General features: G+C 63.0%; 102 protein-coding genes and 6 pseudogenes (1 of these 108 cut by a window edge). 58 read left to right on the top strand and 50 right to left on the bottom strand.

Annotated elements, in window-relative coordinates; all coding sequences use genetic code 11:
- The 3 genes in view from mhpT to JMY24_RS15930 are tightly spaced (at most 59 nt apart) and all read left to right on the top strand, a layout consistent with a single transcriptional unit that may run on beyond the window.
- On the top strand, positions 1 to 1,150 hold the 3' portion of the coding sequence (mhpT, locus tag JMY24_RS15940) for a 3-(3-hydroxy-phenyl)propionate transporter MhpT (RefSeq protein WP_201702552.1). Its footprint begins 56 nt before the window's first position; only the last 1,150 of its 1,206 coding nucleotides appear in the window; its start codon lies off the left edge, out of view; it ends in the stop codon at positions 1,148 to 1,150.
- A gap of 59 nt (positions 1,151 to 1,209) precedes the next feature.
- Positions 1,210 to 2,352 carry a porin gene (locus JMY24_RS15935; protein ID WP_128596150.1) on the top strand — a complete coding sequence of 381 codons (1,143 nt, stop codon included), beginning with the start codon at positions 1,210 to 1,212 and terminating at the stop codon, positions 2,350 to 2,352.
- A gap of 10 nt (positions 2,353 to 2,362) precedes the next feature.
- Complete coding sequence (locus JMY24_RS15930; RefSeq protein WP_128596149.1) at positions 2,363 to 4,069, top strand: tannase/feruloyl esterase family alpha/beta hydrolase; 1,707 nt, start codon at positions 2,363 to 2,365, stop codon at positions 4,067 to 4,069.
- Between the two features lie 183 nt (positions 4,070 to 4,252).
- Here JMY24_RS15930 and JMY24_RS15925 read toward each other — a convergent pair whose 3' ends face one another.
- Positions 4,253 to 5,440 (bottom strand): hypothetical protein, encoded by a 1,188-nt coding sequence (locus JMY24_RS15925; RefSeq protein ID WP_201702388.1) that lies wholly within the window; start codon positions 5,438 to 5,440, stop codon positions 4,253 to 4,255.
- A 441-nt stretch (positions 5,441 to 5,881) separates the two neighbouring features.
- Between JMY24_RS15925 and JMY24_RS15920 the strand changes: the two genes are divergently transcribed.
- A complete protein-coding gene (locus JMY24_RS15920; RefSeq protein ID WP_128594991.1) occupies positions 5,882 to 7,060 on the top strand; it encodes a GGDEF domain-containing protein in 1,179 nt (392 codons plus the stop codon).
- Positions 7,061 to 7,128: 68 nt separating this feature from the next.
- Here JMY24_RS15920 and JMY24_RS15915 read toward each other — a convergent pair whose 3' ends face one another.
- The 12 genes from JMY24_RS15915 to JMY24_RS15860 all read right to left on the bottom strand — a co-directional run bounded on the left by JMY24_RS15915 (position 7,129) and on the right by JMY24_RS15860 (position 18,655).
- Positions 7,129 to 7,884, bottom strand: a complete 756-nt coding sequence (locus tag JMY24_RS15915; RefSeq protein WP_128594992.1) for an SDR family oxidoreductase — start codon at positions 7,882 to 7,884, stop codon at positions 7,129 to 7,131.
- Positions 7,885 to 8,041: 157 nt separating this feature from the next.
- Positions 8,042 to 9,052, bottom strand: coding sequence for a LysR family transcriptional regulator (locus JMY24_RS15910; RefSeq protein ID WP_201702386.1), 1,011 nt, complete (start codon positions 9,050 to 9,052; stop codon positions 8,042 to 8,044).
- Between the two features lie 117 nt (positions 9,053 to 9,169).
- On the bottom strand, positions 9,170 to 10,051 hold the full coding sequence (locus JMY24_RS15905; protein ID WP_128594993.1) for an RNA polymerase sigma-70 factor: 882 nt from the start codon (positions 10,049 to 10,051) through the stop codon (positions 9,170 to 9,172).
- Between the two features lie 194 nt (positions 10,052 to 10,245).
- Positions 10,246 to 10,599 carry a RidA family protein gene (locus JMY24_RS15900; protein WP_128594994.1) on the bottom strand — a complete coding sequence of 118 codons (354 nt, stop codon included), beginning with the start codon at positions 10,597 to 10,599 and terminating at the stop codon, positions 10,246 to 10,248.
- A 78-nt stretch (positions 10,600 to 10,677) separates the two neighbouring features.
- Positions 10,678 to 11,847, bottom strand: coding sequence for an NAD(P)/FAD-dependent oxidoreductase (locus JMY24_RS15895; protein WP_128594995.1), 1,170 nt, complete (start codon positions 11,845 to 11,847; stop codon positions 10,678 to 10,680).
- Entirely contained in the window at positions 11,840 to 13,246 is a 1,407-nt protein-coding gene (locus tag JMY24_RS15890; protein ID WP_201702385.1) for an FAD/NAD(P)-dependent oxidoreductase, read from the bottom strand. Before JMY24_RS15890 ends, JMY24_RS15895 begins: the two co-directional genes overlap by 8 nt.
- A complete protein-coding gene (locus JMY24_RS15885; protein WP_128594996.1) occupies positions 13,236 to 13,622 on the bottom strand; it encodes a (2Fe-2S)-binding protein in 387 nt (128 codons plus the stop codon). The genes JMY24_RS15890 and JMY24_RS15885 overlap by 11 nt, the downstream gene beginning before the upstream one ends.
- Positions 13,623 to 13,629: 7 nt before the next feature.
- Positions 13,630 to 14,781 carry an NAD(P)/FAD-dependent oxidoreductase gene (locus JMY24_RS15880; RefSeq protein ID WP_201702384.1) on the bottom strand — a complete coding sequence of 384 codons (1,152 nt, stop codon included), beginning with the start codon at positions 14,779 to 14,781 and terminating at the stop codon, positions 13,630 to 13,632.
- Positions 14,778 to 15,575 carry an ABC transporter permease gene (locus tag JMY24_RS15875; RefSeq protein WP_128594997.1) on the bottom strand — a complete coding sequence of 266 codons (798 nt, stop codon included), beginning with the start codon at positions 15,573 to 15,575 and terminating at the stop codon, positions 14,778 to 14,780. Before JMY24_RS15875 ends, JMY24_RS15880 begins: the two co-directional genes overlap by 4 nt.
- Positions 15,576 to 15,591: 16 nt before the next feature.
- Positions 15,592 to 16,464, bottom strand: coding sequence for an ABC transporter permease (locus tag JMY24_RS15870; RefSeq protein WP_128594998.1), 873 nt, complete (start codon positions 16,462 to 16,464; stop codon positions 15,592 to 15,594).
- A complete protein-coding gene (locus JMY24_RS15865) occupies positions 16,451 to 17,530 on the bottom strand; it encodes an ABC transporter ATP-binding protein (RefSeq protein ID WP_128594999.1) in 1,080 nt (359 codons plus the stop codon). The genes JMY24_RS15870 and JMY24_RS15865 overlap by 14 nt, the downstream gene beginning before the upstream one ends.
- Positions 17,531 to 17,587: 57 nt before the next feature.
- Positions 17,588 to 18,655 carry an ABC transporter substrate-binding protein gene (locus tag JMY24_RS15860; protein ID WP_201702383.1) on the bottom strand — a complete coding sequence of 356 codons (1,068 nt, stop codon included), beginning with the start codon at positions 18,653 to 18,655 and terminating at the stop codon, positions 17,588 to 17,590.
- A 157-nt stretch (positions 18,656 to 18,812) separates the two neighbouring features.
- Here JMY24_RS15860 and JMY24_RS15855 point away from each other — a divergent pair, with 157 nt between their 5' ends.
- Complete coding sequence (locus tag JMY24_RS15855; protein WP_128595000.1) at positions 18,813 to 19,766, top strand: LysR substrate-binding domain-containing protein; 954 nt, start codon at positions 18,813 to 18,815, stop codon at positions 19,764 to 19,766.
- A gap of 24 nt (positions 19,767 to 19,790) precedes the next feature.
- Here the strand turns inward: JMY24_RS15855 and JMY24_RS15850 are convergent, their stop codons facing one another.
- Complete coding sequence (locus JMY24_RS15850) at positions 19,791 to 20,393, bottom strand: UbiX family flavin prenyltransferase (protein WP_128595001.1); 603 nt, start codon at positions 20,391 to 20,393, stop codon at positions 19,791 to 19,793.
- Positions 20,394 to 20,630: 237 nt separating this feature from the next.
- On the opposite strand from JMY24_RS15850, the gene JMY24_RS15845 reads away from it, so the two are divergent.
- Both JMY24_RS15845 and JMY24_RS15840 read left to right on the top strand, forming a co-directional pair.
- Positions 20,631 to 22,271, top strand: coding sequence for a UbiD family decarboxylase (locus tag JMY24_RS15845; RefSeq protein WP_128595002.1), 1,641 nt, complete (start codon positions 20,631 to 20,633; stop codon positions 22,269 to 22,271).
- 196 nt (positions 22,272 to 22,467) lie between these two features.
- Entirely contained in the window at positions 22,468 to 23,559 is a 1,092-nt protein-coding gene (locus JMY24_RS15840) for a porin (protein WP_128595003.1), read from the top strand.
- A gap of 85 nt (positions 23,560 to 23,644) precedes the next feature.
- On the opposite strand, the gene JMY24_RS15835 is transcribed toward JMY24_RS15840, so the two are convergent.
- The 3 genes from JMY24_RS15835 to JMY24_RS15825 form a co-directional block, all read right to left on the bottom strand.
- Positions 23,645 to 24,481 (bottom strand): ABC transporter ATP-binding protein, encoded by an 837-nt coding sequence (locus tag JMY24_RS15835; protein WP_128595004.1) that lies wholly within the window; start codon positions 24,479 to 24,481, stop codon positions 23,645 to 23,647.
- 82 nt (positions 24,482 to 24,563) lie between these two features.
- A complete protein-coding gene (locus tag JMY24_RS15830) occupies positions 24,564 to 25,556 on the bottom strand; it encodes an ABC transporter substrate-binding protein (RefSeq protein WP_128595005.1) in 993 nt (330 codons plus the stop codon).
- Positions 25,557 to 25,635: 79 nt separating this feature from the next.
- Positions 25,636 to 26,427 (bottom strand): ABC transporter permease, encoded by a 792-nt coding sequence (locus JMY24_RS15825; RefSeq protein ID WP_201702382.1) that lies wholly within the window; start codon positions 26,425 to 26,427, stop codon positions 25,636 to 25,638.
- Positions 26,428 to 26,845: 418 nt separating this feature from the next.
- Between JMY24_RS15825 and JMY24_RS15820 the strand changes: the two genes are divergently transcribed.
- The 6 genes from JMY24_RS15820 to JMY24_RS15795 all read left to right on the top strand — a co-directional run bounded on the left by JMY24_RS15820 (position 26,846) and on the right by JMY24_RS15795 (position 33,349).
- The gene (locus JMY24_RS15820) at positions 26,846 to 27,682 is read left to right on the top strand and encodes an alpha/beta fold hydrolase (RefSeq protein ID WP_128595006.1); all 837 of its coding nucleotides are present in this window, start codon (positions 26,846 to 26,848) and stop codon (positions 27,680 to 27,682) included.
- 57 nt (positions 27,683 to 27,739) lie between these two features.
- Positions 27,740 to 28,633 carry an FAD binding domain-containing protein gene (locus tag JMY24_RS15815; RefSeq protein WP_201702381.1) on the top strand — a complete coding sequence of 298 codons (894 nt, stop codon included), beginning with the start codon at positions 27,740 to 27,742 and terminating at the stop codon, positions 28,631 to 28,633.
- Positions 28,633 to 30,948, top strand: a complete 2,316-nt coding sequence (locus JMY24_RS15810; RefSeq protein WP_201702380.1) for a xanthine dehydrogenase family protein molybdopterin-binding subunit — start codon at positions 28,633 to 28,635, stop codon at positions 30,946 to 30,948. Before JMY24_RS15815 ends, JMY24_RS15810 begins: the two co-directional genes overlap by 1 nt.
- A 2-nt stretch (positions 30,949 to 30,950) precedes the next feature.
- Positions 30,951 to 31,451, top strand: coding sequence for a (2Fe-2S)-binding protein (locus JMY24_RS15805; protein WP_128597261.1), 501 nt, complete (start codon positions 30,951 to 30,953; stop codon positions 31,449 to 31,451).
- Between the two features lie 116 nt (positions 31,452 to 31,567).
- Positions 31,568 to 32,968 carry an MFS transporter gene (locus JMY24_RS15800; RefSeq protein ID WP_201702379.1) on the top strand — a complete coding sequence of 467 codons (1,401 nt, stop codon included), beginning with the start codon at positions 31,568 to 31,570 and terminating at the stop codon, positions 32,966 to 32,968.
- Positions 32,969 to 32,971: 3 nt separating this feature from the next.
- A complete protein-coding gene (locus JMY24_RS15795; RefSeq protein WP_128597260.1) occupies positions 32,972 to 33,349 on the top strand; it encodes a RidA family protein in 378 nt (125 codons plus the stop codon).
- A gap of 10 nt (positions 33,350 to 33,359) precedes the next feature.
- Here JMY24_RS15795 and JMY24_RS15790 read toward each other — a convergent pair whose 3' ends face one another.
- Complete coding sequence (locus JMY24_RS15790; RefSeq protein ID WP_201702377.1) at positions 33,360 to 34,973, bottom strand: class I adenylate-forming enzyme family protein; 1,614 nt, start codon at positions 34,971 to 34,973, stop codon at positions 33,360 to 33,362.
- A 4-nt stretch (positions 34,974 to 34,977) separates the two neighbouring features.
- Positions 34,978 to 35,949, bottom strand: coding sequence for a LysR substrate-binding domain-containing protein (locus JMY24_RS15785; RefSeq protein WP_201702376.1), 972 nt, complete (start codon positions 35,947 to 35,949; stop codon positions 34,978 to 34,980).
- A gap of 367 nt (positions 35,950 to 36,316) precedes the next feature.
- Here JMY24_RS15785 and JMY24_RS15780 point away from each other — a divergent pair, with 367 nt between their 5' ends.
- From JMY24_RS15780 to JMY24_RS15765, 4 genes are all read left to right on the top strand, one after another.
- On the top strand, positions 36,317 to 36,754 hold the full coding sequence (locus tag JMY24_RS15780; protein WP_128585022.1) for a PaaI family thioesterase: 438 nt from the start codon (positions 36,317 to 36,319) through the stop codon (positions 36,752 to 36,754).
- Between the two features lie 223 nt (positions 36,755 to 36,977).
- Positions 36,978 to 38,435, top strand: coding sequence for a UbiD family decarboxylase (locus JMY24_RS15775; protein WP_128597259.1), 1,458 nt, complete (start codon positions 36,978 to 36,980; stop codon positions 38,433 to 38,435).
- Between the two features lie 113 nt (positions 38,436 to 38,548).
- Entirely contained in the window at positions 38,549 to 39,184 is a 636-nt protein-coding gene (locus JMY24_RS15770; RefSeq protein ID WP_201702371.1) for a CoxG family protein, read from the top strand.
- Between the two features lie 81 nt (positions 39,185 to 39,265).
- Positions 39,266 to 40,681, top strand: a complete 1,416-nt coding sequence (locus JMY24_RS15765) for an MFS transporter (RefSeq protein ID WP_128597258.1) — start codon at positions 39,266 to 39,268, stop codon at positions 40,679 to 40,681.
- A 197-nt stretch (positions 40,682 to 40,878) separates the two neighbouring features.
- On the opposite strand, the gene JMY24_RS15760 is transcribed toward JMY24_RS15765, so the two are convergent.
- Together JMY24_RS15760 and JMY24_RS15755 are read right to left on the bottom strand one after the other, a co-directional pair.
- Positions 40,879 to 41,859: a fatty acid desaturase gene (locus tag JMY24_RS15760; protein WP_128597257.1), complete on the bottom strand. Its 981-nt coding sequence runs from the start codon at positions 41,857 to 41,859 to the stop codon at positions 40,879 to 40,881.
- Positions 41,860 to 42,009: 150 nt separating this feature from the next.
- Positions 42,010 to 42,894: a LysR family transcriptional regulator gene (locus JMY24_RS15755; RefSeq protein WP_128597256.1), complete on the bottom strand. Its 885-nt coding sequence runs from the start codon at positions 42,892 to 42,894 to the stop codon at positions 42,010 to 42,012.
- A 106-nt stretch (positions 42,895 to 43,000) separates the two neighbouring features.
- Here JMY24_RS15755 and JMY24_RS15750 point away from each other — a divergent pair, with 106 nt between their 5' ends.
- The 3 genes from JMY24_RS15750 to JMY24_RS15740 all read left to right on the top strand — a co-directional run bounded on the left by JMY24_RS15750 (position 43,001) and on the right by JMY24_RS15740 (position 45,570).
- Positions 43,001 to 43,933: an NADP-dependent oxidoreductase gene (locus JMY24_RS15750; RefSeq protein WP_128597255.1), complete on the top strand. Its 933-nt coding sequence runs from the start codon at positions 43,001 to 43,003 to the stop codon at positions 43,931 to 43,933.
- A 27-nt stretch (positions 43,934 to 43,960) separates the two neighbouring features.
- Positions 43,961 to 44,833, top strand: coding sequence for an SDR family oxidoreductase (locus JMY24_RS15745; RefSeq protein ID WP_128597254.1), 873 nt, complete (start codon positions 43,961 to 43,963; stop codon positions 44,831 to 44,833).
- Between the two features lie 335 nt (positions 44,834 to 45,168).
- A complete protein-coding gene (locus tag JMY24_RS15740) occupies positions 45,169 to 45,570 on the top strand; it encodes a hypothetical protein (protein WP_128585032.1) in 402 nt (133 codons plus the stop codon).
- Positions 45,571 to 45,992: 422 nt separating this feature from the next.
- On the opposite strand, the gene JMY24_RS15735 is transcribed toward JMY24_RS15740, so the two are convergent.
- Positions 45,993 to 46,964: an SDR family NAD(P)-dependent oxidoreductase gene (locus tag JMY24_RS15735; protein ID WP_128597253.1), complete on the bottom strand. Its 972-nt coding sequence runs from the start codon at positions 46,962 to 46,964 to the stop codon at positions 45,993 to 45,995.
- Positions 46,965 to 47,161: 197 nt separating this feature from the next.
- Positions 47,162 to 47,920, bottom strand: a complete 759-nt coding sequence (locus JMY24_RS15730) for an SDR family NAD(P)-dependent oxidoreductase (protein WP_128597252.1) — start codon at positions 47,918 to 47,920, stop codon at positions 47,162 to 47,164.
- A 156-nt stretch (positions 47,921 to 48,076) separates the two neighbouring features.
- Between JMY24_RS15730 and JMY24_RS15725 the strand changes: the two genes are divergently transcribed.
- The 7 genes from JMY24_RS15725 (at position 48,077) to JMY24_RS15695 (ending at position 54,993) form a co-directional block, all read left to right on the top strand.
- On the top strand, positions 48,077 to 48,685 hold the full coding sequence (locus JMY24_RS15725) for a TetR/AcrR family transcriptional regulator (protein ID WP_128597251.1): 609 nt from the start codon (positions 48,077 to 48,079) through the stop codon (positions 48,683 to 48,685).
- Positions 48,686 to 48,941: 256 nt separating this feature from the next.
- Positions 48,942 to 49,367, top strand: coding sequence for a CopG family transcriptional regulator (locus JMY24_RS15720; RefSeq protein ID WP_201702370.1), 426 nt, complete (start codon positions 48,942 to 48,944; stop codon positions 49,365 to 49,367).
- A gap of 43 nt (positions 49,368 to 49,410) precedes the next feature.
- Positions 49,411 to 50,511 (top strand): extracellular catalytic domain type 1 short-chain-length polyhydroxyalkanoate depolymerase, encoded by a 1,101-nt coding sequence (locus tag JMY24_RS15715; RefSeq protein WP_128597250.1) that lies wholly within the window; start codon positions 49,411 to 49,413, stop codon positions 50,509 to 50,511.
- Positions 50,512 to 50,568: 57 nt separating this feature from the next.
- Complete coding sequence (locus JMY24_RS15710) at positions 50,569 to 51,000, top strand: hypothetical protein (RefSeq protein WP_128597249.1); 432 nt, start codon at positions 50,569 to 50,571, stop codon at positions 50,998 to 51,000.
- Between the two features lie 158 nt (positions 51,001 to 51,158).
- Entirely contained in the window at positions 51,159 to 53,117 is a 1,959-nt protein-coding gene (locus tag JMY24_RS15705; protein WP_201702369.1) for an arylsulfatase, read from the top strand.
- Between the two features lie 17 nt (positions 53,118 to 53,134).
- Complete coding sequence (locus JMY24_RS15700) at positions 53,135 to 54,184, top strand: formylglycine-generating enzyme family protein (RefSeq protein ID WP_128597248.1); 1,050 nt, start codon at positions 53,135 to 53,137, stop codon at positions 54,182 to 54,184.
- The gene (locus tag JMY24_RS15695) at positions 54,181 to 54,993 is read left to right on the top strand and encodes a MetQ/NlpA family lipoprotein (RefSeq protein ID WP_128597247.1); all 813 of its coding nucleotides are present in this window, start codon (positions 54,181 to 54,183) and stop codon (positions 54,991 to 54,993) included. Before JMY24_RS15700 ends, JMY24_RS15695 begins: the two co-directional genes overlap by 4 nt.
- A 192-nt stretch (positions 54,994 to 55,185) precedes the next feature.
- On the opposite strand, the gene JMY24_RS15690 is transcribed toward JMY24_RS15695, so the two are convergent.
- The 5 genes from JMY24_RS15690 to JMY24_RS15670 all read right to left on the bottom strand — a co-directional run bounded on the left by JMY24_RS15690 (position 55,186) and on the right by JMY24_RS15670 (position 59,766).
- On the bottom strand, positions 55,186 to 55,905 hold the full coding sequence (locus tag JMY24_RS15690; protein WP_128597262.1) for a CDP-diacylglycerol diphosphatase: 720 nt from the start codon (positions 55,903 to 55,905) through the stop codon (positions 55,186 to 55,188).
- A 162-nt stretch (positions 55,906 to 56,067) separates the two neighbouring features.
- Entirely contained in the window at positions 56,068 to 57,522 is a 1,455-nt protein-coding gene (iaaH, locus tag JMY24_RS15685; protein ID WP_201702367.1) for an indoleacetamide hydrolase, read from the bottom strand.
- A gap of 14 nt (positions 57,523 to 57,536) precedes the next feature.
- Positions 57,537 to 58,454, bottom strand: a complete 918-nt coding sequence (locus JMY24_RS15680; protein ID WP_128597245.1) for a ferritin-like domain-containing protein — start codon at positions 58,452 to 58,454, stop codon at positions 57,537 to 57,539.
- 110 nt (positions 58,455 to 58,564) lie between these two features.
- The gene (locus tag JMY24_RS15675; RefSeq protein WP_128592439.1) at positions 58,565 to 58,780 is read right to left on the bottom strand and encodes a transcriptional regulator; all 216 of its coding nucleotides are present in this window, start codon (positions 58,778 to 58,780) and stop codon (positions 58,565 to 58,567) included.
- Positions 58,781 to 59,106: 326 nt separating this feature from the next.
- Entirely contained in the window at positions 59,107 to 59,766 is a 660-nt protein-coding gene (locus tag JMY24_RS15670; RefSeq protein ID WP_201702365.1) for an NADPH-dependent FMN reductase, read from the bottom strand.
- Positions 59,767 to 60,214: 448 nt separating this feature from the next.
- On the opposite strand from JMY24_RS15670, the gene JMY24_RS15665 reads away from it, so the two are divergent.
- Both JMY24_RS15665 and JMY24_RS15660 read left to right on the top strand, forming a co-directional pair.
- Positions 60,215 to 60,895: a J domain-containing protein gene (locus tag JMY24_RS15665; RefSeq protein ID WP_128597242.1), complete on the top strand. Its 681-nt coding sequence runs from the start codon at positions 60,215 to 60,217 to the stop codon at positions 60,893 to 60,895.
- 10 nt (positions 60,896 to 60,905) lie between these two features.
- Positions 60,906 to 61,553, top strand: a complete 648-nt coding sequence (locus JMY24_RS15660) for an arsenate reductase/protein-tyrosine-phosphatase family protein (protein WP_236597416.1) — start codon at positions 60,906 to 60,908, stop codon at positions 61,551 to 61,553.
- A gap of 28 nt (positions 61,554 to 61,581) precedes the next feature.
- On the opposite strand, the gene JMY24_RS15655 is transcribed toward JMY24_RS15660, so the two are convergent.
- Positions 61,582 to 61,908 carry an H-NS histone family protein gene (locus tag JMY24_RS15655; RefSeq protein WP_128585706.1) on the bottom strand — a complete coding sequence of 109 codons (327 nt, stop codon included), beginning with the start codon at positions 61,906 to 61,908 and terminating at the stop codon, positions 61,582 to 61,584.
- Positions 61,909 to 62,526: 618 nt separating this feature from the next.
- Here JMY24_RS15655 and JMY24_RS38380 point away from each other — a divergent pair.
- Positions 62,527 to 62,834, top strand: a pseudogene (locus tag JMY24_RS38380) (hypothetical protein).
- Positions 62,835 to 62,888: 54 nt separating this feature from the next.
- Here the strand turns inward: JMY24_RS38380 and JMY24_RS15650 are convergent.
- Positions 62,889 to 63,161, bottom strand: coding sequence for a hypothetical protein (locus tag JMY24_RS15650; protein WP_128585708.1), 273 nt, complete (start codon positions 63,159 to 63,161; stop codon positions 62,889 to 62,891).
- 357 nt (positions 63,162 to 63,518) lie between these two features.
- Here JMY24_RS15650 and JMY24_RS15645 point away from each other — a divergent pair, with 357 nt between their 5' ends.
- The 6 genes from JMY24_RS15645 to JMY24_RS15620 all read left to right on the top strand — a co-directional run bounded on the left by JMY24_RS15645 (position 63,519) and on the right by JMY24_RS15620 (position 69,806).
- Positions 63,519 to 64,781 (top strand): MFS transporter, encoded by a 1,263-nt coding sequence (locus JMY24_RS15645; protein WP_128597241.1) that lies wholly within the window; start codon positions 63,519 to 63,521, stop codon positions 64,779 to 64,781.
- A gap of 169 nt (positions 64,782 to 64,950) precedes the next feature.
- Complete coding sequence (locus tag JMY24_RS15640) at positions 64,951 to 65,295, top strand: hypothetical protein (protein ID WP_128585710.1); 345 nt, start codon at positions 64,951 to 64,953, stop codon at positions 65,293 to 65,295.
- A 264-nt stretch (positions 65,296 to 65,559) separates the two neighbouring features.
- Positions 65,560 to 66,312 (top strand): SDR family NAD(P)-dependent oxidoreductase, encoded by a 753-nt coding sequence (locus tag JMY24_RS15635; protein ID WP_128597240.1) that lies wholly within the window; start codon positions 65,560 to 65,562, stop codon positions 66,310 to 66,312.
- Positions 66,313 to 66,425: 113 nt separating this feature from the next.
- Positions 66,426 to 67,754, top strand: a complete 1,329-nt coding sequence (locus JMY24_RS15630; protein ID WP_128597239.1) for an MFS transporter — start codon at positions 66,426 to 66,428, stop codon at positions 67,752 to 67,754.
- A 50-nt stretch (positions 67,755 to 67,804) separates the two neighbouring features.
- Positions 67,805 to 68,983 (top strand): L-rhamnonate dehydratase, encoded by a 1,179-nt coding sequence (rhmD, locus tag JMY24_RS15625; RefSeq protein ID WP_128597238.1) that lies wholly within the window; start codon positions 67,805 to 67,807, stop codon positions 68,981 to 68,983.
- A gap of 40 nt (positions 68,984 to 69,023) precedes the next feature.
- The gene (locus JMY24_RS15620; RefSeq protein WP_128597237.1) at positions 69,024 to 69,806 is read left to right on the top strand and encodes an SDR family NAD(P)-dependent oxidoreductase; all 783 of its coding nucleotides are present in this window, start codon (positions 69,024 to 69,026) and stop codon (positions 69,804 to 69,806) included.
- Between the two features lie 15 nt (positions 69,807 to 69,821).
- Here the strand turns inward: JMY24_RS15620 and JMY24_RS15615 are convergent, their stop codons facing one another.
- On the bottom strand, positions 69,822 to 70,817 hold the full coding sequence (locus JMY24_RS15615; protein ID WP_128585712.1) for a LysR family transcriptional regulator: 996 nt from the start codon (positions 70,815 to 70,817) through the stop codon (positions 69,822 to 69,824).
- Positions 70,818 to 70,944: 127 nt separating this feature from the next.
- On the opposite strand from JMY24_RS15615, the gene rhaM reads away from it, so the two are divergent.
- The 6 genes from rhaM to rhaS all read left to right on the top strand — a co-directional run bounded on the left by rhaM (position 70,945) and on the right by rhaS (position 76,936).
- Complete coding sequence (rhaM, locus tag JMY24_RS15610; protein WP_128585713.1) at positions 70,945 to 71,268, top strand: L-rhamnose mutarotase; 324 nt, start codon at positions 70,945 to 70,947, stop codon at positions 71,266 to 71,268.
- 54 nt (positions 71,269 to 71,322) lie between these two features.
- A complete protein-coding gene (locus JMY24_RS15605) occupies positions 71,323 to 72,216 on the top strand; it encodes an amidohydrolase family protein (protein ID WP_128597236.1) in 894 nt (297 codons plus the stop codon).
- Between the two features lie 61 nt (positions 72,217 to 72,277).
- Positions 72,278 to 73,807, top strand: a complete 1,530-nt coding sequence (locus JMY24_RS15600; RefSeq protein ID WP_128597235.1) for a sugar ABC transporter ATP-binding protein — start codon at positions 72,278 to 72,280, stop codon at positions 73,805 to 73,807.
- Complete coding sequence (locus tag JMY24_RS15595; RefSeq protein WP_128597234.1) at positions 73,804 to 74,865, top strand: ABC transporter permease; 1,062 nt, start codon at positions 73,804 to 73,806, stop codon at positions 74,863 to 74,865. Before JMY24_RS15600 ends, JMY24_RS15595 begins: the two co-directional genes overlap by 4 nt.
- Positions 74,858 to 75,874, top strand: coding sequence for an ABC transporter permease (locus JMY24_RS15590; protein ID WP_128597233.1), 1,017 nt, complete (start codon positions 74,858 to 74,860; stop codon positions 75,872 to 75,874). Before JMY24_RS15595 ends, JMY24_RS15590 begins: the two co-directional genes overlap by 8 nt.
- Positions 75,875 to 75,928: 54 nt before the next feature.
- A complete protein-coding gene (gene rhaS / locus JMY24_RS15585; protein WP_027775846.1) occupies positions 75,929 to 76,936 on the top strand; it encodes a rhamnose ABC transporter substrate-binding protein in 1,008 nt (335 codons plus the stop codon).
- A 163-nt stretch (positions 76,937 to 77,099) separates the two neighbouring features.
- Here the strand turns inward: rhaS and JMY24_RS15580 are convergent, their stop codons facing one another.
- From JMY24_RS15580 to JMY24_RS15560, 5 genes are all read right to left on the bottom strand, one after another.
- A complete protein-coding gene (locus tag JMY24_RS15580; protein WP_128597232.1) occupies positions 77,100 to 78,248 on the bottom strand; it encodes a CmpA/NrtA family ABC transporter substrate-binding protein in 1,149 nt (382 codons plus the stop codon).
- Positions 78,249 to 78,257: 9 nt separating this feature from the next.
- Entirely contained in the window at positions 78,258 to 78,833 is a 576-nt protein-coding gene (locus JMY24_RS15575; RefSeq protein WP_128597231.1) for an ANTAR domain-containing response regulator, read from the bottom strand.
- Between the two features lie 380 nt (positions 78,834 to 79,213).
- Positions 79,214 to 79,489, bottom strand: coding sequence for a translation initiation factor IF-1 (gene infA / locus JMY24_RS15570; RefSeq protein ID WP_013343004.1), 276 nt, complete (start codon positions 79,487 to 79,489; stop codon positions 79,214 to 79,216).
- A 153-nt stretch (positions 79,490 to 79,642) separates the two neighbouring features.
- Positions 79,643 to 79,924 carry a hypothetical protein gene (locus tag JMY24_RS15565; protein ID WP_027775843.1) on the bottom strand — a complete coding sequence of 94 codons (282 nt, stop codon included), beginning with the start codon at positions 79,922 to 79,924 and terminating at the stop codon, positions 79,643 to 79,645.
- A gap of 512 nt (positions 79,925 to 80,436) precedes the next feature.
- Positions 80,437 to 80,655: a hypothetical protein gene (locus JMY24_RS15560; RefSeq protein ID WP_128585719.1), complete on the bottom strand. Its 219-nt coding sequence runs from the start codon at positions 80,653 to 80,655 to the stop codon at positions 80,437 to 80,439.
- Between the two features lie 197 nt (positions 80,656 to 80,852).
- Between JMY24_RS15560 and JMY24_RS15555 the strand changes: the two genes are divergently transcribed.
- Positions 80,853 to 81,497 (top strand): helix-turn-helix transcriptional regulator, encoded by a 645-nt coding sequence (locus tag JMY24_RS15555; protein WP_020066237.1) that lies wholly within the window; start codon positions 80,853 to 80,855, stop codon positions 81,495 to 81,497.
- Positions 81,498 to 81,526: 29 nt separating this feature from the next.
- Positions 81,527 to 81,730: a DUF1653 domain-containing protein gene (locus JMY24_RS15550; protein ID WP_128597230.1), complete on the top strand. Its 204-nt coding sequence runs from the start codon at positions 81,527 to 81,529 to the stop codon at positions 81,728 to 81,730.
- 54 nt (positions 81,731 to 81,784) lie between these two features.
- Here the strand turns inward: JMY24_RS15550 and JMY24_RS15545 are convergent, their stop codons facing one another.
- Complete coding sequence (locus JMY24_RS15545; protein ID WP_128597229.1) at positions 81,785 to 82,090, bottom strand: 2Fe-2S iron-sulfur cluster-binding protein; 306 nt, start codon at positions 82,088 to 82,090, stop codon at positions 81,785 to 81,787.
- Positions 82,091 to 82,169: 79 nt separating this feature from the next.
- Complete coding sequence (locus JMY24_RS15540; protein ID WP_128597228.1) at positions 82,170 to 84,146, bottom strand: sigma-54-dependent Fis family transcriptional regulator; 1,977 nt, start codon at positions 84,144 to 84,146, stop codon at positions 82,170 to 82,172.
- Between the two features lie 398 nt (positions 84,147 to 84,544).
- On the opposite strand from JMY24_RS15540, the gene JMY24_RS15535 reads away from it, so the two are divergent.
- Positions 84,545 to 84,835 (top strand): DUF1488 family protein, encoded by a 291-nt coding sequence (locus JMY24_RS15535; protein ID WP_128592544.1) that lies wholly within the window; start codon positions 84,545 to 84,547, stop codon positions 84,833 to 84,835.
- A gap of 30 nt (positions 84,836 to 84,865) precedes the next feature.
- Here JMY24_RS15535 and JMY24_RS15530 read toward each other — a convergent pair whose 3' ends face one another.
- The 5 genes from JMY24_RS15530 to JMY24_RS15510 all read right to left on the bottom strand — a co-directional run bounded on the left by JMY24_RS15530 (position 84,866) and on the right by JMY24_RS15510 (position 90,700).
- Complete coding sequence (locus JMY24_RS15530; protein WP_128597227.1) at positions 84,866 to 86,167, bottom strand: NCS2 family permease; 1,302 nt, start codon at positions 86,165 to 86,167, stop codon at positions 84,866 to 84,868.
- A 203-nt stretch (positions 86,168 to 86,370) separates the two neighbouring features.
- Positions 86,371 to 86,631: a DUF4148 domain-containing protein gene (locus JMY24_RS15525; RefSeq protein ID WP_128597226.1), complete on the bottom strand. Its 261-nt coding sequence runs from the start codon at positions 86,629 to 86,631 to the stop codon at positions 86,371 to 86,373.
- Between the two features lie 134 nt (positions 86,632 to 86,765).
- Entirely contained in the window at positions 86,766 to 87,539 is a 774-nt protein-coding gene (locus tag JMY24_RS15520) for a slipin family protein (RefSeq protein ID WP_128592598.1), read from the bottom strand.
- 284 nt (positions 87,540 to 87,823) lie between these two features.
- Positions 87,824 to 89,581, bottom strand: a complete 1,758-nt coding sequence (locus JMY24_RS15515) for an NfeD family protein (RefSeq protein ID WP_201702364.1) — start codon at positions 89,579 to 89,581, stop codon at positions 87,824 to 87,826.
- 81 nt (positions 89,582 to 89,662) lie between these two features.
- On the bottom strand, positions 89,663 to 90,700 hold the full coding sequence (locus JMY24_RS15510; protein ID WP_201702363.1) for an AraC family transcriptional regulator: 1,038 nt from the start codon (positions 90,698 to 90,700) through the stop codon (positions 89,663 to 89,665).
- Between the two features lie 211 nt (positions 90,701 to 90,911).
- Here JMY24_RS15510 and JMY24_RS15505 point away from each other — a divergent pair, with 211 nt between their 5' ends.
- From JMY24_RS15505 to JMY24_RS15480, 6 genes and pseudogenes are all read left to right on the top strand, one after another.
- The gene (locus tag JMY24_RS15505) at positions 90,912 to 92,045 is read left to right on the top strand and encodes an acyl-CoA dehydrogenase family protein (RefSeq protein ID WP_128589648.1); all 1,134 of its coding nucleotides are present in this window, start codon (positions 90,912 to 90,914) and stop codon (positions 92,043 to 92,045) included.
- 95 nt (positions 92,046 to 92,140) lie between these two features.
- The gene (locus JMY24_RS15500) at positions 92,141 to 93,844 is read left to right on the top strand and encodes an AMP-binding protein (protein ID WP_128597225.1); all 1,704 of its coding nucleotides are present in this window, start codon (positions 92,141 to 92,143) and stop codon (positions 93,842 to 93,844) included.
- Between the two features lie 80 nt (positions 93,845 to 93,924).
- Positions 93,925 to 95,433 (top strand): CoA-acylating methylmalonate-semialdehyde dehydrogenase, encoded by a 1,509-nt coding sequence (locus JMY24_RS15495; protein WP_128597224.1) that lies wholly within the window; start codon positions 93,925 to 93,927, stop codon positions 95,431 to 95,433.
- A 28-nt stretch (positions 95,434 to 95,461) separates the two neighbouring features.
- Positions 95,462 to 96,391, top strand: a complete 930-nt coding sequence (gene mmsB, locus JMY24_RS15490) for a 3-hydroxyisobutyrate dehydrogenase (protein WP_128597223.1) — start codon at positions 95,462 to 95,464, stop codon at positions 96,389 to 96,391.
- Positions 96,388 to 97,224: an enoyl-CoA hydratase gene (locus tag JMY24_RS15485; protein WP_128597222.1), complete on the top strand. Its 837-nt coding sequence runs from the start codon at positions 96,388 to 96,390 to the stop codon at positions 97,222 to 97,224. Before mmsB ends, JMY24_RS15485 begins: the two co-directional genes overlap by 4 nt.
- A pseudogene (locus tag JMY24_RS15480) lies at positions 97,221 to 98,376 on the top strand (enoyl-CoA hydratase/isomerase family protein). The gene JMY24_RS15485 and the pseudogene JMY24_RS15480 overlap by 4 nt, the downstream one beginning before the upstream one ends.
- Before the next feature lie 37 nt (positions 98,377 to 98,413).
- Here JMY24_RS15480 and JMY24_RS15475 read toward each other — a convergent pair.
- The 3 genes from JMY24_RS15475 to JMY24_RS15465 all read right to left on the bottom strand — a co-directional run bounded on the left by JMY24_RS15475 (position 98,414) and on the right by JMY24_RS15465 (position 101,517).
- Complete coding sequence (locus JMY24_RS15475; protein WP_201702362.1) at positions 98,414 to 99,676, bottom strand: MFS transporter; 1,263 nt, start codon at positions 99,674 to 99,676, stop codon at positions 98,414 to 98,416.
- An 84-nt stretch (positions 99,677 to 99,760) separates the two neighbouring features.
- Entirely contained in the window at positions 99,761 to 100,585 is an 825-nt protein-coding gene (locus tag JMY24_RS15470; protein ID WP_128597221.1) for a siderophore-interacting protein, read from the bottom strand.
- 119 nt (positions 100,586 to 100,704) lie between these two features.
- Positions 100,705 to 101,517 (bottom strand): PadR family transcriptional regulator, encoded by an 813-nt coding sequence (locus JMY24_RS15465; protein ID WP_128597219.1) that lies wholly within the window; start codon positions 101,515 to 101,517, stop codon positions 100,705 to 100,707.
- A 1,190-nt stretch (positions 101,518 to 102,707) separates the two neighbouring features.
- Here JMY24_RS15465 and JMY24_RS15460 point away from each other — a divergent pair.
- A complete protein-coding gene (locus JMY24_RS15460) occupies positions 102,708 to 103,400 on the top strand; it encodes a CBS domain-containing protein (protein WP_128592478.1) in 693 nt (230 codons plus the stop codon).
- Between the two features lie 1,090 nt (positions 103,401 to 104,490).
- Here JMY24_RS15460 and JMY24_RS15455 read toward each other — a convergent pair.
- Positions 104,491 to 104,664, bottom strand: coding sequence for a hypothetical protein (locus JMY24_RS15455; RefSeq protein ID WP_164862563.1), 174 nt, complete (start codon positions 104,662 to 104,664; stop codon positions 104,491 to 104,493).
- A 711-nt stretch (positions 104,665 to 105,375) separates the two neighbouring features.
- On the opposite strand from JMY24_RS15455, the gene JMY24_RS15450 reads away from it, so the two are divergent.
- Positions 105,376 to 106,554 (top strand): porin, encoded by a 1,179-nt coding sequence (locus JMY24_RS15450; RefSeq protein WP_128591849.1) that lies wholly within the window; start codon positions 105,376 to 105,378, stop codon positions 106,552 to 106,554.
- 297 nt (positions 106,555 to 106,851) lie between these two features.
- On the opposite strand, the pseudogene JMY24_RS39585 reads toward JMY24_RS15450, so the two are convergent.
- Positions 106,852 to 106,962, bottom strand: a pseudogene (locus tag JMY24_RS39585) (IS6 family transposase); the annotation flags it as partial.
- A gap of 514 nt (positions 106,963 to 107,476) precedes the next feature.
- Between JMY24_RS39585 and JMY24_RS15445 the strand changes: the two are divergent.
- Both JMY24_RS15445 and JMY24_RS15440 read left to right on the top strand, forming a co-directional pair.
- Positions 107,477 to 107,782 (top strand): hypothetical protein, encoded by a 306-nt coding sequence (locus JMY24_RS15445; protein ID WP_236597415.1) that lies wholly within the window; start codon positions 107,477 to 107,479, stop codon positions 107,780 to 107,782.
- 479 nt (positions 107,783 to 108,261) lie between these two features.
- Positions 108,262 to 108,858, top strand: a pseudogene (locus tag JMY24_RS15440) (phosphoketolase family protein); the annotation flags it as partial.
- 39 nt (positions 108,859 to 108,897) lie between these two features.
- On the opposite strand, the pseudogene JMY24_RS39580 reads toward JMY24_RS15440, so the two are convergent.
- A pseudogene (locus JMY24_RS39580) lies at positions 108,898 to 109,029 on the bottom strand (hypothetical protein); the annotation flags it as partial.
- A gap of 35 nt (positions 109,030 to 109,064) precedes the next feature.
- Here JMY24_RS39580 and ptsP point away from each other — a divergent pair.
- The 3 genes from ptsP to JMY24_RS15420 are packed head-to-tail and all read left to right on the top strand — an operon-like array spanning position 109,065 to position 113,672.
- Positions 109,065 to 111,614: a phosphoenolpyruvate--protein phosphotransferase gene (ptsP, locus tag JMY24_RS15430; protein WP_201702361.1), complete on the top strand. Its 2,550-nt coding sequence runs from the start codon at positions 109,065 to 109,067 to the stop codon at positions 111,612 to 111,614.
- Between the two features lie 22 nt (positions 111,615 to 111,636).
- Positions 111,637 to 113,457 carry a PTS glucose transporter subunit IIBC gene (ptsG, locus tag JMY24_RS15425; protein WP_201702360.1) on the top strand — a complete coding sequence of 607 codons (1,821 nt, stop codon included), beginning with the start codon at positions 111,637 to 111,639 and terminating at the stop codon, positions 113,455 to 113,457.
- A gap of 17 nt (positions 113,458 to 113,474) precedes the next feature.
- Entirely contained in the window at positions 113,475 to 113,672 is a 198-nt protein-coding gene (locus JMY24_RS15420; protein ID WP_128598794.1) for a hypothetical protein, read from the top strand.
- A 241-nt stretch (positions 113,673 to 113,913) separates the two neighbouring features.
- Here JMY24_RS15420 and JMY24_RS38375 read toward each other — a convergent pair.
- Positions 113,914 to 114,127 (bottom strand): annotated as a pseudogene (locus JMY24_RS38375) (DUF3300 domain-containing protein); the annotation flags it as partial.

Raw genomic sequence — 114,127 nt, 5'->3', positions numbered from 1 at the left:
GGTTGCCCTGCTCGAGGGGCTCGACCTTCAATCGGTGGGCGTCGCGGCGCCACGCATGGCGCGCGAATTCGGCCTGAGCGTTGCGCAAATGGGGCTCGCGTTCAGCGCGGGCACGTTCGGGTTATTGCCCGGCGCGATGTTGGGCGGACGGCTCGCGGACCGTATCGGCCGCAAGCGGATACTGATTCTATGCGCGTGTCTGTTTGGCCTGCTGTCTATTGCGACTGCGTTCGTCAGCAGCTTCGGCATGCTGGTTTTCGTGCGTGTGTTGACGGGGATCGGTCTGGGCGGCGCGTTGCCGAACCTGATCGCGCTATCGTCGGAGGCGGTCTCGCCGAAGTCGCGCAATACCGCCGTTAGCGTGATGTATTGCGGCATTCCCTTCGGCGGAGTGATCGCCTCGATTGTCGGCATCGTCAGTATGGGCGATACGGAATGGCGTCATATCTTCTATGTGGGCGGCGCGGGGCCACTCGTTCTGGTGCCGCTTCTGCTCGCATTCCTGCCTGAGTCCTCCGCGTTTCGCCGCGCGTCGCACGGCATGAGCAGGAAGCCCGCGCCCGTCGGCGAAGTGCTGTTCGGCGCGAGCCGCGGGCTCTCCACGTTGCAAATCTGGATCAGCTACTTTTGCACGCTGATCGTTCTGTACTTCCTGCTGAACTGGTTGCCGTCGTTGATGGCGGCACGCGGACTCGCGCGCGCGGAAGTCGGTTATGTGCAGATCTTCTTCAACATCGGCGGCGGCCTGGGCGCGCTTTTCATCGGCATGTTGATGGACCGTTTGCGTGGCGGTGTGGTGGTGTCCGGCATGTACATCGGCATTATCGCGTCGCTTGCGGCGCTGTCGATTGCTCCTGGTTTCGCGGCGCTCACAGTATCCGCGTTCTTCGCGGGGATGTTCGTGATCGGCGGCCAATCGGTGCTGTATGCGCTCTCTGCTGCGTTCTATCCGACAGCGATGCGAGGCACGGGTGTTGGCGCAGCGGTCGCGGTGGGGCGCGTCGGCTCGGTGGTCGGGCCACTTGCGGCCGGCCAGTTGCTGGCGATGGGCCGCAGTTCGTCGACGGTGATCGGCGCGAGCATTCCCGTCACGCTGATTGCCGCGGCGGCGGCTCTGATGCTGATCCGCCGTCCACGCGCGAACGACTGATCAGCCATCCTTAGCAAAAAAGCCTGAAAAAGAAAACACAACGTTTGGAGACAACAACGATGCAAACAGTCACGACCCGCATTCTGATATCCAGCGCGCTGTGCGCGCTGAGTACCACCGCGCTCGCGCAGTCGAGCGTCACGCTGTACGGGATTATCGACACCGGCGTCGAATACGTATCGCATGCGAACGCCGCAGGCGGCCATGTGTTTCGCATGCCGGCAGTAACGGGCGAACTGCCTTCGCGTTGGGGCCTGCGCGGTGCCGAGGATCTCGGCGGCGGCTATAGCGCCGTCTTCACACTGGAAAGCGGATTCAACGTTCGCGACGGCAGTTCCGGCCAGGGTGGGCGCCTGTTCGGACGGCAGGCATTCGTCGGCCTCAAGGGTCCATACGGGACCGTGGCATTCGGCCGGCAATACACGATGACGTACCTCGCGCTGCAAGGTGCCGACATCATCGGCCCGGACATCTACGGCATGGGTTCGCTCGACGCATACGTGCCCAATGCGCGCGCCGACAATTCGGCTACGTACATGGGTACGTACAAGGGCTTCACGCTCGGCGCCGGCTATTCGTTTGGCCGCGATTCGGCCGGCACCGGCAATTCGCCGGGGCAGGGCACATGCGCGGGTTCGGTGGCGGGCCATCCGACCGAATGCCGCGACTGGTCCGTGATGCTCAAATACGACGCGCCGAACTTCGGCATCGCAGCTTCATATGAGGAGCAACGCGGCGGCACGAATGCGCAGGCGAATTTCTTCGACGGCGTCGCTCCCACGCCGCTCGGCAATGGCGCCGACAAGGACGCACGCACGCATGTGAGCGCCTATGCGCAGTATGCGGGCGCGAAGCTCGGCGCAGGCTGGCTTGGCCGGCGCGTCGTGACGGACTCGCCCGCGGTGCCGAACGTGCGCTCGGATCTGTTCTTCGTCGGCGCATCGTACTTCGTGACGCCCGCGTTTCTGGTCGATGGCGAAGTGTTCCGCATCATCAACAGTGCGCACGACTCGCGCGCGACGATGGGCGCGCTGCGCACCACGTATCTGTTGAGCAAGCGCTCGTCCGTGTATGCGCAGGCCGCCTATCTCGCCAACAGTGCGAAGGCGCGTTATTCGGTGAGCGGCGGCGGTGGCGGCACGACGCCCGCCGCCGGCATCGGTCAGACAGGTGTGATGGTCGGTATCAAGCACGCGTTCTAGGAGACATTGAATGAAAAAATCTGTGATTGCGGTAGCCGTGTGCGCGACGCTTGGAGCATGCGGCGGCTCTTCCGATAACACATTGACGTTGCCGCACATGAGCGCGGCAACACCGGCCACGCTCGTGGGAAGCTGCGCGGCGCTGGCGAGTAAATTGGCCTTCGCGAACACCACATTCAGTTCCGTGCAGGACGTACCGGCCGGAACGCTGAAAGTGGCGGGCAAGCCTATTGCCGAGCACTGTGTCGTCCAGGGGCAGATGAATCAGCGCGTGAGCGCTGTCGACGGAAAGACCTACGCAATCGGCTTCGAGATGCGTCTGCCCGTTGCATGGAACGGCCGGTTCTTCTATCAGGCCAACGGCGGGCTCGACGGCAACGTGGTGACGGCAACCGGCGAGATCGGCGGGGGCGGTCCGCTTAACGATGCGCTGAACATGGGGTTTGCCGTGATCAGTTCGGACGCCGGACACTCGTCGTCGCAGAATCCGCTGTTCGGTCTCGATCCGCAGGCCCGTATCGACTACGGCTATAACGCGGTGGCGACGCTCACGCCGATGGCCAAGCAGGTGATCCGCACCGCCTACGGCAAGGCGCCGGATCGCAGCTATTTCGACGGTTGCTCGAACGGCGGGCGCCACGCGATGGTGGCGGCGGCGAGATCGTCGGCCGAGTACGACGGGATCATTGCGGGCGATCCGGGCTTCCATTTGCCGAAGGCCGCCATCGGTGAAATGTGGGGCGCGCAGCAATTCGCGAAGGTTGCGACTGCAACAACCGCGAATGGCCTGCCCGACATCAAGACCGGCTTTACTGCCGCTGAACGGCAACTGGTGGCGTCGCGGATCATCGCGAAGTGCGACGCACTCGATGGCGCCGCCGACGGCATGGTGCAGGACATTAAGGCATGCCAGGCGAATTTCAGCCTGGCCGCGGATGTGCCGACCTGCTCGGGCAACGTGCGCGACGGAACGTGCCTCACTACCGCGCAAAAAGAAGCGGTCGGCAACGTGTTCTCGGGCGCACGCAATAGCGCGGGCACCGCGTTGTACGCGAGTTTTCCATACGATGCGGGCGTGAGCGGCGCGGGCTGGGCGGCATGGAAGCAGAGCAACTCCATCACGCTCGACCCCGCCGCCGCTGCATTTACATTCACGACGCCGCCGCAAAGCGCTTCGTTGCTGAGCCAGTTGTCGTCGTATGCACTGAACTTCAGCATGGACACCGATGCGCCGAAAATCTTTGCGACGGGCGGCGCGTACACGGAATCGTCGTGGTCCTTCATGACGCCGCCCGACGAGGCCAATCTCAGCGCGCTCAGGCAACGCGGTGCGAAGTTGATGGTGTATCACGGCACGAGCGACCCGGTGTTTTCGTCGAACGATACGACGGACTGGTATCAACGGGTGATGGCGGCCAACGGAGGCGATGCAAGCAACTTCGCGCGGCTCTTCACAGTCGCGGGGATGAACCATTGCTCGGGCGGCCCCGCAGCCGATCAGTTCGACATGCTGACGCCGATGATCGCGTGGGTCGAGCAGGGCAAGGCACCGGACAGCGTCATCGCGACCGCACGCGATGCAAGCAACGCGATACCGAATAGCGAAGTACCCGCGCAGTGGGGCGCGGGCCGCACACGGCCGCTGTGTCCGTATCCGAAAGTCGCACGATACAAAGGCGGCGATCTGAATTCAGCGGCGAGTTTTTCGTGTAGTTGATGCTTGGGTGAGCCGCTGCTTGCCTAACGTATGTCGGCGACATGCCCCGGTTTCGGGGCCCGTTGCCGGTGGCAACAGTAATGATGTTTGCGATCTTGCGGTCTTGCGGCGTCGGCTGGACGCGCTGAGCGTCACGCCGTCGCCGCTATCCTTCAGACCTCGCGCATGCCGCAAACTTTCCAGTTACTGCTGCTCATACCACGAGTAAGTCGCAAGCGTTTTGATCGGCGGCGTGCCGATCTGCAATGTGACGTCGCGCAACGAAGTCAACTCGATGTTGCGCAGGTCGCCCATGTAACGGCGCGAATCGCCGTTGTCGTTGATATACGCCACCACATTTCCGCTGATGCCCGCGACGTTCGTGCTGGAGAGCGGCTGGCCCCAGATGTCGAAGAATTGACCCAACGTAAACGTCTTGAGGTTCGGCGTTTCGATATGGATGATGCCGGTCTGGTCGTGCGTGTGCATTTCATAGTTGCACTGGGAGAGAATGCCCACGTTCGCCGGCAGAGCGAGCCATTGGCCGTCCTTGATGATCGCGAGATGCGCATGCACGTGGTACAACTCGCTCATCCCGGCGGCACAGATCAAACCGTCGACCGTCGCACCGGTCCCGCCCGACGCCGTATTGCCGTTCGGCCAGTACGAGGTGCCCACCACGCCCAGATAGGCGAGTGTGATCGGATTCGGATCGAAGGGCGGCGGATCGGTCCACGTGTAGGTCGGAATCTGAGTCAACGGCGTGCCGGTCATGATGGTGACTTCGCCATGCGGCGGAAGCACGAGACTCGCGGGATCGCCCTTGTATTGCGAAAGCGAGCCGCCATCGTTCACATAGATCGTAACGGGTGACCCGCTCAGGCCCGCGACGTTCGACGCACCGAGCGTTTCGCCCCATATCGCAAAGAACTGGCCGAGCGTGTACGACGCGCCGGTGGTCGTATCCATGCGGATTTTGCCGCTTGCGTCGACGGTATGCAGCGGATACGCGCAACCTGTCTGCGCCGTCATGGTCGGCCCGACCGTGCCGATGTTGGCGGGCACCGTGAGCAGGCGGCCGTTCTGATAGATCGACAAATGTGTATAGGTATAGGCATTGCTGCGCAACCCGCAGTTCAGCCCGCCAACAGGCTGGCCGAGTCCGCCCGACGACGTGGAGCCCGTGGGCCAGTTTGCATCGCCAAGCGTCGTGCCGTCGATCACAGGCGTAGCGGCGGCCAGCGTCGGTGTGGTCGCGCTCGTGCCCGATGCGCCGGATGCCGGTGCGGCGGCTCCCGAGTTCGTGGCGCCCCCACCGCCTCCGCCGCCGCAGCCCGCGACGATCAGTAAAACACCAATAGCGACAAACCGTGAGCCCAGCCGTTCCAACATCGCGTACTCCATGCGGTGATTGAAGATGAATACGTAGAAGCAGATTTCGCGCAGACCTCGCGGAGTCGCTTCGCTGCGTAGACGGGCTGCAAAGGAATGCCGCGCCGAAGCCGGCGCATGCGCGCGAGCCCGCACGAAATCGGCAGGTTCAGGGTAGCAGATGCGGTTCAGAAACGAACTCAATGAATCACAACGTTTTGCGACTATTTCTGTCGCATTTAGGGGTGTCGGACGAGCGTCGATGCGATTTAATGGAAATGCATTTATGGTTCAGCGGCACTTCTTCGAGTGCTTTATAGGCGCAGTAGTCAATGGCGCATTGAGTCGTTCGCCAAGGTCGGAGAAAGGGGTGCATGCATCCGTTAACGGGGCATATCGTGCCGATACAAGTAAAATGCCGCAGTCGCCGCATCCTGCCGGCGTGGAACTCTTCCGTCAGCGATGCATGTCGATCTCCTCACCCTTTACCTGCTTTTAATCGGAACGCTTTTCGCCAGTTCCGGAATGACGCTTTGGGAACACCAAAGCCATCCCCGGCGAAGCCGGGAGCTGAGAGTGCTGGCAGCGGGATATGCGACGCTCGCAACCGGTTGCGCGGCGGCCGTGTTTCGTCACAATCTGCCCAGCCCGTGGGGCTCCGCGCTGAGCAATCTGGTTATTCTGACCGGCTACCTGCTGGTCCTGCACGGTGTCGCGTTGTTGAGCGGCCGGCGCTACCCGGCCGGTTCGCTCGGGCTGCTCCTTCTCATGGCGCTGACATGGGCAGTGGGCGGTGCGCGGTGGGAGAGCACCGTGTGGGCGTACGTGAGCGCGATCCCAATCGCGGTGGCGAGCGGCATGACGTCCCGCGAGTTCCTTCGAAGCGACGACTTCAAAGCCTTCCAGTCACGGCGTATCGCGGTGGCGGTGACGGCTATCCACGCGCTTTTCTATGCCTTTCGGGCTCTCGTTCTGCCCTGGCTCGTGACGCGGTACGGAACTGGCCTGCTGCCCACCATCGGCGCAATAACGATGTACGAGGGCGTCCTGTATTCGGTCATTCTGCCGATGACCGTGCTGAAGATGATCCGCGAGGAAACGCATGGCGAACTCTTGCACGAATCGCAAACCGACTACCTGACCCGTCTCGGCAATCGTAGATGGTTCTTCGAGGAAGGGGCGCGCGTCATCGGTGAGGGGCATAAAAGCGGGCCCATGTCGCTGCTTGCTCTCGACCTCGACCACTTCAAGAAGCTCAACGATCGCTACGGTCACAAGACCGGCGACGAAGTGCTCAAGTCGTTCGCGGAAGTTGCCCGCAGCGTGGTCGGGCACGAGGCGGTGCTTGCCAGAATCGGCGGAGAAGAGTTCGCTGTGCTGTTGCCGCGCCATGACGAACGCCACGCGCAAGGGGTGGGCGAGGCTATTGTCGAGCGGTTTGCACAGACTGTCTCGCACAGCGTGGACAGTGTAGACATTCGGGCGACCGTCAGCATCGGCCTTGCGCATTCCAGCGACGCGGGGCGGTCGCTTGCCGAACTGCTAGCCGCAGCCGACGAGGCGCTCTACCGCGCCAAATCGCTGGGCGGAAACCGGCTCGAATCGGCACACAATGCCGCGCGCCTGAGAGTGGTTAGATAGCAATTGCGCTGTCGCTGCCGGCGGCATTCGGGAAACCCGTGCCGCCGCGCTGCTCCACCGGCGCCCAATCAGCCTGCCGCCTTCGACCGGCTGAGCCATTCTTCGAGCCCGATGCGGCCGAGGCGCGCCTCGCCTAATGGCACGAGCGAAAGCTCCTCGACCCGGCCCCCAAAGTAGAGCGCCTCCGGATCGCGCACCACTTCGCGCGGATCTCCGATCGCCTTCAGGTAGCGCGCGATGATCTCGTCGAACGGGGCTCGTTGCGGACCCGCGATCTCGACAATGCCGTTGCGCGGCGCAGCAAGCGCGACATCGGCAACGATGGCCGCGACGTCGTCGGATGCAATCGGCTGGAAGAGTCCGGGCGAAAGCCTGACCGTGTTGCCCTCGGCGCCCGACGCGGCAATGCCGCCCAGAAACTCCAGGAACTGCGTCGAGCGAATGATGGTGTATGGAATGCCCGAGGCCTCGATCAGCTTCTCCTGCGCGACCTTGGCACGGAAATAGCCGTTCTCCGGCGTCCTGTCGGTTCCCACGATAGACAGCGCGACATGATGGCCGACACCGGCAGCGGCCTCCGCTGCGTGAACGTTGCGGCCGGAAGTCTCGAAGAATTCGAGCACCGCGCTGTCTTCGAACGACGGCGAATTGGCCAGGTCGACGACCACTTGCGCGCCCGCTAGCGCCTCCTGAAGCCCTTCGCCGGTCAGAGTGTTGATACCGCTTCTGGGCGACGCAGCGAGCACGTCGTGACCGGCGCCGCGCAGAATCGCGACGGTCTTCGAGCCGATCAGGCCGGTGCCGCCGATAACAACGATCTTCATGATCGAGACCCCTGGGTAGTTAGCGGCAAGACGCCGCATAAGCTCATGGTAGGCGGGCGCCGGGCACCGCGCTAGGCACGTGCGGGCACACGCGGTGTTGTCCTTGCCGCACCAATCGCGATCCGGCGCTGCTGCGTTTCTCTGACGAACTCGCAGTTCACTCGACAGTCGCTAAAGCCGGCGCCGCCTCGACCGTCGTCCCGCATTGTGGATTCATTGCCCGCGTTTGCTCGGTCATATAGTCGACGAACACACGGATGCGGGCCGGAAGGTGCTGGCGGCTCAGGTAGCAGATGTAGTGACCTTCGTCGTCGGGGGCATGCTGCGCGAGGCAACTCAGCAACTGCCGCTCGCCGAGCAGGTCACGCACCTGATAAGCCGGCAATTGTGCGATGCCGAGACCGTCGAGCACCGCCTGCAGGATCAGGTCCGGGTCGTTGAACGTGTGCTGCGCGGCGGGCTGATGCCGCTGGGGTCGGCCGTCCACCTTGAACTGCCAGTCCTTGACGCGGCCGGAGGCGCTGCGCAGGTTGATGCAGCGATGATCGGCAAGCTCGTCGACGTGGCGCGGCAGACCGTGCAGGCGCGCATAGGCGGGCGATGCGCAGACGATCATCTGCATCGCAATGAGCTGCCGCGCGACGATCCCGCTGTCTTCCATGCGCCCGTCGCGAAACGAGACGTCGACGCGGTCGGCGGTGAAGTCGGCGGGGCGGTCGTTCAGCAGCAATTCGAGCGTGATGCCGGGATAGCGCGAGTGAAAGCCTCGCAATAGCGGCGCGACGATCTTGCGGCCGAAGCCCGACGTCGACGCGATGCGCAAATGCCCGCGCGGCGGCCCGCTGCGCAGATCGCGCATGCCGTCGAGCGCCGCCACGATGCGCTCGATGCCAGGCTGGCAGCTCTCGTAGAAGAGTTCGCCCTCGCGTGTGAGCGACGTGCTGCGGGTAGTGCGCAGGAACAGGCGCACTTCGAGTTGCGCCTCGAGCTTCTGCACATTGCGGCTAACCGAGGAGCGGCCGATGCCGAGGCGATCGCCCGCGCGGGCGAAGCTGCCTTCATTGGCGACGGCCAGGAATGAAACGACGCCGGCATAGGTGGTCGCGAAGCTGCTCGCGAACGGGTCCTGGCTGGCGGTCACAGGGCGAGGTGAGCGGTAGTCTGACATGCGGGCGCGACTCGTGAAGTCTAAAACCGGCTAGACGTATCAGTCCCGCCGTTTGTGACATTGCCCGCGGTTTTGCCGCGCCGGCGCCAGTGCCGGCGCCGCGCGTCGCATATGGATTCAACCGTTCGAATAAGCTGCGGCAATGCGCGCGAGCTTCTCGGGATTGCGCTGCACGAGTATGCGGACAATACGCTCATTATCCGTTTCGACCGATTGTGCCGATTCGAGCTTGCCTTCGATAAAACGCAGCAGCGCCCACTGACCGTTGAGCACCACGAGCCTGACGCTGAGTTCGCTGCCATAGCGCCGCGACGACGCGTAGAACAGTTGCGCGATTCTCCGGCCGCCGAGCATCGGCTGGGGCGCGCTCGGCACTTTGCCGCCGCCGTCGCCGATCAGCATGGCGTCTTCGGCGAGCAACGCGTTGATCGCGGGGAAGTCGCCGCGCTCGACGGCCTGCGCGAACATCCGCAGAAGACGATGATGCGTCTCCTGCGGCACGGCATTACGGGCACGCGCGTCGCGAAGTTGGCCTTTGGCGCGGCTCACGAGCTGGCGGCAGGCCGCCTCGGTCTTGCCGATCGCGCGGGCAACTTCGTCGTAATCGGCATCGAAAACTTCGCGTAACAGGAAGGCCGCGCGCGCTTCGGGCGTCAGCCGTTCCAGCAGCATCAGGAACGCGACGGAAACGTCGTCGCTGCGTTCGACCGCCTCCTCGGGTGTGGCGGGCGAGCCGGTCATTTGCGGTTCGGGCAACCAGATGCCCGTATAGTGCTCGCGCTGCGTTTTGGCGGCACGCAAACGGTCGATGGACACGCGGGTCGTGACCGCGACGAGCCATGCTTCCGCGTTGTCGATATTTTCGCGGGCGGCCGCATGCCAGCGCAGCCAGACGTCTTGCACGATATCTTCGGCTTCCGCTAGCGAGCCGAGCATCCGATAAGCGATTTTCTGCAAGCGCGGGCGCAGGCCGTTGAAGGCACAGGCGTCGTCGTCCATGGGCAAGTTTCCTGTTGCGTTGATACACGCCTCGCTCGAAGAGCGGGCCAGCAACCGCATATTGCCATGGACGATCTGTCTTGCGAGTGACAGGCTCAAACGCCGGCGCGGCTCCAGGAGAACCCCGGCAGGATCGGGACGCCAGCGCGTGAGTGATGCGGCAGTCGCGCTCACGCGCCGCGTCGCGAGCAGATTCAGCCGAGCGCCACCACGGCGATTTCCACCAGCAATTCCGGCGCGGCAAGCTGTGCTTGCACTGTCGCGCGCGTGGGCGCGCAGCCTTGCGGGACCCACGCGTCCCATACCTCGTTCATGCCGCCGAAGTCGCGCGCAATATCCGCGAGCCATACCTGGGCGGAAACGAGTCTCGTCTTGTCGATGCCGGCCTTCTCCAGGAAGCCGTCGATCTTCTCCAGCACCTTCGCGGTCTGCACTTTCACGTCCGGCGTCTGATCGGCGGAAGTCTGGCCGCCGATGAATACGAGGCCGCCCGCCTTGACGACGCGGCTCATACGTTGATTGGTTTCGATGCGAACGATATCGGTCATGACAATGTCTCTAGTTGAGGTCGAACGAAGCCGCCGCGCGCGTTCATCGAAGGCGCGACGGAGCAAAAAAACAACCGCTTATTGCGTAACGAGATGCGCGGCGCTCGCAGAGGAAGACAGCGCGCGCTCGAACCGGTCGATCCGGAACGCATCCAGCGAAATGGACGGCGTGCCGTCGAGCATCAGTTCGGACACGAGCTTGCCGCAACCGGGTCCGAGCTGAAAGCCGCTGCCGCAATAGCCGAACGAGTAATACAGATTCGACGCCTTGCGGCTCGCGGAGATCACCGGCAGTTCGTCTTCGGTGAAGGCCTCGACGCCGGCCCACGCACGGTTCACGCCGAGATTGCGCAGATGAGGAAACAGGTCGGTCACCGTCCGTGCGCTGCGCACGAGCCGCACGAAATCGACTTCGCCGTGACGGCTCGCCAGATCGGCGAGACCGATCAGCTTTCCGCCGATCACCACGGTACCGTTGTCGAACTGCTTGAAGGACAGCGGCCGGCCGGTTGCGCCGAGCGTGGCGCGACAGAACGGCGCGACACGATGCGTGACCATCAGCATCAGACCTTCCGGGTGCACTGGCACGGGCTCGCCCACCTGCTTCGCCAGCTCGCCCGACCACGCACCCGCGGTGACGAGCAGCTTCTCCGCGCTGAAGGTGCCGCGCGGCGTGATGGCGAACCAGCGCGTGCCGCGTTGTTCGATGCGGTGCACGGCCGTGCCTTCCAGAAAGCGGGCGCCGAGGCACTGGGCCGCGAGGCGGAACGCCGTCGTTGTTAGAAACGGCAGGGCATAGCCGTCGCGCTCGACCCAGATTCCGCCCGTGACGTGCCGCGCGAGCGCGGGTTCGAGTTCGAGCACGGTGTCGCGGTCGATCACTTTCTCGTGCGTGAATCCATGCGATTCGAGCAGCGCGACGCGCTCGCGGCATGCTTGCAGTTCGTCATCGGTCTCGGCGATCTTCAACTGACCTGAAGGCACGAAGCCGCCATCTTCGCCGAGCAGATCGGTCATGCCGTGCCAGATTTCGCGCGACATCAGCGCGAGCGGAATTTCGGGCAACGGGCGGCCCAGCGTGCGCACGCCGCCCGCGTTGACGCCCGACGAATGACGCGCGACGTAATCGGCTTCGAGCACGATCACCTTCGCGCCGCGGCGCGCGAGATGAAGCGCGCTGCTCGTGCCATGCAAGCCGCCGCCGACCACGAGCACATCGGCTTCCTGGATGACGGTCGTGTCATTCACCGGCCAGTTCTCCGAGCGTGAGCGGCTTGATCGGCGGACGGATGCGGTAGTAGCCGACTTCGGCGGGCGAGACGCGGCGCGCATCGGCGATCACCTCTGTCACCGTCAGACCGCACATGCGCCCCTGGCACGGACCCATGCCGCAGCGTCCGAACGACTTTGCCTGATTCGGCCCGACGCAACCCAACGCGACGAACTTGCGCAACTCGCCCGCGGTGACTTCCTCGCAGCGGCATACGATCGTCTCGTCGCGCGGAATGCGGTTGATGTCGCGAGGGCGGTACAGGCTGTCGAGAAACGGCCGGATACGCATGACGCCCGCGAGTTCGCGGCGATGCTCGACGGCTTGCGCGTCGCGTGCGGCGGCGGTGATCGCGCCGAGTTGCGCGGCTGCCGCGAGGCCGGCGAGCGCGCCCTGCAAGGCCGCCGCCTGGGCGCCGCCGATGCCCGCGCCGTCGCCGGCCACGAAAATGCCGGGCACGTCCAGCTCGCCCCACGCGTCGACTTTCGGGGTGAAGCAGAGTTGCTCGTTGTCCCAGCGGTGCGACGCTCGCAGCGCCTGCGTGAATTGCGTGTTCGGCACCACGCCCTGATGCAGGAGAATCACATCGGCTTCGAGACGATGCGCGCTGCCCTGCGTCGTGAAGTGAAGCGCGGCGGCGCGCTCCACCTGATCGGTGCCGACGCGCGCTTCCACGCGCAAGTCGTCGGCCGCCTCGAAAATGGGCACGCCCGCGTTGCGCAGCGTGCGGATCAGTTGCAGGCCTTTGCTCAGGAACGGCCACGCACGCAGCGCCGCAAGCATGTGACGCTTCGCGCGCCAGCGGTCTTCATGGCGCGTGGTATCGACGAGCGCGCGGATCGGCACGCCGGCGCGGACGTATTGCCAACCGAGCAGATACAGGAGCGGTCCGCAGCCCGCCAGTACCGGCGGTGCGGCAGGCACTTCGCCCGCGCTCTTCAGCAGGATCTGCGCAGCGCCTGCCGTCAGCACACCGGGCAGCGTCCAGCCGGGAATCGGAAACGGCCGCTCGAGCGCGCCGCTCGCGAGGATCACGCGCTGTGCGTCGAAGCTGCCGATATTGCCGTCTTTCAGATAATTGACGCCGCGCTCGCGCGTGACTTGCCACACGGTTGCATTGGTCAGGTGGCGTGCGCCGGAGGCAGCGAACGCATCGGCGATCGCCGCGCCCGCCGCGTAGTCGGGTCCGAGGATCTCCTTGCGGCGCGCATCGGCGCGGCCGATGCCGCGATAGATCTGGCCGCCCACGGCGTCCTGTTCGTCGATCAGCACGGTCTTCAGCCCGGCGCGCGCCGTGCGCGTGGCCGCGCTCATGCCTGCGGGACCGGCGCCGACCACGACGACGTCGACGGCTTCGGAAACGAAATCAGCGGCCATGGGCGTTCTCCATAGGGGCATCGGTCAGGTGCGCGGGCGGCAGATCGCGCGCGCCTTCCTGCGAGCGGATTCGCATGCCCGCCTTGACCTCGACCATGCAGGCCTGGCGGCTCGGCACGCCGTCGATCTCGACGAGGCATTCGAAGCACGCGCCCATCATGCAGAAAGGCCCGCGCGGTGCGCCTGAAACCGGCGTCGCGCGAAACCGCGAGACGCCCGCGGCAAGCAGCGCTGCCGCAACGGAGCGGCCATCCGGCACGGTCAGCGGCTGATCGTTGAACCAGATTGCGACCTGGGTGGCGGCCGCACCTTGCGCGCCGGGCAGCGGCCTGAAAAGGGCGTGAGTCGGCGGCGTATGAGTCGATTGAGTAGTCATGTCGAATTCAATGTGCAGGAGTCAGTTCTCTTGCGTGCTCGAAGCGCCGCGCGGAGAAGGTGGGCAGTTCGTCGGGCATCGGCGCGCCGACGATCCACGGCGCGACTCGCAACGCATGCGCGGCCGCCAGCGTCACGCCGCTATGGCAAGTGACGACGAACGCGCCGGGGTGAGCCTCGGACTGGTCGTAGATCGGAAAGCCGTCGGGACTGTAGACGCGCAACGCGGCCCACATGCGCACAAGCCGCACGTGTTGCAGCATCGGGAATGCACGCACGCCACGCCGGGCGATGTCGGCAAGCACATGCGTAGTCGTGAAATCGTCGAAGCCGACTTCTTCCATCGAATCGCCGAACTGCAGACTGCCCTCGTCGGTCTGGCGCACGTTGAGCGTCGGATAGTGGAGAAACGGCGCAACGCGCTCGCTCACCAGCACCTGGCCGCGATTGGGCGCGACCGGCGCGTCGAGCCCGACGAACGGCGCGAGCGCGCGATTGCCGAGTCCCGCGGCAAGCACGATCTTTGCCGCGCGATAGGTCCCGCGTTTCCCATGCACGACGAAGCCGCGCGCTTGCGGTTCGATGCGCTGCGCCCGCTCGCTCGACACGAGGTGCACACCGCGAGCCTGCATCGCGGTATGCAGCGCGCGCAGCAGCTTGAGCGGGTTCACGTGGCCGTCCATCGGCGTGTAACTCGCGCCGATTACCGCGGGCCCGATTTGCGGAATGCGCGCGCGAACTTCGGCGGCATCGAGCATCTGATACGGGTAATCGCCCAGTTCGGCTTGCAGGGTAGAGAGGCGCTTGTCGCGTTCGGCGAGTTCGTCGTCGTTGAAGCAGAAGTGGAAGCCGCCCGGCTGCTTCAACGCCACGTCTATGCCGCTCTCCTGCAGCAGCGCCTGCGCGAGTTGCGGCCAGCGCGTGGCCGAGCTGCGCGACCAGCGTGCGTAGGGAGACAGGCCATAGCCCTTGCCCTGAATCCAGACGAGGCCGAAATTGCCGCGTGACGCGCGAAAGCCGCCGTCGTCCTCGTCGAGCACGGTTACGCGCGCGCCTTCGCGGGCGAGTCCATAGGCCACGGCCGAACCCACGAGGCCGCCGCCTACGACTACCACGTCCGCGAGCATATCGGGACTCGCGGCGGTGCTTGTCAATGTCATTGCGCTTCTCCGATCAGAATGCGGTCGAGTCCGACCATGCGGTCGAGCAGGACCATCAGCAGGACCGTGCCCACGATCAGCACCGCCGACACCGAAGCGACGAGCGGATCGATCGTCTGCGCGATCTGGTTGTACATGGCGACGGGCAGCGTGGTCGTGCCGGGTGTTGCGACGAAGATGGTCATCGTCAGTTCGTCGAAGCTCTGGATGAAGGAGAGCACCCAGCCGCCCGCTACGCCGGTGCGGATCATCGGCAGGACCACGCGGCGAAACGCGGTGAAGCGGCTCGCGCCGCAGGAGAGCGCGGCGCGTTGCGCATCGCGGTCGAGCCCGACTGCCGACGACAACGCGAGACGCAGCGCATACGGCAGCACGATGACCACATGCGCGCACACCAGCGACCAGAACGAGCCCGACAGATGCAGCAGCGACAGGAAGCGCAGAAACGCGATGCCGAGCACGACGGCGGGAATCATCATCGGCGAGAGAAAGAAGCTCGTGAGCGCGGCGCGGCCCGGAAAGCGATAGCGCGCAATGGCGAGCGCGGCAGGCACCGCGAGCAGCACGCCGATGGTCGCTGCCGCGAACGCAAGCCGCACCGACAGCCAGAAGGCCGAGACAACGTCGCCGTTTTCGATGATCGCGCGAAACCAGCGCAGCGACGCGCCATCGAAAGGCATCGAGATAAAGCCCTTGTCGGTAAAAGCGACGAGCATCACCACTACGAGGGGCGCAAGGATGAAGCTCAGGAAAAACGCGTTGTAGACGAGCCCGAGAATGCCGTTCTGTTTCATGATCGCTGTCCTTCGCTCAATCGAAGATGTGCCGGAAACGGCGTTCGGCGAGTCGGCTGCAGCCCATCACGATTGCCACGTTGGCGATCAGCAGCAGCACGGCGATGCTCGCGCCGAGCGGCCAGTTGAGCGTGCCGAGGAATTCGTCGTAGGCGGCGGTGGCGACCACCTTCAGGCGCCGTCCGCCGATCAGCGCGGGCGTAGCGAAAGCGGATGCCGACAGCGCGAACACGATGATCGAGCCCGACAGCACGCCCGGCATGATCTGCGGCAGCACCACGCGGCGAAACACTGCGAACGGCGAGCCGCCGAGCGAGCGGCCGGCCCATTCCACTTGCGGATCAAGCTTCTGCATGGTCGCCCAGACCGACATCACCATGAAGGGCACCAGCACGTGGGTGAGCGCGATGATCATGCCCGTCATCGTGAACACCAGACGGATGGGCTCGTTGGTCACATGCAGCGACTGGAGCACATTGTTGAGCACACCGTTGTTACCGAGCAGAATCTGCCAGCCGAGCGTACGCACCACCACCGAAATAAGCAAAGGCCCCAGTACCACCAGCAGACACAGCGACTGCCACGGACGCTTCATCCGCGCGAGCACGATGGTCTCGGGCACGCCGAGCACGATGGACAGCAGCGTGACGGCGAAGGCCAGACCTGCTGTGCGCAGGAAGATCGTGCCGTAATACGGGTCGCTGACTACCGCCCAGTAGTTCGTGAGCGTATAGGCAGCCGTGACGCCGGCCGTATCGCTGAACACGCGGAACGACAGCATCAGCGTGAGCAGCAGCGGCACCAGTAAGAGACCGATAAAGAGCAGCAGCGCCGGCCCCGACAGCAACCACGGCGTGGCGCCGGGGCGGTCGTCGTCAAGCGTGGCCATGAGCGCCCTCCGGACTGTCTTGCGTCAGCACGCGCAGGTCGTCGTCGGTCCATGCGAGGCCGACTTCATGGCCTTCCTCGGGCGGCGGCGCACCGTGGTTCGGCTGCGCGACGCGTAGCTTGCCGAGTTCGGTGTCTACCTCGAGCAGCCATTGATTGCCGACGAACACACGCGTCACGATGCGCCCGCGCAGCCGGGCATCGCCGTTGGCAAGGTGCACTTTTTCCGGCCGGATATAGACATGCACTGCGCCGTCCACATGGCGGCCTTCGTGCGGAACGTGCAGCGTCGTGCCCGCGACGGCGACCTCCGCGCAACGCTGATTGCGGCGCAACACTTCGCCGGCCATCGCGTTGGTACGACCGAGAAACGTCGATGCGAACGGCGTGGCGGGGCGCTCGTAGGCGTCGTAGGGCGTGCTCAATTGCGCAATGACGCCGCGATGCATGACGGCGATGCGGTCGCTCATGGTCATCGCCTCGACCTGGTCGTGCGTGACCAGGATCGTCGTGATGCCGAGGCGCTTCTGGATTGCGCGCAGTTCGATGTGCATCTCTTCGCGCAGCTTGGCGTCGAGGTTGGACATCGGCTCGTCGAGCAGCAGCAGTTCGGGTTCCATCGCAATGGCGCGTGCAATCGCCACGCGCTGCCGCTGGCCGCCCGACAGTTCCTTCGGATAGCGATGCCCGAGGCCCTTGAGGCGCACAAGAGACAGCGCGTCGGCAACACGCTCCTCGCGCTCCTTGCGCCTGACCTTGCGCATCTCCAGCCCGAAGCCGACGTTGCCCGCCACCGTCATGTGCGGAAACAGTGCGTAGCTCTGGAACACGACGCCGATGCCGCGCTTCTCGGGACGCTCGTTCGTGATGTCGCGGCCATCGAGCAGAATGCGGCCGGTGGTCGGCGAGACGAAACCGGCGACCATCTGCAGCGTGGTGGTCTTGCCGCAGCCGGACGGGCCGAGCAGCGCAAGCAGCTCGCCGCGTTCGACGTCCAGATCGATGTGCTCGATCGCGGTGAAATCGCCGTAGCGTTTCGAAATGCCTTGCAGAGTCAGGAAGGCCATGCGCCTCGCTCCTTCATCAGATCGCGCGCCGCGCGAGGGACTTGCCGGTGCCGCGGATCAGCGCTCGACCGAACGGTTCCAGCGCTCCGTCCATTCGGTGCGATGCTGGTTGATCGTCGCCCAGTCCATCGCGGTCAGCTTCGAGATCTGATCGGGACCGTAGGGCACGCGGGCAGCGATTTCAGGCGTCAGCTTTACCGTCTTGTTGACCGGACCGAGACCGATGCCTTGCGCCTGCAACGTCTGCACCTCCGGAGTCAGCAGGTATTGCACGAACTGCTGCGAGAGCTGCGGCTGCGCGTTTTCCGCGACCACGCACGCGGCCACCTGCAACGCGACCGCGCCTTCCTTCGGGTAGATGAACTTCAGCGGAAAGCCGGTGTTCTGAAGTGCCACCGCGCGGCCGCTGCCATACGGCGCGAGGATCACGTCGCCGGATTGCATGTGGCCGTCCATCTCGCCGGGCGTCGGCGCCCAGGACAGCACGTTCGGTGCGACCTGTTTCGTCATTGCGGTAAAACCCGGATCGATGTTTTTCTCGCCGCCGCCGGACAGACGCGCGAGCATCACGAGCGTGTGCAGGCCGTACGTGTTGGTGATCGGCGGCACGCCGAGCTTGCCCTTGATGCGGCTGTCCGTAAGCGACTTCCACGAATCGGGCGGCGGCAGGCCGGCCTTTTTGAACGCTTCCTCGTTGTAGCCAATGCCGGTTGCGACCATGCCGACGCCTATCGCAGTGGGGCCGAGCCTCGCGAGCGGGTAGACGTCCTGCATCACGGGCGCGTCGTCGAGTTTTGCGCACAGGTTCAGTTGCATCGCCTGATACATGGGGCCGTCGTCCATTACCGCGACGTTGATCTGCTGGTGGCCTTTCTGCGCCTGGAGCTTGGCGAGCGTATCGCTTGAATTTCCCGCGACGTAGACGATCTTGACGTTATGCGCCTTTTCGAACGGCGGAATGATTTTTTGCCGGTAGACCTGCTCGTTTGAACCGCCTACGTTGGCGACATAGAGCGTGGTCTCGGCTTGCGCGAGAAGCGGCGCGGCGAGGCTCAAGGCGAATGAAACGGCCGCGATTGCGGTGTGGGACGGGGCGGACAGACGGCGATGCAACGCTCTTTTCATGACGACGATCTCCAGTTCCGATGTGTGGGGGCGGGCTTCGCTGCCCGTCGGTGAAAAGCAGTGTCGCGCCGGCTGGTCATGTCGTCCAATACGAATAAAATACCTATCTATGCATGGATGATATGGATCAGAAGGCATTAGCCTGGGGAAAACACGCATGAATCTCAAGCACATCGAGGCGTTTCGCGCGGTCATGGTGTCGGGGTCGATGACCGCCGCCGCCAAGGCTCTCTTCACGTCGCAGCCGAATGTGAGCCGCCTCATCGCACAACTGGAGCGCGATACCGGCTTGCAACTTTTTCAGCGCAGCGGCGTGCGCCTGATTCCGACGAGCGAGGGCGAGGCGTTCTTTCGCGAGGTCGACCGCGCTTTCGTCGGATTGCAAGGTTTGGCGAATGCGGCCGCGCAGATTCGCAACCTCGGCAGCGGGCGTTTGCGTATCGCGGCCATGCCTTCGGCGGGCATGACGCTGGTGCCGCATGCGATCAAACGCTTCGTCGAGCTGTTTCCGGATGTGACCGTGTCGCTTCATGTGAACACGTCGGCCACGGTCAATCATTGGACCGCTTCGCAGTTTTGCGACCTGGGCGTGGCAGTGTACGTGAGCGAGGCATCCGATTGCGAGGTCGAGCAGCTATCGGACGTGGCCGCCGTTTGCGTGATGCCCGCTGCGCATCGGCTCGCGGCGAAACGCAGCATCAAGCCCGAGGACCTTGAGGGCGAGTCGTTCATTTCGCTGTGTCACGGTGACGGCACGCGCGCGTTGATGGACGAAGTGTTCCTGCGCGCGGGCGTGCAGCGCGTGCTGGCAATCGAGGCGCAATACACGGCAATGTGCTGCGAGATGGTTCGTCACGGCATGGGCGTGACGCTCGCGCATCCAATCGTCGCGCGCGACTATGCCGGGCCGGATATCGCGATCCGCCCGTTCGTGCCGGCTACGCGCTTTCAGACCTATCTGCTGTTTCCGCCGCACAGGCCGCGGGAGCGGCTCGCGTCGGCGTTCGTGGAAGTCTTGCGTGGACTGCATGACGAACTGCTCGCGGAGGTTGTTCCGCAGGCGCGCAGCGGCGCGGCCCGCGGGCGGGCGAAGCAGCGAGTGGGGGCTTGATGAGATTCCCTTCAGGCGCGCGGTTCAACCGTTCGCCACGCTGACAAGCTTCTGACTCCCTTCGCCGGTCCAGCGCTTGACCGTGCCCGCGTCGATATCGAACAGATCGAGAACACGTCCAAGCGTGTGATCGATCATGGACTGCAAGTTCTCGGGCCGCGCGTAGAACGCCGGCACCGGCGGATAGATGATCGCGCCCGTTTCCGTCGCGGCCGTCATATTGCGCAGATGCCCGAGATGCAGCGGCGTTTCACGCACCATCAGCACCACCCGCTTGCGCTCCTTCAGCATCACATCCGCGGCGCGCGACAGCAACGAACCCGTATTGCCGGTCGCGATCTCCGCGAGCGTCTTCATCGAACATGGTGCGACGATCATGCCGTCGACGCGAAACGACCCGCTCGAAATCGCGGCTCCAATATCGGCGTTCGGATAGTGCTCATGGGCGAGCGCCTGCACGTCGGCCGTGCGCAGATCCGTTTCGTACGCGAGCGTCATCTGGGCCGAGCGGCTCATAACCAGATGCGATTCCACATCGAGCGCGCGCAGCATTTCCAGCAGCCTGACGCCATAGACGACGCCTGAAGCGCCGCTGATTCCCACCACGATACGTTTGGGCCGGTCCATGTTCATCGTCTCCCGTTGATCCGCAGTGCGGCATGTTCGTGTGTCTGCGCGCTCAGGTTGCATGACATGCGCTGCGTCCTTCAAACGAAATCTGTTCATGCATGGCATGAGGTCTTTTCATTGCCCGCAGATGAAATCCGTTCATGACGTACATGAGAAATCAGCGTTTGCGAGGGGAGGGCGTTCTGCCTCAGTCTGCGCTCACCGTCGTTTCCCTTGGTCATTCACCGGACAGCCATGAAAAATCCCCCTTCTTTCCAGACACATTTGCAGGCCTTGGATGAAAAAGGCCTCGTCGTGCACGTGCATCGCGAAATCAACAAGGACACCGAACTCCATCCGCTCGTGCGCTGGCAGTTGCGCGGCGGCATTCCAGAATCGGATAGAAAGGCGTTCGTGTTTCACAACGTGGTCGACAGCAAGGGGCGCCGATATGAACTGCCGGTGGTAGTCGGCGCGTTGTCGATCAACCGCGAGGTGTACTCGATCGGCATGGGCGTGCCTGTCGACCAGATCGGCAAGAAGTGGCAGCAGGCCAAGGGTAATCCGATCGCACCCGTGGTGGTGCGGGAAGCGCCGTGCCAGGAAGTGTGCTTCATCGGCGACGATCTCGACGTGGACGGTCAAGGCCTCGAACATCTGCCGATTCCGATTTCGACGCCGGGCTTCGATAACGCGCCGTACACGACGTGCTCGCAGTACATCTCCGTCGATCCGGAAAACGGCGTTCAGAACATGGGCACGTATCGCGGACAGATCAAGGGCAAGCGCCGCGTCGGCTGCAATCCGTCGATCGAAATGGGGCAGGGCATCTATCAGCATTGGCTCAAGTACAAGGCGATGGGCAAGCCAATGCCCGCCGCCCTCGTCATTGGCGGCCATCCGGCAGTGTCGTTCTGTTCGGTGCAGAAACTGCCTATCGACGTGGATGAACTCGGCGTCGCGGGCGCGATTCTGGGCGAACCGCTGCGCGTGGTGAAGTGCAAGACCAACGATCTGCTCGTGCCGGCCGACGCCGAGATCGTGATCGAAGGCTTCGTGCCGACGGATACGCTCGAACCGGAAGGCCCGTTCGGCGAATCGCACGGTCACGTGAATTTGCAGGAATTCAATCCGTACATGAACGTCACCGCGATCACGCGGCGCAAGAACGCGCATCTCGTGTCGATCATCAGCCAGGTTACGCCAAGCGAAAGCTCGCTCGTCAAGAAGGTCGCCTTTGAGCCGCTGTTTCTCGACCATCTGAAGAATTCGCTGCGTATTGCAAGCGTCGAAAAGGTCGTGATGCACGAGCCGCTGACCAATCTGCGCAAGCTCGTAATCGTCGTGTTCAGCGAGAAGGCAACCGAGACCGAAATCTGGCGTGCGCTGATGGGCGCGGCGTCGCTGCAGCCGGCCGTCGGCAAGCTCGTCGTTGCGGTGAGCAACGACATCAACCCGGAGAACAGCGACGCGATCTTCTGGTCGATGAGCTACCGGATGAACGCGATCAAGGACGTGCAGATCCTGCACGGCCGCGACACCGGACACGGTCCGCGCACCTCGGGCGCGCAGCGCGGTGACGACGCGGTCGACGGCGTGATCCTGATGAACGCGACACGCAAGGAGAAGCTGCCGCCGCTGTCGCTTCCGACTCGCGAGTACATGGAAAACGCGAAGGCGATCTGGGAAGAACTCGGCCTGCCCGCGCTGCGTCCCGAATGGCCGTGGTTCGGCGTGTCGATGGGCGACTGGGACGAGCGCAACGAAGCGATGGCGCAGCGCGCCGTGAAGGGCGAGTACTTCGAGACCGGCGAGGAACAGACGCGTCAACGCGTCGGACCCGAGTGGATCAACAAGGACTCGGACTGGTTCTTCGCCGAAAAGAAGGACATGTAAAGCGCCTCACCTTGCGGCCTTTCCCGAAGCAGTAAGGGAGCCTCTCGCGCGGCTGCGCGTGGTCTGCGGTCCTTGACCCGCAGGTCGCCGCACGTCGCTTCGAGCGGGACGCTCCTGTACCCGCGGTGGACGACGCAGGAAGCGTCACGTCCTGCACGTCCCGCCATATCAATAGAACGACATCGATGGAGGAGATATGCACGAAAAAGGAGGAGTAGTCCCCGCTTTACGCGCAGGCAATTTGACACGCTCGCTGGCGGCATTCACGCTGCTGGGACTTTCGAGCGGCGCAGCGCATGCGCAGAGCAGCGTCACGCTATACGGGTCGCTCGACGGCGGCTTGCGCAATCTCGTGAACGGAACGAAGGCGGGCGGCGCGGCCCTTTCCATGGCGTCGAACGGCGTCTACAACTCGAACCGTTGGGGCTTCGAAGGCAAGGAAGACCTGGGCGGCGGCTACTATGCGCGCTTCAATCTGGAAGCGGGCTTCGTACTCTCGACCGGTGCGAACAACAACACGAACAATCAGATCTTCCAGCGCACGTCGACTGTTGGAGTCGGCGGCCCGTTCGGGCAGATCGACGTTGGCCGCCAGTTCACGTTGCAGCATTTCCTGATCAAGGACTTCGAGCCGTTCGACTTCCACTATCTCGGCATTACCGAGTCGACCGCGGTGTCGGGCGGCAACACCGGACGCGACGACAATGACATCAACTATCGCGGCATTTTCGGACCGTGGGTCGTCCGCGGCGAGTACGCGCTGGGCGGCGTGCCGGGCAGCGCCGCACACGGCTCGACGCTGGCCGGCGGCCTGAACTATCGCAGCCAGACAATCAAACTCGGCGCGGGCTACACACATAAGTCGAATCCGCTCACGGCGACTTCGAGCGAATACTTCGGCAATGACCAGTACACGGCGGGCGGCGCGGTGACAGTAGGACCTGTCGACGTCATGGCCGGCTATTCGCTCAATTTGCAGGACACGCCGGCCTCGGCGCGCAGCATGACGCGCAATCAGTATCTATGGGGCGGCGTGCGTTATCAGGCCACGCCGTTTTTCAGCGTGACTGCCGCGTACTACGACAATAAGAACAAAACGGGCGGCGTCGACGGCAGGAAAGACGTGGCGATTCTCGGCATCGACTATCTGCTCTCGAAGCGCACCGAGCTGTATGCGGATATCGACTACACGCATTTCACCGGCGTCTATGTCACCAATGCAACGTTGAATGCGTCGGGCCACCAGAAGCAGACGGGCATCTCATTCGGCATGAATCACTGGTTCTAGCAGTGCTTTCCCTTCTGATCGACGTACAAAAAAGCCGGTTGGAACCTCGCAGGTTCCAACCGGCTTCTTCTTGCGCGCAAAGCAATCAGTGATCGTCGAGCGATCCTTGCGCATTGAAGTGCGCGCGAATGGTCTTGGTGTAATGCAAAAACGCGGGCGTTGCCATCACTTCCAATGAGCGCGGACGCGGCAGTTCGATGTCGTAGATCGCGGCGATCGAACCCGGCCGCTCCGACATCACCAGTACGCGATCTGATAAAAATACCGCTTCGGGAATGCTGTGCGTGATGAGCAGAACCGTTTTCTTCGACTCCAGCCAGATGCGCTGTAGCTCCATGTTCATGCTTTCGCGCGTCATTGCGTCGAGCGCGCCGAACGGTTCGTCCATCAACAGAACGGACGGCTCATGCAGCAGCGCGCGGCAGATCGAGACGCGCTGTTGCATGCCGCCGGAAAGCTGCCACGGATACTTTTCCTCGAAGCCCTTGAGTCCCGCCATGTCGATCAGTTGCATCGCCTTCTCGCGTGCTTCGCGCTTGGGCATGCGGCGCATCTCGGCCTGCAACAGGATGTTGCGTAGCACGTTGCGCCAGGCAAGTAGCACGGCGCTCTGGAACACGATGCCCACGTTCTTTTGCGGCCCGCGAATAGGCTGACCCGACAAGGTCATGGTTCCCGATGAAATGGGTTCGAGTCCGGCGACCATCTTCAGCAAGGTGCTTTTTCCGCACCCGGACGGCCCCACGATCGAGACGAACTCCTGCTCGCGGATCTCGAAGTCGAGCGGCTTCAACGCTTCCATCATGCCTTGCGCGCTGCGATAGCTCTTGGTCACGCCGCGCAGTTCGATCAGCGGTTTAGCGGGCACGGGCGCGGAAAAAGATCGGTGATGCTTGTCGTCGAGCTTCAGTACGGTGGTCATGGCGAGGCCGGTTTCAGGTGAACGGGAGGGAACGACGCGGCGGCTCTATCGCCGCTCATGCGGCTTGTGCAGCTCGTGCGGCTCATGGAACGAACGCGCCGGTGTAATACTTCGCGGGCGCGTTCGCCGCCGGATCGAGCTTGCTGTACTGGACGATTGCAGCCACGGAGTCGTCGATATTCTTCGGGCTGACATGGAAGATCGGCGCATTTTCTGTATCGGGCGTTCTATAGAACGGAATCGTCGCCTTCAGCGTGCGGATCATCGTGTCGCGCGAACCGGCGGCAGGCAGTGTCTTGAGCAGCGCATCCACCGCTGCAGCGGGGTCTTTCTCGCTATCGTTCACGGACTTCGCGGTCGCGCGCATGAAGCGCTTGAGCAGCTCGGCGTGGTCCTTGATCATGTCGTCGCGGGCGATGATGCTGAGCGTCGCCACGTTCACGTTGTAGTCGGCGAACAGAATGGCGCGCGCGGGCTTTTTCGTGGCCTGCTCGACAGAGATGAGCGGAATCGTCGCAAAGCCGACGAGCAGATCGGCCTGACCGGTGATAACCGCGTTGATGGTGGTCTGCGGATTGCCCGTGATGGTTTTGAAGTCGGAGTCCTTCAGGCCGACCTTGTTCATAAACATCGTCCATAACTGCGACGAGGCGTCGCCGGGTGCAACCGCTACCGTTTTACCCTTGATGTCCTGCGGTGTTTTGATGTTCTTCTCCGCAAGGCCCACCACGGAAGTCGGATTCTCCTGCATGAGAACGCCGATCGCTTTGACGGGCGCGCCCATTGCCGCGACCTTGACCATCGTGCTGAAGTCCGCATAGCCAATGTCGACGTTATGCGTCGCCACCGCCTGCACTGTCGGCCCCGAGCCGTGTCCCTCCATCAGCTTGAGATCGATGCCCTCGGCGTCGTAGTAGCCCTTCACCTTGCCGAGATAGAACGGCGCGACCGCGCCGTTGACCGTGTAGTTCAACATCAACGTCAGCGAATCTTTTGCTTGTGCGACGTTGCTTGCGCAACAGACTGCGGCAAAGCTCAGCGTAGTTGCCATGCGCGTCAGCTTTCCTGATTTCATAGTGTCTCCTTCCTGTGCCCGATGAAATGGGTACTGCATGCTTGCTAATGTGGATGGTTAAGCGCACGCGGCGCATGCATTACGTGCGTCCGAGCAGCCGTGAGCGGTGCGACGCATGCCACGGAATGGCGATGCGCTCCAGCATGTCGATCGCGACGAACAGCAGCGCGCCGATTACCGACAGCACGACCAGCGCTGAAAAAATCAGAGGCTGATCGAAGCTGCCGTTTGCTCGTTGCAGCACGAAGCCGAGCCCCGAGTTGGCGCCGACGAATTCGCCGACCACCGCGCCGACCACCGCGAGCGTGATAGACACCTTCATGCTTGCGAAGATCGAGGGCAGCGCGTGCGGCAAGCTGATCTTGAAGAAGGTCTTGACGGGCGAACTGCCCATCGACTTCGCCAGGTCGATCAGATCTTTTTCGACCGATTTGAAACCCATCACCGTCGAGACCACGACCGGAAAGAAGCCGAGCAGGAAGGCAACCAGCATGCGCGGGAATAAGCCAAAACCGAACCAGACGACGAAGAGCGGCGCAATCGCCACCTTCGGAATGCTCTGTGAAAACACGACGAGCGGGTACAGGTAGCTCTCGATCAACGGTGACGCCGCGACCAGCATCGCGATCGGCACGCCGATCAATACGGACAGCGCAAAACCGCCGAGTGTGGCGTACAGCGTCGGCAGCGACTCTTCCAGCAGCATCGACCATTGGGCTGCGATCTGATGCAGGATCGATTCCGGCGTCGGCACCAGATACGGTGGAATCTTGAAGATGCGTATCACGAGGTCCCACGCGAGCAGCATGACCACGATCAGCAGGAGCGGACGCACCCACTGCGAGTTCAGGAGTTTCCTTGCGAAGTTCACGGCATTCGACCTTGTGGTTGAGAAGCTGGAAAAAGACCGCGCAACTGCGGGATCGGCGAGGGGCCCGAGCGCTGCGGCAGCGCCGTGCAACCGGGAAGGCGCCAGTCCTATGAGGCGGATTGCGGAATCGCGCGGACATGCGCCGGCACACTCTGGCAGCAAGATTGACGGCGAGCCAGGCGCCGGGCAAACGCTAATTGTTCATGCCGCATATGAGAGAAATTCATCTGCTGGCGCGTGAGCGGCGCGAAGCCCGCATCGTCGCAAATGTCATGGCACGCTCGTTCGCAGCCGATGAATTGTTTTCATGCTTTACATGAAAGATCGTCGTTTGCCGCGTCTGTGGGCAACCCGCAATATCCGGCAGCGGGCTCGATGACCCGAACTCGAACCCACCCGACAGCCAGTGGAGTACGCAATGAATCAACCGACCAATCCCGATGTTGTGTCGTCGCACGTTGCCGTGCGGGACGGCACGCGAATCGGCTACAACCTCTACGGCGCGAAAGAAAACACGGTGCGCGTGGTGCTCGTGCATTCCCTCGCAATGGACCGTCACTTCTGGACGCCGGTGGTCGAGCGGCTGCTGCCGCGCGCATCGGTGCTGACAATCGATGCGCGTGGTCACGGCGCGTCGGACAAGCCGGCGGGTCCATACACCGTGGCGCTTTTTGCACAGGACGTGTACGACGTACTGCGCGCGACGGATTTTCGCAACGTGCTGATAGCGGGCGCGTCGATGGGCGGCTGCGTCGCGCTGCAGTTCGCGGCCACCTATCCGGACGCGATTGCCGCAGGCCTGATCGACACGACCGCGTGGTACGGCGAAAGCGCGCCGCAAGACTGGGACGAGCGCGCCGAAAAGGCCGAGACCGGCGGCCTCGCGCCGCTGGTCAGTTTCCAGACGACGCGCTGGTTCAGCGACGCGTTTCGCGCGGAGCACCCAGATGTGGTCCAGCGCTGCGTCGATACGTTCTTGCGCAATGACGTTGCTGCGTTCGCGGCAACGGGCCGCATGCTCGGTTCGTTCGACGGCCGCGCGTTGATGGCGGCAGTCAAGGTGCCGACCTGTGTGATCGTGGGCGAAGAGGACTATGCGGCGACGCCCGCGATGGCACGTGCGCTCCATGCGGGCATTGCCGGTTCGACGCTGACGGAAATCCCGAAAGCGCGGCACCTCACGCCGCTGGAGACGCCGGATATCGTCGCTCGCGAACTTCACGCGCTGCTCGATCGCGCAGGCTGTGCCCGCTAGATCGATAGACAAACGCGCAGAGACATGCAGACACACGCGCAACAAGGAGTGGTTTAGATGATTCCGTTCGAACTCGCGAGGCCGCGGTCGCTGAAAGAAGCGATCGCGTTGCTGGACCCGGACGACCCGGATATCCGTCCGATGGGCGGCGGCACAGCGGTCATGTTGATGATGAAGGCCGGCGTGCTACGGCCAACGCGCCTCGTCAGTTTGCGCGACATCGAGCCGCATTATGCGCAGGTTCGTGCCGGCGAAAACGGCGAGTTGCGCATCGGCGGTTTGACGCGACTTGCGACACTCGAACATTCGCCGCTCGTGAAGGAAGGCTGGCCGCTTATCGCCCGCACGTTGCGCACGCTGTCGAATGTGCGCGTGCGCAATGTCGCGACCATCGGCGGCAATCTCGGCCACGCCGATCCTCATATGGACATGCCGCCGGTGCTCACGTCGCTCGGCGCACGCGTGACGATCGCGGGTCCGCACGGCGAACGGACGGTGCCCGTGGAGGACCTGTGCACGGGTTACTACGAGACGGTGCTCGCTCGCGATGAACTGATTTCCGAAGTGATCGTGCCGCAGCAAGCAGGGCGGCCGGCTGCGTACATGAAGGTGACGACACGCGCGGCGCACGACTGGCCCGCGCTCGGCGTCGCGGTGGTGCTCGATATGCAGGGCGAGCGCATTGATCGCGCGAGCGTGATCGTCGGCGCCGCGACCGATCGGCCGACGCGGCTCACGCAGGCCGAGGCGCTGCTTAGCGGCGCATTACCAGACGACGCGATCCTGCGCGAAGCGGGCGAGGCCGGCGCGGCGCAGCTCGACATCGTCGGCGATCCTCATGGGTCTGCGAGCTACAAGAAACAACTGCTGAAGGTCTATCTGGGCCGCGCGGTGCGCACGGCGCTGGCCGCCGCGAGTGGCCGCGCCGCTCAATTCGGGGGGCACGCGTAATGAAGATCGACAAGACGCTCGAAGAACAGCCGACCGGCAAGCAGGTGGGCCGCGCATTGAACCGTCTCGAAGCGCGTTCGAAAGTAACGGGCCGCGCCGAGTACATTCACAACCTCGTGCTGCCGCGCATGCTGTACGGCAAGATTTTTCGCAGCACGGTGGCACACGGCAAGATAGTCAATATCGACACGAGCGCGGCCCGCGAAATGGAAGGCGTGTTCGCGGTGTACACCGGAGAAGATATCCGTAAGGTGATTCCCGAGCCGTACTATGGCCCCGCGTTTCACGATCAGCCGATCCTCGCGCTGGACAAGGTGCGCTATATCGGCGAGCCGGTGGCCGTCGTGCTTGCCGCCGATCCGCACGTTGCCGAAGAGGCGACGCATCTGATCATGGCCGAGTACGACGAATTGCCAGCCGTGTTCAACGAAGTGGAGGCCGCGCAATCGGACGTTCTGGTCCACGAGTTCTTGCGCCCGGCTGGTACGTTCCCCGATTTGAAGCATCTGGCGGGGCGCAAGGGCACGAACGTGGCGCTCGACTTCCAGTTGCGTCGTGGCGACGTGGAGGCGGCATTTGCGACCGCCGTGCATGTATTCGACGACACATTCACGACCCAGCAGGTCATGCACACGCCGCTCGAACCGATGGTGTCGCTTGCCGAGCCGGATCTGGGCAGCGGAATGCTCACCGTGCACACGGCTTCGCAGAGCCCGTCTTTCGTGCGTATCGAGATTGCGCGTCTGCTCGGCTGGGACGAAAACCGTGTGCGCGTGAAGTCGGCATTGCTCGGCGGCGGCTTCGGCGCGAAGCTCTATATCAAGCTGGAAGCGCTCGTCGTCGCGCTTGCGTTGCTGTCGCGGCGCAGCGTGAAGATTTCGCTGACCATGGAAGAGCAGTTCTTCACGATCACCAAGCATGCGAGCACGTTCCGCATGAAAACCGCCGTGAACGAAGAAGGCCGCATTACGGCGCGCAAATGCGAGGTGTGGTGGAACGGCGGCGCATATGCGGATATAGGCCCGCGCGTTACGCAGAAGTCGGGCTTCACCGCTTCGGGCCCGTACGATATCGAGAACGTGTGGATCGATTCGTATCAGGTGTACACGAATCTGCCGCCCGCCGGCGCGTTTCGCGGCTTTGGCATTCCGCAGATGGTGTGGGCATACGAGAGCCATGCCGACATGATTTCACGCGCGCTGCGCATCGATCCGCTCGAATTTCGCCGCCGCAACATCTTGCGCGAAGGGCGTCCGCATGCAACCGGCACGCCGATGCATGACGCGGCGATCGACCTGGTGCTCGAACGGGTTGCCGAGCGGTTGAACTGGGCTGCCCCGTTCGAGCGCGGCAGAGGCGCACTGAGGCGTGGGCGAGGCATTGGCGTCGGCTTCAAGGCGCTGGTTGCGCCGACAACGTCGATGGCAATGGTAAGCCTCGCGGGCGACGGCAGCTGCACGGTCTATTCGAGCACGGTGGACATGGGGCAGGCGTCGGAAACCGCAATCGCATTGATGGCCGGCGAAGTGCTGGGCATTCCCGCCGAACGCATCCGCGTGATGCGGCCGGACACCGACATAACGCCTTACGACATGGCGACGCTCGGCTCGCGCTCGACGTTTCACATGGGCCACGCCGTGCGTCTCGCCGCCGAGGACGTGAACCGCAAGCTCACCGAACTCGCCGACGAACTGGGCGTGCCGGCCGCGCCCGCGAGCCGCGCGGGTGAACTGCTGCGGCGCAAGTATGGCATGCAGGCGGGGAACATCGTGGGTATCGGCAGCTTCATTCCTTCGTACAAGTCGCCGGAACACGAGACGGGGCAGTCGGACAACATCACGCCGAACTGGATGGTGGGCGGCTGCGGCGTCGAAGTCGAAGTGGATACGGAGACGGGCCACTTCAAGCTATTGCGCTTCGAGCATGTGGTCGATTGCGGCACGCCGATCAATCCGAAAGTAGTCGATACGCAGATTTCCGGCGCGGCCATCATGCAGCTCGGCATTACGCTCTTCGAGTGCATGGAGTTCGACGAGGTCGGGCAGCTACGCAATGCGTCGTTCGCGGAGTACAAGATTCCGGGCATCCACGACATTCCACCGAATATCGGGCGCGAGACCGTGGACTCCGTGCAGAACAACGGACCTTTCGGCGCGAAAGGCGTTGGCGAGAGTGCGACGTTCGGCGTCGCCTCCGCAATCGCGGAAGCCATCGAAGACGCGGTCGGCGTGCGTCTGAAGTCGTTGCCGCTCACGCCCGAGAGTGTCTGCCGCGCACTGTGCGCCGCGCGCAATGAACCGCTATCCGAGGAATAACCATGAGCGCCACTTCTATCAAGATTGATTTCACGCTGAACGGTGAGCGCGTCAGCGCCGACGTCGAGCCGCATCACACGATTCTCGAAGTGTTGCGTCAGCAATTTGCGTTATACGGCGCCCGTGAAAGCTGCGGTCAGGGGTTGTGCGGGTGCTGCACCGTAATCGTCAACGGTGAAAGCGTGTCGGGCTGTCTTTATCTCGCTGCGATGGTCGACGGCGGCGAGGTCAGCACCGTAGAGAACCTGGACGCCGACGGCGAACTCGACGTGGTGCAGCAGGCGTTCATCGAGTGCGGCGCGTTTCAGTGCGGCTTTTGCACGTCAGGCTTCATACTGATGAGCCGCCAGTTGCTCGAGCGCAATCCCGATCCGAGCGAAGCGGAGATCCGGCATTTCCTGTCGGGCAATTTATGCCGCTGCGCCGCCTATCCGGAGATCATCGAGGCGGTGAAGCTCGCCGCGCAAATGCGTAAGTCGGCAACGCCAGGTGTTCCCGCGTAGCGTAAAGCGCGAACGCAACGAGGCCCTCACGCAGTAACGCACGGCAGCGCGCAGTAACGCGCGTCTGCATAACAACAGACGGCATGGCGCATGCCATGGCAGCGAGGAGACAGGCGATGCAGCAACCTCTGGAGGAGGGGCCCGGCGGCGGCACACACGGCTTGCGGGCGGACGCTCGCGTCGCCGCAGACGCCGCAACGGAAACAGTATGGTATCGCTCGATCAACCGGCAGCAGTGGAGCGCGCTTATCGCGTCCAACCTCGGCTGGTTCTTCGACGGATACGAAACCTATGCACTGGTTCTCACCGTGGGCGGCGCACTCGGCCAGTTGCTCGCGCCGTCCGAGCACGCGCAGATTCCGTTCTACGCGGGGCTCGTGATCGCGTTGACGTTGCTCGGCTGGGGCATCGGCGGATTGATTGGCGGCATTCTGACCGACTATATCGGTCGCAAGCGGATGATGATGTTCGCGATTCTCGCGTATTCGCTGACCACGGGCTTGAGCGCGCTTTCATGGAACTGGGCTTCGTTCGCGGCGCTGCGCTTTGTCGTCGGTCTGGCGATGGGTTCCGAGTGGGCGACGGGCACGGCAATGACCGCCGAGATCTGGCCCGACCGGCATCGCGGCAAGGGTGCGGGGCTCATGCAATGCGGGCTCGGTACGGGCTTTTTCGTCGCTTCGCTGATATGGCTTTTCATGAGCGGCGCGGGCGAGCATGCTTGGCGCTACATGTATCTGATCGGCGTGCTGCCGGGCCTCGCGACATTGTGGATGCGCGCCGGCATTCCCGAGTCGGAGCAATGGCAGCGCGTGAACAAAGAGCGCAAGGCGACGCTCGCGCGCAGGAAGTCAGGGGCGGCGCTCGACGAGCGCGAACAGGCGCTTGCACGCTTTACCCTCGTCGATCTGCTGGCCGACCCGAAACTGCGCCGACGCACGTGGATCGCTGTGCTGATGTCGCTCAGCACGACGCTCGGCTGGTGGGGCATCTCCACATGGGTGCCGCCCTACATCGGCTCGGTGGCCGCGCATGCGGGACTTCACGCGGCCTCCTGGGCGAGCTTCGCGGGCATGGCGTATAACGTCGGCGCGATCAGCGGCTATATCGGTCTGGGTTTTCTCGCCGACGCGTATGGCCGCAAGCGCATCACGTGTCTTTTCTTCGCGATGGCGTTCGTGCTGACACCGGTGCTCTTCATGTGGACGCACAATGTCGGCCTGCTGCTGGCGGTGGCCTGCGTGGCCGGTTTTTTCAGCCTGGGGCAATATACGTGGATGCCGACATGGCTGCCCGAGCTTTATCCGACGCGCGTGCGCGGCACCGCCATCGCGCTGTGCTTCAACGTTCCGCGCTTTCTTGCATGGACGGGACCGCTCGTCGCCGGCACGCTGATTACCCACTTCGGCGGCTACGGTCATGCGGCGGTCACGGTCGGTTTCATCTATCTGGTGGGCCTTGCGCTTGCGCCGTGGCTGCCGGAAACGCGCGGCCAACCTTTACCTGAAGAGATCTGAACCATGAATTTCATCTTTACCGACAAGGTGCCGGCTCCCGGCGGACACTATTCGCAGGCCGTGCAGGCGGGCGGCTTCACGTTCGTGTCCGGCATGTTGCCAGGCCCGGGCGTGGCCACCGAGGGCCCGGACAACTTCGAACGCCAGGTGCGCGCGACGCTCGCCCATTGCGAACGGGTGCTGGAGCAAGCGGGCTGCGCGCTGACTGACGTCGTGCAGTGCACCGCCTATATCGTCGACGTGAAGAACTGGCCGGAATTCAACCGGCTCTACGCGGAGCATTTCGGCACGCATAAGCCCTCGCGCGCAGTTGTGCCGGTGCCTGAGTTGCACCACGGCTTCCTCGTCGAGTTGCAGATGGTCGCCTATCGCGCCCAATAGGCGCGCCGCTCTACTCCTGCTCCGGCTCCGACACATCCCGCCGCGCGTTGACGATTCCCCACCACTGCTGACGCAGCACGTCGCGCAGAATCTTGCCGCGCGCGCTGCGCGGCAGTGCTGGAACCGGATAGATGTCCTTCGGCATTTTTTCGCGCGGCAGTTGCCGGCGGCAGTGCGCGCGCAATGCTTCCAGGTTGGACACCATGCCCGGCTGCAGGACCACGAAACAGACGGTCTCCTGCCCGTACACCGGGTCGGGCACGCCGAGCGCCGCGACGTCCTGCACATGCTCATGCGTGCGCATCACGTCTTCGATTTCCTGCGGCACGATTTTCACGCCGCCTCGAATGATGAGGTCGTCCATGCGGGCTGCCATGCGCACGAAGCCGTCGCTATCGCGTGAAGCGATGTCGCGCGTGAAGAGCGGCGCGCCGCGAATCGGCAGCAGTGAGCCGTCCCGCTGCAGCACGCCCAGCGCGAGTTTTTCACCATCTACGACGACCTGTCCTTCGACGTCGGCAGCGCACGGCATGCCGTTCGCGTCGACGATATCGAAGTGGATATGCGCGGCCGGATAACCGACCGTTCCGAGCTTGCGATGTTGCAGCCGGTTGCCGCACATCCATCCCGCTTCCGACGATCCATACAGGTTCAGGATACGGATGCCATACAGTTTTTCGAATCGCATCCATTGAACGGGCGATAGCGGCGCGGTGCTGCATGTCATCGCGCGCAGCGACGCGAAGGTGTCGGCGCTCACATCGAGCGGTGCTTCCAGCAGCATGTTCAGAACAGTCGGCACGCCCGCGCACACGGTGATGCGCTGCTCGCGAATCCATTCGCCGAACTGGCTGCGCGAGAAGCGGCGCGCGACGCACAGCGTTGAACCGAGTTGCAGGAACGGAATGAAACTGAGTATTTGTGCCGAATACCAGTCGAACGAACGGTACTCGAGCATGCGGTCGTCGCGGCTCGAACCTAGCAGGTGGATGCTGTCGAGGCCGTTGAGCCAATATGACCTGTGGTCGTAGACGACGATCTTCGGAATGCCCGTCGTGCCGGAGGTGCAGCACATCGACGCAACGTCGTCAGGCGTGCACAGCGTTGCGCCGTCGGGTAGCGGCGCGGCGTCGTGTGTTTTGTCCTGCAATGAGATCGTGTCGCCGCCAACGTCGGCGTGCTCGTGAGCGGCGCAGGCCCACGAAACGAAACGCACGACCCCCACGTTCGGTCCCGCGACGGAGGTGTCGGCGGAATCGGCGGAGAACACTATCAGCGTTGGCCGGATCGTGTCGAGTAGCGTGCGCGCGATCTCTTTGCCGACGAAGGGCACGTCGAGCGGACACACGATCGCACCGAGCCGCCACGCGCCGAGCCACAGCAGCAGCTTGTCGGGCGCGTCGCAGTCGGCGATCACGACACGTGTGCCTCGGGTCACGCCGCGCCGCGCGAACTGTCTGGCGATCGCGTCGACCGCGTGCGCCAGTTCTTCGAAGCTCATGCTCACCCACTGTTCCACATCGACGATTGCGGGTTTATCAGGCGTTGTCCGGCGGTGCTGGTCGAGCAGGGCAGCGACGCTGCGAAAAGGCGGATCGTTGGTGGGCTGATGAGTGCTGGACATGAACTCAGCAGGGCTCGGGCACGGAAGGCGAGGTCACCTCGAATTGCGCCGCGTCGCTGTGGCGATTCAGATTCAGGTTTTCGCCGAGCCGCGCGAGCGCCCACTCGCGAAACGCTTCGACTTTTTTCGTGCGCGCCTTGTCGGTAGGCGACGAAACAAAATACGCGGAGTTCGACGGCACGCGCACGTCGAACGGCGCAACGAGTTTGCCGCTCGCCAGATCGCCGTTCACGAGAGGTGTGCGGCCGATCGCAATGCCAACCCCGTCGACAGCCGCCGCGAGCGACGTGAGCTGCAGATGGAAAACGGACTCGCCGGCGAACTCCACAGGCTCGTGTACGGCGGCTTCGAGCCATGCAGGCCAGTCGTCCTGATACATCGAATAAAAGTACGTGCGTATCTGCCGCATGCGCGACAGCGCTTCTCCTACCGATTCGAACTTGCCGGCTTCCGCGAGCACCGCGGGCGAGCACACGGGGAAGAATTCCTCGCCATGCAGCCGGTCAGAGCGCGCGGACGCCCAGCGCCCCGAGCCATATCGGATCGCGACGTCGTAACTGTTACGGTCAAACTCGTTGAATGTCGAACTGGTTGCCAGATGCACTGTGATGTCCGGGTGCGCGCGCTGGAATTCCGGCAGCGCGGGAATCAGGCATTTGACCGCGTAAGTGGGCAGGCAAGTCACCGTGAGCACGGTGCTCGGTTTTTTCTTGCGCGCATGCGCAGTGGCGATGGACAGCAGATTGATCGCCTCGTGCACGGAATCCAGGTACTCGCGCGCGGCCGGAGTCAGCGTGAGCACGTTGCGGCGGCGCACGAAGAGCTTCACCTCGAGCCGGTCTTCCAGTGTCTTGATCTGGTGGCTGATGGCCGTTTGCGTCAACTCGAGTTCTTGTGCCGCGCGGGTGAAGCTCAGATGCCGCGAGGCGGCTTCGAATGCGAGCAGGCTTTGAAGCGAGGGAATGTAGGGTCTCATCTGATGTCAGCGCAATGCAAGGACGCCTGGTAGTGGTCGTAGCGGATCTCATCGGCGCGTGCGGCGCCTGGTACAGGCGCGCGGGGTACTTGTCGGCGGCCCAGGCGGAAAGCTGCACGAATGCTTGGATGATCGGCTGGTTACGGACCCCGAGGAAATGAAACTTTTTCATGCCGGCATGAGAAAAGTTAGTTTGCGCGCGTCGAAAGCGCTCATGCACTCTTGGTCCAGTCGAGCGAAGCGTCGTCTATCGGCGGACATTAATCAATCGTTACAAACCCGGAACGCGAATAAGCCGGGCCGTGCGTGAATCACGGAAAGTGCGGGGCAGTACGGCCCGCTCACGCGCGCAAGGGAGAGAACAACAGTGGATATCGATGTGCTGGAAAATCCGTTTCTCGCCAGCCTCGGCATGTCGCGCACGGCGTGGCGCGATGGCTATGCGGAGTTCCGCCTGCACTTGCAGCCCGGATTGCTGAACCGGCAGCGGGTGCTGCAAGGCGGAGTGGTGGCGACGTTGCTCGACGCGGCGTGCGGCTACGCAGGCCTTTATAGCGCCGATCCGCAGCGGCCGATACACGCGGTGACGCTGTCGTTGACGCTGAACTTCCTCGACAAGGGAGTGGGCGACACGCTGATCGGCAAAGGCTTTCTCGAGCGCAAGGGCAGGTCGGTGTATTTCGCGCGCGGCGAGGCGTGGATCGATTCGAAGACGCTGATCGCCACCGCGCAGGGCACTTTCAAGTATGCGGGCGGCTACGGCCGGCGTGAGCCGTCTGGTGCCACGCCTGGCGAACTCGATTGACATGCCGGGTGTGCATCCCGCGTTCTAGTCACGATGTCCGCATCTGGGCGGTCTCATGAATCGTTCTCATCCCTGTCATGAACGATGGTCGCTTGCACGCGGTGCACCGTTGCCTCAATGTGGCGATCAACGAGTACGCGGGCAGCGCGCGACGACGACCCGCAGCCCGGCATACCAGTGCGAACACGAGCAAAGAATCACGAAACTATCGGAGACACACGACGTGACAGAGAGTTCGACTTCCCATCCGCTCGATCTGCGAGCATGGCTCGACGAGGCGCGTGCGCTCGGCGAATTGACCGATGTATCGGGCGCAGACTGGAATCTGGAACTCGGCGCGATCAGCGAGTTGAACGTAAAGAAGGAGCGGCCCTCGGCGCTGCTCTTCGACGATATTCCGGGGTATCCGAAGGGGCATCGCGTGTTGACGTGCAGTACCGCGAGCCCCGCGCGACTGTCGTCGATTCTGCGCGTGGGGCATCAGGCAACGCATCGCGCGCTCGTCGAAACGCTGCGTGGCAGGCCGAAGCAATGGCAGGCGCACGCGCCCGAATATGATCCCGTGCCCGCTGCGAGCGGCCCTGTGTTCGATAACTTGCAATCCGGCGAGGAGGTCGATCTTTTCTCGTTTCCCGCACCGCTGTGGCACGAAAAGGATGGCGGTCGATATATCGGCACCGGCTGCATGGTGGTGACGAAAGACCTCGACTCCGACTGGATCAATGTCGGCACTTACCGCGTGATGATCCACGATCGCAACCACGTTGGCCTCGACATGATTCCGGGCAAGCACGGCGCGATCCAGTACGACAAACACATGAAAGCGGGCAAGCCGTTTCCGGTCGCAATCGTGATCGGCTGCGATCCGCTCGGCTATCTGATTTCAGGTATCGAAGTGCCGTTCGGCATGTGCGAGTACAACTACATTGGCGCGATCCTGAAGAAGCCTGTGTCAGTAGTGAAGGGACAATTGACCGGACTGCCGTTTCCGGGCGCGTCGGAGATCGTGATCGAAGGCTATGCGCATCCGGGCGATGTGAGGATCGAAGGACCGTTCGGCGAATTCCACGGCTATTACCCCGGCAAGGCGGAGACGGCGCCGGTCGTGACCATCGAGCGGATCTACTACCGTAACAACCCCATCATCATGGGTAGCCCGCCGGCAAAGCCGCCAAACGACTACTCGTATTCGAAGGCCGTGATGCGCTCGGCGCTCCTTGTCGATGCGCTGCAGGCAGCCGGCGTGCCGGATGTCGCCGGCGTGTGGGCACACGAGATCGGCGGCGCGCGCATGTTCAATGTCGTGTCGATCCGCCAGCGCTATGCGGGTCACGCGCGGCAGGCTGCACATATTCTCAGCCAGTGCGGCGTGGGTGCCTACATGTCGCGCTATTCGATCGTGGTCGACGACGACATCGATCCCGCCAATCTGCAAGAAGTCATGTGGGCGGTCGCGACGCGTACGGACCCGGACATCGATATCGACATTGTCAAGCGCGGCATGGGTTCGAAGAACGACCCTATGTCGATCGCGAATCCGTACAAGGCGCCGTTCAACTCGAAGGCCATTATCGACGCGTGCCGTCCGTTCGATTTCCTCGCGGAGTTTCCGCAGGTCGCCGAGGCGAGCAAGGAACTGCAGGATAAAACGCGCGCGAAATGGGAACACATTCTGGGCTGACGCGTTTGCAATGCAATGCGACGTGACAGCCCAATAAACATCATGCGAGCCGCCGTTCATGACCGGGCGCAGTCGAGCGCAACGGTGAAGGCTGGCGACAAGGAGATTTGCACATGGAACTGACAGGCGAACAGATTCTGCCGCTGCCGCGCGAACGCGTGTGGGCAGCATTGAACGACCCCGAAATCCTCAAGGCCTCGGTGCCCGGTTGCGAGTCGTTCGAACGCGTCGACGACAATCAGTTTCAGATGGTGATGGCCGCGTCGGTCGGCCCGATCAAAGCGCGCTTCAAGGGCAAGATGGTGCTCACCGATTTGCAGCCGCCGCAGTCGTATTCGATGACCTTCGAAGGATCGGGCGGCGCGGCCGGATTCGGCAAGGGCGGTGCGCACGTCGACCTGCTCACCGATAGCGGCGGGACCCGGCTCGTGTACCGGTCGCATGCGCAGGTGGGCGGACGTCTCGCGCAGGTGGGCGCGAGGTTGATCGACGGCGTCGCGCGGAAAATGGCGGAAGACTTCTTCGGGCGCTTCACGGCTGCTGTCGTCGGACCGCAGCCCGCAGCGGCGACCAGCACCGCGCCGCTAGCGCAAGATGCGGAACCGAACGCGGCCACAGCGTCGAGCCACGCTCGCGCGGCCACTCAGGGAGGCGCATCTGCCGCGTCTGTCTCGGGCGCAAAAAGCTGGACATGGGCGCTCGGTGCGGTGGTGGTCCTTGCGCTGATCGCAGTGTACGCATTGCATTGATAACAACGACGGGGTGCTGTAGCAAGGCGTTGGGCGTCACCGCCCGAACGCTGCACAGTGCACTCGCAACTGGAGACGACGATGCAGGAAGGCAATGCGCTGCAGGGTGCGGTGAGATGCGATGAAACGCAAACGGCAGCCGTGGATGCGGCAGTGGATGCCGCAAGCGCGGCGCTCATTCGTCGCATAGAGAGCGTGCCGTTTTCGCGTTGGCATACGAAGGCGCGGATCATCGTCGGCAGCGCGACGTTTTTCGACGCGTTCGACGCTCTTTCGATCGCGTTCGTGCTTCCGGTGCTGATCGGCTTGTGGCATATCGAGCCCCTTGAAATCGGCGTGCTGATCGGCGCGAGCTACGTGGGACAGTTCATCGGAGCGCTGACGTTCGGCTGGTATGCGGAGCGGCGCGGGCGGATTCGCAGCGCGACCATCGCCATTGCGATCATGTCGGTGATGAGCATGGGCTGTGCGCTAAGCGGCAGTTTCGCGATGCTGCTCGTGTGCAGGTTCATTCAGGGAATTGGCGTGGGCGGCGAGATGCCGGTCGCGGCGACCTATATCAGCGAGCTTTCCAACGCGCATGGTCGCGGCAAATACTTTCTGCTGTACGAGTTGATCTTTCCGGTTGGTCTGATGGCGACCGGACAGATCGGCGCGTGGCTCGTGCCTGTCATCGGCTGGAAGATCATGTTCTGGATCGGTGCGGTGCCCGGCCTTGTCGTCGCGCTGCTTATCGCACGTCTGCCCGAATCGCCGCGCTGGCTAATTTCGAAAGGGCGCTTGAGCGAGGCGGAAATCGTCGTGCAGGACATGGAAGCGAGCACCGACCGCCGCATCGAACCGGGCCGGCACCAGCAGCCCAACAAAAGCGTGGTGAATGCGCGTGCGGGCTGGCGCGAACTGCTGTCGCCGTTCTATCGCGGCCGTACGCTCGTCGTGTGGGTGTTGTGGGCCACTGCGTTTTTCATCGCGAACAGTCTGAACAACTGGCTGCCGACGCTGTATCGATCCGTTTATCACCTGCCGTTGCAAACGGCGCTACGCGCTGCGTCGATGACTAACGTCGCGCAGGTGGCGCTATTGCTTGTCTGCGCTTATGTGATCGATCGCGTAGGGCGCCGTAACTGGACGGTGTCCGCTTTCTGTCTAGCCGCAGTGCTGTTTGCATGCCTCGGACTCTTTGCCGCGCACGACGTGTGGAGCGCAATGGTGCTCGGCACGCTGAGTTATGGACTGATCGGTTCGATTGCCGCGGTGCTGTACCTGTACACGCCCGAGGTGTATCCGACCAGAATGCGCGCGACCAGCACGGGGCTCGCCACGTCATGGCTGCGGCTTGCGTCCGCAGTCGGTCCTTCGCTTGCCGGATTGCTTCTGCACAAGAAGGGTATCGGCTCGGTCTTCGTCATGTTTGCTGTAGTCGCGGTGGTCGGCGCGATCTGTGCATTGAAGATGACCGAGACGCGCGAACGAAGTCTCGAGGAAATCGCGCCTTGAAAGAAAATGGTGGTGGCGCCGCCGCTTATTCAGACCCTTGGCGATGTCGGCGCCTTGTTGCGTGCGCAGCGGTTTTTTCGTCCGGCCTGGTAAAAGCGAGTGTTGGCCCGGATTTTACCAGGCAGCGGTCTGCGCGCGAGTTGACCCGTAGCAGCTTTCGAATTGCTCGCGCCGCGCGTTGACGAACCGCGCGTTGCCTACGTGAGTTCAGCTTCCGTCGATACGGGCTCGAAGCGGCGAGATCCGTCATGCACTGGGTTCTCGGCCGGCGCGAACGCGTAGAGCGTGAGCCATTCGCCATAACCGGCGACCAGGAAACCTCCGGATCGCTCGATGTATTGCTCGCGGGACGCTTGAAAGACCGTTTTCAGCGCGAACCACGGCACGTGCGGCAAGTCATGATGGACCAGATGAAAATTGTTATTCAGAAAGAGCAGCCGCCAGAACAGGGCCGCCTCATTCACAACCGTGCGATGCTCGCAAGCATCTGCGGCGCGATGCTCGCGGAATGAGCGAATCGAGCCGAGCGACATCGACCCATACCCCACGCCGACGACGAATACCCACGCCGGGATAGAGCACACGTATTGCAGCCACGCGGTGAGCGCGGCCAATGCGATGAAGTGCGCGAGCCAGGCGGGCACGTCGCGCCAGTCGCCGAGCTTCACTTTGCGCAATGCATCGACGCCGGTCGCCGCAATCGCAAACGCCGGTCCCACCACCAGACGGCCCACAAACGTATTGCGCCACGTGAGCAGCGCGCGCATCGCCCAACCGGCGCGTGCCCACACACGAGCATCGACGAAATAGCTTTCCGGATCGCGCCGGGGCTGCGTCAAGTGCGCGTCGTCGTGATGCTGAAGATGAGACTCGCGGTAGACGCGGTACGGAAACCACACGGCTAGCGGCGCGAAGCCAAGCAGTGCATTCAAGCGCGGTGAGCTTGTAGGATGGCCGTGGAGCAGTTCGTGTTGCAACGACATGTACCACGCGCTGACCAACGCGAGCAGCGCGGCGGTCAGCGGCAGGCCGAGCACGCGCGCATGGGTTGCAACGCCGAACCAGCCGCCGTAGATCGCGACGATCAGTAGCCATGTCGGCCATTGCGTGCGCCATGTCCAACTCGTTGCCAGACCTGCGATGGCTTTGCGCTGTTTGTGGTCGAGGTAGATCGCCATCGGCTGAATCGGTCGGATGCATGTTTGAAGCGATCCTACCGAGCCATGCGCCGCGCCCGAACCAATTTGTTCAGGATTGCATTTTCGCCGCGACGGGTAAGGGCGGCCAAAATCCGGCCAAACTGCGATGGGGTAACGGCCCAAGCAAATTCACCGTGCCGGAATGGTGAACGGTCCGTCTGGATACTGGCTGCACATGAACTCCACGAAGGCCCGCACTTTGGGGCTTTGCAAACGGCGAGACGTGTGCAGGACCCAGAGTTCAACGTCGTTGCCCGCAATGCCCCATGTCACCAGTTCGCCGTTCTCAAGCAGACCGCCAATGATCGACTCCGGCAGCAGGGCGGCCCCGGCGCCGGCAGCAATGGCGTCGCGGACCATCAACAGCGAAGACAAGCGTAGAACAGGTTGCGGTTCGATAGTGAACTCACCATCGCGGACAGACCATACATCTCCGTCGCGATAGCTCGGCATGACGACGGCCGGAACCGGCGCAGGCTTATCGCCGCGCCCTTGCGGCATTTGAACCGATGGTGCGGCGGCAAGTACCAGCCGGTCCCTGGCGAAGCACCTGCCGACCAATGTGCTGTCGCTGCGCGGATTAATGCGGATGGCGACGTCGAAATGCTCGTCGACGAGATCGACGGGGCGATCGTCCGCGACCACTTCGAGCTGCACTTCGGGATAGCTCGCGAGGAACTTGGCGGCGAGCCGCCCCAGCGCCAACTGGGAAAAGAGGAGCGGTGCCGCGACACGCAGACGGCCTCGCGGCGTGGCAAGCCCGTCTCGTGCCGCCGCAACCGCTTCGGCCACCTCGTGCATCGGCCCTTCGGTTCGGGTCAGCAGCAGTTGGCCGGCTTCGGTCAGCTCTAGGCGTTGAGTGCCCCGCTCGATGAGCCGAACCCCCAACGCTTCTTCGAGATCGGCGACGCGGCGCGACAGGGTGGCTTTGGACCGGCCGCTCGCGCGGCTCGCTTTCCCAAAACCTCCGTGAGCAGCCACCAGTTGAAAGTCGTCAAGGTCGTTCAAATCCATGGTGTCTCATTAATGAAACGGAACGTCTATATTTTAGAGTCTTTGTTTTGAATGTGAAACTCCTTATTGTTTGGGCGTACCCAACCAAACGCTCAAGGAGTTTCTTATGAACAACGTTCGTGCAGTGCTGCTTACCGAGTACGGCGGCCCCGACGCCGTCACGATTTCTTCCGTCGCCGCACCGGTGGCAGGAGCTGGCCAGGTTCTCGTCCGTGTGCATGCCGCCGGTGTCAATGGACTGGATTGGAAAGTCCGGGAAGGTTACGTGAGAGACGCCTTTCCGCTGCAATTGCCGACCGTTCTCGGCATTGAACTGGCCGGCGTCGTGGAAGCGGTGGGGCCCGGTGTCACCCGGTTGCGCAAAGGCGACCGCGTGATGGGTGCGCCAGGCGCACTGGGCGCCTACGCCGATCTGGTAGCGGTGAACGCGGCCAACCTCGCCACGGTGCCCGATTCGATGAGTTTCGTGGAGGCGGCAGCGTTGCCCGTCGCAGCTGTGGCGGCATGGCAAAGCCTTCACTTCGCCGGACCGATACGCGCCGGACAGCGCATCCTGATCCAGGGCGCGGCCGGCGGTCTGGGCGGATTCGCCGTGCAGTACGCGCATCAGGCCGGCGCCGAGGTGTTTGCCACCGCACTCGGCAGCCACGCCGACTATGTCCGCAGTCTCGGCGCGAACCACGTAATCGCCTACGACCAGCAGAAGTTCGAAGCTTCGTTAAGCAGCATCGACCTCGTTCTCGACTACGTTGGTGGCGACGTGCTGGCCCGCTCGTGGTCCGTGCTTTCGGCAGATGGCGTCGTCGTCAGCACCGCGTCGCCGGACATTCTGGCGAGCGCCCCTGCCGGGCGTCGCGGCTTGTGGTTCGTGAACACGCCGGATGCCGCGCGGCTGCAAGAGATCGCCGACGACGTAGCGCACGGGCGCTTGCAGTCCAAGGTCGACGCCGTCGTGCGCTTCGACGAGCTGCCCACGGCGATCGAACGCAATCGGACCCAGCCGCAGGTCGGCAAGACCGTGGCGAACTTTTTCCTCTAAATCGACTTTCCAGAAATGGAGCAAACCATGAGCATTCTTGTTACCGGTGCATCTGGCACCGTAGGTATGCAGATCGTCCAGCGCCTCGCTTCCCGCGGCGTCGAAGTGAAAGCGCTGGTTCGAGCGCCGGGTAAAACGGCGCTTCCCTCGGGCGTGACGGAAGTAGTCGGGGACATGAGCAGTGCGAGCTCGATGCGCGCGGCCTTGTCTTCGGTGCGCACGCTGTTTCTGCTCAACGCGGTTGTCCCGGATGAAGTCACCCAGGCACTGGTCACGTTGAATCTGGCGCGAGATGCGGGTATCGAGCGCATCGTCTATCTGTCGGTAATCCACGCCGACCTCTATACCAACGTGCCACACTTCACAGGCAAGCACACCGTCGAGCGGATGATCGAAAGCCTCGAGATGCCTGCGACCATCCTGCGGCCGGCCTACTTTATCCAGAACGACGAACGGATCAAATCCGTCGTCGAGAGCTACGGCATTTATCCGATGCCTATCGGCCAGGCTGGCGTGAACATGGTCGACGTGCGGGACATTGCCGACGTTGCAGCGGCCGAACTGCTGGCACGGCACCGGGCACCCAATGCATTGCCCGGCCGTACGCTCGACGTGGTCGGCCCCGAGGCGTTGACCGGCGAGTCCGTCGCGCGCATCTGGAGCGAAGCGCTGCAGCGCGAAATCCGCTACGCGGGCGACGACCTGGATGGTTTCGAGCAGCAACTGGCGGCGCATGGGCCGGACTGGCTGGCCTACGACATGCGCCTGATGATGGCCGGTATCCAGAGCCATGGCATGCGTCCCGGTGACGATGCAGTGAATGTTCTCACGAAGATGCTGGGGCGGCCGTTGCGGACCTATCGTGACGCGGTGCACGAGATGCTTGGCTTGAGCCAGTAGTCGGAGTAGTCGGAGTGGTCGGAGCAGGCAGCGGGTGACGGGGCGCGGCGGCCGAACGGTCGAAAAGCGCGCAGTCGCGCAACGCATCAGTGAACCGGTCGCACAGCGCATATCGTTATGTGATGAACACGCGTGCGCCATCGAACCCGCGTCTCCCGGCATATTCTTTCGACCGTATTTTCGTTAATGTGTGAGTTCGACGGCAGGCAAGCGGTTCGCCACAAGGGGTACGCGGCCCGCTGCTCAACCGGCGAATCGGCGGGACCAAACGTGTGAAGAGAGTGCCGATGATACGCAGCTAGCGTCCACGACGGGGCATCGATCGGAAACACATCATGTTAGTCGAATGGAAGCACCGAATCAGGCTCTTTGCCCGGCGTTTCTGGCAGCCGACCAGCGCATGCATGACGTGCATGCCCGGAAGTTGGGGCAATCTGTTCAGCCTTGGGCATTGGGCGATTGCACTGCAGACGGGACTGTTCACCGGCGTGCTGGCCGTACTGCTGACTTTCACACCGGCGAGGAAGCTCTATGCGCACCGATACGGCAATGCACTGGTCGTCGGCTGCCTGACAGCGTTAGGCGATGCCTATTCGCATACGAGTCACTACCGCATCCCGGTCGTCGAGCACGTGTTGACGGGCATCATTTCGGGTCTATTCGCGCTGGCCGGCTCATATCTCTTCGAAGATCGCGGGCGGCGCATCCGGGCTGCGTGGGCTCGGGTTTTTGGATAGCTTGTGAAGTCTCCGGCACGCGTGACGGTTGCTGCGCAGCCACTCTCCTCGCGAGATCGGCAGCGTAGGGCTCGAAGATAAGCGGAACAAGATGACTGTCGTAGAGCTCGGCGATCGAGCCGCCGAAGCGAGTGCCGGTACCAAAGCTCCCCATGGCGCCTCCTTCCTGATCTACGAAAATCTTGGCGTGGCGGGGGAGATTGAACAGTGCACGCTGCTTTGATCTGGCCGGGTGCGAGTGTGTGGCAGCTAATAGGGCGCGTCCTTGGCGGCGCCCCGGCGCCGACACGGCTTGCACGGCAACGCCGACATGCTCAAGGCGCCGTTGCACGTGCATGTCGCGCCAGTCGATCATGTCAGTCGCGGAGGGTGATTGCGCGTTCTACGTGATGGCAGCGACGAAACAGATCAAATACCTGGAATCACCGAAACACGGCGTCTATCAATGCCTTGCTTTTCGCCCAAAGCTGCTCCGCCTTGCCGGCGTCGAGTGCATACGACCTCACGCCGTCGGAAAATGGATTGGGCGTGTCGTTGACCGGCGCGACCGCGCAATCTTCGAGGTACTGCCCGCCGATCCCGGCTTGGTCAGCCACGACTGCCGCCCAAACCGACGTAGCCGCTGCCTGCCCAATTTCTTTGAGCTCCGCAGGAGGCAGACCCGCTTCGGCGCGCGCTTTGCCCACGGTCTCGAAGAGACCCTGCAACTCTTCCTGCGAGAAATGACGTGGGAGATCAGTGAGACTATTGCCCGGCATCACCGACGCAGCGCGCACACCGCGACCGGCATGCCGCCTGTCGAACTCCACTGCAAAGAGAGAGTTGGCCGTCTTCGATCGGCCATACGCGACAAACGGGTCATATGTCTGGTGCGCGAAGTTCGGATCATCAATGTCGATATCGGCGACGCGATGCGCTTGCGACGACAACATCACCAGGCGCCCGTTATCGGCAAGCAGCGGTTCAATGCGGTTGATCAAAGCAAAGTGGCCGAGATGGTTCGTGCCGAATTGAAGTTCGAAGCCATCGACCGTCCGACCGAACGGAGGTGCCATGATGCCGGCGTTGGCGATGATCGCATCGAACGGCTGGCCGTCAGCCAGCAACTTGTCCGCACAGGCACGAACGCTCTGCAAAGAAGCGAGATCGAGTTCGATCAACGCGAGGCTGCCGCCTGCTTCGCGCGCGGCATCGCGGACCGGTGCAATGGCCCGCTCGGCTTTGGCCAGGTCTCTGACCGCGCCGACCACGATAGCGCCATGAGCACTTAGTGAGCGGGCGGTTTCGAGACCAATGCCCGATGATGCACCTGTGACGAGAAACCGCTTTCCCTTGAGATCGACGCCGGAAAGCACGTCATCGGCGGTCGACTTTGCACCAAATTTTGCTGTCATTTTTTTCCTTGAGTTGCGCTTCTATTAAGAGTTTGGATCTTCTACGGCCCGATTCCCGAGGTACCGATGCCGGCTGCCGCACTGCATTACATGAGCACGGTCGAAGATCACGATGGCGTCCTTGCCCAGCGCTGCGACGCCGGGCAGGACAAGTCAAAAAATCGGGCAGGCGCTCGCGGCTGCCCCGTCAAGCGTCATCAGATGCTCAGGCCGCCGGCCACGCTAATTACGTCGCCGGTGATGTATCCGCCGTTCGGCCCGGCCAGGAAACAGGCAACGGCCGACACTTCTTCGAGCGTCGCTATACGGCGAATAGGGTGAAGGTCGAGGAGCGCGTCGGGCACGCCGTCGCCCAGCACGTGTGTCGCCATATCGGTCGGCATGACGCCGGGCTGAATGACGTTGGCGGTGATGTTCCGCGCGCCGAGATCGCGGGCAACACCCTTTGCATAGCCGATCAGGGCTGCCTTGGTGCCGGCGTAGTCGGCGGCACCCGTGAACGGCACGTGAGTGCCGAGAAGGGAGCCTATGAAGATGATCCGGCCGCCGTCCGACAGCACCTGTGCTGCCGCGCGCGTGGTCGCTACCGTGCCCATGACGTTGATCTGCCACTGCCGGTCCAGGTTGACCGTGTCGAGATCGGGGTCGTCGACCGTCTTGCCCTGCACGGCAACCGCCGCGTTATTGACGAGGATGTCGAGCTTGCCGAAGTGGGCTACCACCTTGTCGACCAGCGGTTTTGCGGCGGCCGTGTCGGCCTGATCGCTCTGGATCGCGAGAGCCCGCACACCTTTTGCCCTCAGCTTATCGGTCACAGCGTCCGCCTTTTCGGCTGACGCGATGTAGGTGATCGCCACGTCCGCACCCTGGTCGGCCAGCGCGTGCGCCGTAGCCGCACCGAGGCCGCGCGAGCCTCCTGTAACGAGGGCGACCTTGCCCTGCAATGGTTTCTGCACGAGAAAAACCTCTCTGGTTTTGACCGGACGCGCACGCTTCCGGGAATGGTTGCGTTTCCGTAACGACCGTTATCGTAATAAACGTTATGTTATTGGACGCGGGCTGTCAACCGGTTTAATATCGATCGTTATGAAAAAGACGAGGCAGGCAAACTGATGGGACGTCACCGCGAATTCGATGTGGACGAGGCGTTGGACGCGGCGCTGTGCGTGTTCTGGCGTAAGGGCTATGAAGGCGCGTCATACGCCGACCTGACGCAGGCTACAGGCGTCGAACGTCCTGCGCTCTATTCGGCGTTTGGCAACAAGGAAGAACTGTTTCGCCGCGCGCTGGAGCGTTATTACGAGCAATACCTGGATTTTTTCCCGGCGGCGCTGAATCAACCTACTTCGCGCGACGTGGCCGCGCACATCCTCCGCGGTACTGCCGAGCTCAATACCCGTTACCCGGATCGCAAGGGATGTCTAGGCGTGCACGGCGCATTGGCAGGCTCGGACGATGCGGAGCCGGTCCGGCGCGCCGTCGTCGAGGCGCGTGCGAACGGGGAGGCGTCGTTGCGCGAGCGCTTCGAACGGGCGCAGCAGGAGGGCGATCTGCCGCAAACGGCCAACTGCGCCGCGCTTGCCGCGTACGTGTGCGCCGTCGCGCACGGCATGGCTGTTCAAGCCAAGGCCGGCTTCGGTCACGACATGCTGCAGGCCGTTGCCGAGCAGGCGCTTTCGACGTGGCCTACCGGCGCTACTGCAGTCTCCGGCAAGTCCTGAACCTGAACGGAGAAGCATCTCGGCCCGCAGCGGGCTTTTTTACGTCCGAAATAGTACGGAGTTCTAATAATCTGAGTCACAAACGCCTGCTGCGCAAGCCTAGATGCTGACGGGTTCGCTCCCGCAAACTCCGTCATCGCACGCCATCACACCGTTTCCCAACAGCCCGCATTCGTAATGGCCCCAAAATTTGATGTTGCAACGCACCCAAAATAAGCCTATAACCATCCCATTGGATGGTTAGCGGATGGAAAATATGGAAAACCCCGTAGCGAACGCCGCAAGTCGCCCGAAAGGCGGCGAGTCGGAAAAAATCACTATCAACCTGGGCCCGGTTGACCTGGGGCAAATCGACCTGCTGGTGCAGGAGGGCTTCTATTCGAACCGGACCGACCTGATTCGCACGGCTATCCGCAACCAGCTTGCGCTGCACGCACACGTTGTTCAGGAGACTGTGAGCCGCCGCGCGCTTGTGCTCGGGCTACAGCATTTCTCGCGAGAGGATCTCGAGGCAGTTCGTGCCGCGAATCAGCGTCTCACGATCCAGGTGCTCGGACTGGCCAGCATTTCTGCCGACGTCACCCCGGAACTCGCGCTTGCGACCATCGACAGCGTTGTGGTGCTCGGAGCGTTTCACGCATCCGCTGCTGTCAAGACGGCGCTCGCCAGCAGAATCCGCTAACTGGCCGACGGACGACACTTAACCCTTGTACCGGACAAACACGATGAAACTCGATGAAGGTTTTTTGACCTCGATGCGCGAAGCAATGACCTTGCTGCGCACGCGTGGCCCCGCCGAAGCTACTGAAGCAATACAACGTGCGCTGGGCGGCAACGCCGATGGCCCTATGCATGGAACAGCGCCCTCGCATTTCATGCCGGAAGCGTTCACCGTTCCTTTCGAGCGGCCGGCGACAAAGCACGCGGAGACGTTCAATGCGCGAGAAGCCCGCGGTGATATTCAGGACCGCGGACACTTCAGCACGCACACGTATTCGAACGCCGCCGGTCGCCGGCAATATCGGCTGTACGTGCCGGCGGCAAGCGAAGGCGAGCCGCTTCCGTTGATCGTAATGCTGCACGGCTGCACACAGAACGCCGACGATTTCGCCGCGGGCACACAGATGAACACGCTTGCGGAGCGGCATCGATTTCTGGTCGCTTATCCGGAGCAGCCGCAGCAGGCGAATCCGTCGAAATGCTGGAACTGGTTCAAGCCTGGCGACCAGCATTGCGAACGCGGCGAGCCGTCGTTGATCGCCGGCATCACGCGCGAAATCATTGCAGAGCAGAACGTCGATCCCGCGCGCGTGTACGTCGCGGGACTCTCGGCCGGCGGCGCAATGGCGGCGATCATGATTGCCGCATATCCGGAACTCTATGCGGCGGCCGGCGTGCATTCAGGTCTTCCGGCACGATGCGCGCACGATCTTCCGTCCGCGCTCGCAGCGATGAAAGGCGGCAAGCGTCCGGTACAGGCACGGCGCGCCGCGCCCGATACCGCCTCGTTACCGAAGCGGCCTGTGATCGTCTTTCACGGTGACGCCGACGCCACGGTGAGCATCCGCAATGCCGCTCAACTCGTCGACGGTTTTTCCGCGCGGCCGCATGACGGGGGCGAACAGCGTCGGGCCGATGCCGGCGGACGTGCCTGTACCGTCTCACGGCTCGTTTCAGCGGACGGTATCGACGCAGAACTGTGGACCATACACGGTGCCCCTCACGCATGGGCCGGCGGCAATGCGCGGGGTAGCTATACGGATCCAGCGGGTCCCGACGCAAGCGCGGAAATGCTGCGATTCTTTCTTGAACATCCGCAGCCGTGATAGTGCGGTTGGCCATTTTGGCCGACTATGAATGCTGGCACTCTGGACAAAGGCAACATGAGACGACTACTAGTTGCTGCGCTCGCAGCCACCTCTTTCGCCACTTGCGCTCATGCGCAAAGCAACGAGTCGGGCCCGCTCGATACGCCCTTGGGCAAACTGCAATTCGTGCACGCAGGGCATGATTTCACGGCGATGCTCGACAACGAAGTGTTCGATCGCTTCGGCGCCAATACGCTCACGCATTTCGACGACGTGGGCAACGCAAATGACGCGGTCAGACGCACGCTCGTGCAGACCGATTCGGGCCCGGTGCTATACGACTTCCGCCACCGTCCTCCAGTTGTGCAGCGCGTTGGCGCGCGCATGACGGTCAAGCGCGTGTTCTGGCAAGGCGACGAAGTCGTGATGCAAGGTTCGCAAGGCTGGTTCGCGTTCAGACGCGGCGTGCTGACGAAGCTACAGTCGTCCACGACTACGTACCACTGATACGCCACAGCCGCAAACAACACAGCCGCAAACAGCACAGCCACAAACACAGCGCCCCTTTAGCACAGAACTTCTCTAGCTTTTCACTAAACCTTGGTTGGACGGCGAATTACCGGTTGCTACCATCTCGCGCTCAGACAACCACGGCCAATACAACGATGAAAAGTTCGAGATCGCATCCGGCGGCGTTCCCCACCATTCCCAGGCTGCGGGCACTCGGTGCCGCAGTTGCCAGTGTGGTTGCGCTTGCATCGTGTTCCGGCGGGGTTTCTCCAACACCGCCGGCTGCCACGCCGGTGGCCGCGAAGCGCCCGAACATTCTGTACATCATGGCGGACGATCTGGGCTACTCGGATATTCACGCGTTCGGCGGCGACATCGACACGCCGAATCTCGATGCGCTCGTGCAATCCGGGCGCATTCTGACGAACCATCACACAGGCACCGTCTGCGCGATCACGCGAGCGATGCTGATTTCCGGCACCGACCACCACCTGGTCGGCGAAGGCACGATGGGTGTGCCGACCGACGAACGCAAAGGTCTGCCCGGCTACGAAGGCTATCTGAACGACCGCGCGTTGTCGGTCGCACAACTGCTCAAGGACGCCGGCTATCACACGTACATGGCGGGCAAGTGGCATATCGGCTCGGGCATTGCGGGCAGCGCGACGGGCAGCGGACAGACGCCGGATCAATGGGGCTTCGAGCATAGTTATGCGCTGCTCGGCGGCGCGGCTACGAATCACTTCGCACACGAGCCCGCCGGCTCGAAGAACTATACCGAAGACGGGCAGTACGTTCAGCCCGGTCAGCCGGGACAACCGGGCGGCGCGGGCGGCAGTCCGGCCGTGTTCTATTCGACCGATTTCTATACGCAAAGACTGATCTCGTACATCGATTCGAACAGGAGCGACGGCAAGCCGTTTTTTGCGTATGCGGCGTACACGTCGCCACATTGGCCGTTGCAGGTGCCTGAACCGTACCTGCACAAGTATGCCGGCAAATACGACGCCGGCTACGACGTGGTCCGGGCGGCGCGCATCGCGCGGCAAAAGGCGCTCGGCATCATTCCCGCCGATTTCAACCCGTATGCGGGCGCTCCCGAAACACTGGCGGCTACGCCGGCAACCGCCGGCAACGGCACCGTCAACGCGAAGTACGTCAGCGCCGTACATAGCGCCGCGCAAGGTTATAGCGACTATGGTCCGGGCAATGTGAACAAGTCGTGGGCGAGCCTGTCCGCCGATGAAAAGAAAGCGCAGGCGCGCTACATGGAGATCTATGCCGGCATGGTCGAGAATCTCGATCACAACATCGGCCTTTTGATCCAGCATCTGAAGGACATTGGCGAGTACGACAACACGTTCATCATGTTCCAGTCGGACAACGGGGCCGAAGGCTGGCCGATCGACTCCGGCGCGGACCCAACGGCGACCGATACGGCGAACGCGGCTGAGCCGGTCTATTCGACGCTCGGCACCGACAACGGGCTGCAGAACGCGAAGCGCTTGCAGTACGGCTTGCGCTGGGCCGAAGTCAGCGCGGCGCCGTTCCGCCTCACCAAGGGCTATTCCGGCGAGGGCGGCGTATCCACGCCGTTGATCGTGCATCTGCCCGGCCAGACCACGCAAAAACCGACCTTGCGTGTCTTCACGCACGTCACCGACAACACGGCCACGTTCCTCGCCGTTGCGGGCGTGACGCCGCCGACGCAGCCGGCGCCGTCGCTGATCAACTCGCTGACAGGTGTCGATCAGAACAAGGGCAAGGTGGTCTACAACAACCGCTATGTGTATCCGGTCACCGGGAAATCGTTGCTGGCGGTTCTGAACGACCTGTCGAATACCGACGTGCATACCACGTCGTTCGGCGATGAAGCATACGGCCGCGGCTATCTGCGCAGCGCTGACGGCAAATGGAAGGCGTTGTGGACCGAGCCGCCGCTCGGGCCCGTCGATGGCCACTGGCAGCTGTACGACATGACGTCGGACAGAGGCGAGACCACGGACGTGGCGGCGCAGAATCCGTCGATCATCGACGGACTCGTGCAGCAGTGGAACGCATACATGTCCGCTGTCGGCGGCGTCGAACCCCTGCGGCCACGCGGCTACTACTGAGCGGGCTTGCCACTGTCATGAGCATCAGAGCAAGAACGCTTGCCGGGTGTGGCGGCCTGTTCGCCGCCGTTTTCTGCGCGGCTTTCGCGGTCGCGGCGTGGCCCGCACGAACGGCCGGCTTCGACGATCTGAACCGCACGCGCCCGCTCGCCCCGCTCGGCTCAGAAGCGCAGTGCGAGCGCTACGCCGGTTTACCCGCCGGCTGGCGCGACGACCCGAAGGCCGGCATGGTGCATCTGCACGGCGGCACCTTCGTGCTCGGCAGCACACGCGGTTATGAAAACGAGCGGCCGGCTGGCGACGGCCGCACGCGCGTCGGTGGTTTCTGGATCGATCAGACCGATGTGACGAATGCGCAATTCGCCGCGTTCGTCCGCGCGACCGGCTATGTCACCGACGCCGAAAAGCAGGGCGGCGCGGCCGTCTTCCACTCTCCGACGCGGGAAGAAATGAATGCGCGCGACCTTGCGTGGTGGACCTGGGTCAAGGGCGCGTCATGGCGGCATCCCACGGGCGAGCGCAGCAGCATCGACGGGCAAATGAGCCAACCGGTGACGCTCGTCACGCAAGCCGATGCGTTCGCGTATGCGCGCTGGCTCGGCCGCGACTTGCCGACAGAAGCTGAATGGGAATACGCGGCGAAGGGCGGGCAGGAGGGCGCGGACCTCGACACGGCACCGCGCGATGCGCACGGCAAGCCCGCCGCCAATTACTGGCAAGGCGTGTTCCCCGTTCTCAATACCAACGAGGACAAGCATGTGGGTCTGTCGCCCGTCGGCTGTTATGCGGCCAACGGGTTCAAGCTGTACGACATGATCGGCAATGCATGGGAGTGGACCAAAGACGTCTACACGGGCGAGCACCAGTCGCATACGAATGGCGATACCGCGGCAATCGCACCGCCCGCGCGCAGACACGACACGCCGATGGTCATCAAGGGCGGCTCCTTCCTGTGCTCGCGAGATTACTGCGTGCGCTACCGCGCGTCGTCGCGCGAGCAGCAGGAAGCGGATCTGCCGGCATCGCATATCGGTTTCAGGACCATCTTGCGGGACATCAAAGGATGAAACCGCGATGCCTTGTGAACGCAGCGATTAGCGCTGCATTGATTGGCGCGGCGGCTACGTGGGGAGCAGCAGTTATCGCGCATGTCGCGCAGCCGGCTGTGAAAGTCGGCGTCACGCGCGGCACGCATGCCGAAATCATGAACGAAGTACGGCGCGTGGCAACCGCTCGCGGACTCGATATCGATGTGGTGACGTTCGATAGCGGCGCGCAGATCGACGCGGCGCTTGCCGCGCATCGAATCGACGCCGCGAGCTTCGAAGACGGCCAAAGTTTTGAAGCGTCGCGCAGAAAACACGGCTACCCGCTTTATGAAGTGGCGACGACGGTCACGCTGCCAATGGCGCTCTATTCGCGCCAGCTGACGAGCCTCGCGCAGATCCGGCGAGGCGCGAGCATAGTCATTCCTGACGACCCAGAAGGCATGGCGCGCGCGCTGGTCCTGCTGCAAAACTACACACTGCTAAGTTTCGACGACCGCGCCGGCCTTCACGCTACGTTGCGGGATGTGACGGGCAACCGCCTGAATCTGACGCTGCGTGCGCTGCCGCGCAAGCGGCTCGTCGCGGCGCTGAACGCGGCGACGATCGTCGTGATGGACAGCGAGAGCGCGCAACTGGCGGGACTTTATCCGGCACGCGACAGCATCGGCATCGAAGACGCCCGTTCACCGTACGCCGGTGTGTTGGCGGTGCGCGAGGCCGAGCGGGGCGAGCCGTGGGTCGCGCAACTGGTGTCGGCTTATCACTCGAACGATGTCGCGCATTTCATTCTGACGCGCTATCAGGACTCGGTGCGCCGGCCATGGTGAGTGCGTTCTCGCTTGCATGCTCGGCGTGCGGAAAGTGCTGTAACAGCGCTCCGTCTATGGCCTTGCCGGAGCTGTTCCACCACAGGGACCGCCGATGCCTATGCGCATGCACGAGACGTCCTCTCGAACCCGCGGCCAATCTTCAATAACGCGGTCGCTTCTGACGCAGCGCGTGTCGAGACCTGGTTGCTGCTACGAGGCGTCGGCGACGCGGCATGAGTGATCGAGAAGACCTTCGGCGGACCCGCTGCCATTGTCCGCATCGAGGCCGCTATTCACGACTAGCCAGCCGTCTTTCTCAGCCGATGGTCCCGCTCCCGTCACAAGGATGGTTTGCATTGCCATTGCTTCGGCGTTACGGTTGTCGCGCGAAACAAGACGAAACGGATCGCTCGTGCCGCTCAGCGCGGTAACTCGCATGATCCGGTAACGGCTGCCCTCGAGCGTGTCCCAATGCCATTCGCCGGGCGCATCTTTCGCGTGGCGCGCGAGCGCGTCGCTGATATCGCGGCGCATGCAGTCGATATGAATATGCAACTGGTTCTGCGTGCGGCGGAATTGGGAGTTGATTTCGAGCCCCAACTGATCGTCGCGCAGCGTCCGCTTCACCGACCGATTCACGTAGTCGCGTGAGGCCCACGCGTCGGCCCAATAGCTCGGCGCATGTGGTGCGAGCACGAGCGGACTTTCAATGCCGCTGATACGGTCTGTCGGGATCAGCAGATACTGCGAGCGGCCGACGATATCCTTCAGGATTGCGTAGCGTTTGTCGAGATCCACGAACGTGCATTGACCGGGCGTGCCGGTCGCCTGTTGCGAAGGCACGCAGCGCATATCCACGATCTTCCATAACGCATTGGAATCGACGGCCGCAAGACGCGCGCATCCGGCGGCGGCAAGCGCGATGCCCAGCGCCGCGACGACGCGCCGGAAGTAACTCGTGCGATTCTCCGTTGGTCGGTCACCAGGTTCGGAGACTCGATGCGTATTTTCAGGTGTTTTTATCGGCGCGTGAGCACGCGCATGATCATGAGCGTAAGCCCGGGTCATTTCTATCGGCATGTTTTATCTTTCTTAAAGCACGGGCGGCGGCAATGCGCCCAATAACTGTTCGAACGCCACGCCGATTGCGAGCAGGCGCCTGTCGCTGCCCAGCGGCCCATCCAGTTCGAGACCGACCGGCAAACCGTATGCGCTCATTCCCGCAGGCAACGACAGTCCGGGAATGCCGGACGTGCTGGCCGGTTCGGCGTTGCGCAGGAACGCCTCCATCGTATCGACGGGCGGCCCGCCGTCGATCGAGACCGTCGACGAACCGTTGATCTCGTCGGCCGGCACAGCAGCGAGCCGTGTGGTGGGGAACAGCAGCGCATCGAGGCGTTCGTCGGCGAAAGTCGCAGCGATATAGGCCTGCAGCAACGGCCGCCAGTGATTGAGCGCCGCCTCATAGTGCGAGTCGAGCGAGCCCGCGAGCACCTCGTCGTAAATCGCACGGACATCGGGGCTCGCAATGCGAGCCGCCAGTTCGCCGACGGTCTGCACCGGCGCCTGGTTGGCAGCGAGCCAGGCGTTCATATCGCCGAGCGCTTCGTGAATAGCGATTGGGCCGCCGACCATGCCGTTCAGGTCGTTGAGTTCGCTCATCGCCACCGGCACGAAAACAACGCCCGCTGCTTCGAGCCGTTTCAGCGCGGCGCGTGCAACGTCCTCGACCTGCCGCTCCAGAGCGTCCCACAGCGGCGCCGGCAAGCCGATGCGCAAGCCGTTCAGCGCGACGGTGGGCAACGGACCCGCGCCGGTAATCACGCCGTCGAGCAGCGCGATATCGGCTACGCTGCGCGCCATCGGCCCGACGGTGTCGCGCGTATGGCTGATCGGCACCACGGCATCCGGGTCGTGATAGCGCCGCTCGGCGCCGCCATTGCCAACCGACGGCCGAAAGCCCGCGGTGCCGGTCAACGCGGCGGGAATGCGTGTCGAGCCGCCGGTGTCGGTGCCGAGGCCCGCGGGCGCGACGCGTGCAGCAATTGCCACCGCCGTGCCGCCCGACGAGCCTCCCGGAATCAGCGTGGGATCGTACGGATTGCGCACCGGCCGCGCATGCGTCGCGAGATTGGTACTCGTGATGCCGAACGCGAGCTCGTGCATGTTGGCCTTGCCGAGAATGATCGCCCCAGCGTCTATGAGCCGCTGCACCGAAGGCGCGTTGGTGTTCGGCACGAAACCTTCCAGAGCGGGAGTGCCTGCGGACGTCTGCAGTCCCACGGTATTGATGTTGTCCTTGACGACGATCGGCAGTCCGGCAAGCGGCAGTTGCGCCCTGGCCGCCGCGGGCAGCGCGTCGATGCGCCGGCCGGCGGCGAGGGCGCCGTCGAGATCGATCACGGTCAGCGCGTTGAGCGTGCCGAGCGCGGCCGCTCGCGCGAGAAGTGTCGCGACGTAGTCCGTTGCTTTGAGCCCGCCCGACTGGATCGCGGCGACGGCGTCGGTTGCACTCAACGCAAGCTGTTCATCGACGGTCCATGTCATGGACGTGCTCCTTGTCATGCAGTGTCCGTTCGGCGCGAACGTTTGATGAAGCGCAACGCGAATCGTGCGAGCGCGGGCACGAGCCGCGGACGCAGCAGCCGCGCGTCGTAGCCGCTCATGCGGCGGTCGTTTTCCGCGAGGCATAGCTCGATCAGCTCGGGCGTTTCGAGCCCTTTGCCGATCACGCTGCTGTTGGCGGGCAGGAAGTTCGAGTCGTGCGCGACGCCGTTCGCGTCGATGCCTCTCGCGATCGCCACGCGCTCCCAGATCAGCACGGCCCATATCGCGGCCACGCGCAACGCATGCCACGGCCTGCGCCATAGCGGCATGTTATGTCGATGCCACGCGACCCAGTTGACGAAAAACAGAATGTGGCGTGCTTCTTCCTGAATCACGGGCTCGAAAGTTTCGACGAGCGCTTCGGGAAAATAGCCTGACTGCTGCGCGGCGCGGAAGAGGCCGAACGCGAAGAAACTGTCGATGCACTCGCTGTAGCCCGTGCGCATCCATGCCCATTCGGCATCGCGCGGCGGCGGGTAGTGCGGCTCGGGCGCGATCTCGATGCCGTATGCAGCGATCAGCTTTGCGAGCACTCGTTTGTGACGGGCCTCTTCGTCGCCGTCCATCGTGATGGCTTCGCGCAGCAGCGGGTCGCTCAGTTGCGCGGCGTAGGTGTGAACGTCGATCGACGCGCGGCCTTCGGTCTGCACCGCGATGTCCCAGATGGGCAGCGAGCAGAGCCGCTCGAGGGCATCCGGCGACAGCGCAGGCCAGTTGATCACGGCGGGTTTGTAGGGATCGTGAGTCTCGAGCAACATGCGGCAGAACATGTGCTTGTGCGTCTCGGAGCCGACCTTCACGCGGGCGGTGCCGGTGAAGGTCCAGTGGCGCAGGCTGTGGTCGGCGGCTACATCTATCAATGTGTCGGACATGGCAAGCGTACAGAGAGCGAACTCGATGTGCCGCCTATTCTGTCACATTGCCCCGAGATACGGCGCTTGCACTGCACCGCCGACGGCTACTCATCGTCGTCGCCGCAAGGTCACTGCTGATTATCGACCCACATGCGTCCCCAGCGAAACGCGTAGGCGAGGGCGTGTTCTTCGTCGAAGAAATAGTCGAGCGCGTCGAAACAATACGCCTGGCTACGGCTCGCGCTGGCTTTTTCGATGGTCAGGTTGGCGGCGAACAGCCCATTGGGCAAACGTTGCACGGCCGGTGCGACTTCGTAGCCCTTGTAGCGGATATGTGAATTCATAGTGGTGGCAGTGAAGATGCCCGCGTGTGTTGCAAGGAGCCGGTGCATATGACGCCACGCGTTCGCGTAGGCATCAGGCGGCGGATGAGTCGGCGGGCAGGCTCAAGCGTAGGCCGCACTGAAGGGCCCGTGAACCAATCATTCTTCGCAAGCAAATCAGCGGATGTCCGGAACGCTTGTCGAAAGATCGGGTAACGGCATGTTTGCCGGGTTCGGACACACTATCGCGCGCGCAGCGTTATTAGTCTGTTATGTGGCGCACGGTTCGTGCGAGGGCGAGCGCCCTGGATCCGCGAATGCGGCCCGGGGCGTCGTAGACGAGGGTTTTAAACCGCGTGCAGCAGACGCGCGGGTTGCGCTTGCTGCAGGGAGGTGCCCGCTGCATTCGGGCTTGCCGCGCGATGCGCGTTGAACGCCAGCGCGAATTGCGCGGCTTGCTGGCCGACGGTGGCGAGTTGATCGACCACCTTTGCGTCGGAACAGGTGTCGACACTGTCAAAGCGCGTTTCGAGCGTGTTGATGCCGGCGCCGAATGGCGTCGGCCAGCCGCGCAACGCGTGCACGATCGAGCGCAGAGAAGTCAGCACGGAACCCGCGGCTTGCCAGCCATAGGCGGTAACGATGCAGCCGACCGCGCGGCCATCCAGGTAAGGACGCTCGTCGGCGCGTAGTTCTTCCAGCGTGTCGAGCGCGTTCTTGACGAGACCCGAGACGCCGCCGTGATAGCCCGGCGTCGCGATGATCAGCGCGTCGGCGTGGCGCACGGCTTCGATCAGTTCGAGCTGTTCGTCGGTGCGTTCGCTGTGTTCCGGCGCGTAATGCGGCAGGCTATGCAGGAACGTGCCGCCGAACAGCCGGGTGGTGGCACCCGCCGCCTGGGCGCCGCGCAACGCAAAGCCGAGCGCGCGCTCGGTCGACGAGGCCGCCCGCGTCGTGCCGCCAATGCCGACAACGAGCGGCCGGCGGTTATGGTCGAAACTGGTCAACGAATGCTCCTTCGGTAGCGGATCACGGCGCTTTCGCGCGAGTCCGCGCTGAGGCGGGCCCGGCTAAACCGGACTTTGAAGCACCATCTTAATGAGCGCGGCGCCCCGCACGAAGCGACTTTTTGTTCTAACCATATAACTGCGAGGCGTGAGCGCGCGGCGCCGCGCGTGTTGATTGCGTCGATCGCACTGGATTGTGCGCACGTGAGCGGCCCCGATAAGCATATGGCGAACAATTGTTTGGAAGCGCAAGTGGTGGCCGTTATGATCGAAGCGTCTCCTCCATGACACTCCTTGACATGGGACTCGGCCTCGCCACTTTGGTGGCGGGGCTTTTTTTTGTTCGCCGGTTTCGCGCCGCGTGTAGACGCCGCGTGTTCACGTTCCGCCCGTTTCTCGCGTGCTACGATGGTCCGCGACACGATATCCGGCGAGGTCGAGCAGGCAAATGGCAACCCTTTATGACACCCTCGGCGTGCCCATGCACGCCACCGGCGAAGAAATCAAGCGCGCGTACCGCAAGGCCGCGATGAAGTGGCATCCCGACCGCAACGTGGGCTCAGAGGAAGTTGCGCGCGCCACCTTCCAGGAAATTCGCGACGCCTATGCGATTCTCTCCGACGCCCAGCAGCGCAAGGTGTACGACGCCGTCTACGCCGAGCAGATGCGGGAATGGGAGGCGCAGCGCGCGCGCCATCAACAGGCCCAAGCAGAGCGCGAGGCGGCGGCGCGCGCGGCGAACGAGGCGGCTTACGCCAGGATGGTCGCACTAGCAATGCGTTTCGCCGACGAAGGCCATAACCGCGATGTACTGTTCGGCGTACTGCTCGGGCGAGAATGCGATCCGGCGCGGGCCGCGCAGATTGCGGACAGCGTAGCGGCGCTGCAGGCTTCGCGGCGCGAGACCGCTGCAAATGGAACGACTGCCGAGGCCGCGTCCGCCGAAGCGAGCGCCGACAGGTCATTTGAACCGGCAGCGGCGGGCCTTCACAGGGAAGAAACTGCCGATCGCGACGCGCATGCCGCTCGCGCAGCTCACGGCAAACGCGAGGAAGCCGCAGGCGAAACGAATACAGCCGGAGGCTTGGGCGGGCTGTGGTTTCAGTTCCTCAATGGGCTGAAGTTCTGATTATCCGGCCTTGCTCGTCCCCTTTTGGGAGCGCTTCCAGGGCAATTCCCGTAGCGCGCGGAATAAAGACATCGTAGTGTCACGGGGGCGCAAGACTCAGCGGGCACAATCGCGCATAGAAGATACAAAAACAGAGTACGGGGTAAGCGTGACCAAGAAATATAAAGTGCTGTTTCTCTGCCGCGAGAATTCAGCACGCAGCATCATGGCAGAAGCTTTGCTGCGGGAACTGGCTGGGCACCGGTTCGAGGCATTCAGCGCGGGGCCGGAACCGACCTTGCGGATCCATCCATTGACGGTGGCGCAATTGCGGCCCGGCGTTTCGGACCTCGGCGTGCTATGCCCGAAAAGCTGGCTTGAATTTACCGGCGAATGGGCGCCCCGCATGGACCTCGTGATCGCGCTCGACGCGAGCGTTGCGCCTCCGCATGCGCCCGCCTTTCCGGGAGATCCCGAGCTCTCTGCTTGGCATTTCGCCGATCCGCTCGCCGACGGTATATCCGAGTCAGAGCGCGTTCGGCTATTTCAAAAGGTGTTCTGGCAAATCGTGCGTCAGTTAAGCGCCTTTATTGAAGCGCCGCAAGATGCGCTGCTGTCGCGAGCGACGTCGGCCCGCGGTGCGCGCCCTCGTGCCCCGGCCAATTTGCCCAACCTGTAATGTGTCGCGATAGCGCGGCGCTGGCCGCTCAGTGGTCGTTCGGGCGCGCGAGCGGACTGCCTGCAAATGGATCGTTTTTCCAGTCGACGCGCTTTTTCGGCTGCGGCGCGGGTGCGGGCGGAGCTGATAATTCAAAATGGTCGATTGATTGGCCTGCGCTGATTGCCTGCTTGAGCCACTGAGGCATTTCCCCCTGGCCGTCCCAGCTGTCTCCTGTCGCGCTGCGGTAGCGCGCATTCTTTTGCGCGGCAGGTTCGGATGCTAGCAGGGCGGCAAGGTCTTCCGGTCTGATGCCAAACTCTTCCATGCGATGGCGGAGATACGCAATCATGCTATCTCGCTTCCTTTCGTCCATAAGATATTAGTCCTTCTAAAGCGTCCAGCGTTCTGTCAAATGCAGATTGCGAGGAAAACCCGCGAGAGCTTCGAGTCCATTTAAATGGCGCCGGTCCGCGGTGAGGTTATTGATCGAAATTGGAAAAAACGATGATGACGATGCACTGATTTGGGCGGCTGGTCTCGCGTCCACGCACTGTCTTACGACGGCGTTTTGCGCGCGGCCCTTTCTTGTGGTTGTGACAGCATCATAACGCACTGCGCGCGCAATGCACGCACCGTTTTAACTGATTTTGTCGCATTTGAACGCTCATGCGGAGGTTGTCCGCTCCGCCCCCAGTATTGTTCACCCGTTCTGCCGGTCAGTTTGAATTCCGTGGCGGCCGAACTATAAAAGAATAGCGGAGAGAACAATCCGTGTTTTCCAGCCTGAGGCGCCTGATCCGGCATTGTACTAGCGCATCCGGCGCCGGCCAGGGCGCGGGAGACTCGTTGCTGGTTGCATTCTACGAGTCGACGCAGCAGGCCCGCGTCACATTGGCACTTGCGTCGGCCTCCATCGGCCGGATGGCTTTTTACGCAGATCGATTATTGAGGAGGGACGATACTGCTGCGCCGGATTCAAGGAGTCTGGACCATGAAACTACGTTTATTGATGGCGTTGGTAAGCGCCGTTCTTTTCCTCGCGCCGCGAGCGGCGAGCGCCGACGACGCGGCAACTCAACCGGGCACGGGTTCATCCGCCGGCCACAGGTTGATGCAGCATGCGAATGAATCGGCACAGGCGAGACCGACATGTCGTTGATCGAACCTGCCGCAACAGCCTCGCAGCCGGTTCAGAACGTCTCTTATGGCGGGACAGCGGCGGGGCGGTCCGAAGCGGGGGGGCGGCAAAATATGCCCTGCTCCAGCGGGCCGCAATGCAGGATTTACTTCGGTCAGTAAGGCTTCGGGTACGACGAGGCGATGCGCTAGTGCCGCACCGCCTCGCGCTTCCGTTCATGCCAGCGCGGGTTGCGCGGTCGTGTTTTCGGAGCTTTCGACGATGCGGCTCACCATTGCCTCTGCCCCCGGCCCTTGCATCGCGGCGCGCTCGCCAAAGCGGCGGAATTCGTCCAGCAACGAACGCCACGACGAATGCCAGCGCGTTTCCTTGATACATGTACCCGACGGATCGGCGATCCGCAGTACGCCGTTGTCGGGATAGAAGGTCAGGGTGACTGGCATGCCGTCGATGACGCAGGTCGCGGTGCAGGGGCGGGTGCTAACCATGTTCGAAGTCCTTTGAGTGAGCGATGAGTGCACTGGATGCTGTTCGCGTTTTCAGCAAGCACCATGCCCACGTTTCCATGCGTCGCGCGTCGTATGAATGTTGAACGCGCAACGATGCGTGAATAACCCCACCCACGACTGCAATTTTTCGCAGTGTCCAGCGAACGATTTAATACGATGTTAAGGTGTGTTCGTTCAGCATTGTCCCCACCGCTTCGTCGATCGAATTCCAAGAGCAGGCCAATACGGCCTGCTTTTTTACTCATGCTGTACAGGCTGCGAGTCGATCCTCGAAGGTGATTAGCAATGTGCAGCCGCTCCAATCCCATTCGTTGTTAATAACCCGCAAACAATACTATGTTAAGAGAAGATAATCTGCCGACGAGCGCCGTCGCGCCCGACGATGTGCCATCGTCGTCGCTACGTTCGTGGCTCGCCGTCGTGGCCGTTGCAATCGGCGCCTTCGCGTTCGTCACCACGGAATTTTTGCCGGTCGGCCTGTTGCCACGCATCGCGGCGGATCTCGGCGTGTCTCCCGGCACGGCCGGCTTAATGGTCACCGTGCCCGGCGTTATTGCCGCGATCTCGGCGCCCGGCTTGATGCTGGTCGCCGGCCGCATGGATCGGCGGCTCGTGTTTCTGTTACTCACCGCCTTATTGCTCGCGTCGAATCTGATTTCCGCGTTTGCGCCGAACTTCGGTTTGATGCTGGTGGGCCGCGCATTGCTCGGCGCCGCGCTAGGCGGTTTCTGGACACTCGCGACTGCGGCGTCCGGGCGTCTCGTGCTGCCGAAAGATTCGGCCCGCGCAATGGCCACCATTCTCACCGGCGTCACCTGTGCAACGGTGATCGGCGTGCCGCTCGGAACCTTCATTGCGAGCTTCGCGTCGTGGCGCGCGTCGTTCATGGCAACGGGCGGCCTCGTCGCGGCTGCGCTCATCGCGCAGTTCGTGTTCGTGCCGTCCTTGCCGTCGAGCGCCGCATTGCGTCTGCACGACCTGGTTTCGCTGCTGCGCAGGCCCTATCCGCGCCGGAGCATGATGATGGTTGGACTCGTGTTCGGCGCGCATTTCTCGTCGTACACGTACATCACGCCGTTCCTGCTGCGCAATGCAAATCTGACGATGGCGACCGTTACCTGGCTGTTGCTCGGCTTCGGCATCATCGGGTTCTTCTCGAACTTTGCGGTTTCGTCGACGGTCACGCGCAGCCTGAAAATCTCGCTCGGCGCAATGATCTCGCTGCTGATGTTCGCGCTCATTCTGCTGCCCATGTTGCAGCATTCATCGATTGGCGTCGTCGCGCTCGTACTCGCGTGGGGCATTTCTTTCGGTGCGTTGCCGCTATGCTTCAGCATCTGGATTCAGCAAGCGACGCCCGATTCACCGGAAGCCGGCTCCGCGCTGTTCGTGAGCATCATTCAGGTGGCGATCGCGGTGGGCTCGCTGATTGGCGGTATCGTGGTCGACCAGGTGGGCATTTCCACCGACTTTTTGTTCGGCAGCGGGCTGGCGTTGCTCGGCCTGGCGGCGCTCGTGAGCTTCGGCAGAAGCAGCGCGGGCAAACTCGCGCCGAAAGCGGTAGCTTGCGCCGAGTGCAGTGCGGCGTGTGGCGACTAGTCACGCATCCGGGTCCGCGGGCGTCGACGGAGGTGTTGATTTTCAAGCGCGCGCCCGCAGTTTCGTTTGCTGACTATCTATACGCCTGACACGCCCGGCGAGTGCTGACGATGAAGCACAAGCCAAAAGCAAGCGAAAGCCAGGCCCCACGCAGGCAAAAGACAAGCGGATGAAAAACACGGAATCGACACAACCCTCTGCCACGCGCGCGGAACTGCTGTGCTTCCTCGTAGCGATCGCGGCCGCATCCTATGCACTCAGTGCCGAATGGCGCGTGGATCACGTCGTCCAATGCTGCCGCCAATGGCTCGCGAAAAACGACATGAGCATGCACTGGCTCGAGCGTGTGAGGATCGGGCAACTCGCTTTGAAGATCGCGAGCCGGGACCTGAAGGACGCAGGCGTGGCCGTTCGACTGTCGAATGTGCAGGCGCTCTTCACGAACGAAATGGAACTGAACGAAGCGAGCACAATGGTTCAGCGAATGATGGCGCTTTGCCAGGAAGCGCTCTGATGTGGCCTTATTGATGTACGGTCGCGACGCGCGTCACGGCCACGCATCGCAGTTGCAGCAACCCTCTCGCATTCCGTTCCCCGGAAGTCTTTCCCTTGGCGCTTGCCTGTCCGCCGCCATATCTCGATCCGCTTTTGTTATCGACCTTTCCAATTCTCGGATTGTTGAGGCATCGCGTCGCTCGTATATTGACGTGAAGCGCAACACGGACGCTAACGGCTACAACAACTTGGGCGCGCGTCAACCGTGCGACAGGAGACACAAATGAATCGAATCGATCTGGAAGGACGCGTTGTCGCCATTACGGGCGGCGCTCGCGGCATCGGCTACGCGGTGGCGCAACGGGCGCTGCAATCGGGCGCGTCGGTCGCGCTATGGGACGTCGATGCCGAACGTCTCGCGCGCAGTCAGCGTGAGCTCAGCGAACTCGGCAAGGTGACGGCAGTGACTGTCGAACTCACGCAGGAAGCGGCTGTGGCGCAGGCTGTCGAGCAGACCGTCGCCGATCACGGCGCGATCGACGTTCTGGTCAACTGCGCGGGTATCACCGGCGGCAACGGCACCACATGGGAGCTGGAGCCGGACGTCTGGCGCCGCGTGATCGACGTGAACCTGATCGGCCCGTACCTCACGTGCCGCGCGGTCGTTCCGCAGATGCTGAAGCAGGGCTATGGACGGATCGTGAACATCGCGTCGGTGGCGGGCAAGGAGGGCAACCCGAACGCCTCGCATTACAGCGCGTCGAAGGCGGGGCTTATCGGCCTCACAAAATCGCTCGGCAAGGAACTCGCGACGAAAAACATTCTCGTCAACGCGGTCACGCCCGCTGCCGCCAAGACGGAGATTTTCGATTCGATGTCGCAGCAGCACATCGACTACATGCTCTCGAAGATTCCGATGAACCGTTTCCTGCTGCCCGAGGAAGCGGCATCGCTGATTCTTTGGCTTGCATCCGAGGACTGCGCGTTCAGCACTGGCTCGGTATTCGACCTGTCGGGCGGACGCGCCACTTACTGAGCACTCGCGCGGGGCGTCGCCTGCCTATACGACGCCCGGAACATACGAGCCGCAAGCAGCACGATACACAAGAACCGCGGAGCCGCCAACGCGAGCTACGCGAAGGAGACGACATGGACCCGCATGCGAGCGCTTCACTGGAGGCGATCAACAGCAAGGTAATGCGCCGGCTGTTGCCGTTCCTGCTGCTGATGTACGTGCTGGCGTTTCTCGACCGCGCGAACATCGGCTTCGCGCAAAAGGCATTGCAACACGACACGGGGCTCTCGAACGCAGCGTTCGCATTCGGCGCGGGCGTGTTCTTTGTCGGCTATGCATTGTTCGAAGTGCCAAGTAATCTGCTGCTGCATCGCGTCGGCGCGCGTGCCTGGATGTGCCGCATCATGGTGACATGGGGACTCGTATCGGCGGCAATGTGTCTCGCTCATACCGCCACGACGTTCTACACGCTGCGCTTCTTGCTGGGCGTTGCCGAAGCAGGCTTTTTCCCCGGCGTCATCTATTACCTGACCCACTGGTTTCCTCAGCGTGCGCGTGCGCGGGCCGTCGGCATGTTTTATTTCGGCGCGCCGTTGGCGTTTATTTTCGGCAGTCCGTTGTCGGGCTCGCTGCTCGAACTGGATGGAGCGCTCGGCCTTGCAGGCTGGCAGTGGCTTTTTCTCGTCGAAGGCATTCTGGCAACGCTCGTCGGCGTTTGGGCATTCTGGTATCTCGACAATCGTCCGGAAAATGCCCGCTGGCTTAACGCGCAGGAACGCGCGAGCCTGCGCTCGGCTCTGGACGAAGACGCGCGTGCCGCGTCCGCGCATGGGCCGCATCGCCTTCTCGCCGCGTTGGTGGATCGTCGCGTGCTGCTGCTCTCGCTGATCTATCTGCTGATTCAAATGAGCGTGTACGGCGTGATCTTTTATCTGCCACAACAAGTCGCTGCTCTGCTCGGCACGACAGTGGGATTTCATGTCGGCCTCGTCGCCGCATTGCCCTGGCTGTGCGCGCTCGCGGTGACCTGGTATGTGCCGCGCCGCGCGGATCGTACGGGCGGACACCGGCTCTGGGCGTCGGCATTGCTTGTCGTCGCGGGTCTTGGCATCGGCGTGTCGGGCCTTGCTCATAACCCTGCGATTGGGCTCATTTCGTTGTGTTGCGCGGCAAGCGGCTTCATCGCGGCTCAACCGCTTTTCTGGACCTTCCCGACACGCCTGCTAACCGGTGCGGCCGCCGCGGGCGGCATCGCGCTGATCAACTCGCTCGGCAGCCTTGGCGGCTTTATCGCGCCCAGCTTGCGCACGGCGGCTGAACGCGCGTTTTCCTCGACATCTGCGGGACTGGTCGTGCTGGGCGCGTCCAGTCTGATCGCTGCGCTGCTGATCGGCACGCTGCTGCGTCGCGACGGCGCGCAGGCGCCCGACAAAATCCAGGACTTGCTGCACCGCGCCCGCTAAGGGCGCATTTCCGGCGACACGTTTGACGCCTATCACGGAGCCCCTCTCTCATGGCCATGCCTACTATCCGGCACGTGCGTGCCTTCATCGTCCGCGGCGGCGGAGCCGACTATCACGATCAGCCCGGCGGACACTGGATCGACGATCACATCTCCACGCCGATGGCGCGCTATCCCGAGTATCGCCAGAGCCGTCAGTCGTTCGGCATCAATGTGCTCGGCACGCTGGTGGTCGAAATAGAAGCAAGCGACGGCACGGTCGGCTTCGCGGTGACGACCGGCGGCGAAATAGGCGCGTTCATCGTAGAGAAACACCTCGCGCGTTTTCTTGAGGGTCAACTCGTGACCGACATCGAGAAGATGTGGGATCAGATGTATTACGCCACGCTTTATTACGGGCGCAAAGGCGTGGTTCTCAATACGATTTCCGGCGTTGATCTCGCCTTGTGGGATCTGCTCGCGAAGGTGCGCAAAGAACCTGTGTATCAGCTATTGGGCGGTCCCGTGCGCGACGAACTCGTGTTCTATGCGACCGGCGCACGTCCCGATCTTGCGAAGGAGATGGGTTTTATCGGCGGAAAATTGCCGTTGCAGCATAGCCCGTCAGAAGGGGAAGCCGGGCTCAAACTCAACCTCGAAAAGCTCGCGGACATGCGCAGCCGCGTGGGCGCCGACTTCTGGCTGATGTACGACTGCTGGATGAGTCTCGACGTGCCGTATGCAACGCGCCTTGCGCAGGCCGCGCACGAGTACGGACTCAAATGGATCGAAGAGTGCCTGTCGCCAGACGACTACTGGGGTTACGCAGAACTGCGCCGTAACGTGCCGCGCGGCATGATGGTGTCCACGGGGGAACATGAGGCGACGCGTTGGGGCTTTCGCATGCTGCTCGAAATGCAATGCTGCGATCTGATTCAACCGGACGTGGGCTGGTGCGGCGGCATTACCGAGTTGATCAAGATATCGGCACTTGCGGATGCTCATAACGTGATGGTCGTGCCGCATGGCTCGTCGGTGTACAGCTACCATTTTGTCGTCACGCGTCATAATTCGCCTTTCTCCGAATTCCTGATGATGGCGCCCAAGGCCGACGAAGTGGTGCCGATGTTCACGCCGCTTCTGCTCGACGAACCGGTGCCCGTGAATGGACGAATGAAGGTGCCGGACACACCGGGCTTCGGCGTGCGGCTCAATCCGGAATGTGCGCTGGTGCGGCCTTATCCGCGTTGATGGTCGCCGTATTCCGGATTACCCAGCCAAGGAGAATCACGTGCTGCTCAAGGACAAGGTCGTGATCGTCACCGGCGGCTCGCGCGGCATTGGCCGCGCAATAGCCGTCGCGTGTGCAACGGAAGGCGCGGATGTGGCGATCAACTACTGGGGCGATAACGACGCGTCGTACGGACGCCGCTCCGCGGTCGCCGAAGTGGTCGAGGAGATCGAGACGCTCGGACGGCGCGTGATCGCAATTGAAGGCAACGTTGCCGCGCGCGAAACGGGTCAGCAACTGGTGCGCCAGACTGTCGAAGCCTTCGGCAAGGTCGACGTACTTGCGAGCAACGCGGGTATCTGTCCGTTCCATGCGTTTCTCGACATGCCGGCCGAAGTGCTGGAGTCGACAGTCGCTGTCAATCTGAACGGCGCGTTCTACGTCACGCAAGCGGCCGCGCAGCAGATGAAAGCGCAAGGCACGGGCGGGGCGATCGTGGCGACCAGTTCGATCAGCGCGCTGGTGGGCGGGGGCATGCAGACGCATTACACGCCGACCAAGGCGGGCGTTCATTCGCTGATGCAGTCATGCGCGGTTGCGTTGGGACCGTACGGCATCCGCTGCAATTCGGTCATGCCCGGCACGATCGCGACAGATCTGAACGCTGAAGATCTGGCCGACGAAGCAAAGAAGGCCTACTTCGAAAAGCGCATTCCGCTGGGCCGGCTGGGCCGTCCCGAAGACGTGGCCGACTGCGTGGTGTTCCTCGCGTCCGACCGCGCTCGGTATGTGACGGGCGCGGCGCTGCTGGTCGACGGCGGCCTGTTCGTCAATCTGCAATGACGCGCGATGCGCAATTCAACTGACCTGTGCGGAAGCAACAGCGGCTTGCGTGGACGCAGCGGTGTCCTCGCGTGCGAGAAGCCGCGAAAAGCCACGCAGCAGTTCGATGAAGCGCACCGCGGGTTCGGCGAGCGCTTCTTCCTTGCGCGTAAGAATGCCGAAGCCCGCAAGGCTCTTGCCGATTTCGAGCGGCAACGCAACGAGCAGCTTGCCGCGCAAATGATCGCGTACTACCGACTCCGGCAGCATCGCCACCGCATCGTAGTTTTCCAGCAATTGCAGCGTGGCGAAGATCGACGCGCATTCGGTGAGATTGACCGGTGTAGCGAGTCCCGCACGCGCGAGTTCTTCCTCGAACAGTACGCGCGCCGGACTGCTCACCGGCTGCGCAACCCAAGGCCAGTCGATCAGTTCGCGCAGCGTCATGCGCGCGCGGCTCGCAAGCGGATGCACCGAGCGAACGACGAGCAGCAAGGTCTCGCGCGCGAGCGGCTCGAAACTGAAATCGTTGTGCTGCAACGGACTCGTCAGGCGTCCAAGCGCAAGGTCGACTTCGCGGCGATGCAGCAACTGCACGACCTGGTCGCTGGTTTCGCCGAGAATGCGCACGTTCAGCAGCGGGCTTTCGGTTTTCAACGCGGCGACTGCCATTGCCATCAGATCGGGCGCCGCGCCCATGATCGCGCCAACGGTCAATTGTCCATGTCCGCCGCGTCGTTTGACTTCGAGGTCTTCGGCGAAACGCGTGAGTTCGGCGAGCGCACGCCGTGCGTAGGCCAGCGTGACGACGCCAAGCGGAGTGGGCGTCATGCCGCGCGCGTTGCGCTCGAACAGCAAAAAGCCGAACGCTTCTTCGATATCGCCCAGCATGCGGCTTGCGCTCGGCTGTGCGACGTTCACCGCCTCGGCGGCCTGGTGAAGATTGCGTGCGTCGTCGAGCGCGACGAGCAGCGCGAGGTGCTTGAACTTGAGCCGATTGACGAGTGCGACGGTTGCTGAGAGTTGGCTCATGGTTCCGGTGCGATTCGGTTTGTGGATCGCCCAATCCCAACAACGGATTGAGATGCTATCGACGCACGAATTATAGTCTTTGAACGCGCCTCGCCGCGAAGGCGCCAATAACGACGAGACAGCCGCCATGGAGACAATCGCTTTCCGGATGGTGCTCAACCCCGGCATGCGCGAGGAGTACGAGCGCCGTCACGCAGAGATCTGGCCAGAACTCGTTGACGCGCTGCACAACGCCGGCGTCCGCGAGTACCGAATCTTCTTCGATCCCGGCACCGACCACCTGTTCGCCGTGCTCACGCGAACCACGCATCACACGATGGACGCGCTCCCTGAACTCGAAGTCATGCGCAAATGGTGGGATTACATGGCCGACATCATGCATACAGCCCCGGACCACACGCCGCATCAGCAAGCGCTCGAACAGGTGTTTCGTCTGAGTTCGCTCGGCTGACGTTCATGCCGACATTCGCGTTGACTTTCACGCCTGAAACGACGGAGGCATCGCATGCAGGTTGTCGATTCGCATATTCACTTGTGGGACCTGAAGACGCATCGCTATCCGTGGCTGGAAAACCCTGGCGTGTCGTTCGTTGGCGATGCGCGCGACCTGAAGCACGACTATCTGCTCGCCGATCTGCTCGGCGAAGCCGGGGATATCGATGTGAAGAAAGTCGTGCATGTGGAAGCGAATCACGATCCTGCCGACCCCGTCGAGGAAACGCGCTGGCTGCAGTCCATTGCGGATCGTCATGAATCGGGCGGCATGCCGAACGCGATTGTCGCCGCGGTGGATCTGTCCTCAGCGGATGCGCCCGCGTTGCTGGAAGCACATGCGTCGTTCGCGAATACGCGTGGTGTCCGGCAGATTCTCAACGTGCACGAGAACAGGCTGTTCGATTATGTGGGCCGCCATTTCATGCGCGAGCCGCAATGGCGTGAGAACTTCACATTGCTGCGCCGTTACGACATGTCGTTCGACCTGCAACTGTATCCGTCGCAAATGGAAGAGGCCGCGGCGTTGGCGCGCGCGCACGGCGACACGCTGTTCGCCGTCAATCATGCAGGCATGTTCGTGGATCGCGACAGCGTCGCCGGTTATCGGGCATGGCGCGACGGCATGCGCATGCTGGCGGGTTGCCGGAACGTCTGCGTGAAGATCAGCGGACTTGCGATGTTCGATCATCAGTGGACTGTGGAAAGCTTGCGGCCCTATGTGCTCGAAACGATCGACACGTTTGGAGTTGAGCGAGCCATGTTCGCGTCGAACTTTCCCGTCGATCGTTTGTTCGGCTCCTACGCGGGTTTGTGGCACGCGTACGCAACGATTGTCGAAGGTGCGAGCGCTGCGGAGAAAGAGGCGCTCTTTTGCCGTAACGCGGAGCGTTTCTATCGCATCTGAAGCGGGCCGCGTGGACTCGAGCGAGCCGCGCACGTCATGACATAAAAGAAGGAGACACGCAGTGCAGCAACCTTTATCCGCTGTGCCGAGGCTCGAATTGCGGCATGCGAGCAAATCATTCGGCCGGGTCCGCGCGCTATCGGACGGCGATCTCTCGCTGTGGCCGGGTGAAGTGCATGCGCTGCTCGGCGAGAACGGCGCGGGCAAGTCGACGCTGGTGAAGATTCTTGCGGGCGTCCATCAGCCGGATAGCGGCGAACTGCTGGTGGACGGCGTGGCGCGCCGTTTCGCCACGCCCGCTCAAGCGCGCGATGCCGGGCTCGCGGTGATCTATCAGGAACCGACGCTGTTCTTCGATCTGTCGATCGCGGAGAACATTTTCATGGGACGGCAGCCCGTCGACCGGATCGGGCGCATTCAATACGACGCGATGCGCCGCGAGGTGGACGGACTGCTCGCCTCGCTCGGCGTCGATCTGCGCGCGGATCAACTGGTGCGCGGTTTGTCCATTGCGGATCAGCAAGTAATCGAAATCGCGAAGGCGTTGTCGCTGAATGCGAATGTGCTGATCATGGACGAGCCGACAGCGGCTTTGTCGCTGACGGAAGTGGAACGTCTCTTTGCAATCGTGCGCAAGCTGCGCGAGCGCGACGTGGCGATTCTCTTCATCACGCACCGGCTCGACGAAGTCTTCGCGCTGACGCAACGCGTCACCATCATGCGCGACGGCGCGAAGGTGTTCGACGGTTTGACCGCCGATCTGAACACCGACGCCATCGTGGCAAAAATGGTCGGCCGCGATCTGGAGACGTTCTATCCGAAAGCGGAGAGGCCGCCTGGCGAAGTGCGCCTGTCGGTGCGAGGGCTCACGCGCGTGGGCGTTTTCAAAGACATTTCTTTCGACGTGCGGGCAGGCGAAATCGTGGCGCTAGCGGGGCTGGTCGGCGCGGGTCGCAGCGAAGTGGCGCGTGCGATCTTCGGCATCGACCCGCTCGATGCCGGTCACATCCAGATAGGCGGCAAACCACTCGCGGCCGGCAGTCCTGCCGCCGCCGTGCGCGCAGGCCTCGCGCTCGTGCCGGAAGACCGGCGACAGCAAGGGCTCGCGCTGGAGTTGAGCATCGCGCGCAACGCGTCGATGACAGTGCTAGGCCGTCTCGTCAGACACGGTCTCATCACCACGCGCAGCGAGACGCAGCTCGCCAACCAATGGGGCACACGTCTACGTCTGAAAGCGGGCGATCCGAACGCGCCCGTCGGCACGCTGTCGGGCGGCAATCAGCAGAAAGTCGTGCTGGGCAAGTGGCTTGCCACGAACCCGAAAGTCCTGATCATCGACGAACCCACTCGCGGCATCGACGTCGGCGCGAAAGCCGAGGTGTACAGCGCGCTCGCCGAACTCGTGCGCGACGGCATGGCGGTTCTGATGATTTCGAGCGAATTGCCGGAAGTGCTCGGTATGGCCGACCGCGTGCTGGTGATGCACGAGGGGCGTATCAGTGCGGATATTGCACGTGCCGAGGCCGACGAGGAACGCATCATGGCCGCCGCGCTTGGACAACCGATTCCACCGTTAGGGAACGCGGCATGATGCGCCATTCTTCGACTCATCCCGCGCCGGTCCAGGCGCCGCCGCCTTCGAAGCGCCCGTCGGCCACACCGGGCGGCTTGGCGGCAAACCTTGCAAAGAGCCGCGAGACGACGCTTTTCGTCGTGCTGATTCTATTGATCGTGGGCACCTCTCTCGCGAGGCCGCAGTTTCTGAATCTGCAGAATCTGCGTGACGTTCTGCTCAATGTGTCGATCATCAGCCTGCTGACCGCGGGCATGACGGTGGTCATTCTGATGCGTCATATCGATCTGTCGGTGGGCTCGACGGTCGGCATCAGCGCCTATGCAGTGGGCAGCCTGTACGTCGCGTTTCCGCACATGCCGGTGGTCGTCGCGCTCGCGGCGGGGCTCGGCATCGGTCTCGTGGCGGGCGGCATCAATGCGCTGCTCGTGGCGGTGGGGCGCGTGCCGTCGCTCGTTGCGACGCTGTCCACGCTCTACATCTTTCGGGGTGCAGATTATGCGTGGGTGCACGGCGGACAGATCAACGCTACCAGTCTGCCCGATGCGTTTTCGCGCCTTGCGACAGGCACGTTCTTCGGCATACCGACGCTCGCGCTCATCGCGCTCGTCGTGCTGCTTGCTCTCGCTATTTACCTGAAGCAGTTCCGCGGCGGCCGTGAGCACTATGCGATCGGCTCGAATCCCGAGGCGGCGCGTCTCGCGGGCGTCAACGTCGAACGGCGCGTGATGGCGGGCTTTCTGCTGTCCGGTGCGATTGCGGGCTTCGCGGGCGCACTGTGGCTCGCGCGTTTCGGCACCGTCGACGCCAGCACCGCGAAGGGCATTGAACTGCAGGTCGTCGCAGCTGCCGTGGTCGGCAGCGTCGCGATCACAGGCGGCGTCGGCACGATACTCGGCGCGACGCTCGGCGCGCTCGTGCTGGGCGTGATCAGCATTGCGCTGGTCGTGCTGCACGTCTCTCCATTCTGGGAGCAGGCGATTGAAGGCGCGCTGATTGTCGCGGCCATTACCGCCGATACGTTGCTCGCCCGCTCCGTCGCCAAACGCATGATGAGGAAACGCGATCATGGCTAAACCCGATTCCGCGCTACTCACGCGCAAACGCGAAACGCCGCTGCAATGGGAAGTGTTGCTCGTGATCGTGCTGATTCTGTCGCTCGTGCTCGGGCGGGTGCTGTCGCCGGTCTTTCTGACCGGCGCGAATCTCAGCAACGTGTTGGCGGATCTCACGGAGATCGCGCTAATGGCGTTGCCGATGACGTTGATAATCGTTGCCGCTGAAATCGATCTGTCGGTCGCTTCGGTGCTCGGCGCATCCAGTGCATTGATGGGCGTGCTATGGCACATGGGCTTGCCGATGCCTGTTGTGATCGCGCTCGTACTGGTCGCCGGCGGGTTGGCGGGCCTGCTGAACGGGCTCGTGATCGTCAAGCTGAACTTGCCTTCGCTCGCGGTCACCATCGGCACGCTCGCGCTCTTTCGCGGGCTCGCTTACGTGCTTCTCGGCGACCAGGCCGTCGCAGATTTCCCCGCGGCTTACACGGCGTTCGGCATGGATACGCTCGGCGGAACTTTCATTCCGTTGCCGTTTGCGATCGTGATCGTCGGCGCAGTGCTGTTCACCGTGCTGCTGCAATCCACCGCGTTTGGACGCAGCCTGTACGCGATCGGCGCCAATCCGACCGCCGCCGCGTTCTCCGGCATCGAAGTCACGAAGATCAGGCTGCGTCTTTTCGTACTGTCCGGTTTGATGAGCGCGCTCGCCGGCGTGGTCTACACGCTGCGTTTCACCAGCGCGCGCGGCGACAACGGCGAGGGCTTCGAGTTGTCGGTGATCGCAGCGGTACTGTTCGGCGGCGTGAGCATTTTCGGCGGACGCGGCTCGATGATCGGCGTGCTGCTGTCGCTGCTGATTATCGGTGTGCTCAAGAACGCATTGACACTCGACGACGTTTCGAGCGAGACGCTCACCATCGTCACCGGCGTATTGCTGCTCGCATCGGTGCTGATACCCAATCTGGTCACGCGCTGGCGCGCGGCGCGCGACCGGCGCTTCATCGCGAAGTCCGCTTCCTCTCTATAACGTCATCATCAAACCCGGACAGCCCAACGTCCAAAACACGGCAGGAGACACTTCATGTTCAAACCACTACGTCACACCGGCGCGGCGGCGCTCTGCGTTGCGTTGCTCGCGATCAGTTGCGCGGCGCCCGCCGCGGGCCTGAAAAACGGCCTGAAGATCGCATTCGTGCCGAAGCAGATCAACAACCCATACGAAGTGATTGCCGACGACGGCGGCCTCGCCGCAATCAAGGAATTCGGCGGCGTCGGCAAAGTCGTGGGGCCGTCGGATGCGGGGGCGTCGTCGCAGGTGCAGTACATCAACACGCTGATCACCCAGCGTCAGGATGCAATCGTGATCGCCGCCAACGACGCCAACGCGGTCGTGCCGTATCTGAAGAAGGCGATGTCGCAAGGCATCAAGGTCGTCACGTTCGATTCGGACACCGCACCCGAGGGCCGCCAACTGTTCGTGAATCAGGCGAACGCGGAAGGCATCGGCCGTGGTCAGATTCAACTCGTGTCGAAGCTGATGGGCGGCGAGGGCGAATTCGCGGTTCTGTCCGCGACGCCGAACGCGACCAATCAGAACACGTGGATCAAGTGGATGCAGGAGGAGTTGAAGAAGCCCGAGTACTCAAAGATCAAACTGGTGAAAATCGCTTACGGCAACGACGACGATCAGAAGTCGTTCGTCGAAACGCAGGGTTTGTTGCAGGCATATCCGAACCTGAAGGCGATTGTCGCGCCCACCACGGTCGGCATTGCGGCGGCGGCGCGATACATCTCGTCGTCGTCGAGCAAGGGCAAGGTCGCGGTGACGGGTCTCGGCACGCCGAACCAGATGCGCGCGTTCGTGAAGAACGGCACGGTAAAAGCATTCCAGTTGTGGGACCCGAACGAGTTGGGCTATCTCGCCGGCTACGCGGCGGCGGCGCTCGCGTCCGGAACGATCAATGGTAAGGAAGGCGAATCGTTCGATGCGGGCAAGCTCGGCAAGCGCACCATTGGTCCGCAAGGCGAAATCATTCTCGGACCGCCGACAACCTTCGATGCGAGCAATATCGACAAGTTTAATTTTTGAGGGCGAGCGCTGCGCGCCAGGGCGCGGCGTTCAGGGTAGAGAGCGAGGTGCGCCGGGCGATCAACCGCCGGTGCGCCTCGCGCTGTTTTCGATGACACCGGCCTGAGTATCTGCGTCCACGCCTTTACCTCGCCCAGGGCGATGCTTACGCCCGGCGCGCGACCTACCGCCGAAGCGCGAACCCACGCGCAAAATCAGCAGATGGCGTCGCGCTGCCCCACACCTTGCCGTCCATGAACGTTCGCGCATTCTCCTGCGCGGGCACTGTCACCTTCACTTGCGCGGCGGCTTCGCGATAAAGCTGCGTCTGGTTGATGCTTGCCGCGATCTGCGTGTAATCGCTGCGCGCGTCGATCATGGCCCAGCGCTCGAACTGTGTCAGGAACCACGCGCCCTCGAACGGGTGCGGATAGTTGACCGCTCCGTTGTCGAAAAAGCGCACCGGCAAACCGCGCGGCACGGAAGCGGGAATCACGTCGCCGAAGCGCGCAGCAATCAGGGCCTCGTCGATGCCGATATAGTCCGGCCGCGCAAGCCAGCGCGCGATTTCATTGCGATGACCGGGGCCGTCGAGCCAGCGGCACGCTTCGAGCATCGTCTGTACGAGGGCGCGCGCGGTATTCGGATTCGCGCTCACAAAATCGCGCCGGCACGCGAGCACTTTCTCGGGATGATCGGGCCACACTTCGCTCGTATAGGCGACCGTTCTGCCGACGCCTTCGGCTTCGGCCATCGCGTTCCACGGCTCGCCAACGCACAGGCCGTCGAGCTTGTCTTCGGCGAGCGCCGCGACCATCTGCGGCGGAGGAATCACCACGCTTTCGATGTCGCGCAACGGGTGCACGTCCTGGGCAGCGAGCCAGTAATACAGCCACATCGCGTGCGTGCCGGTCGGGAACGTCTGCGCGAATACCGGCTTGCGCCCGAGCGTAGCGAGCGCTTTGGGCAAGTTGCCATGTTCGGCGAGTGCATCCGCGAGACGGCTCGACAGTGTGACGGCCTGGCCGTTGCGGTTGAGCACCATCAACACGGCCATGTCGGTTTGCGGACCGCCCAGCCCGAGTTGCACCCCGTAGACGAGGCCGTAGAGCGTGTGCGCCGCGTCGAGATCGCCGGATAGCAGCTTGTCGCGCACGGCAGCCCACGAAGGCTGGCGCGACAGTTCGAGCGTGAGGCCGTGCGCGTGACCGAATTCGAGCAGCTTCGCGGCGACGAGCGGCGCCGCATCGGCGAGCGCCACGAAGCCGAGCCGCAAGTGCGTCTTCTCCAACGGCCCTGATACCGACGATGCGAGGTGACTAGCAGTGTTCATGGACGTGCTTCACTTGAGCGATTCAGCCGACGCGACGACCGCGCGCGCGACCTCGGCGAGCTTGACGCCCTGATTCATCGCGCGTTTGCGCAGCGTGGCGTAGGCGGCGTGCTCGGTGATTTTCTGCTGATCCATCAGCAGGCGTTTGGCGCGGTCGATCAGCTTGCGCTCCGCGAGTTCGTTCTCGACTTGCGCGAGGCGTTCGCGCAACTGCGATTCCTGCGCGAACCGCGCGAGCGCGACTTCGAGAATCGGCGCAAGCCGTTCGGTTTCGAGCCCTTCGACGAGATAGGCGGTGACGCCCGCGCCGACGGCGTCGCGGATCAACTGCTGGTTGGCGTCGTGACTGAACATCAGGACCGGGCGCGGCGCGGTCGCGTTCATGACCGCGAGCTGTTCGAGCGTATCGCGCGAAGGCGAGTCCGTATCGATGATGATGACGTCCGGCCGTTCACTCTGAACCGCGCTATGCAACGCGTGCGGCGTCGCGGTGCTGGCGAGCATCTCGTAGCCGAGGCGCGCGAGCGCGTCACGCAGGTCGCCTATCGGCTTATCGGTATCGGTGACGAGGAGAACACGCAGCATGGAGTAGTGGCAATCGACGGCTGACCATCGTTAAAGCAATTTTAATGCCAGTTGCTGCAAAGCCTTTGCCTACGGGCGCCTCAGGTACTCAAGGCCAGCTTTGCGCGGGAAGTCTGCACCATGAAAGGGCGTGCTGGGGCGATGCACCGAAGCGGCGCCGCGGGAAGCAACCATCTGGGGACGACGGAACCGCAAGAGCGCATGACGCGCAATTGACATCGCAACGAGCGTCGCGACGAACTTCTGAGACAAAGCGCCGCCGCTGCGCGCCGCTCAGATTCGAGTCGAGCCGAACCGGAGAAGGCGCGCGAAAGGCTTCGCGAACAACGTTGCTGCAAGGGCACGCCAGCTGGGCCGCAAGGGCCCGCGTGCCGTTCGCCTTAACGGCGACGGAATTGCGAGTTGCTGCGGGCCGCGCCGCCACCGCCTGCGCGCTCGTCTTTGTGACGGAAGTTGATCCGTCCTTTGGTCAGGTCGTAGACCGACAGTTCCAGCGTCACGCGGTCGCCCGCGAGAATACGAATATGGTTCTTGCGCATGCGTCCGGACGCGTAAGCGCCAACTACGACGCCGTTGTCGAGCGTCACGCGGTAACGACTGTCCGGAAGTACTTCGTCGACGATACCGTCAAGTTCAAGCAGTTCTTCTTTCGCCATGCATAACTCCTGGTCGATGGGATAAGGGGTGCGCGACGCCTTGCGGGCGGCGCTGCATCAGATACGGTTGCCAGCGGGCTCCGAGCCCGCTGTTTGCGGCACCGGCTTATGCGCCGGTACTAGTGCCGCGCGTGCTGCCGCGGCTCGTGCCGCTCAAAGATCGGCGACCGACTGGCCGTCCACTCGGCCGTCGATCAGTTGTTCGGCGTGAGCCATGCACGCGATGCGCGCCTTGCCCGTGCCGTCGAACGGAAACAGATACTGCAGGCGGAACACCCGGCCCTCGGCCGCCGCATTGGCGCCCACACGGCAGATGCGCACCGACGCGTCGTAGCCTGCGTCCGGGTTGCGGCTCGTCTGACCGTCTGTGGGACGGCGCGGATAGACGAGCGGGTGAATCTCATAACCCTTGTACGTCTTGACTGCTGAGTTCATAAGCATATAAGTATCCTGTATTACGTGGCCGGTGTGTCACGCGTGTTACGCGCGGCACGACTGGCCCGGCAGCGCAGCACCTTGAGGCGCGCCGCCATGGAAAAAGGTTGGCACAGGCCCAATAGGAAGGGCTTGAGCGCGCCGCGCAAAGTCGCGGATTCGATGGAGAAAAAACACGCTGATGTCGCGCGGACAGCGGGCGGGTAAGCGGAAACCCGCCAAACAACTCAGCTGCACAACTCGCGACGGCTAATGCAGGCGGCGCATTGCCGGAGTGACGGGATCGCCGGCGGGCGGCGGCCGAACAGTCGGGGATGTTGCGGAGATGCCGCGAAAATGCCGGGTTGAGACTGCCAGTGCTGCAAATGCGGAATACGACTATTCCAATATGATGCACTAAATAGGGCTAATTGGATAGCAAAAAGTTCCCCGCACGAACAGACTGCCCGGCCGGCGGGCCTTCGGCGGGACGCCACAAAGCGCGAAGCAGTGGAAAAGAGCGTAGGACGCGGTTAGCCCGACGTTTCGGCAATGCGCTTCTGTAATTCGCGGGACGCCGCCAGCGGGATGCGCGCGTCGTCCCACGAGGCAAGCCATTCGACTTCCTTCGACGTAAAAATCTGTCCGTGATTGCGCAGCGCGTATTGCAGCGAATCGATGATGTGGTTGCGAATGATTTCCGGCGTTCTCTTGTCGTCGAGCACTGCGCGAAATGCTTCGAGCGTTGCCATCTGCTGCTCCGTGAAGTAGATCGCCTTTTATCGCACGAAAAAATAGCGCTTGCCACGCGGACAAAATTCGCCGCGCTCCGGCGGCCATGCCGGGTGGCTACAATGGCGAGTTGCCGGGCGGGGCACGCACCACTGCGCTGCCCGATTTTCCGACCATTGCGCCTCCAACACAGCGCCCTCGAACACTGCCATTCTCAATGCGCCAGACAACCGTGTCTCCTGTGAAAGACCTGCTGCTGGAGCGTTACGCTCCCATCGCCGACGGCATCGCTGCGCTTTTCTATCCGTGCGCGGAGGTCGTGATTCACGACTTGCGGGATCAGACCATCGCCTACCTCGTGAACAATCTGTCGAAGCTCGAAGTAGGCGGCCCCTCGGTGCTGGACGAAGTGCACTATGCGGCGCGCGGCCGCACCATCGGCCCTTACGAGAAGCTCAATTGGGACGGCCGGCGCATGCGTTGCGTGAGCAACATCCTGTTCGACGACAACGGCAAGCCTGCCGGCATGCTGTGCATCAACTTCAATATCGCGGTGTTCGAGGACGTGCGCTCCACGCTCGATCTCTTTATCAGGGGCGGCAATCTGACCGACGCACCTGCCGAAGACCTCTTTCGCGACGACTGGCAGGACCGGATCAACACTTACCTGCACACGTGGCTGCGCGAGCGGCAAATCGGCATCAACGCGCTCACGCGCGAGCATAAGCGCGAAATCGTCGAGGCGCTGCATGCGCAGGGGGCGTTTCGCGGACGCAGTTCGGCGAACTATGTAGCCGCCGTACTTACGATGGGGCGCGCGACCGTCTATAAAATTCTGAAACAGATGAAAGAGGGCGGCTGAGCCTGGCGCTTCCACACAAGGACAATTCAATGGTGCAGACCACACGTTACCGGCATTACAAGGGCGGTATTTACGAACTGATATGCGAGGCGACGCTGGAGTCGGATCCGGCTATCACGATGATCGTCTACAAGGCGGCCAACGGCACGGTCTGGACACGCCCGGCATCGGTATTCTTCGAGTTCGTGGAGCATGAAGGCGCTAAGGTGCCGCGCTTTGCTGCGATAGAGTGAACGCGCGCAACCCGGACGGACTGGCATCGGGTATACACGTCGCGGCGTTTAGCGTCACGGCCGCAATTCGATGGCTTCCGGCGCTTCGATCACTACGTCGGTTTCGGCAATCGCAACGCACGGCAAGATGTAGCCTTCCTGTTTTTCCTCACGGCTGAGGCCGGGCCATTCGATCATATAGCGCACGCGTCCGGCCGTCATTTTGCACAGACACGTGCGGCAAGTGCCGTTGCGACACGAGCGGGGCAGACGCAGGTTCGCAAAGCCGGCGGCTTCGAGAATCGTCAGCGAATCGGGTGCTTCGAAGCTGCAGCCGAGCGGCTCCACGCGAACGAGAGGCGGGCGGTTTGGATCGGACATCGTGTAAATGTGTGGCTGGACGCGTCACACTTTACACGGCGGATGGATAACGCGCGGGGCGAATAGGCGGGTGGCACCGCTAATGAGTCACGCCGCCGCGCCGCAAATAGCGGTACACCGTATTGCGCGCGAGCCCCAGTTCTCGTGCCGCGGCCGACACGTTGCCGTCGAGGCGCGCCAGCGTCTGCGCGATCAGCGCGGCTTGCCAGTCGTCCATTCGCGACGGCTTGGGTGTTTGCGCGCTGCCTTCGTTGCCTGTCGCATCATCGACGGCCTCGAGGGCTGACGGCGCAGCGGCATCGGCAGCGGCATCGACGCAATCGTGCAGAAAGTCTTCGGGCAAATCGTCGAGTTCGATCTGATCCGTACCCTCGGCCATGATGCTTGCGGTGCGCAGTACATTTGCCAGTTGCCGCAGATTGCCGGGCCAGCGGCATTGCATGAAGCGTTCGAGCACCGCCGTCGAAACGCGGCGCGGCAAGCCGTCGCCCTCGCGTTGGAGTTCGAGCATCCGCTCGACCAGCGCGGCGAGATCCGTGCGCTCGCGCAGCGCGGGCAAGGTCACCACGAATCCATTGATCCGGTAGTACAGATCTTCGCGGAAGGTGCCTTCTGCGATCATCGCGCGCAGATTGCGGTGCGTCGCGCAAACGATCCGCAGGTCCACCGGAATCGCGCGAGTTCCGCCGAGCGGCACCACCGTGCGTTCCTGCAGCACGCGCATCAGCCGCACTTGCTGTGCGAGCGGCATATCGCCGATTTCATCGAGAAACAGCGTCCCGCCGTCGGCCTGCACGATCTTGCCGACGCTGCCCCGCTTTTTAGCGCCGGTGAACGCGCCGTCCTCATAGCCGAACAACTCCGCTTCGATCAACGTATCGGGCAGCGATGCGCAATTCAACGCGACAAACGGCGCCGCGCGCCGCGGCGAATCGTGATGGATCGCGCGCGCGAGCCACTCCTTGCCGGTTCCCGTTTTCCCGAGGATCAGGATCGGAATGTCGCGGCCGCGAACCTTGGACACGCGCGCCAGAATCGCGGACATTTGCGCGTCGCCGGTGTCGAGCGTTTCGAGCGTGGCGAGCGGCGCCGGATCGGCGGTATGCGGCACATGACGCACACCTTTCGACGCAACGCTGCGCGTCCTTTCCGTCTCGCCCATTGAAGGCGCCACATAACGCTGCGCCGAATATTCTCCGCGCGCGACGACCCGCACTCCGCTCGGCAACGTGAGCACGACGTTCTCGCCCGGCGCGCGAGCGATCCGCTGCAACACGTTGGCGAATGCGACGCCGAAAAGCGCGTGGAACGGTTGTCTCTGCAAAGCGGCGAGCGGCTGGCCGAACTGGAACAGCGCGCTCCGGTTTGCCGAGAGGAATGTGCCGTCCGCGCCGAACGCGGCGAGTCCTTCGAAGAGCGTACCGATGAATTCGGCGCGCGCGTGAAAGTGCACGCGAACCGCATCGGCGAATTGATTGGAGAACAGATGATTCTCGATCATCTGCGCGGACATGCGCACGAGCGCGAGTGTGTGTTTGTGAAAGCCGCGTGTGTCGCCGCTGACGTCGAGTGCGCCGATGGTGTGCCCGAACGGATCCGCAATCGGCGCGCATGAACAGGTGAGAATACGGTTAGCGTGCAGAAAGTGTTCGTCTGCGTGAACGACGGTCGGCTGTGCGTCGACGAGCGCAGTGCCGATAGCATTCGTGCCGCGATCCGCCTCGGCCCATGACACACCCGGACACAGCGCGACGCGGTTCGCCTTTTCGACGAAATCGCTGTCGCCGAGACTGTGCAGGATCACGCCGTGACTGTCGGTGAGCAGCACCATGCTTTGCGTATCGACGATCTGCGCGTGCAGCGTCTCCATGACCGGCAACGCGTGCGTATAAAGCGACTGATTGCGATCGACCAGTTCGCGCAGCGCAGGCCGGCCCAGCGGATGAAAATCCGGCGTTTCCGATGCGCGCAGCCCGAGTTCGACCGAGCGCGCGTGAGCTTGCGCGATGACGTCGGGTCGGCCCACGGTGGGCGGCGTTGCAGAGCGATGGCTCAAGACATGTCTCCGGTAATCGGACAGGGCGGGTACGTTGCCCGCCTTTCGATGCCGCAGCGCAGCATGCACGCTTGCGGCCCAACACCGATAGTACAGGACCCAAACCGTTGCGCGCGGCAGGGAAAACACCGCGGTGGCACGACGCACCGTGCACAATCTGTGCGCGCGCCGCACCGCGATCAGGCAAACAAAAATGAAAACTTGCGCCGCGCGCCAACTCGTCTAAAGTGAATCAAATCATCCTCGCGAGGCGCGAACTGCGTCCGCATGCGACGGATGACGAGCCCGCGTCGCCAGCATTGGACAAGGAGGAAGAAGCTGCAGGCGCGACCAGCTGCAACCGGCGTGCGCATTACCCAAGCGAATCATGCGCAGTGCCCAACTTCCAGGTGACTCCCATGCAGATCCTTTTCCCGAACGAAAGTCCTGAATATTCAGGGCGCGAACTCACCCTGGCGTTCCCGGCGCTGATCGATGGGCAGAGGGTCGAGTGCATGATCACTGCGGAAGCGCTGGAAGATCACTTTGGCGCCGCCTCGCCCCGCCTCGAAGACATGGTGGGCGCGTTCGACACGCACCGCGAGCGTATCGAAGCAGCCACGCGGCGCCTCTTGTCGGAGACGAGCGCGCAATGCGTCGTGCTGCGAAGCGGCTATGTGCGCTTTTATGAAGCGAACTGGCGCGCCTGAGCAGAGCGGCACGCCGGGCCCGGTGTGAACTTACTCGCTGCCGAGATAGAAATAGCGGAACAGAAAAATCGCGGCGATGATCCACACCACCAGCTTCACCTGGCGCGCGCGGCCCGTGAGCAGCTTCAGCCCCGCATACGAGATGAAACCGAACGCGACGCCGTTGGCGATGGAGTAGGTGAACGGCATCAGCAGTGCGGTTAGCGCGGCCGGTACGACTTCGGTTGCGTCGTCCCACGGCAGGTCGACCATCTCGCGCAGCATCAGGCACGACACATAGAGCAGGGCCGGCGCCGTCGCGTAACCCGGCACCACGCCCGCGAGCGGCGCGAAAAAGAGCGCCGCGAGGAACAGCACGGCCACGGTGATGGCGGTTACGCCGGTGCGCCCGCCTGCCTGGACGCCAGACGCGCTCTCGATATAAGCGGTGGTGGACGATGTGCCCAGCATCGAGCCGGCCAAAATGGCCGTGCTGTCGGCGAGCAACGCGCGGTTCAGGCGGTGCATCTTGCCTTCCACCAGCAGCCCCGCGCGATTGGCCACGCCCATCAGCGTGCCGGTTGCATCGAACAGTTCGACGAGGAAGAACACCAGAATCACGTTCAGCACACCCGTGGACAATGCGGCGCGAATGTCGAGCTGAAAAAGTGTCGGCGAAATTGACGGCGGCGCTGAGACGATGCCGTGAAACTGGTTGCCGCCAAAGAAAAAGCTCAGCACGGTCACGCCGACAATGCCGATCAGAATTGCGCCGCGCACGCGCAGATAGTCGAGCGTGACGATGGCAAAGAAGCCGATCACCGCGAGCACCACGTGTGGGTTATGCAGATCGCCGAGCGTGACGAGCGTGGCCGGATTGCCGACCACCACGCCCGCCGTCTTCAGCGAAATGATCGCGAGAAAGAGGCCGATGCCGCCGGTAATGGCAATGCGTATGGAGTGCGGAATGCCGGTGACGATCACTTCGCGCACGCGAAACAGCGTGACCACGAGGAACAGGCAGCCGGAAATGAACACCGCGCCGAGCGCGGCTTGCCACGTGAAACCCATGCCCTTGACCACGGTGTACGCGAAGTACGCGTTCAGGCCCATGCCGGGCGCGAGCGCAATCGGGTAGTTCGCATAAAGGCCCATGATCAGCGAGGCCAGCGCCGCGACGAGACAGGTCGCGACGAACACGGCGTCTTTCGGCATCCCCGCGTCGCCCAGAATTGCCGGGTTGACGAAGATGATGTAGGCCATCGTCAGGAAAGTCGTCAGGCCGGCCAGCACTTCTGTGCGCAGGTTTGTGCCGGCCGCGTCGAGGCCAAAGTAGCGTTTTATGGAATCCATATGGCGGGTCTCTCGTCGTAGGGGCGAGATGATACCTTGCCAGCGCCCCCGCCGCAGCCGCAAGCGAATTTACGACGTCGCGCCGGGATGGCCGAAGCCGGAGTCGAAAGAAGAGCGGCAGAACACGCTCGAGTTGCTCGCCGCTCGCGACCGTTGCGATCGCGGATGCGGGCAGCGCGGCCTGCCGTTCAGCAGCACGATGCTTATTGCGTGACGGTCGGCGCCGGCTGCTGCGAGCGCCGTTCGGCGACGATTCGCGCGGCGAGCTGCGCGTTGTTCGGGTAACTGAGCCAGTCGAGCGGATCGTAGCCGGCGGCGCGCCACTCGACCAGATCGGCCTTGACCTCGGCGCGTGTTTTCGGCGCGGAGGGATCGTAGGGCCGCGTTGAAGACTGCGCAAACGCGGCGCTCATGCTGGCGGCGGCCAATAGCGCGCCGAATCCGATTCGAAAGAACACTTTCATGATGGGCTCCCTGGGAGCGGTGATAGACGACTCAAACATTTTAGATTTCGCACGCATCTGGAATAAGGCGCTGCGAGGCAATGTACCGTTTCATCCGGTGAGCGAAAGCAGGGCGAGGGACCAAGGCGTGGCGATCAAGGCGCCGGCGGTCTGGTGAGACGCTCGACCACCGCGTTGAGCAGGTCGACCGGTAGCGGAAAGACGATGGTCGAATTCTTGTCGGCGGCAATGGTCGTGAGGGTTTGCAGATAGCGCAGCTGCATCGCCTGCGGCTCGCGCGCGAGCGTCTGCGCCGCTTGCAGCAGTTGCTGCGACGCCTGCAATTCGCCTTCCGCGTGAATCACCTTGGCGCGCCGTTCGCGCTCCGCTTCGGCCTGACGGGCAATCGCGCGGATCATGGTTTCGTTGATGTCGACATGTTTGATTTCGACGATCGCGACCTTGATGCCCCAGGCATCGGTCTGCGCGTCGAGTACTTTCTGGATGTCGGCGTTCAGTTGCTCGCGCTCCGCGAGCAGTTCATCGAGTTCGTGCTTGCCGAGCACTGCGCGCAGCGTCGTTTGCGATAGCTGGCTGGTCGCTTCGAAGTAGCGCGCCACCTGGATCACGGCTTTTTCCGGATCGACGACGCGGAAGTACACCACGGCGTTGACCTTCACCGAGACGTTGTCGCGCGTGATCACATCCTGCGGCGGCACGTCGAACACGATGGTGCGCAGATCCATGCGCACAGCCTGCTGGACGATCGGAATGATAAGCACGAGGCCCGGCCCCTTGACCTTCCAGAAGCGCCCGAGCATGAACACGACGCCGCGTTCGTACTCGCGAAAGATCCTTATCGACGAAGCGATCAGCGCGGCCGCCATCAGGATCAGAATACTGGTGAAGCCAAAAGTAAACCCAATCATGAATGTCTCCTGTCGACCAGAGTTAGCGCTTCAGCGCTTACTCTGGTCCCATGCAGAGCGGTCGACCAGAGTTAGCGCTTCAGCGCTTACTCTGGTCTCATGCACAGCGGTCGACCAAAGTTGGCGGTGTAGCGCTTACTCTGGTCCCATGCACAGCGGTCGACCAGAGTTGGCGCTTTAGCGTCTACTCTGGTCTCATGCACAGCGGTCGACCACAGTTGACGCTTCAGCCCGTTACTCCAATCCCCTCCAAAGCGCTCACCCAAAATCCGCGCTTCAACGCATCACCCCGATCCCATGCGAGCCCCTTGCTGCACCGCGCCCTCGACTGGCGCCACGGGTACCACCGTGAGCGTCAGCCCGTTGCGCGCGGTAACGCGCACCGCCTGGCCCGCCGCGACGGGGACAGCGCTCGACACCTGCCAGCGCTCGCCCTTGACCTGCGCCCAGCCGGCGGGCATGCCGTTGACCGCGGCGCCGGCAAGCAGACCGTCATCGAGCACCACACCCACGCTGCCGATCAACCCTTCGGAACCGGTCACGACCGGCCGGCGCCGCGCGCGCAGCGCGAGCCTCGACACGCCCAGCACGAACAGCACGCTGAATACGGCGACGGCGGCGATCATCGGCAACGGGATGCCGTAACCGGGCACATCGGTGTCCATCAGCATCAACGCGCCGATCACGAACGCGACGATGCCGCCGAAGCCGAGCGAACCGAACGTCGGCAGGAACGCCTCGCCGATCAGGAACGCAATGCCGAGAAAGATCAAACTGAGGCCGACGTAGCTGATCGGCAGCATCTGCATTGCAAACAGGCCGATCAGCAAACTGATTGCGCCGACCACGCCCGGCAGCACGAAGCCAGGATTGGCAAACTCGAAGAAGAGGCCGTACATGCCCAGCATCAGCAACATCAGCGCGACGTTCGGATCGGTGATGACCGCGAGAAAATGGCTGCGCCAGTCGGCTTCGAGCATGACGACGGGGGCCTGCGCTGTCGCCAGCGTGACGTTGCCCGTGCTCGTCGTGACCGTGCGGCCGTTGAGCTGGCGCAGCAGATCCGGCACGTCGCGCGCATTCAGATCGACGACATGTTGCGCGAGCGCGTCGCTGGCGCTCAGGCTCACCGCTTCGCGCACCGCGCGTTCGGCCCAGTCGGCGTTGCGCCCGCGCATTTGCGCGAGGCCGCGGATATAGGCGGCGGCGTCGTGGACCTGCTTGCGCAGTTCGGTCGATTGGGTGTCGAGTGGGAGCGCGCTTGCGGCGCTGGCAGCGGCGTCACTTGCCGCGCCGCGCGAAGCGCCGGCGGAAGCGCTGCCTGAAGCACTGCTCGAAGCACCGCCGGAAACACCGCCGGAAGCAGCCCCAGAAGCGGCACCCGCGCTACCCGCTGGACCGGCCGGCGTCTGCGGCTCCCGGTCGTCGGTGCCGGGCATGCCGGGCAAGCCCGGCTTGCCACGGCCTGGCGGCTCCGCGCCGCCGATGCCCATCTGGATCGGCGTCGCCGCGCCGAGATTGGTGCCCGGCGCCATCGCCGCGATGTGGCTCGCGTAGACGATGTAGGTGCCCGCGCTCGCCGCCCGCGCGCCGCTCGGCGCGATGAAGGTCGCGACCGGAACCGGCGAGCCGAGAATTGCCTTGATGATCTGCCGCATGGACGTATCGAGCCCGCCCGGCGTATCCAGTTGCAGTACCGCGAGCTGGGCGTGGTCGTCGGCGGCGCGCTGCAGGCTGCGCACGATGAAGTCGGCGCTCGCAGGACCGATCGCGCCGCTCACCGGGATCACGACGACGCTGTTAGGCGCATGCCCAGTGGTGGCCCGTGTAGTGACGGGCGCCGCCTGAACCGCAGGCGCCATCAGGTATTCGCACGACGCGAACAGGAAGGTGAGCACGAACGCGACCGCGACCCCGAAGACAAACGCCAAAAGCATCCCGCACGCGGTCATGCCGCGCATGAGCCGGCGCACAACACCGCCGTGGATAAACGGCCGGCGCGCGCCAGGTTGCCGGAACGGGCGACGCGGATACGTGCTCATCGCTAGGGGCGCCGCGCGCCGTCGACGGGTGTCGATCGGCGCGGGCCGACACTCCAGTAGGACTGGCCTGCTGCTTACAGCTTAGTCCGATTCCACGCGCCGCGTGAAGTCCGCACGCACCGGCCGGTAGTCGGTGGGCCGCATGCCTGTCCATTTGCGGAATGCGCGATGAAATGCGCTCGGCTCGGCGAAACCCACCGAGGCGGCGATGTCCGCGATCGTGCGCCCGGATTGCTGCAGTTCGCCGATTGCAATGTCGCGGCGCAGGTCGTCCTTGATCGACTGATACGTATGACCCTCCTGTTTCAGCCGCCGCCGCATCGTCGCCTCGGCGACGTGCAGGCGCGCGGCCATCTGGTCGGCCGCGGGCCAGTTCATCATGGGCAGCGCGCGCAGCGTCTTGCGTACTCGCGCGGCGAACGAGCCGGGATTGCGGTATTTGACGATGAAACTCGCCGGCGCGTCGCGCAGGAACGGCTTGGCCGACCTCACTGTCTGGATCACCGGCAGCTCGAGAAACACCGGTGAGAGATCCACGTACGACTCCGGCTGTCCGAACGTCATGTCGTCGCAGAACATGAGCCGGTATTCGTGCGCTGCGGGAGGCTCCGCGCAGCGAAAGCGCGCCTCGATCAACGGTATGCGGCGTCCGACGAGCCAGCACAACAGCCCGTAGACGACGATGAAATACGTCGCGTAAGCGAACATCGCCGGCGGCTTTGCGCCTTTGCGTTCGACAAAGCGCAGCCGCACGCGCTGGGCATCTGTCTCGATGCACGCGCCGAGGTCGTCCAGCACGAGCCGCATGAAGCCAACCGCGCGCGCTAGCGCCTGCGCGCCGTTGCGCGCCGTGAGCGCCGTCTGCGTCATCGCGATGAAGCTGCCGCATTTCATGCGATGCGAGTCCTGACCGAAGAACTCGTCGTCGAGCGCGCGTGCTATGCCGGCCCACAGCGCGCCATATTGCGCAGACGACACGCGGCTTTTCGGCGACGCCAGCATGGGCGCAGCGATGCCGGCGGCTTCGGCGAGCGGGAGCGCATCGAAACCGCGTGCCTTGGCAAGCGCGAGTGTTTCCTCGACGAGACTCACGGAGATCGTGCCTTTATCGGTCTTCATCAGCGTTTGTTCGCAAGTTTGGTCAGGGTGGCAATCGCGCTCAACGTTTTCCCTATGTGATTCGTCGTAAGCCGGTTAAACAGGCCAATTGGCCGCATTGCATCGTACCAGTATGGCAAATGCGCTCACACACAATGATCGGGCTGAGCATCGAAGCCGGCGAGCGGCTTGCCTACACTGGGCCTCGAACGCAAGGAAAGGACTCGGACCCATGGACAGCTTCTACACTGAAGAACAACGCATGATCCGCGACGCCGCGCGCGACTTCGCGACCGAGCGCCTCGCGCCGAACGCCGCCCAATGGGACCGCGACGCGCAACTGCCGGCGGACGTGGTCAGGCAAATGGGCGATCTGGGCTTTCTCGGCATGATCGTGCCGCCGCAGTGGGGCGGCTCGTACACCGACTACGTGGCCTACGCGCTCGCCCTGGAGGAGATCGCCGCGGGCTGCGCCGCGTGCGCGACGCTGATGAGCGTGCATAACTCCGTCGGCTGCGGGCCGATCCTGAACTTTGGCAGCGACGCGCAAAAAGACCGTTATTTGCACGACCTTGCGACGGGGCGGCGCATCGGCGCGTTCTGCCTGACCGAGCCGCAAGCGGGCTCCGAGGCGAACAATCTGCGCACGCGTGCGGTTCTGCGCGACGGCAAGTGGATACTCAACGGCAGCAAGCAGTTCGTGACCAACGGCGCACGAGCCGACATAGCGATCGTGTTCGCAGTCACGGATCCCGACCGCGGCAAGCGTGGCCTGTCCGCGTTTATCGTGCCGACGGATACGCCGGGCTTCAACGTCGGCAAGCCGGAACACAAGCTCGGCATTCGCGCCTCGGACACCTGTCCGATTTCACTCGACGACTGCGCGGTGCCGCAAGCGAATCTGCTCGGCGAAGCGGGCGAGGGCTTGCGCATCGCGCTGTCGAATCTCGAAGGCGGGCGCATCGGCATCGCCGCGCAAGCCGTGGGCATTGCGCGAGCCGCGTTCGACGCCGCGCGCGCCTATGCGAGCGAGCGCATGCAATTCGGCAAGGCGCTGAAGGACCACCAGACCATCGCCAACATGCTCGCCGACATGGCCACGCGCCTGAACGCCGCGCGCCTGCTCGTGCATCATGCGGCGCGCCTGCGCTCGGCGGGCGAACCGTGCTTGTCGGAGGCATCGCAGGCGAAACTGTTCGCGTCCGAGGCCGCCGAAGAGATCTGCTCGAACGCGATCCAGATTCACGGCGGCTATGGCTATCTGGAGGACTACGCCGTGGAGCGCCACTACCGCGACGCCCGCATCACGCAGATTTACGAAGGAACCAGCGAAGTGCAGCGCATGGTGATCGCGCGTCACGTTTGAACGCTGCGCGAGCCGCGTTTGAGCGCAAAATAGCTTGCGGATAAAACTAAACCCGAGCAAACGCGGATTCATACCGCGCCCATCAGGAGACGACCATGACTGCAGCGAAAGCCTTTTTCGACGCGCGTGACCTGTTATTGCGCCATCGAACCGATTACGAGCGCGCTTACCGCGAGTTCGCATGGCCTGAGTTGGAACAGTTCAACTGGGCACTCGACTACTTCGACGTCATCGCACGCGACAACGACAACACCGCGTTGTGGATCGTCGACGACCCGGCCGGCGAGGGGCTGCGTCTCTCGTATGCGCAGATGTCGGAGCGCTCCGCGCGCATGGCGAACTTTCTGCGCAGCGTGGGCGTGAAACGCGGCGACCGCGTGCTGCTGATGCTGCCGAATCGCGCCGAACTGTGGGACGTGATGCTCGCCGCAATGAAGCTCGGCGCAATCGTGTTGCCGGCCACGACCCAGCTTTCCGCGGACGATGTGCGCGACCGCGTGCAGATCGGCGGCGCGAACTTCGTAGTGGTCGACAGCGCGGAGCTGTCCAAATTCGATTCGCTCGACGTGCCGTTGACGCGTCTTTCAGTGGGCACGCCGCGCGACGGCTGGACCGATCTTGCAGCAGCGTATGACGCATCGCCGCAATTCACGCCTGACGGTGTGACGCGCGCCACCGATCCGCTGCTGCTTTACTTCACGTCCGGCACGACCTCCAAGCCGAAGCTCGTCGAGCATACGCATCAAAGCTATCCGGTCGGCCACCTGTCGACGATGTACTGGATCGGCCTGCAACCGAACGACATCCATTGGAATATCAGTTCGCCTGGCTGGGCCAAGCATGCGTGGAGCTGCTTCTTTGCGCCGTGGAATGCGCAGGCCTGTGTGTTCGTTTTCAACTTTGCGCGCTTCGTGCCGAAAGACACGCTGGATGTGCTGGTGCGCTTTAACGTCACGACGGTCTGCGCGCCGCCGACTGTGTGGCGCATGCTCGTGCAGGAGCATCTCACCGATTATCCGGTGAAGCTGCGCGAGATCGTCGGCGCGGGCGAGCCGTTGAACCCGGAGATCATCGAGCGCGTGAAGCACGCTTGGGGCATTACGATTCGCGACGGTTTCGGGCAGACCGAGACCACTTGCCAGATCGGCAATTCGCCGGGGCAACCGGTCGTTGCGGGGTCGATGGGCCGTCCGTTGCCGGGTTACAGAATCGAGCTGCTCGATGCCGACGATCAGCCGGTGACCGAAGGCGAGATCGCGTTGCCGATTGGACCCGATGGCAAGCAGCGGCCGCTGGGTCTGATGACGGGCTATGCGAACAGCGAGCAAGCGACCGCGCAAGCCATGCGCAACGGCTTTTACCGCACGTCAGATGTGGCGCTGCGCCGCGAGGACGGCTACTACGTGTATGTCGGTCGGGCAGACGACGTTTTCAAATCGTCCGATTACCGGCTTAGCCCGTTTGAACTCGAAAGCGTGCTGATCGAACACGAGGCCATAGGCGAGGCCGCTGTCGTGCCGAGCGCCGATGCGCTGCGCCTGTCGGTGCCCAAGGCATTCGTCACGGTGCGCCACGGCTATCAGGCGGGGCCCGAGCTTGCGCGCGCCGTGTTCGCGTTCTCGCGCGAAAAACTCGCACCGTATAAGCGTATTCGCCGTCTGCAGTTCAGCGAGTTGCCGAAGACCATCTCCGGAAAGATTCGCCGCGTCGAGTTGCGGCGCCGTGAAATGGAGCGCCAGGCGGAACCGGCACGCTTGCCGGACGAGTACTGGGAAGAAGATTTCCCGGACCTGCGCTGAGTCACGCAGAGCGTTATCGAACATTTTCTGTTTTCAGTCACTGTCCGGCCGTCACGCGGCCAACGCACAGGAGTTTCAGCATGAGCGCAATCGCTTCGAATACCGTCAAGCTGCTGATCAACGGCGAGTTCGTCGAATCCAAAACCACCGAATGGCGCGACATCGTCAACCCGGCGACGCAACAGGTGCTGGCGCGCGTGCCGTTCGCCACCGCCGACGAAGTCAACGAAGCAATCCGCTCGGCGCATGCCGCGTTCAAGACCTGGAAGGACACGCCGATCGGCGCGCGCATGCGCATCATGCTCAAGTACCAGGCGTTGATTCGCGAACATATGCCGCGTATCGCGAAGACGCTGAGTGCGGAGCAGGGCAAGACGATTCCCGACGCAGAAGGCGACATCTTCCGCGGACTCGAAGTGGTCGAACATGCATGTTCAATCGGCACGTTGCAACAAGGCGAATTCGCGGAAAACGTCGCGGGTGGAGTCGACACCTACACGCTGCGCCAGCCGCTCGGCGTGTGTGCCGGCATCACACCGTTCAACTTCCCCGCGATGATCCCGCTATGGATGTTCCCGATGGCGATCGTATGCGGCAATACGTTCGTGCTGAAGCCTTCTGAGCAGGATCCCTTGTCGACAATGCAACTTGTCGAACTCGCGCTGGAGGCGGGCGTGCCGAAAGGCGTGCTGAACGTGGTGCACGGCGGCAAGGACGTGGTCGATGCACTCTGCACGCACGAACTCGTGAAAGCGATCTCGTTCGTCGGCTCGACGGCGGTCGGCACGCATGTGTACCGCCTCGGCAGCGAGCACGGCAAACGCGTGCAATCGATGATGGGCGCAAAGAATCATGCCGTCGTGCTGCCCGACGCAAACCGCGAGCAGACCTTGAACGCGCTTGCGGGCGCCGGCTTTGGCGCGGCGGGGCAGCGCTGCATGGCGACTTCGGTGGTGGTGCTGGTGGGCGCCGCGCAGCAATGGCTGCCGGACATCGTCGCCAAGGCGAAGACGCTGAAGGTGAACGCGGGCAACGAGCCGAACACCGATATCGGCCCCGTCGTTTCGCGCGCGGCGAAGCAGCGCATTCTCGGCTTGATCGAAGCGGGCGTAAAAGAAGGCGCCACGCTGGCACTCGACGGCCGGGACGTGACGGTGCCCGGCTACGAGCAAGGCAATTTTATTGGCCCGACGATTTTCGCGGACGTCGGCACGGAGACGGAAATCTATCGCACGGAGATTTTCGGGCCGGTACTGCTCGTGCTGAACGCGGCGACGCTCGACGACGCAATCGCGCTCGTCAACCGCAATCCGTTCGGCAACGGCGTCGGCCTCTTCACGCAGAGCGGCGCGGCGGCGCGCAAATTCCAGAGCGAAATTGACGTAGGTCAGGTCGGCATCAACATTCCGATTCCGGTGCCTGTGCCGTTCTTCAGCTTTACGGGTTCGCGCGGCTCGAAGCTCGGCGACCTCGGCCCATATGGCAAGCAGGTCGTGCAGTTCTACACGCAAACCAAGACCGTTACCGCACGCTGGTTCGACGACGACACGGTCAACGACGGCGTGAACACGACCATCAGCCTGCGCTGAACGAGGCCGCGAGAACGGAGACGAGATCATGAAAATAGGCTTTATCGGACTCGGCAACATGGGCGCGCCGATGGCGCACAACCTGTTGAAGGCGGGCCACGCGGTCAATGTGTTCGACCTCAGTGCGCAAGCGGTGCAGGCGCTCGTCGACGAGGGCGCAAAGGCTGCCGCTTCGCCGAAAGCGGCGGTGGCCGACGTCGAATGCGTGATCACGATGCTGCCTGCGGCAGCGCATGTGCGCAGCGTGCTGACCGCGGATGACGGCGTGTTGGCCGGCATCGCGCCAGGCGTGACCATCGTCGATTCGAGCACGATCGATCCGGCAAGCGTGAAAGCGTTTGCCGAACTTGCGCAGCAACGGGGCAACACGTTTGTCGATGCGCCCGTGTCGGGCGGAACCGGCGGCGCGGCTGCGGGCACCTTGACGTTCATGGTCGGCGGCAGTGACAGTGCGTTCGAGACGGTCAAGCCCGTGTTGTCGGCGATGGGCAGGAACATCGTGCATTGCGGCGATACCGGCACCGGCCAGGTCGCGAAGATCTGCAACAACCTCGTGCTCGGCATCACGATGGCGGGCGTGGCGGAAGCCATGTCGCTGGGTGAAGCGCTCGGCATCGACGTGAAAGTGCTGGCCGGCATTATCAATACGTCGACGGGGCGCTGCTGGAGTTCCGACACGTATAACCCGATGCCGGGCGTAATCGATAGTGCGCCCTCGTCGCGCGAATATAGCGGCGGCTTCGGCACGGATCTGATGCTGAAAGATCTCGGGCTCGCCACCGACGCCGCCAGGTTTGCGCGTCAACCCGTCTATCTCGGCGCACTCGCGCAGCAGCTTTATCAAACGATGAGCGCGAAAGGCGCGGGACGTCTGGACTTCTCCGCAGTCATCAAGCTCTATCGTAACGAGACCCCAAAAGACGCCGCCAAAAACACCGGCAATGGAGATGCGCGATGATCGAACTCGACTACGCACATGGGGGCGCTGTCGCGCAACTCACACTGAAGCGTCCACCCGCGAATGCGTTCACGCCTGACGGCCTGCTGCAATTGCAGCAAATGGTGGAGCGTCTGAACGACGAGCCTCGTGTCCGGGCAATGGTCATTACCGGCGAAGGTCCGAAGTTCTTCAGTGCGGGCGCGGACCTCAACGCTTTCGCCGACGGCAATCGCGAAATGGCGCGCGTCGCGGCAGCACGCTTCGGCGCGGCCTTTGAAGCGTTGCAGAATGCGCGGCCCGTCGTGATCGCTGCGATCAACGGCTTTGCGATGGGCGGCGGGCTGGAATGCGCGTTGGCGTGCGACATACGGATCGCCGAACAGCACGCGGTGATGGCGCTGCCCGAAACCGCAGTTGGCCTGCTGCCTTGCGGTTGCGGAACGCAAACGCTGCCGTGGCTCGTCGGCGAAGGCTGGGCGAAGCGCATGATTCTCACCGGCGAACGCGTGGATGCGGCAACCGCGCTGCGCATCGGTCTCGTCGAAGAAGTCGTGGAGAAAGGCGCCGCGCGCGAGGCTGCGTTGAGCATGGCGGCGCGCGTTGCGACACTGAGTCCGCAGGGAGTCGGCTTCAGCAAGACGCTGATTCATCAGGCGCGCAATGGCGTGCCGCGCTCAGCCGCGCTTGCACTGGAACGCGAGCGCTTTGTCGATCTGTTCGACGGCGCCGATCAGCGCGAGGGCGTCAATGCGTTCCTCGAAAAGCGCGCGCCGCGCTGGCAGATCGAGCAAGGCGAACAAGCCGCGAGTTCGACGCACGCAGCACACGCTCACGGGGAGACGCAACGATGAGCGCCTTGCAAAGCGTCGTGCCCGAGAACGCGTCCGATAGAGGCGGCGAAGAGCAACGAGAGATTCTGTTTCGCGTGATCAACCGCGTCGCGGTCATCACGCTGAACCGGCCGGCTGCGCTCAATGCGTTGTCGCACGCGATGATTCGCGAGCTGGCCATGCTCGTCGAGCATTGCCGCAACGACGACGGCATCGTCGCGCTCGTGTTGAAAGGGGCTGGAAACAAGGGCTTTTGCGCGGGCGGCGATGTGCGCGAAGTGTACCGGCTCGCAAAAAACGGCGACAGCCGCTGGCTCGCGTTTTTCGTCGACGAGTACCGGCTCGATTACGCATTGCACACGTTTCCGAAGCCGGTGGGTACTCGACGGTATCGCGATGGGCGGCGGCATGGGCCTCGGGCAGGCGGCGCGTTTGCGCATCGTCACCGAGCGCAGCAGGATCGCGATGCCGGAGACGCGTATCGGCTTCCTGCCTGACGTCGGCGCAACGCGCTTTCTGAGCGTGATGCCCGCGGAACTCGAGTTGTACGTGGGCCTGACGGGCGCGACATTGTCCGGCGCCGATGCGTTGCGCCTGCAACTGGCCGATCAATGTGTGCCGGCCGATTGGCTGGTTTCCTCCGAAGAGCGATTGCAGCGCATGTCGCACGAGGGCGATCTCATGAGCGCATTGCGCGGGGTGGTCGAGCCGCCTTGCAACATCGTGCCGCACGCCGCGATCACGCCATTCACGCAACTGATCCAGCGGCACTTCGACCGGCGTTCCGGCGTCGACAGAATCATGGCGACGTTGCGGCACGATCTCGAACGCGACCCGCCGCGCGAAGTCAGGCAGTGGCTGCAGTCCACTTACGACGCGCTCGCCGCGCATTCACCCACCATGCTTTACGTCACACGTGAGGCGTTGTTGCGTGGCCGGCAGATGACGCTCGCCGAGTGTTTCCGGATGGAACTAGGCATCGTGAAGCGCGCAATCGAGGAGGGCGACTTCTGCGAAGGCGTGCGCGCGCAGTTGATCGATAAAGATCGCAAAGGACGCTGGGCGCCCGCCACGCTCGCCGAGGTGCGGCCCGAGCGTGTCAGGCACTTTCTGACTTCGCCGTGGAAGCAGGAGGCGCATCCGTTGGCGGATCTCGGCGCGGAGCCGGTCTGATGGCCGCGACGAGGCTGTGCGGTGGGGGCAGTGAGGCTCAGCTTTCGCCGACGGCCTCACCATGCAGGACCGCGGGCGCCGATACAGCGCTATCGCTCTGAGCGCCTCGCACCCGCGAAACCCACAGAACGCCGGTGAGCGCGACCGCGACCGACACCCATCCAACGGTTCCATAGCCGACGATCTGGCCGGCGGACGAACTGCCGAGCATGAGACCGCCGATCCACGCGCCGCATCCTGTGCCCAGCGCCTGGAGCGCACTATTCGCGCTGAGAAACGCGCCGCGTCGATCGGGTTGCGGCACGGTGGTCAGCAACGCCTGCATCGGCACCATGCGCCCGGACATCAGCACCATGAAAACCGGAAAGAACAGAAGCAGTGCGTAGAACGGCAGGTCCGGCAGGTGGGTGACGAAGAGTACGGGCAGACAGGCAAGCAGTGCCGCGATCCTGAAGACGCGCCGCGCGCCGAACCGGTCGGCGAGCTTGCCGACCCGGCGCGAGGTAAAGAACGTTGCTGCTCCACCGGCCATATAAAGCCACGACAGTTGCTCGGGCGACACGCCGTGGTTGGCAACGAGCACCGGCGAAATGAACGGGATGACGAGCATATGCGCGACCATCATCACGAAGGTCAGTGCAAAGGCCGCCATATGCCGCGGATTGCCGAGGAGCCGCATCAGATCGGGCAGTATTTCGGCGAGCGGCGGCTGGCGCCGGCTCAGATGTCCGGCCAGCGACGGCACCAGTTGCCAGCCCGCCACCCACACGGCGAGCGACAGCGCGACCAGCAGGAAGAATGGCGCGGCCCAACTGAAATGCGCGCCTAGCATCACGCCGGCCGGCACACCGGCGATCGCCGCGAGGGAGAAGGCCGTCATGATCGTGCCGGTTGCGGCGCCACGTCGTTGCACGGGAATCACGTCGGCGACGATCGCCATGATCACCGATGCCAGCACGCCCCCCGTTATCCCCGCAAAAGCCCGCGCGGCCAGCAGCAACGCGAAGCTGCTCGCCAGCGCGCACGCGAGATTCGACATCGCGAACAGCGCATACATGGTGAGCAGCAGACGCCGCCTGTCGAAGCGGTCGATGTAGGTGGCCGCGAAAAGTCCGGACAGGCCCGAGCACCACGAATACGCCGACACCGCAGTGGCGAAGCCGGCCGGCGTAATGCCGAACGCGTGCATGATCTGTGGGCCGAGCGGCATCATCACCATGAAATCCATGATGATGGTGAACTGGGTCAGCGCAAGCAGCCAGAGCAAACGGCGCTCATGCTTTGCGTCAATTGAATACATTGGCAGGTTCCTTGTTGTTGTTCGAAGGGCGCCGCTTGCACGGGCCTGGCCGCTCATCGCATTCGCCGAATGCCAGCGCGACGCTCAGTCGTCTATCGTTTCATGCACGGCCGCCGCGCCCTGCTTCCAGTAGCTCGCCGCGCGAATGCGCGCTTTGTCGACGCCGCGTTCCGTGCACAGGTGATGACGAATCGCGCGGATGGTCGCCGACTCGCCGGCGGCCCACACATAGCCTTCGCCGTCTTCTGGCAGATACGTTTCGCGGACCGCTTGCAGCAAAGCCTCGCCGCGGGAGCCGGCTTCGCTGCGATAACGCCACACCAGATGCAACTCGGCCTGAGTCTCGAACTCGATGCGAGCCGACGGGGCGGCCACTTCGATCACGGCGGCCACGCGCTTGCCGGGCGGCAGTTCTTGGAGGCGGCGCGCAATCGCGGGCAAAGCGGTGTCATCGCCGATCAGCAAGTGCCAGTCGAAACCTGTGGGGATCACGAGTGAGCCGCGCGGCCCGCCTATGCCCAGATACTGCCCGACCTGCGCTTGGGCAGCCCATGTGGCAGCGGGGCCGGCTTCGTGCATCGCGAATTCGATGTCGAGTTCGCGTGCCTCGCGATCGAAGCGGCGCGGCGTGAAGTCGCGCGCGGTGGGGCGCCGTCCTTCAGGAAACACCGGACCGTCGGGGCCGGCTTCCGGCAGCACGGGCTTGTCCGCGCCCCGCTCGGGGAAGAACACCTTGATGTGATCGTCGAACGAAGCGGACACGAAGTCGTGCAGATCTTCGCCGGTGAAGGTCACGCGGATCAGATGCGGTGTCAGTGCCTGCACTTTGCTGACTTGCAGCAGGCGAAACTTGAGCGGGTGCCGCACTCGATGCACGGCGAGGTCGGGTCGGTTTTCTGAAGTCGTCATTGAGCTGGTCCCATGCAAAGTGGTCGGTTCGATGAGCCGCGTACCGCGCGTGTACGCGGCGTGCGTGCGATGAAGAGTCGGGCGTGAGGGGAGGGTGTGAGGCGGGGGCGTTCGCGGTGTCACGCGGTGGACGCGTCGTCGCTATTACCGCTGCCCGGATTGCGTTCGCTTTCGATGTCCTTCACTGCGCGCATCAGGATGGCGGCGATGCGGCGCTGTTCGTCAGCCGGCGCATTGTCACGACGCAGCAGCGCATTTTTCAGCGCGCGGCGCGCTTCGTTCAGCTCGGGCGCCCAGCCTCCTTCGCTGATGTCGGCCGGCTCTTCACCGGCAAAGGCGCGGCGCACCGAATCCATCTTGCGCGCGATGTGGCTCAGCTTCGCGAGCATCATCTCGACGCGGTCGCGGTTGCTCTCGAGATACTCGCGTCCCGCTTGTGCGAGTTCATAGCGCTTGCGATTGCCTTCGAGTTGCACGGTGACGTAGCCGAGTTCTTCCAGATACGTGAGCGCGGGATAGACCATGCCGGGGCTTGGACTGTAGAAGCCGTTCGAGCGCGTTTCCAGAGCCTTGATGAGTTCGTAGCCGTGGCTCGGTTGGGCGTCGATCAGCGAGAGCAATAGCAGTTGCAGATCGTCGGAGCTGAATTTACGGCCGCGCGGAAAGCCGTCGCCTTCGCCGCCGAAGCCGCCCGGCCCGCCGCCAAAATGACCGCGCCCGCCGCGGTGCTCATGGTGACGTCCGATCGCATGCCAGAGTGCATGCGGTGAGAAGCGATGGCCGGCATGGGCGTGTTTGCCGGGACGCTCGTCGTGAGCTTCACGGTGATGGACGAACGCATGCCACAGCGCGTGCAGCGACGGGCGCTCGAAACCCGCGCCGAAAGGATGGTCCCCGCCGTGCGGGCGGTCAGAACGATGGCGATGACGCATCTTGCACACTCCATTTGTGTCTTAAGATGTGTCGTAAGATATATATCTAAAGATAGTTTGTCAAATTTTCTTGGGGCATTATCGGGAGACAACAAAGTGTGCGGGAACCGCGAAATTTGGCGTGCAGTGCACAATTTTCCACTTGTTTTTTGCTATCGAGAGGTGATTTGAGGAAGCGCTGGCGCGGATTGACGAAGGCTACGGATAGCAAGAGGCCGGACTTCGGGGCGCGACTGAAGAGCTTGTTGCCCGATTGCACATCCGCACATCGACTGAAGCCAACGATCATCCGATGCGATAACTTGTATGTTGTCGCTGGGCATCCCTCTGAGCGAGCCTTTTCGCCGCGCAGTTTCGGACGCAACCGGAACAACGGTCTTTAGCCCCGACATCCGGCTGACCGGTGCGCTCGGTTGCGCTCACTGAGCTATCAAGCTACGAAGCGGCCGGTGGCATCGTGCGAGCCTGCGAATGGCTGATCAAGGTTCCGTTGCAGAGCGCGTACAGACGGCCACCACGCGCCGTTCGCCGAGCAGGAGATGCTGCCATTAGAACGGCTGCATTACTCTAGAACTTGCCGGACGAGCTACGCAAGCGGCTCGGTTAATGCCGGCATTGAACCGGGTCGGATACTCTCTCGACCCGCGATCGGTGCCGACGGCCGCGGCCTAAGCCTCTGGGCACTAGTCCGACGGCTCGACCCCATATTCATCCTTCTACTGGGTTTTCGGACACTGCGTCATGCCTCGGACATTTGACGTTCATTCGCAAGCCGGAGGTGACGCAGTTGTGATCTTTCATTCGCCGCCTGCCGTAGAAGATGGTGGACTCATTGGTGGCAAATTGCATCTCTCTCGGAGCACTGCGCACCTAGCGCACCTTCGGCAGAGTTAACCTAAACTCAGTGCGTAACGCATTTCGCAACAAGATCGGCCGTGTCCCCGAGGGGCATGTTCATGCGGATTCCAGACGTTGTCGAGGCACGGCGGGCGCGGATTTGCCGCCACCATCGCCTTGCGCAGCGAAGAGAGCTTCGTCCGCCATGCGCGTGAATCGCTGAGGGCGCGAGCGTTTTTTGAGTACAGGATTCAGTCGTCTCAGCACCGCGCGGATTGCTGCCGGTGCGTCTGCCGAAATTCTGCGAGGGGTGCAGCAGATGGGAGCCCATCGCTTTACGCTGAGGGGCGACCATGCGCGCACTCGACATCATGACTCCATCCGTCGTCACCGCCACGCCGGATATGACCATCCACGACGCGGCAAGACTGTTCGTCAACAATCAGATCAGCGGCATGCCGGTCGTCGACGCAAACGGACAGGTCGTCGGTATGATCAGCGACAGCGACCTGCTTCACCGCGTGGAGAACGAAACCAGCCACGGGAAGCGTTCGTGGTGGCTCGAATTCCTATTGTCGTCGCCCCGCGAGCAGGCCGCGAGGTACGTGAGGGAGCACGGACACGTTGTCGGCGACGTGATGTGCGAAAAGGTGATTTCAATTTCCGAAGACATGCCGCTCCAGGCGGTCGCGGACCTCATGGAGCGCCGGCATCTGAAACGCGTGCCGGTGCTGAAAGACGGCAAGCTGGTCGGCATCGTGAGCCGGTCGAATCTGATGCGCGCACTCGCGAGCGTCGCGCCGGCGGCGGACTCCTCTCCACACGACGATGCGAGCTTGCGCGACGCGATCGTTCTGGAAATGCACGGAAAGCGCTGGGGGCTGTCAAAACAGGGCGTGCTCGTCAAGGACGGCGTCGCGCATCTTTGGGGCGTGATCGAATCCGAGGAGGAAAAGAGCGCGATCCGCGTTGCGGCCGAGGGCGTGCCTGGCGTCAGGCGCGTGGAGAGCCATCTGGAGTTCCCGAGCGGGATTCCGGCGCTGTAATCCGTACGTTACGCAAGACGCGTGCAGGTCGCCTTGCACGCAGTGAACGATGACGGAGATCGGGACGTCCACATTGGATCCGGCGGGCCGCTTGCGACGGACCGCCATCTCTCCACAGCCTGATTTAATGAAGCCCAGCCACCGGTTGGGTTTGATGCGCGTGCCTACCCGACAGAGCAAGCGGTCACGTGGACCTATACTGGGGCATCTGGAGAGTCCAGTGGCAAATCACGACAGGCTGCATCCGCTACGTCCGCTTCAGCATGGCCGAATCGGTACTCGCTATCTGGACTGCATCGATGGCCAAATCAAGTTTGACGAAGGCAAGAAGGGGCTCGCGGCAGAGCGGCAGACTTTGAGCGGAAGGCGTTAGGCGTCAACGAATGGCGGCTGGACTTTTAGAATGGACGTTGGGGGCACGAAGACCCGAAGGTCTGCAAGGGGTCGACACCGGTCCGATGACCCGCCATCGTGAACGTGATTACCGCGATAACGGGGCAGTTATCGCGGCATGAGGGCTTTCCAGCGTATCGAGAATGGTGGGAAAGGTGATAACAGCTTCGGTCGAGCGGCCTCGAACAATCGATGACGAGCGTGCACTCGTAAAACGACTCCGTTAGGAGAAGAAAACTTATCTTAATAGCGCGGACAAACACCGGATTTCTCGTCAAACTTTGCGAGCCGGATGTGCCGTCGCATGCTCGCAGCACGTAATGGCGGGCAGCAGGATGACGGTGCGCGCGGCTTTGTTGGCATCACGATGGCTTGCGCGGGACAATATGCACCTTTCCCTGCGGCCGGTTTGGGGACTTGCACACGGTGTACGCGCTAGATGGACATGATGGCGACGTCGGCGCAACTGAAGCCCGCTGAGCAACGGCCGCAGTGAGGCCACTCGCCTTTCGGGTCGAGGCCGCCGGACATCCAGATCCCTATCATGCGCTCTGGGACGGGTTGTCTTCGCTCGCGGATCTTGTCGAGCAGCCGTCGCGCTGGCGGCGACGGCACGCGGAGCAGAGGTGGCTAAACGCGGCGGAGCAGAGCTGCCCGCAGGTTCTGCAGGATGGCCTTCGCTGGGGGGCGAGGGCGGTCAGTTATCGTCCGACCGGGGCGGAAGGTGGTCGTGCGGAGCGGGCTCGGCGGCGTCGGCGTCCGGAATGTCGTCGTCAGATGAAGCGGGCGGCGTGCTGGGGGGCGCTTCGCTCGTCGCGCCGGGCGATGGCCGTGCTGGATCGGGGATGGTATCGGAAGGATCGGTGGACATGTTGGACTCCTGAGGTGACGGACGGCGTCTCTAGCAATATAGACGGCGCATCGGCACAGCGAGAGGAAGCAGCAGGACTTGCCGGCAGTGAAGGGTCGGATAGCTGAGGCTTTCGGTCCCTTCGTTTCTTGACATCGGTCAGCCGCAAGACGCTTTTCAGAGGTAGTCAGCGGTGGGAATTGGCGACGCCGCAAGGGCGAGAGCTGTTGGACATCGGTGGATGTATGCGTCTGCTCCAGGACTAGCGTTTGCTGGTCGCGCCATGCAACCGGTCGTGTGCTTGTCCGAGTTGCCGCGAAGAGCGCAGCAATGTGAAGACGTCGGGCTCTGCTCAGGGGCCCGCATGTCAACCTGTGGCGAACGCTCGGACGAAAAAAAACGCGGAAGTGGGCGAACCACCGTGGCGATACTCTCGCCTCTCGGATTTTCAGCGGAGCAAACCATTGGTTAGCTCGGAACCGCAAAAAAAAAGCGAGACGAAGATCTAACCCCCATGCACTCGAATGCCCGTGCGAAACAACAGGATGCCGAGCGAAAATCATGGGGATCCTTTTGTTGCTATCGAGCGACAGGCTCTTCGATCAGATTGATTCGGATACCAGATTACCTTTATCGTCTTACCTGCGACAGCAACTTTTCCGCAGAGAGGACGTCGCGGTACGGGGTAGCGTGAAGCGTTTAATGAAACAGCCTTCGACCCTGGAGTTACCAATGAAGAAAACTGTGATAGCCGGTGCTGCGCTGGCGACCTTGGCCGGCACGGCGCATGCGCAAACCAGCGTGACGCTTTACGGTCTGATCGACGCAGGCCTGACGTACACGAACAGCCAAATCACCGGCACAGGAGCGGGTGGGCATAGCAATTGGCAGATGACCAGCGGAGGCGTCCAGTACAGTCGCTGGGGGCTGCGCGGAGCGGAAGATCTCGGCGGTGGGTTGCAGGCGATCTTCACTTTGGAAAACGGCTTCAACGTGAATAATGGACAGTTCTCGTCTTCCAATCGCATATTTAACCGCTTGGCATACGTTGGCGTGTCCAGCCGTGACTTTGGCTCGCTGACTCTGGGACGTCAGACCGACGGCATGGTTGACTTCGTGGCGCCGCTCTCGTTGACCGGGACACCGTATGGCGGTATCCACTTCGCTCATCCGTTTGACGTCGACAATTTGAACGACTCCTTCCAGATAAACAATTCGGTCAAGTATCAAAGCCCGAATTTTGCCGGCTTCAAACTGGGCGCGCTGTATGGCTTCTCGAATCAGGCGGGTGGTTTCGCCAATAACCGTGCGTACAGTGTCGGCATGTCGTACATGTGGGGACCGTTGAACTTCGGCGCCGGGTATCTGCATCTGAACAATTCTGCCGGCACGCCGGCCCAAGTCAATGCGAACGGGGCGGTCACCGACACGCTCGGGACCTCGCTATCGGGCCTCCTGACTCCAACCGCAGTGCCATTAGGTGCACTCTCTAGCCGACAGCAGACTTGGGGCGGCGGCGTGAACTATGCGTTCGGTCCTTTGGTTGCCGGCTTGGTCTATACCCAAACGAACCTGACCCAACTGTTTCAGAGCGGCGTCAGTACCCACTTCCAGAACTATGAAGGCAACCTGCGATACGCGCTGACGCCGGCCGTGATGCTGGCTGCTGCCTACACCTACTCGCGCGCTGGTGCCAGCGCTGGTAGCGGCGCTCCGCACTGGAATCAGGTGAGTGCACTCGCGGACTACAACTTGTCAAAGCGGACGGACGTCTATCTCCAAAGCACCTGGCAGAGCGTGAGCACGAGCAGCAACAACCCGCTGGGTGTTGCGTGGATCAACGGCGTGAGTTCACCCGCATCCACAAAGAATCAGGTCGAGGCCACAGTCGGCTTGCGTCATCGTTTCTGATTGGAAGCATAAAACAACCGCGAAATCGCGCGAGGGTCGGTTCGGGAATGACCGACTTGAATCCGCAGTCGTAACCGGCCGGCGCGGCCTCGCTCTGCAAAGCGGACCGGCCGTGTCCGGTTCCGAGGGTTCTGGGTCGAGGTAACCGCGCTGCGCGGTCGACACGCGGCGGGCGGCGCGGCGCGCGAATCGACCGAGAAGCGCAGTCGACCCACACGAACGCCATTGAGCGGAGCCAGTTGGACGATTCCTAAGGTCGACGCGATCAGATGCGAGCAGTCCGCTAGTTCCTTGTGAATAAGGTGAGGCGTGCAGCAGATGCCGCTTCAGCGCGAAATGTGGCTGAATCGGCCCGAAGCACGAGAGCAAGTTCGGTATGCACCCCAGGTCGCGAAAGCCACGCATGCGCCACGGCGTTGCCGCGTCTTGGTGGCAACGGAGCAAGCCAGGGCACGGTATTGCGCCCTAGGCTCGTTCAGGCGTCTCAAACGTGCAAACGAATATCTGGGTGTCGAGTCATTTGTCGCGAGGTTGAGCCCAATGCGCCGTCGTATATCGACGCCATATTTGCAGTTGACTGCGTGGCGCCGCGGCCGTCGCTACTAACGACGAGGACGACAGCGCCATAAGGTTGCTGGCCACGAATGTTGCTTCGGTTCGCTTGCATGAATCGCCTATCATTGGGTCGGACTACGTCGCGACGTGCAGGCTCGCAGTTGGGCTTTCGACTGAAAAGAAGCCGGCACTGCTACATTCACTACCGCTATTCCTGGATCAGACCTTCTCTGCTGCAGGGCGTCGGGTGCTGTCAAGGGGAAGGCGATGACTCTACGCGGTAAGCGGGAATCTCGCGAGACCCAAGCTCGGACCGTGTGAGCGTTTCGTCTCCAGGTGCATCCTGCTGGTCAACATCAACGCTTCCTTGCTATTGCTAGCAGGGTGTTCGTACTACGCGGTGCCTGCCGGAACGGTCGTCACCACGCCGGCCAGCTTTGACCGGTCCTTTGCGGCCGCGTCGGGTGCAATGGGCGACGAGAACCTGGCGCTTACTGTCGAAGACCGTGCCAGCGGTATCGTAGCTGGCGTACTCGGGGGCAGTTCGGTCACAGCAACCGTTCGCCAACAAACGGATGGCAGCATCATCGTGCAGTTCAATTCAAGCGACGCACGCGATCCCACACTGCTGCAGCGCATATCGAGTAGCTACGAACGGCATATGGGACGCTGACCGTCATGTGCCGCCCAGCGCACTGCGGACGGGCTCGCGTTTTAGACGTCGGCCATTTAACCCGTTTACGCGCGTCGCCTCAATCGCTGCCCAGCGTCGAGCACGCTTTGACGCCGCCGTCTCACGCCTAGTCGCTGCTGCTTCGACGGCAAGTCAACTCCAAGGGCATCGTGCTTGTTCACCGAGGGGAAGCGCGAGCGCCCGGCCCGGTTTGCGATGCCGTCGACCTGGCGCTTTCAGCGCGCCTGCGCGGGGATGAGCCGGTTTGTGATGTGGGTGCCGTGAACAGCGTTGATAGCCGCAACGGCGGACGTGCCCAAAAGCTTCAGACGCGCTAGGCCCAAAGTCTCATGTCCTCTCATGCGCGCATGCGCTACGCTGGCAATCGACACACTGTCCCGGGCGTCCGTTCATGTCGACGTCAATCGGACCGACACCGTTCACTTGTGGTCGAGGCTACAAGGACAGGAGACGCCAGCATGAGCGACGAGCGCGCATCGAACACTTCGTCTCACGCAACCCTGACCGACGACGAACTCCGACGCATCGACGCGTGGTGGCGCGCGTGCAATTACCTTTCTGTCGGCATGATTTACCTCAGGGACAATCCGCTTTTGCGGGAGCCCTTGAAGGTCGAACACGTGAAGCACCGTCTGCTCGGACACTGGGGCGCAAGCCCCGCGCTGTCGTTCGTCTGGGCGCACATGAACCGCGTGATCAAGCGTGACGATCTTGATGTGATTTTCATGGCCGGGCCTGGACATGGCGCGCCGGGCGTACTCGGTCCTGCCTATCTGGAAGGTACTTATTCGGAGGTGTACCCGGACAAAAGCGAAGACGCCGAGGGGATGCAGAAGTTCTTCAAGCAGTTTTCCTTTCCGGGTCATATCGGCTCCCACGTGACGCCCGAAACACCCGGCTCGATTCACGAGGGCGGCGAACTCGGTTACAGCCTTTCGCATGCTTATGGTGCTGCGCTCGACAACCCCGATCTGATCGTCGCCTGCGTTGTCGGGGATGGCGAGGCCGAGACGGGACCGCTTGCCACCGCGTGGCATTCGAACAAGTTCATCAACCTCGCTCACCGGCTGCATCTTGAACAGATCCACCACGTTCACGAAGCGCAGCCTCAGTTCGGGCAGACGCTCGCGCAAGATAGCAGAGATTTCCGAGTGGGTGTGGCCGTATTGAGCGGTTCGTTGTCGGCGCAGTGCAGCGCTCGCTTGCACGGCTCGAATTGAACTCATTCAGGCGAGCGTCAATAGCATGAGGAGTCGTCGCAATGAAAGCTCCTGAGCGTCCTCTGCGTATGGGGTTGATCGCTCCACTTTCGGGCGTTATGGTGCCGCTGGATAGCGTCCCCGATCCGGTCTTTGCGCAGAAGATGGTCGGCGACGGCGTGTCCATCGATCCAACTTCGGACGAGTTGCTCGCGCCGCTTGCCGGCAAGATCACGCAGCTGCATAGCGCGAGCCATGCGCTGACGATCACCGGCGACAACGGGCTGCAGGTCCTGTTGCACATCGGACTCGACACTGTGCTGTTGCGCGGCGAGGGCTTCATGCCGCTGGTGAACGAAGGCGACACGGTCGCGGTCGGCGCACCGCTGATCCGTTTCGACCCGGTCGTGGTCGGCGCGAAGGCGAGCAGCCTGCTCACGCAAATGGTGATCGCCAACGGCGAACTCGTCGCGCGCTATGTGCCCGTCAAAGGCCTCGTCAACGCAGGCACCGACACGGCCCTGTATGTCGAGCTGGCCGGCAGCGTCGCGGACAAGAAGACGGCCGATGCGGCCGGCGCGATCCTCTCCGGCGAAATCACGCTGCCGAATCCGGCGGGCCTGCATGCGCGGCCCGCAGCCGTCGTCGCGGCGGAAGCGAAGAAATTCACGTCGGAGATTCGCCTGCTGCGCGGCAGCGACAGCGTCAATGCGAAGTCGATCGTGGCGATCATGGGGCTCGCCACCGCGCTCGGCGACAAGCTCCGCGTTGAGGCGCGCGGACCCGACGCGGCGGAAGCGGCGAGCGTGCTCGCGCGTGTGCTTGCCGAAGGTTCCGGCGAAAGGCCCGGCGACGCGCCTGCGCCTTCAGCGTCTTCAGCACCAACCGCCGCGTCAACTGCCGAGCCAGTTGCAACCCGCTCCCCAGTCACCGACGCCAACGAATTCACCGGCGTTTCCGCTTCGCCAGGCCTTGCCGTCGGCAACGTGGTGCAGTTCCGCCAGCAAGTGATCGACGTGAACGAAGCTGGCGAGTCGCCACAACGCGAACGCGCGCAACTCGAAGCGGCGCGGCACCAGGCGCGTCAGCAGATCGAAGCGCTGAAGGCGACGCTTACCGATGCGTCGAAGGCGCAGATTCTCGCCGCGCATCTCGAACTGCTGGACGACCCCGACCTGAACGATATGGCCATCGCCAGTATCAGCGAAGGCAAGGGCGCCGGCTTCGCGTGGCGGGCGGCGTTCCAGAAGCAGGCGGGCACGCTCGAAAAGCTCGGCAATCCGCTGCTGCGCGAACGCGCGGGCGACATCCGCGACGTCGGCCGTCGGGTGCTCGCGTTGCTCGCCGGCGTTAGGCAGGCGCAGATCGATGTGCCGCAAGACTCGATTCTGATTGCGGAAGAACTCTCGCCGTCCGACACCACGTCGCTCGATCGCAGTAAGGTGCTCGGCTTTTGCACGACGACCGGCGGCGCGACGAGTCACGTCGCGATCCTTGCGCGTTCGCTCGGCATTCCCGCGATTTGCGGTATCGACCCACGCGCGTTGCAACTCGCCGACGGCACCCCTGTTGTGCTCGACGGATCGCGTGGTAGCTTACGGCGCGACCCGAGCGCCGACGAACTCGAACAGGCGCACCAACGCATCAGCCGCCAGGCCGCCAAACGCGAAGCCGAAAAGTTCGCGGCGAGCAAGCTTGCGATGACGGCCGACGGCCACCGCATCGAAGTCGTCGCGAACATCCGCAATGCGCAGGAGGCGCGCGACGCGGTGGCGGCCGGCGCCGAAGGCGTGGGCCTGTTGCGCTCCGAGTTCCTGTTCGATGCGCGCGACACCGCGCCATCCGAAGACGAGCAGGCCGCCGAATACTGTGCGGTAGCCGAAGCGCTCGGCCGCGAACGTCCACTCGTGGTCCGCACGCTCGACGTCGGCGGCGACAAGCCACTGTCGTATCTGCCGCTGCCGAAGGAAGACAATCCGTTCCTCGGCTTGCGCGGCGTGCGGGTAAGCCTGGCACGTCCCGACATTTTCCGCACGCAATTGCGCGCGATCCTGCGCGCGGCGCCGCTTGGTAATCTGCACGTGATGTTCCCGATGATCGCGACGATCGAGGAAGTGCAGTCGGCGCGCAGGATCCTGCTCGAAGAAGCAGGCGACCGCGCGGCGAGCGTCAAGGTCGGTGTGATGATCGAAGTGCCTGCCGCCGCGTTGATTGCCGAGCCGCTCGCGCGCGAAGTCGACTTCTTCTCGATCGGCACGAACGACCTGACGCAATACACGCTCGCCATGGACCGTGGTCATCCGCAACTCGCGAAGCAGGCCGACGCGCTTCACCCTGCGGTACTGCGTCTGATCGGCATGACGGTCGAGGGCGCGCACCGGCACGGCAAATGGGTCGGCATTTGCGGGGGCATCGCGTCGGACGCGATGGCCGTGCCCGTGCTCGTGGGTCTCGGCATCGACGAACTGTCGGTCAGTATTCCCGCGGTCGGTTCGGTGAAGGCCCAGCTTGCGCGGCTGACGATGGCCGAGGCCAGCAAACTCGCCGCCGACGTGCTGCGTTTGGGCACCGCCGCGGAAGTCCGCGCACATCTTTCCCGCTTTGCCGACTGAACGGATCAAGAGGAGACCTGCCATGTTTTCGCATGCGTTCGGAGTCTTGCAGAAAGTCGGCAAGTCACTGATGCTGCCGGTCGCCGTGCTGCCGGTTGCCGGGCTGCTGCTTGGTCTCGGCGCGACCGACTTCCACGGCTACGTGCCGGCGGTCGTGCTCGCGTTGATGAAGAACTCGGGCGACGTGATCTTCGCGAATTTGCCTCTGATCTTCGCGGTCGGTGTCGCGCTCGGTTTCACGGAGAACGACGGCGTCTCGGGCATCGCCGCGACGATCGGCTACCTGGTGATGACCGCGACGCTCGGCGTGATCGCGAAGGTCGAAGGGATCGAGCCCGACATGATCATGGGCATACCTTCGATCCAGACCGGCGTATTTGGCGGGATCCTTGCCGGTGGCCTCGCGGCGTGGATGTTCAACCGTTACTACCGGATCTCGTTGCCGTCGTATCTCGGCTTCTTCGCCGGCAAGCGCTTCGTGCCGATCGTGACGGCGATCGGCGCTATCGTGCTCGGCGGCATCCTGTCGTTCGTGTGGCCGCCGATCGGCAGCGGTATCAAAGCCTTCTCACATTGGGCGGCGGTGTCCGACCCTCGCACGGCGGCGACGATCTACGGTTTCGTTGAGCGTCTGCTGATTCCGTTTGGCCTGCATCACATCTGGAACGTGCCGTTCTTTTTCGAAATGGGCAGCTACCTTGATCCGACCACCGGCAAGACGGTGCACGGCGACATCACTCGCTACTTCGCGGGCGACCCGACCGCAGGCATCCTCGCGGGCGCTTTCCTGTTCAAGATGTTCGGCCTGCCTGCCGCGGCGATCGCAATCTGGCACTGCGCGAAGCCTGAGAACAAAGTGGCCGTCGGCGGCATGATGATTTCGGCCGCGCTGACGTCGTTCCTCACCGGCATCACTGAGCCGATCGAATTCGCGTTTCTGTTCGTCGCGCCGGTCCTTTACTTCATACACGCGTGCCTCGCGGCGTCGGCGCAATTCGTCGCGAACACGCTGGGCATGCGCATGGGCTTCACTTTCTCGCAAGGCGGCATCGACTTCCTGATGTTTAATCTGATCGGCGGCAAGGCCACGCATGCGTGGTACGTGTTCATTCTCGGTCCGATCTACGCGGCGATCTATTACGGCGTATTCCGCTTCGTGATCACGCGCTTCAACCTGAAGACGCCCGGACGCGAAGACGACACGGTTGACAGCGCGCCGCTCGCCGCGGGGGGTACGGGTGGTCGTTCGCGCGAACTGGTGCTGGCCTTCGGCGGCCGCTCGAATATCACGAGTCTCGACGCGTGCATCACACGCCTACGCATTTCCGTGAAAGACCCCGCGCGCGTCGACGAAGCGAAGCTGAAGGCGCTCGGTGCGGCCGGAGTGTTGCGCGTCGGCGATAGCGTGCAGGCGATCTTCGGGACGTTGTCGGAGAACATGAAGACCGACATGCAGGAATATCTGAAGACGGCCGCCAGCGACGCCGAGCTCGCGCCTGCCGGCACGCCTGTCGCGCAAGACGCGGCGACGGCCAGTGGCGTAGCCGCGACGGCGACAGCCGCGGCGCAAAGCTCGGCGCAGCAGGGCGCACGTGCGGAGAAGATTCGCGCGGCGCTCGGCGGCGCGGCCAACATCGTCAAGCTCGATGCGCTCGCCGCCACGCGCTTGCGCGTCGAGCTATCCGACGTCTCGCGGATCGACGCGGCGGCACTCAAGGCTGCGGGCGTGCCTGCCACGCAAGCGTTGAAGAACGGCGCGATCGACCTGTTGGTCGGACTCGGCGCGGAGGATCTCGCGAATGCGCTGCGCTGGGCACCGACAAGTCATCCAGCCCCGGCATGACAGGCGAGGGCAGCGACATGAACAATGTTTCCGTAGCAGAGGCGGCTACGAACGCTCAAGCCGCGTCGCGCGATGTGAGCGGCGACGCGTTCCAGCACGACGTGGTGTGGAATCTGATTTGCCGCGCGGGGCGCTATCCGGACATCGCGGGCGTGTACGACTGGTACATGGCGCTCGCCTTCAGCGTATGGATACAGACGAGGCCCATGCGTTGAGATCAAGGCGAGTGCTATCGATCTCCCGGCGCAGCCGTTGACCTCAGAAAGACCGATGGACCAGTCCCATGACCGTCGAGCTATTCAGCCCGTCGCCAGCGCCCAAGAGGGCGCTAATCGAGCGCACGCGGGAGCCGGTCCGCGTCACCACTGGGGTACCAACGGCAGAGCGGCCATACGACACGACCAAACAGCGCGACGGAATAGGCGGCAAGACGCGGAGAGTTACGACCGCCCGTGGCTAGCGGCGGCCGCCACCGCGAGCGCCGCCGCCACGGGCTGCACCACCCGCATGGTTGAAGTTCGAGAACTGAGCACTCGATTGCCCACGATTGGAGTCGCGCTGCGTCGCGGCGCCTGCGCCGACGCCCTGGAATGCAGAGTCGCGTCCTGCCCCCGAGTAACCGCCGCCTGTGTTACCGGCTTGCGAGTGTGCTGCGCCGGCACGAGTTGAC

This window comes from Paraburkholderia kirstenboschensis (assembly GCF_904848585.1).
Lineage (GTDB): Bacteria > Pseudomonadota > Gammaproteobacteria > Burkholderiales > Burkholderiaceae > Paraburkholderia > Paraburkholderia kirstenboschensis.
This window is presented reverse-complemented; position numbering and strand designations above follow the sequence as displayed.

Bases quoted from the DNA above. Each gene is read 5' to 3' on its own strand.
- JMY24_RS15935 (WP_128596150.1), top strand. From the start codon at position 1,210: ATGCAAACAGTCACGACCCGCATTCTGATATCCAGCGCGCTGTGCGCG.
- JMY24_RS15930 (WP_128596149.1), top strand. From the start codon at position 2,363: ATGAAAAAATCTGTGATTGCGGTAGCCGTGTGCGCGACGCTTGGAGCA.
- JMY24_RS15925 (WP_201702388.1), bottom strand. From the start codon at position 5,440: ATGTTGGAACGGCTGGGCTCACGGTTTGTCGCTATTGGTGTTTTACTG.
- JMY24_RS15920 (WP_128594991.1), top strand. From the start codon at position 5,882: ATGCATGTCGATCTCCTCACCCTTTACCTGCTTTTAATCGGAACGCTT.
- JMY24_RS15915 (WP_128594992.1), bottom strand. From the start codon at position 7,884: ATGAAGATCGTTGTTATCGGCGGCACCGGCCTGATCGGCTCGAAGACC.
- JMY24_RS15910 (WP_201702386.1), bottom strand. From the start codon at position 9,052: ATGTCAGACTACCGCTCACCTCGCCCTGTGACCGCCAGCCAGGACCCG.
- JMY24_RS15905 (WP_128594993.1), bottom strand. From the start codon at position 10,051: ATGGACGACGACGCCTGTGCCTTCAACGGCCTGCGCCCGCGCTTGCAG.
- JMY24_RS15900 (WP_128594994.1), bottom strand. From the start codon at position 10,599: ATGACCGATATCGTTCGCATCGAAACCAATCAACGTATGAGCCGCGTC.
- JMY24_RS15890 (WP_201702385.1), bottom strand. From the start codon at position 13,246: ATGGCCGCTGATTTCGTTTCCGAAGCCGTCGACGTCGTCGTGGTCGGC.
- JMY24_RS15885 (WP_128594996.1), bottom strand. From the start codon at position 13,622: ATGACTACTCAATCGACTCATACGCCGCCGACTCACGCCCTTTTCAGG.
- JMY24_RS15880 (WP_201702384.1), bottom strand. From the start codon at position 14,781: ATGACATTGACAAGCACCGCCGCGAGTCCCGATATGCTCGCGGACGTG.
- JMY24_RS15875 (WP_128594997.1), bottom strand. From the start codon at position 15,575: ATGAAACAGAACGGCATTCTCGGGCTCGTCTACAACGCGTTTTTCCTG.
- JMY24_RS15870 (WP_128594998.1), bottom strand. From the start codon at position 16,464: ATGGCCACGCTTGACGACGACCGCCCCGGCGCCACGCCGTGGTTGCTG.
- JMY24_RS15865 (WP_128594999.1), bottom strand. From the start codon at position 17,530: ATGGCCTTCCTGACTCTGCAAGGCATTTCGAAACGCTACGGCGATTTC.
- JMY24_RS15860 (WP_201702383.1), bottom strand. From the start codon at position 18,655: ATGAAAAGAGCGTTGCATCGCCGTCTGTCCGCCCCGTCCCACACCGCA.
- JMY24_RS15855 (WP_128595000.1), top strand. From the start codon at position 18,813: ATGAATCTCAAGCACATCGAGGCGTTTCGCGCGGTCATGGTGTCGGGG.
- JMY24_RS15850 (WP_128595001.1), bottom strand. From the start codon at position 20,393: ATGGACCGGCCCAAACGTATCGTGGTGGGAATCAGCGGCGCTTCAGGC.
- JMY24_RS15845 (WP_128595002.1), top strand. From the start codon at position 20,631: ATGAAAAATCCCCCTTCTTTCCAGACACATTTGCAGGCCTTGGATGAA.
- JMY24_RS15840 (WP_128595003.1), top strand. From the start codon at position 22,468: ATGCACGAAAAAGGAGGAGTAGTCCCCGCTTTACGCGCAGGCAATTTG.
- JMY24_RS15835 (WP_128595004.1), bottom strand. From the start codon at position 24,481: ATGACCACCGTACTGAAGCTCGACGACAAGCATCACCGATCTTTTTCC.
- JMY24_RS15830 (WP_128595005.1), bottom strand. From the start codon at position 25,556: ATGAAATCAGGAAAGCTGACGCGCATGGCAACTACGCTGAGCTTTGCC.
- JMY24_RS15820 (WP_128595006.1), top strand. From the start codon at position 26,846: ATGAATCAACCGACCAATCCCGATGTTGTGTCGTCGCACGTTGCCGTG.
- JMY24_RS15815 (WP_201702381.1), top strand. From the start codon at position 27,740: ATGATTCCGTTCGAACTCGCGAGGCCGCGGTCGCTGAAAGAAGCGATC.
- JMY24_RS15810 (WP_201702380.1), top strand. From the start codon at position 28,633: ATGAAGATCGACAAGACGCTCGAAGAACAGCCGACCGGCAAGCAGGTG.
- JMY24_RS15805 (WP_128597261.1), top strand. From the start codon at position 30,951: ATGAGCGCCACTTCTATCAAGATTGATTTCACGCTGAACGGTGAGCGC.
- JMY24_RS15800 (WP_201702379.1), top strand. From the start codon at position 31,568: ATGCAGCAACCTCTGGAGGAGGGGCCCGGCGGCGGCACACACGGCTTG.
- JMY24_RS15795 (WP_128597260.1), top strand. From the start codon at position 32,972: ATGAATTTCATCTTTACCGACAAGGTGCCGGCTCCCGGCGGACACTAT.
- JMY24_RS15790 (WP_201702377.1), bottom strand. From the start codon at position 34,973: ATGTCCAGCACTCATCAGCCCACCAACGATCCGCCTTTTCGCAGCGTC.
- JMY24_RS15785 (WP_201702376.1), bottom strand. From the start codon at position 35,949: ATGAGACCCTACATTCCCTCGCTTCAAAGCCTGCTCGCATTCGAAGCC.
- JMY24_RS15770 (WP_201702371.1), top strand. From the start codon at position 38,549: ATGGAACTGACAGGCGAACAGATTCTGCCGCTGCCGCGCGAACGCGTG.
- JMY24_RS15765 (WP_128597258.1), top strand. From the start codon at position 39,266: ATGCAGGAAGGCAATGCGCTGCAGGGTGCGGTGAGATGCGATGAAACG.
- JMY24_RS15760 (WP_128597257.1), bottom strand. From the start codon at position 41,859: ATGGCGATCTACCTCGACCACAAACAGCGCAAAGCCATCGCAGGTCTG.
- JMY24_RS15755 (WP_128597256.1), bottom strand. From the start codon at position 42,894: ATGGATTTGAACGACCTTGACGACTTTCAACTGGTGGCTGCTCACGGA.
- JMY24_RS15750 (WP_128597255.1), top strand. From the start codon at position 43,001: ATGAACAACGTTCGTGCAGTGCTGCTTACCGAGTACGGCGGCCCCGAC.
- JMY24_RS15745 (WP_128597254.1), top strand. From the start codon at position 43,961: ATGAGCATTCTTGTTACCGGTGCATCTGGCACCGTAGGTATGCAGATC.
- JMY24_RS15740 (WP_128585032.1), top strand. From the start codon at position 45,169: ATGTTAGTCGAATGGAAGCACCGAATCAGGCTCTTTGCCCGGCGTTTC.
- JMY24_RS15735 (WP_128597253.1), bottom strand. From the start codon at position 46,964: ATGACAGCAAAATTTGGTGCAAAGTCGACCGCCGATGACGTGCTTTCC.
- JMY24_RS15725 (WP_128597251.1), top strand. From the start codon at position 48,077: ATGGGACGTCACCGCGAATTCGATGTGGACGAGGCGTTGGACGCGGCG.
- JMY24_RS15720 (WP_201702370.1), top strand. From the start codon at position 48,942: ATGGAAAACCCCGTAGCGAACGCCGCAAGTCGCCCGAAAGGCGGCGAG.
- JMY24_RS15715 (WP_128597250.1), top strand. From the start codon at position 49,411: ATGAAACTCGATGAAGGTTTTTTGACCTCGATGCGCGAAGCAATGACC.
- JMY24_RS15710 (WP_128597249.1), top strand. From the start codon at position 50,569: ATGAGACGACTACTAGTTGCTGCGCTCGCAGCCACCTCTTTCGCCACT.
- JMY24_RS15705 (WP_201702369.1), top strand. From the start codon at position 51,159: ATGAAAAGTTCGAGATCGCATCCGGCGGCGTTCCCCACCATTCCCAGG.
- JMY24_RS15700 (WP_128597248.1), top strand. From the start codon at position 53,135: ATGAGCATCAGAGCAAGAACGCTTGCCGGGTGTGGCGGCCTGTTCGCC.
- JMY24_RS15695 (WP_128597247.1), top strand. From the start codon at position 54,181: ATGAAACCGCGATGCCTTGTGAACGCAGCGATTAGCGCTGCATTGATT.
- iaaH (WP_201702367.1), bottom strand. From the start codon at position 57,522: ATGACATGGACCGTCGATGAACAGCTTGCGTTGAGTGCAACCGACGCC.
- JMY24_RS15680 (WP_128597245.1), bottom strand. From the start codon at position 58,454: ATGTCCGACACATTGATAGATGTAGCCGCCGACCACAGCCTGCGCCAC.
- JMY24_RS15675 (WP_128592439.1), bottom strand. From the start codon at position 58,780: ATGAATTCACATATCCGCTACAAGGGCTACGAAGTCGCACCGGCCGTG.
- JMY24_RS15665 (WP_128597242.1), top strand. From the start codon at position 60,215: ATGGCAACCCTTTATGACACCCTCGGCGTGCCCATGCACGCCACCGGC.
- JMY24_RS15655 (WP_128585706.1), bottom strand. From the start codon at position 61,908: ATGGACGAAAGGAAGCGAGATAGCATGATTGCGTATCTCCGCCATCGC.
- JMY24_RS15650 (WP_128585708.1), bottom strand. From the start codon at position 63,161: ATGGTTAGCACCCGCCCCTGCACCGCGACCTGCGTCATCGACGGCATG.
- JMY24_RS15645 (WP_128597241.1), top strand. From the start codon at position 63,519: ATGTTAAGAGAAGATAATCTGCCGACGAGCGCCGTCGCGCCCGACGAT.
- JMY24_RS15640 (WP_128585710.1), top strand. From the start codon at position 64,951: ATGAAAAACACGGAATCGACACAACCCTCTGCCACGCGCGCGGAACTG.
- JMY24_RS15635 (WP_128597240.1), top strand. From the start codon at position 65,560: ATGAATCGAATCGATCTGGAAGGACGCGTTGTCGCCATTACGGGCGGC.
- JMY24_RS15630 (WP_128597239.1), top strand. From the start codon at position 66,426: ATGGACCCGCATGCGAGCGCTTCACTGGAGGCGATCAACAGCAAGGTA.
- rhmD (WP_128597238.1), top strand. From the start codon at position 67,805: ATGGCCATGCCTACTATCCGGCACGTGCGTGCCTTCATCGTCCGCGGC.
- JMY24_RS15615 (WP_128585712.1), bottom strand. From the start codon at position 70,817: ATGAGCCAACTCTCAGCAACCGTCGCACTCGTCAATCGGCTCAAGTTC.
- rhaM (WP_128585713.1), top strand. From the start codon at position 70,945: ATGGAGACAATCGCTTTCCGGATGGTGCTCAACCCCGGCATGCGCGAG.
- JMY24_RS15605 (WP_128597236.1), top strand. From the start codon at position 71,323: ATGCAGGTTGTCGATTCGCATATTCACTTGTGGGACCTGAAGACGCAT.
- JMY24_RS15595 (WP_128597234.1), top strand. From the start codon at position 73,804: ATGATGCGCCATTCTTCGACTCATCCCGCGCCGGTCCAGGCGCCGCCG.
- JMY24_RS15590 (WP_128597233.1), top strand. From the start codon at position 74,858: ATGGCTAAACCCGATTCCGCGCTACTCACGCGCAAACGCGAAACGCCG.
- rhaS (WP_027775846.1), top strand. From the start codon at position 75,929: ATGTTCAAACCACTACGTCACACCGGCGCGGCGGCGCTCTGCGTTGCG.
- JMY24_RS15580 (WP_128597232.1), bottom strand. From the start codon at position 78,248: ATGAACACTGCTAGTCACCTCGCATCGTCGGTATCAGGGCCGTTGGAG.
- JMY24_RS15575 (WP_128597231.1), bottom strand. From the start codon at position 78,833: ATGCTGCGTGTTCTCCTCGTCACCGATACCGATAAGCCGATAGGCGAC.
- infA (WP_013343004.1), bottom strand. From the start codon at position 79,489: ATGGCGAAAGAAGAACTGCTTGAACTTGACGGTATCGTCGACGAAGTA.
- JMY24_RS15565 (WP_027775843.1), bottom strand. From the start codon at position 79,924: ATGAACTCAGCAGTCAAGACGTACAAGGGTTATGAGATTCACCCGCTC.
- JMY24_RS15560 (WP_128585719.1), bottom strand. From the start codon at position 80,655: ATGGCAACGCTCGAAGCATTTCGCGCAGTGCTCGACGACAAGAGAACG.
- JMY24_RS15555 (WP_020066237.1), top strand. From the start codon at position 80,853: ATGCGCCAGACAACCGTGTCTCCTGTGAAAGACCTGCTGCTGGAGCGT.
- JMY24_RS15550 (WP_128597230.1), top strand. From the start codon at position 81,527: ATGGTGCAGACCACACGTTACCGGCATTACAAGGGCGGTATTTACGAA.
- JMY24_RS15545 (WP_128597229.1), bottom strand. From the start codon at position 82,090: ATGTCCGATCCAAACCGCCCGCCTCTCGTTCGCGTGGAGCCGCTCGGC.
- JMY24_RS15535 (WP_128592544.1), top strand. From the start codon at position 84,545: ATGCAGATCCTTTTCCCGAACGAAAGTCCTGAATATTCAGGGCGCGAA.
- JMY24_RS15530 (WP_128597227.1), bottom strand. From the start codon at position 86,167: ATGGATTCCATAAAACGCTACTTTGGCCTCGACGCGGCCGGCACAAAC.
- JMY24_RS15525 (WP_128597226.1), bottom strand. From the start codon at position 86,631: ATGAAAGTGTTCTTTCGAATCGGATTCGGCGCGCTATTGGCCGCCGCC.
- JMY24_RS15520 (WP_128592598.1), bottom strand. From the start codon at position 87,539: ATGATTGGGTTTACTTTTGGCTTCACCAGTATTCTGATCCTGATGGCG.
- JMY24_RS15515 (WP_201702364.1), bottom strand. From the start codon at position 89,581: ATGAGCACGTATCCGCGTCGCCCGTTCCGGCAACCTGGCGCGCGCCGG.
- JMY24_RS15510 (WP_201702363.1), bottom strand. From the start codon at position 90,700: ATGAAGACCGATAAAGGCACGATCTCCGTGAGTCTCGTCGAGGAAACA.
- JMY24_RS15505 (WP_128589648.1), top strand. From the start codon at position 90,912: ATGGACAGCTTCTACACTGAAGAACAACGCATGATCCGCGACGCCGCG.
- JMY24_RS15500 (WP_128597225.1), top strand. From the start codon at position 92,141: ATGACTGCAGCGAAAGCCTTTTTCGACGCGCGTGACCTGTTATTGCGC.
- JMY24_RS15495 (WP_128597224.1), top strand. From the start codon at position 93,925: ATGAGCGCAATCGCTTCGAATACCGTCAAGCTGCTGATCAACGGCGAG.
- mmsB (WP_128597223.1), top strand. From the start codon at position 95,462: ATGAAAATAGGCTTTATCGGACTCGGCAACATGGGCGCGCCGATGGCG.
- JMY24_RS15485 (WP_128597222.1), top strand. From the start codon at position 96,388: ATGATCGAACTCGACTACGCACATGGGGGCGCTGTCGCGCAACTCACA.
- JMY24_RS15475 (WP_201702362.1), bottom strand. From the start codon at position 99,676: ATGTATTCAATTGACGCAAAGCATGAGCGCCGTTTGCTCTGGCTGCTT.
- JMY24_RS15470 (WP_128597221.1), bottom strand. From the start codon at position 100,585: ATGACGACTTCAGAAAACCGACCCGACCTCGCCGTGCATCGAGTGCGG.
- JMY24_RS15465 (WP_128597219.1), bottom strand. From the start codon at position 101,517: ATGCGTCATCGCCATCGTTCTGACCGCCCGCACGGCGGGGACCATCCT.
- JMY24_RS15460 (WP_128592478.1), top strand. From the start codon at position 102,708: ATGCGCGCACTCGACATCATGACTCCATCCGTCGTCACCGCCACGCCG.
- JMY24_RS15455 (WP_164862563.1), bottom strand. From the start codon at position 104,664: ATGTCCACCGATCCTTCCGATACCATCCCCGATCCAGCACGGCCATCG.
- JMY24_RS15450 (WP_128591849.1), top strand. From the start codon at position 105,376: ATGAAGAAAACTGTGATAGCCGGTGCTGCGCTGGCGACCTTGGCCGGC.
- ptsP (WP_201702361.1), top strand. From the start codon at position 109,065: ATGAAAGCTCCTGAGCGTCCTCTGCGTATGGGGTTGATCGCTCCACTT.
- ptsG (WP_201702360.1), top strand. From the start codon at position 111,637: ATGTTTTCGCATGCGTTCGGAGTCTTGCAGAAAGTCGGCAAGTCACTG.
- JMY24_RS15420 (WP_128598794.1), top strand. From the start codon at position 113,475: ATGAACAATGTTTCCGTAGCAGAGGCGGCTACGAACGCTCAAGCCGCG.